General features: G+C 68.8%; 99 protein-coding genes and 2 tRNA genes (1 of these 101 running past the window's edge). 53 read left to right on the top strand and 48 right to left on the bottom strand.

What is annotated here, in order from left to right; translation table 11 throughout:
* The 6 genes from ACFC1I_RS15420 to ACFC1I_RS15395 form a co-directional block, all read right to left on the bottom strand.
* A protein-coding gene (locus ACFC1I_RS15420) for a carbohydrate ABC transporter permease (protein ID WP_376011157.1) crosses the window boundary here: on the bottom strand, positions 1-618 show its 5' portion. Its footprint begins 366 nt before the window's first position; 618 of the gene's 984 nt are visible here — the first part of the coding sequence; its start codon is at positions 616-618; its stop codon lies off the left edge, out of view.
* Between the two features lie 7 nt (positions 619-625).
* Entirely contained in the window at positions 626-1435 is an 810-nt protein-coding gene (locus ACFC1I_RS15415) for an ABC transporter permease (protein ID WP_376011154.1), read from the bottom strand.
* A gap of 155 nt (positions 1436-1590) precedes the next feature.
* Positions 1591-2622 (bottom strand): LacI family DNA-binding transcriptional regulator, encoded by a 1032-nt coding sequence (locus tag ACFC1I_RS15410; RefSeq protein ID WP_376011151.1) that lies wholly within the window; start codon positions 2620-2622, stop codon positions 1591-1593.
* 478 nt (positions 2623-3100) lie between these two features.
* The gene (locus ACFC1I_RS15405; protein WP_376011148.1) at positions 3101-4084 is read right to left on the bottom strand and encodes a carbohydrate kinase; all 984 of its coding nucleotides are present in this window, start codon (positions 4082-4084) and stop codon (positions 3101-3103) included.
* Positions 4065-5303 carry a glycoside hydrolase family 32 protein gene (locus ACFC1I_RS15400; protein WP_376011145.1) on the bottom strand — a complete coding sequence of 413 codons (1239 nt, stop codon included), beginning with the start codon at positions 5301-5303 and terminating at the stop codon, positions 4065-4067. The genes ACFC1I_RS15405 and ACFC1I_RS15400 overlap by 20 nt, the downstream gene beginning before the upstream one ends.
* Entirely contained in the window at positions 5303-6655 is a 1353-nt protein-coding gene (locus ACFC1I_RS15395; RefSeq protein ID WP_376011143.1) for a glycoside hydrolase family 172 protein, read from the bottom strand. The genes ACFC1I_RS15400 and ACFC1I_RS15395 overlap by 1 nt, the downstream gene beginning before the upstream one ends.
* A gap of 207 nt (positions 6656-6862) precedes the next feature.
* Here ACFC1I_RS15395 and ACFC1I_RS15390 point away from each other — a divergent pair, with 207 nt between their 5' ends.
* The 5 genes from ACFC1I_RS15390 (at position 6863) to ACFC1I_RS15370 (ending at position 11407) form a co-directional block, all read left to right on the top strand.
* Positions 6863-7864, top strand: a complete 1002-nt coding sequence (locus ACFC1I_RS15390; RefSeq protein WP_376011140.1) for a LacI family DNA-binding transcriptional regulator — start codon at positions 6863-6865, stop codon at positions 7862-7864.
* Positions 7865-7979: 115 nt separating this feature from the next.
* The gene (locus ACFC1I_RS15385) at positions 7980-9299 is read left to right on the top strand and encodes an ABC transporter substrate-binding protein (protein ID WP_376011137.1); all 1320 of its coding nucleotides are present in this window, start codon (positions 7980-7982) and stop codon (positions 9297-9299) included.
* Positions 9300-9357: 58 nt separating this feature from the next.
* Positions 9358-10230 (top strand): carbohydrate ABC transporter permease, encoded by an 873-nt coding sequence (locus tag ACFC1I_RS15380; protein WP_376011135.1) that lies wholly within the window; start codon positions 9358-9360, stop codon positions 10228-10230.
* A complete protein-coding gene (locus ACFC1I_RS15375; RefSeq protein ID WP_376011132.1) occupies positions 10227-11132 on the top strand; it encodes a carbohydrate ABC transporter permease in 906 nt (301 codons plus the stop codon). The genes ACFC1I_RS15380 and ACFC1I_RS15375 overlap by 4 nt, the downstream gene beginning before the upstream one ends.
* A gap of 107 nt (positions 11133-11239) precedes the next feature.
* Positions 11240-11407, top strand: coding sequence for a hypothetical protein (locus tag ACFC1I_RS15370; RefSeq protein WP_376011129.1), 168 nt, complete (start codon positions 11240-11242; stop codon positions 11405-11407).
* A 481-nt stretch (positions 11408-11888) separates the two neighbouring features.
* Here ACFC1I_RS15370 and ACFC1I_RS15365 read toward each other — a convergent pair whose 3' ends face one another.
* The 6 genes from ACFC1I_RS15365 to ACFC1I_RS15340 all read right to left on the bottom strand — a co-directional run bounded on the left by ACFC1I_RS15365 (position 11889) and on the right by ACFC1I_RS15340 (position 21504).
* The gene (locus ACFC1I_RS15365; RefSeq protein WP_376012080.1) at positions 11889-12449 is read right to left on the bottom strand and encodes a GDSL-type esterase/lipase family protein; all 561 of its coding nucleotides are present in this window, start codon (positions 12447-12449) and stop codon (positions 11889-11891) included.
* Between the two features lie 353 nt (positions 12450-12802).
* A complete protein-coding gene (gene ppsA / locus ACFC1I_RS15360) occupies positions 12803-15196 on the bottom strand; it encodes a phosphoenolpyruvate synthase (protein ID WP_376011126.1) in 2394 nt (797 codons plus the stop codon).
* A 48-nt stretch (positions 15197-15244) separates the two neighbouring features.
* Positions 15245-16099 carry a pyruvate, water dikinase regulatory protein gene (locus tag ACFC1I_RS15355; protein WP_376011123.1) on the bottom strand — a complete coding sequence of 285 codons (855 nt, stop codon included), beginning with the start codon at positions 16097-16099 and terminating at the stop codon, positions 15245-15247.
* A 158-nt stretch (positions 16100-16257) separates the two neighbouring features.
* Positions 16258-16932 carry an SDR family NAD(P)-dependent oxidoreductase gene (locus tag ACFC1I_RS15350; protein ID WP_376011121.1) on the bottom strand — a complete coding sequence of 225 codons (675 nt, stop codon included), beginning with the start codon at positions 16930-16932 and terminating at the stop codon, positions 16258-16260.
* Positions 16929-19721 carry an FAD-binding and (Fe-S)-binding domain-containing protein gene (locus ACFC1I_RS15345; protein WP_376012077.1) on the bottom strand — a complete coding sequence of 931 codons (2793 nt, stop codon included), beginning with the start codon at positions 19719-19721 and terminating at the stop codon, positions 16929-16931. Before ACFC1I_RS15345 ends, ACFC1I_RS15350 begins: the two co-directional genes overlap by 4 nt.
* A gap of 64 nt (positions 19722-19785) precedes the next feature.
* The gene (locus ACFC1I_RS15340) at positions 19786-21504 is read right to left on the bottom strand and encodes an IlvD/Edd family dehydratase (RefSeq protein ID WP_376011118.1); all 1719 of its coding nucleotides are present in this window, start codon (positions 21502-21504) and stop codon (positions 19786-19788) included.
* A gap of 90 nt (positions 21505-21594) precedes the next feature.
* On the opposite strand from ACFC1I_RS15340, the gene ACFC1I_RS15335 reads away from it, so the two are divergent.
* From ACFC1I_RS15335 to ACFC1I_RS15325, 3 genes are read left to right on the top strand one after another with little or no spacing between them, the layout of a single operon-like run.
* Positions 21595-22509, top strand: coding sequence for an SMP-30/gluconolactonase/LRE family protein (locus ACFC1I_RS15335; RefSeq protein WP_376011115.1), 915 nt, complete (start codon positions 21595-21597; stop codon positions 22507-22509).
* Between the two features lie 41 nt (positions 22510-22550).
* A complete protein-coding gene (locus ACFC1I_RS15330; protein ID WP_376011112.1) occupies positions 22551-23381 on the top strand; it encodes a fumarylacetoacetate hydrolase family protein in 831 nt (276 codons plus the stop codon).
* The gene (locus ACFC1I_RS15325; RefSeq protein ID WP_376011109.1) at positions 23378-24409 is read left to right on the top strand and encodes a zinc-binding dehydrogenase; all 1032 of its coding nucleotides are present in this window, start codon (positions 23378-23380) and stop codon (positions 24407-24409) included. The genes ACFC1I_RS15330 and ACFC1I_RS15325 overlap by 4 nt, the downstream gene beginning before the upstream one ends.
* Before the next feature lie 196 nt (positions 24410-24605).
* On the opposite strand, the gene ACFC1I_RS15320 is transcribed toward ACFC1I_RS15325, so the two are convergent.
* From ACFC1I_RS15320 to nrdH, 6 genes are all read right to left on the bottom strand, one after another.
* Positions 24606-24815: a helix-turn-helix domain-containing protein gene (locus ACFC1I_RS15320; RefSeq protein ID WP_376011106.1), complete on the bottom strand. Its 210-nt coding sequence runs from the start codon at positions 24813-24815 to the stop codon at positions 24606-24608.
* Between the two features lie 32 nt (positions 24816-24847).
* Positions 24848-26170, bottom strand: coding sequence for a tyrosine-type recombinase/integrase (locus ACFC1I_RS15315; RefSeq protein WP_376011103.1), 1323 nt, complete (start codon positions 26168-26170; stop codon positions 24848-24850).
* A 364-nt stretch (positions 26171-26534) separates the two neighbouring features.
* Positions 26535-27509, bottom strand: coding sequence for a class 1b ribonucleoside-diphosphate reductase subunit beta (gene nrdF / locus ACFC1I_RS15310; RefSeq protein WP_376011100.1), 975 nt, complete (start codon positions 27507-27509; stop codon positions 26535-26537).
* Between the two features lie 35 nt (positions 27510-27544).
* Positions 27545-29644 (bottom strand): class 1b ribonucleoside-diphosphate reductase subunit alpha, encoded by a 2100-nt coding sequence (gene nrdE / locus ACFC1I_RS15305; RefSeq protein ID WP_376012075.1) that lies wholly within the window; start codon positions 29642-29644, stop codon positions 27545-27547.
* Between the two features lie 38 nt (positions 29645-29682).
* Positions 29683-30129 (bottom strand): class Ib ribonucleoside-diphosphate reductase assembly flavoprotein NrdI, encoded by a 447-nt coding sequence (gene nrdI, locus ACFC1I_RS15300; RefSeq protein ID WP_376011097.1) that lies wholly within the window; start codon positions 30127-30129, stop codon positions 29683-29685.
* Position 30130: 1 nt separating this feature from the next.
* Complete coding sequence (gene nrdH, locus ACFC1I_RS15295; protein ID WP_116196298.1) at positions 30131-30364, bottom strand: glutaredoxin-like protein NrdH; 234 nt, start codon at positions 30362-30364, stop codon at positions 30131-30133.
* Positions 30365-30767: 403 nt separating this feature from the next.
* On the opposite strand from nrdH, the gene ACFC1I_RS15290 reads away from it, so the two are divergent.
* Positions 30768-31976, top strand: a complete 1209-nt coding sequence (locus ACFC1I_RS15290) for an MFS transporter (protein WP_376011093.1) — start codon at positions 30768-30770, stop codon at positions 31974-31976.
* Between the two features lie 63 nt (positions 31977-32039).
* Entirely contained in the window at positions 32040-32948 is a 909-nt protein-coding gene (locus ACFC1I_RS15285) for an intradiol ring-cleavage dioxygenase (protein ID WP_376011090.1), read from the top strand.
* Between the two features lie 9 nt (positions 32949-32957).
* Here the strand turns inward: ACFC1I_RS15285 and ACFC1I_RS15280 are convergent, their stop codons facing one another.
* On the bottom strand, positions 32958-33362 hold the full coding sequence (locus ACFC1I_RS15280; protein ID WP_376011087.1) for a pilus assembly protein CpaE: 405 nt from the start codon (positions 33360-33362) through the stop codon (positions 32958-32960).
* Positions 33363-33506: 144 nt separating this feature from the next.
* On the opposite strand from ACFC1I_RS15280, the gene ACFC1I_RS15275 reads away from it, so the two are divergent.
* Positions 33507-34004, top strand: coding sequence for a MarR family winged helix-turn-helix transcriptional regulator (locus tag ACFC1I_RS15275; RefSeq protein ID WP_376011084.1), 498 nt, complete (start codon positions 33507-33509; stop codon positions 34002-34004).
* Positions 34005-34087: 83 nt separating this feature from the next.
* Here the strand turns inward: ACFC1I_RS15275 and ACFC1I_RS15270 are convergent, their stop codons facing one another.
* A complete protein-coding gene (locus tag ACFC1I_RS15270) occupies positions 34088-35095 on the bottom strand; it encodes a TIGR00341 family protein (RefSeq protein WP_376011081.1) in 1008 nt (335 codons plus the stop codon).
* Between ACFC1I_RS15270 and ACFC1I_RS15265 the strand changes: the two genes are divergently transcribed.
* The 6 genes from ACFC1I_RS15265 (at position 35094) to ACFC1I_RS15240 (ending at position 41933) form a co-directional block, all read left to right on the top strand.
* Entirely contained in the window at positions 35094-36296 is a 1203-nt protein-coding gene (locus ACFC1I_RS15265; RefSeq protein WP_376011078.1) for an acyl-CoA dehydrogenase family protein, read from the top strand. The two genes, ACFC1I_RS15270 and ACFC1I_RS15265, sit on opposite strands and share 2 nt — an antisense overlap.
* A 3-nt stretch (positions 36297-36299) precedes the next feature.
* The gene (locus ACFC1I_RS15260) at positions 36300-37571 is read left to right on the top strand and encodes a DUF445 domain-containing protein (RefSeq protein WP_376011076.1); all 1272 of its coding nucleotides are present in this window, start codon (positions 36300-36302) and stop codon (positions 37569-37571) included.
* A gap of 76 nt (positions 37572-37647) precedes the next feature.
* On the top strand, positions 37648-37998 hold the full coding sequence (locus ACFC1I_RS15255) for a gamma-glutamylcyclotransferase family protein (protein WP_376011073.1): 351 nt from the start codon (positions 37648-37650) through the stop codon (positions 37996-37998).
* Between the two features lie 21 nt (positions 37999-38019).
* Positions 38020-38916 (top strand): agmatinase family protein, encoded by an 897-nt coding sequence (locus ACFC1I_RS15250; protein WP_376011070.1) that lies wholly within the window; start codon positions 38020-38022, stop codon positions 38914-38916.
* Positions 38913-39383: a histidine phosphatase family protein gene (locus ACFC1I_RS15245; protein ID WP_376011068.1), complete on the top strand. Its 471-nt coding sequence runs from the start codon at positions 38913-38915 to the stop codon at positions 39381-39383. The genes ACFC1I_RS15250 and ACFC1I_RS15245 overlap by 4 nt, the downstream gene beginning before the upstream one ends.
* A 171-nt stretch (positions 39384-39554) precedes the next feature.
* Positions 39555-41933 (top strand): LamG-like jellyroll fold domain-containing protein, encoded by a 2379-nt coding sequence (locus ACFC1I_RS15240; RefSeq protein ID WP_376011065.1) that lies wholly within the window; start codon positions 39555-39557, stop codon positions 41931-41933.
* Between the two features lie 48 nt (positions 41934-41981).
* On the opposite strand, the gene hutI is transcribed toward ACFC1I_RS15240, so the two are convergent.
* From hutI to hutH, 3 genes are read right to left on the bottom strand one after another with little or no spacing between them, the layout of a single operon-like run.
* Positions 41982-43358 (bottom strand): imidazolonepropionase, encoded by a 1377-nt coding sequence (gene hutI, locus ACFC1I_RS15235; RefSeq protein ID WP_376011062.1) that lies wholly within the window; start codon positions 43356-43358, stop codon positions 41982-41984.
* A 12-nt stretch (positions 43359-43370) separates the two neighbouring features.
* Positions 43371-45104 carry a urocanate hydratase gene (gene hutU, locus ACFC1I_RS15230; protein WP_376011060.1) on the bottom strand — a complete coding sequence of 578 codons (1734 nt, stop codon included), beginning with the start codon at positions 45102-45104 and terminating at the stop codon, positions 43371-43373.
* 2 nt (positions 45105-45106) lie between these two features.
* Positions 45107-46678: a histidine ammonia-lyase gene (gene hutH / locus ACFC1I_RS15225; RefSeq protein WP_376011058.1), complete on the bottom strand. Its 1572-nt coding sequence runs from the start codon at positions 46676-46678 to the stop codon at positions 45107-45109.
* Positions 46679-46730: 52 nt separating this feature from the next.
* Between hutH and ACFC1I_RS15220 the strand changes: the two genes are divergently transcribed.
* From ACFC1I_RS15220 to ACFC1I_RS15210, 3 genes are all read left to right on the top strand, one after another.
* A complete protein-coding gene (locus tag ACFC1I_RS15220) occupies positions 46731-47531 on the top strand; it encodes an IclR family transcriptional regulator (RefSeq protein WP_376012072.1) in 801 nt (266 codons plus the stop codon).
* A 62-nt stretch (positions 47532-47593) separates the two neighbouring features.
* On the top strand, positions 47594-48178 hold the full coding sequence (locus ACFC1I_RS15215) for a helix-turn-helix domain-containing protein (RefSeq protein ID WP_376011055.1): 585 nt from the start codon (positions 47594-47596) through the stop codon (positions 48176-48178).
* Positions 48175-49425: an MFS transporter gene (locus ACFC1I_RS15210; protein WP_376011052.1), complete on the top strand. Its 1251-nt coding sequence runs from the start codon at positions 48175-48177 to the stop codon at positions 49423-49425. The genes ACFC1I_RS15215 and ACFC1I_RS15210 overlap by 4 nt, the downstream gene beginning before the upstream one ends.
* A gap of 47 nt (positions 49426-49472) precedes the next feature.
* Here the strand turns inward: ACFC1I_RS15210 and ACFC1I_RS15205 are convergent, their stop codons facing one another.
* The gene (locus ACFC1I_RS15205; protein WP_376011050.1) at positions 49473-50492 is read right to left on the bottom strand and encodes a LacI family DNA-binding transcriptional regulator; all 1020 of its coding nucleotides are present in this window, start codon (positions 50490-50492) and stop codon (positions 49473-49475) included.
* 188 nt (positions 50493-50680) lie between these two features.
* On the opposite strand from ACFC1I_RS15205, the gene ACFC1I_RS15200 reads away from it, so the two are divergent.
* The 4 genes from ACFC1I_RS15200 to ACFC1I_RS15185 are packed head-to-tail and all read left to right on the top strand — an operon-like array spanning position 50681 to position 55952.
* Positions 50681-51940: an extracellular solute-binding protein gene (locus ACFC1I_RS15200; protein ID WP_376011047.1), complete on the top strand. Its 1260-nt coding sequence runs from the start codon at positions 50681-50683 to the stop codon at positions 51938-51940.
* Positions 51941-51949: 9 nt separating this feature from the next.
* Entirely contained in the window at positions 51950-53155 is a 1206-nt protein-coding gene (locus tag ACFC1I_RS15195) for a carbohydrate ABC transporter permease (RefSeq protein WP_376011044.1), read from the top strand.
* Positions 53156-53214: 59 nt separating this feature from the next.
* Complete coding sequence (locus ACFC1I_RS15190; RefSeq protein ID WP_376012069.1) at positions 53215-54066, top strand: carbohydrate ABC transporter permease; 852 nt, start codon at positions 53215-53217, stop codon at positions 54064-54066.
* Positions 54063-55952: a glycogen debranching N-terminal domain-containing protein gene (locus ACFC1I_RS15185; protein ID WP_376011041.1), complete on the top strand. Its 1890-nt coding sequence runs from the start codon at positions 54063-54065 to the stop codon at positions 55950-55952. Before ACFC1I_RS15190 ends, ACFC1I_RS15185 begins: the two co-directional genes overlap by 4 nt.
* A gap of 3 nt (positions 55953-55955) precedes the next feature.
* Here the strand turns inward: ACFC1I_RS15185 and ACFC1I_RS15180 are convergent, their stop codons facing one another.
* The 3 genes from ACFC1I_RS15180 to ACFC1I_RS15170 all read right to left on the bottom strand — a co-directional run bounded on the left by ACFC1I_RS15180 (position 55956) and on the right by ACFC1I_RS15170 (position 60037).
* Complete coding sequence (locus tag ACFC1I_RS15180; RefSeq protein WP_376012066.1) at positions 55956-56432, bottom strand: YbaK/EbsC family protein; 477 nt, start codon at positions 56430-56432, stop codon at positions 55956-55958.
* Between the two features lie 15 nt (positions 56433-56447).
* Entirely contained in the window at positions 56448-57245 is a 798-nt protein-coding gene (locus tag ACFC1I_RS15175) for a methyltransferase domain-containing protein (protein ID WP_376011038.1), read from the bottom strand.
* Between the two features lie 62 nt (positions 57246-57307).
* A complete protein-coding gene (locus tag ACFC1I_RS15170; protein ID WP_376011036.1) occupies positions 57308-60037 on the bottom strand; it encodes an AAA family ATPase in 2730 nt (909 codons plus the stop codon).
* Between the two features lie 133 nt (positions 60038-60170).
* Between ACFC1I_RS15170 and ACFC1I_RS15165 the strand changes: the two genes are divergently transcribed.
* From ACFC1I_RS15165 to ACFC1I_RS15120, 10 genes are all read left to right on the top strand, one after another.
* Positions 60171-61805 carry a SpoIIE family protein phosphatase gene (locus tag ACFC1I_RS15165; protein WP_376011033.1) on the top strand — a complete coding sequence of 545 codons (1635 nt, stop codon included), beginning with the start codon at positions 60171-60173 and terminating at the stop codon, positions 61803-61805.
* Positions 61802-62125 (top strand): STAS domain-containing protein, encoded by a 324-nt coding sequence (locus tag ACFC1I_RS15160; RefSeq protein ID WP_376011030.1) that lies wholly within the window; start codon positions 61802-61804, stop codon positions 62123-62125. Before ACFC1I_RS15165 ends, ACFC1I_RS15160 begins: the two co-directional genes overlap by 4 nt.
* Positions 62126-62141: 16 nt before the next feature.
* A complete protein-coding gene (locus tag ACFC1I_RS15155) occupies positions 62142-62513 on the top strand; it encodes an STAS domain-containing protein (protein ID WP_376011026.1) in 372 nt (123 codons plus the stop codon).
* Positions 62510-63238, top strand: a complete 729-nt coding sequence (locus ACFC1I_RS15150) for a hypothetical protein (protein ID WP_376011023.1) — start codon at positions 62510-62512, stop codon at positions 63236-63238. Before ACFC1I_RS15155 ends, ACFC1I_RS15150 begins: the two co-directional genes overlap by 4 nt.
* Before the next feature lie 15 nt (positions 63239-63253).
* A complete protein-coding gene (locus ACFC1I_RS15145; RefSeq protein WP_376011020.1) occupies positions 63254-64411 on the top strand; it encodes a hypothetical protein in 1158 nt (385 codons plus the stop codon).
* A complete protein-coding gene (locus ACFC1I_RS15140) occupies positions 64408-65574 on the top strand; it encodes a hypothetical protein (RefSeq protein ID WP_376011018.1) in 1167 nt (388 codons plus the stop codon). Before ACFC1I_RS15145 ends, ACFC1I_RS15140 begins: the two co-directional genes overlap by 4 nt.
* Positions 65574-66734 carry a hypothetical protein gene (locus ACFC1I_RS15135; protein WP_376011015.1) on the top strand — a complete coding sequence of 387 codons (1161 nt, stop codon included), beginning with the start codon at positions 65574-65576 and terminating at the stop codon, positions 66732-66734. Before ACFC1I_RS15140 ends, ACFC1I_RS15135 begins: the two co-directional genes overlap by 1 nt.
* A 174-nt stretch (positions 66735-66908) precedes the next feature.
* Positions 66909-67985, top strand: a complete 1077-nt coding sequence (locus tag ACFC1I_RS15130) for a Glu/Leu/Phe/Val dehydrogenase dimerization domain-containing protein (protein WP_376011013.1) — start codon at positions 66909-66911, stop codon at positions 67983-67985.
* 176 nt (positions 67986-68161) lie between these two features.
* Positions 68162-69754 (top strand): AMP-binding protein, encoded by a 1593-nt coding sequence (locus ACFC1I_RS15125; protein ID WP_376011010.1) that lies wholly within the window; start codon positions 68162-68164, stop codon positions 69752-69754.
* Between the two features lie 77 nt (positions 69755-69831).
* Positions 69832-70641, top strand: coding sequence for a ZIP family metal transporter (locus ACFC1I_RS15120; protein ID WP_376011007.1), 810 nt, complete (start codon positions 69832-69834; stop codon positions 70639-70641).
* Between the two features lie 26 nt (positions 70642-70667).
* Here the strand turns inward: ACFC1I_RS15120 and ACFC1I_RS15115 are convergent, their stop codons facing one another.
* From ACFC1I_RS15115 to ACFC1I_RS15105, 3 genes are all read right to left on the bottom strand, one after another.
* Positions 70668-71900 (bottom strand): MFS transporter, encoded by a 1233-nt coding sequence (locus tag ACFC1I_RS15115; protein ID WP_376011005.1) that lies wholly within the window; start codon positions 71898-71900, stop codon positions 70668-70670.
* Positions 71897-72496: an ArsR/SmtB family transcription factor gene (locus ACFC1I_RS15110; protein WP_376011002.1), complete on the bottom strand. Its 600-nt coding sequence runs from the start codon at positions 72494-72496 to the stop codon at positions 71897-71899. The genes ACFC1I_RS15115 and ACFC1I_RS15110 overlap by 4 nt, the downstream gene beginning before the upstream one ends.
* Positions 72497-72675: 179 nt before the next feature.
* Entirely contained in the window at positions 72676-73926 is a 1251-nt protein-coding gene (locus tag ACFC1I_RS15105; protein WP_376010999.1) for a glutamyl-tRNA reductase, read from the bottom strand.
* A gap of 17 nt (positions 73927-73943) precedes the next feature.
* On the opposite strand from ACFC1I_RS15105, the gene hemE reads away from it, so the two are divergent.
* The 6 genes from hemE to hemL all read left to right on the top strand — a co-directional run bounded on the left by hemE (position 73944) and on the right by hemL (position 80521).
* Entirely contained in the window at positions 73944-75002 is a 1059-nt protein-coding gene (gene hemE, locus ACFC1I_RS15100) for a uroporphyrinogen decarboxylase (protein ID WP_376010996.1), read from the top strand.
* Positions 74995-76200 (top strand): protoporphyrinogen/coproporphyrinogen oxidase, encoded by a 1206-nt coding sequence (locus tag ACFC1I_RS15095; protein ID WP_376010994.1) that lies wholly within the window; start codon positions 74995-74997, stop codon positions 76198-76200. Before hemE ends, ACFC1I_RS15095 begins: the two co-directional genes overlap by 8 nt.
* 430 nt (positions 76201-76630) lie before the next feature.
* Positions 76631-77314 (top strand): hydrogen peroxide-dependent heme synthase, encoded by a 684-nt coding sequence (gene hemQ, locus ACFC1I_RS15090; protein WP_376010992.1) that lies wholly within the window; start codon positions 76631-76633, stop codon positions 77312-77314.
* Complete coding sequence (gene hemC, locus ACFC1I_RS15085) at positions 77311-78225, top strand: hydroxymethylbilane synthase (protein WP_376010989.1); 915 nt, start codon at positions 77311-77313, stop codon at positions 78223-78225. The genes hemQ and hemC overlap by 4 nt, the downstream gene beginning before the upstream one ends.
* Before the next feature lie 56 nt (positions 78226-78281).
* Positions 78282-79208: a porphobilinogen synthase gene (gene hemB, locus ACFC1I_RS15080; protein ID WP_376012063.1), complete on the top strand. Its 927-nt coding sequence runs from the start codon at positions 78282-78284 to the stop codon at positions 79206-79208.
* On the top strand, positions 79205-80521 hold the full coding sequence (gene hemL / locus ACFC1I_RS15075; protein WP_376010987.1) for a glutamate-1-semialdehyde 2,1-aminomutase: 1317 nt from the start codon (positions 79205-79207) through the stop codon (positions 80519-80521). Before hemB ends, hemL begins: the two co-directional genes overlap by 4 nt.
* 5 nt (positions 80522-80526) lie before the next feature.
* On the opposite strand, the gene ACFC1I_RS15070 is transcribed toward hemL, so the two are convergent.
* A complete protein-coding gene (locus ACFC1I_RS15070) occupies positions 80527-81819 on the bottom strand; it encodes a serine hydrolase domain-containing protein (RefSeq protein WP_376010984.1) in 1293 nt (430 codons plus the stop codon).
* Between the two features lie 123 nt (positions 81820-81942).
* On the opposite strand from ACFC1I_RS15070, the gene ACFC1I_RS15065 reads away from it, so the two are divergent.
* Complete coding sequence (locus ACFC1I_RS15065; protein ID WP_376010981.1) at positions 81943-82857, top strand: O-acetyl-ADP-ribose deacetylase; 915 nt, start codon at positions 81943-81945, stop codon at positions 82855-82857.
* 56 nt (positions 82858-82913) lie between these two features.
* On the opposite strand, the gene ACFC1I_RS15060 is transcribed toward ACFC1I_RS15065, so the two are convergent.
* The 4 genes from ACFC1I_RS15060 to galU form a co-directional block, all read right to left on the bottom strand.
* A tRNA-Ala gene (locus tag ACFC1I_RS15060) sits at positions 82914-82986 on the bottom strand.
* A 65-nt stretch (positions 82987-83051) separates the two neighbouring features.
* Positions 83052-84077: a large exoprotein gene (locus ACFC1I_RS15055; protein WP_376010978.1), complete on the bottom strand. Its 1026-nt coding sequence runs from the start codon at positions 84075-84077 to the stop codon at positions 83052-83054.
* Between the two features lie 137 nt (positions 84078-84214).
* Positions 84215-84844 (bottom strand): GNAT family N-acetyltransferase, encoded by a 630-nt coding sequence (locus tag ACFC1I_RS15050; RefSeq protein ID WP_376010975.1) that lies wholly within the window; start codon positions 84842-84844, stop codon positions 84215-84217.
* Between the two features lie 23 nt (positions 84845-84867).
* On the bottom strand, positions 84868-85755 hold the full coding sequence (gene galU, locus ACFC1I_RS15045) for a UTP--glucose-1-phosphate uridylyltransferase GalU (protein ID WP_376010973.1): 888 nt from the start codon (positions 85753-85755) through the stop codon (positions 84868-84870).
* A gap of 93 nt (positions 85756-85848) precedes the next feature.
* Between galU and ACFC1I_RS15040 the strand changes: the two genes are divergently transcribed.
* Genes ACFC1I_RS15040 through mscL form a run of 3 tightly spaced genes read left to right on the top strand, consistent with a single transcriptional unit; the run spans position 85849 to position 87234 of the window.
* Positions 85849-86445, top strand: coding sequence for a 5-formyltetrahydrofolate cyclo-ligase (locus ACFC1I_RS15040; protein WP_376010971.1), 597 nt, complete (start codon positions 85849-85851; stop codon positions 86443-86445).
* Positions 86446-86464: 19 nt separating this feature from the next.
* Positions 86465-86767 carry an FmdB family zinc ribbon protein gene (locus tag ACFC1I_RS15035; protein ID WP_376010968.1) on the top strand — a complete coding sequence of 101 codons (303 nt, stop codon included), beginning with the start codon at positions 86465-86467 and terminating at the stop codon, positions 86765-86767.
* 44 nt (positions 86768-86811) lie between these two features.
* Entirely contained in the window at positions 86812-87234 is a 423-nt protein-coding gene (mscL, locus tag ACFC1I_RS15030) for a large conductance mechanosensitive channel protein MscL (protein ID WP_376010966.1), read from the top strand.
* On the opposite strand, the gene ACFC1I_RS15025 is transcribed toward mscL, so the two are convergent.
* Positions 87231-87446, bottom strand: coding sequence for a hypothetical protein (locus ACFC1I_RS15025; RefSeq protein WP_376010963.1), 216 nt, complete (start codon positions 87444-87446; stop codon positions 87231-87233). The two genes, mscL and ACFC1I_RS15025, sit on opposite strands and share 4 nt — an antisense overlap.
* Positions 87433-91170: an AAA family ATPase gene (locus tag ACFC1I_RS15020; RefSeq protein ID WP_376012061.1), complete on the bottom strand. Its 3738-nt coding sequence runs from the start codon at positions 91168-91170 to the stop codon at positions 87433-87435. Before ACFC1I_RS15020 ends, ACFC1I_RS15025 begins: the two co-directional genes overlap by 14 nt.
* A 198-nt stretch (positions 91171-91368) precedes the next feature.
* On the opposite strand from ACFC1I_RS15020, the gene ACFC1I_RS15015 reads away from it, so the two are divergent.
* The 3 genes from ACFC1I_RS15015 to ACFC1I_RS15005 all read left to right on the top strand — a co-directional run bounded on the left by ACFC1I_RS15015 (position 91369) and on the right by ACFC1I_RS15005 (position 93589).
* Complete coding sequence (locus ACFC1I_RS15015; protein ID WP_376010960.1) at positions 91369-91968, top strand: methylated-DNA--[protein]-cysteine S-methyltransferase; 600 nt, start codon at positions 91369-91371, stop codon at positions 91966-91968.
* A gap of 189 nt (positions 91969-92157) precedes the next feature.
* Positions 92158-93081 carry a LuxR C-terminal-related transcriptional regulator gene (locus ACFC1I_RS15010; protein WP_376010957.1) on the top strand — a complete coding sequence of 308 codons (924 nt, stop codon included), beginning with the start codon at positions 92158-92160 and terminating at the stop codon, positions 93079-93081.
* Positions 93082-93235: 154 nt separating this feature from the next.
* Positions 93236-93589: an Lsr2 family protein gene (locus tag ACFC1I_RS15005; RefSeq protein WP_376010954.1), complete on the top strand. Its 354-nt coding sequence runs from the start codon at positions 93236-93238 to the stop codon at positions 93587-93589.
* A gap of 41 nt (positions 93590-93630) precedes the next feature.
* Here ACFC1I_RS15005 and pntB read toward each other — a convergent pair whose 3' ends face one another.
* Together pntB and ACFC1I_RS14995 are read right to left on the bottom strand one after the other, a co-directional pair.
* Positions 93631-95046, bottom strand: a complete 1416-nt coding sequence (pntB, locus tag ACFC1I_RS15000) for a Re/Si-specific NAD(P)(+) transhydrogenase subunit beta (protein WP_376010951.1) — start codon at positions 95044-95046, stop codon at positions 93631-93633.
* Positions 95043-96608, bottom strand: a complete 1566-nt coding sequence (locus tag ACFC1I_RS14995; RefSeq protein WP_376010948.1) for a Re/Si-specific NAD(P)(+) transhydrogenase subunit alpha — start codon at positions 96606-96608, stop codon at positions 95043-95045. The genes pntB and ACFC1I_RS14995 overlap by 4 nt, the downstream gene beginning before the upstream one ends.
* 328 nt (positions 96609-96936) lie before the next feature.
* On the opposite strand from ACFC1I_RS14995, the gene ACFC1I_RS14990 reads away from it, so the two are divergent.
* Positions 96937-97218 carry a Fe-S cluster assembly protein HesB gene (locus ACFC1I_RS14990; protein ID WP_376010945.1) on the top strand — a complete coding sequence of 94 codons (282 nt, stop codon included), beginning with the start codon at positions 96937-96939 and terminating at the stop codon, positions 97216-97218.
* A 68-nt stretch (positions 97219-97286) separates the two neighbouring features.
* Here ACFC1I_RS14990 and ACFC1I_RS14985 read toward each other — a convergent pair whose 3' ends face one another.
* From ACFC1I_RS14985 to ACFC1I_RS14970, 4 genes are all read right to left on the bottom strand, one after another.
* Positions 97287-98330 (bottom strand): glutathione synthetase, encoded by a 1044-nt coding sequence (locus ACFC1I_RS14985; protein ID WP_376010942.1) that lies wholly within the window; start codon positions 98328-98330, stop codon positions 97287-97289.
* A 24-nt stretch (positions 98331-98354) separates the two neighbouring features.
* Positions 98355-99569, bottom strand: a complete 1215-nt coding sequence (locus ACFC1I_RS14980; RefSeq protein WP_376010940.1) for a flavohemoglobin expression-modulating QEGLA motif protein — start codon at positions 99567-99569, stop codon at positions 98355-98357.
* Positions 99566-100369, bottom strand: a complete 804-nt coding sequence (locus ACFC1I_RS14975; RefSeq protein WP_376010937.1) for an N-formylglutamate amidohydrolase — start codon at positions 100367-100369, stop codon at positions 99566-99568. The genes ACFC1I_RS14980 and ACFC1I_RS14975 overlap by 4 nt, the downstream gene beginning before the upstream one ends.
* Positions 100370-100439: 70 nt before the next feature.
* Entirely contained in the window at positions 100440-101258 is an 819-nt protein-coding gene (locus tag ACFC1I_RS14970) for an endo alpha-1,4 polygalactosaminidase (RefSeq protein ID WP_376010934.1), read from the bottom strand.
* A gap of 52 nt (positions 101259-101310) precedes the next feature.
* Between ACFC1I_RS14970 and ACFC1I_RS14965 the strand changes: the two genes are divergently transcribed.
* Positions 101311-101382, top strand: a tRNA-Arg gene (locus ACFC1I_RS14965).
* Between the two features lie 219 nt (positions 101383-101601).
* Here ACFC1I_RS14965 and ACFC1I_RS14960 read toward each other — a convergent pair.
* Positions 101602-102732: a tyrosine-type recombinase/integrase gene (locus tag ACFC1I_RS14960; RefSeq protein WP_376010931.1), complete on the bottom strand. Its 1131-nt coding sequence runs from the start codon at positions 102730-102732 to the stop codon at positions 101602-101604.
* Positions 102733-103121: 389 nt separating this feature from the next.
* On the opposite strand from ACFC1I_RS14960, the gene ACFC1I_RS14955 reads away from it, so the two are divergent.
* Together ACFC1I_RS14955 and ACFC1I_RS14950 are read left to right on the top strand one after the other, a co-directional pair.
* Positions 103122-103541: a very short patch repair endonuclease gene (locus ACFC1I_RS14955; RefSeq protein WP_376010929.1), complete on the top strand. Its 420-nt coding sequence runs from the start codon at positions 103122-103124 to the stop codon at positions 103539-103541.
* A gap of 206 nt (positions 103542-103747) precedes the next feature.
* Positions 103748-104926 carry a restriction endonuclease gene (locus ACFC1I_RS14950; RefSeq protein ID WP_376010926.1) on the top strand — a complete coding sequence of 393 codons (1179 nt, stop codon included), beginning with the start codon at positions 103748-103750 and terminating at the stop codon, positions 104924-104926.
* On the opposite strand, the gene ACFC1I_RS14945 is transcribed toward ACFC1I_RS14950, so the two are convergent.
* The 4 genes from ACFC1I_RS14945 to ACFC1I_RS14930 all read right to left on the bottom strand — a co-directional run bounded on the left by ACFC1I_RS14945 (position 104915) and on the right by ACFC1I_RS14930 (position 112218).
* Positions 104915-106084, bottom strand: coding sequence for a PD-(D/E)XK motif protein (locus tag ACFC1I_RS14945; protein ID WP_376010923.1), 1170 nt, complete (start codon positions 106082-106084; stop codon positions 104915-104917). The two genes, ACFC1I_RS14950 and ACFC1I_RS14945, sit on opposite strands and share 12 nt — an antisense overlap.
* Before the next feature lie 10 nt (positions 106085-106094).
* Positions 106095-108635, bottom strand: a complete 2541-nt coding sequence (locus ACFC1I_RS14940) for a Z1 domain-containing protein (RefSeq protein WP_376010922.1) — start codon at positions 108633-108635, stop codon at positions 106095-106097.
* A 265-nt stretch (positions 108636-108900) separates the two neighbouring features.
* Positions 108901-110817 carry a DUF262 domain-containing protein gene (locus ACFC1I_RS14935; RefSeq protein ID WP_376010919.1) on the bottom strand — a complete coding sequence of 639 codons (1917 nt, stop codon included), beginning with the start codon at positions 110815-110817 and terminating at the stop codon, positions 108901-108903.
* Positions 110818-110841: 24 nt separating this feature from the next.
* Positions 110842-112218, bottom strand: coding sequence for a DNA cytosine methyltransferase (locus tag ACFC1I_RS14930; protein ID WP_376010917.1), 1377 nt, complete (start codon positions 112216-112218; stop codon positions 110842-110844).
* 191 nt (positions 112219-112409) lie between these two features.
* Here ACFC1I_RS14930 and ACFC1I_RS14925 point away from each other — a divergent pair, with 191 nt between their 5' ends.
* Positions 112410-113564: a hypothetical protein gene (locus ACFC1I_RS14925; protein ID WP_376010914.1), complete on the top strand. Its 1155-nt coding sequence runs from the start codon at positions 112410-112412 to the stop codon at positions 113562-113564.
* Positions 113561-114523, top strand: coding sequence for a hypothetical protein (locus ACFC1I_RS14920; RefSeq protein WP_376010912.1), 963 nt, complete (start codon positions 113561-113563; stop codon positions 114521-114523). The genes ACFC1I_RS14925 and ACFC1I_RS14920 overlap by 4 nt, the downstream gene beginning before the upstream one ends.
* Positions 114524-114719: the final 196 nt, after the last annotated feature.

Genomic DNA, 114719 nt, shown 5'->3' with positions numbered 1-114719 from the left:
CTGCGCGGCTTCCCGGAGCTCGGCGGGCACGTTGTTCTCGAAGAAGGCGCGCGCGATGATGAGGTTCCACACCCCGATCGCGCCGGGCAGCACGATCGCCCAGATGGTGTCGAGCATCCCGAGGTCGCGGACCACGAGGTAGCGGGCGATGAGGCCGCCGTCGATGAACATCGTGACGATGAACAGCAGCATGAAGAACGTGCGGCCGAAGAGGTCCTTCCGCGACAGCGCGTAGGCGGCGCACAGGATGGCCGCCACGCTGATGACCGTTCCGACCACGGTGTACAACACCGAGTTCCCGAAGGCTCGAACAATCGTCGCATCGGAAAAGATGCGGGCATACCCCTCGAGCGTGAAACCTCGAGGCCACAGCCAGACATTGCCGTTCAGGATCTCTGAGGGCTCGCTGACCGAGGCGATGATGATGAAGTACAGCGGGTAGAGGATGGCGATGATGGCCACCAGGAGCATCCCGATGGCGACGACATTGAACAGGGGGTCGGCTGCCCGCTCGCGCCACCGACCGCGCGATGCGCGGGGCTTTGCCGTCCGCGCCTCCACGGCCAGACTCGAGGTGGAGGTCGGCGTCTTGGTCGGTGTGGGAATCGTGTGAGTCATGGCGTCATCACCAAAGAGTCGACTGGCCGGCCCGCTTGGCGACCCAGTTGAAGGTCAAGAGCAGGACGAGGTTGATGAGGGAGTTGAACAGGCCGATGGCGGCGGAGTAGCTGAACTGCGCTTGTTGCAAGCCGATCTTGTAGACGTAGGTCTGGATGACCTCGGACGTCGGCAAGTTCAGATCCGTCTGCATCAGCAGGACCTTCTCGAAGCCGAGGTTGAAGAGATTCCCGATCGCCAGGATGAACAGGATCGTGATGACCGGCATGATGCCCGGGATGTCGATGTGCCGGATGCGCTGCCACTTGTTGGCACCGTCGACGCGAGCCGCTTCATGCAGGGCGGGGTCAATCGCAGTCAAAGCCGCGAGATAGACGATCATCGAGAATCCCGCCGTCTGCCAGATGTCGGACCCGATGTAGAGCGGCCGGAACCAGTCCGGTGATCCCATGAAGAAGACCGGGTCGCCGCCGAACGCGACGATCGCGTTGTTGACGATGCCGGACCGCGGCGAGAACAACAGGAAGATCATGCCGACCACGACGACCACCGAGATAAACGACGGCGAGTAGAGGACTGTCTGCGTGAACTTCTTGAACCGCTCGCTCTGGAGCTGATTGACCACCAGAGCCAGGATGATGGGCACCGGGAAGGCGATGAGCAGACCCAGCGAGTTGACCGTCAGCGTGTTCGCGATGAGTCGCTCGAACTGGAACGAGTTCACGAATCGGATGAAGTGCTCGAGACCCACCCACGGGCTGCCGGCGAACCCCAGCGCGGGGTTGTAGTCGCGGAATGCAATCTGCGCACCGTACATCGGCCAATACTTGAAGACGACGATGTAGATGACGGCGGGAGCTAGTAATACGTATAACTGCCATGAACGGATAGCTCGTCGAACCGCGGGCCGAAGGCGACCTCGCTGGGGGGCCCTCGTCGCACGGCGAGCCATTCGTGGTGATACTTGCGTTGTCATGCGCGCACCTTTGCACTGGCCACTGAACCGCGGAGGATCAGCGAGCATTCGACGGGGATCTGGTCGGGCGTCATCGAGGAGCCTGTCAGGAGAGAGCTCACGGCCTGGCGGGCCATCTGCTCGTACGGAAGTTCCATCGTGGTGAGGCCGGGGTCGAGGAACGGGGCGATCATGTCGTGGTTGTCGAATCCGACGATCGAGCAGTCCTCCCCCACCCGCAGCCCGACCGACTCCGCCGCGCGATATGCCCCCCACGCGGTGCGGTCATTCCCGCAGAAGATGGCTGTGGGACGGTTATCCAGAGCGAGGAGCTCGAGTGTCTGCGCCAGCCCGTCCTCCACGATCCCCATGCCGCTGCGGACAAGATACTCGTCCTGCGCAACGCCGGCATCATCCAGAGCACGGCGGTACCCCGCAAGACGGCCCACGCCTGCGGGCAGCGTGCTCTCCGGCGGCTGAATATTGATCATCGCGATGCGGGTATGCCCTGCCTCGATGAGGTGACGAGTGGCGACATAGCCGCCGCCTTCTTCGTCAGGAAAGACGCTCAGCCGCTGCCCGGCTCGGTCCTGCGCGTTGACCACGACGGTAGGGACCGACTCGAGCCCGGCGGGCACGTCTACGACCCGGTGATACATCGACGCGTAGACGACTCCACGCACGCGGTACGACAGCATCATGTCGATCGCCGCAGCCTCGAGGCTTGGATCGTTGAACGTGTCCACGTTGAGAATCACGTTGCCCGTCTCCCAGGCCAGCATCTGCGCCCCCTTGAGCAGGCGCCCGGCGAATGGCGAGCTCGCAACCTCATCCGAGATGAAGCCGATCATCCCCGACTCGCCGCTCCGCAGAGACTTCGCGATCGCATTCGTGCGATACCCGAGCGCACGAACGGAATCCATCACGCGCTCGCGCGTCGCGTCGGTGACCCGACTGCCGCCGACATTGTTCAACACCAACGACACCGTGGCTTGCGAGACACCCGCGTGCTCCGCAACCTGCCACATCGTCGGCGTCTTACGAGTCACTGCCCTCACTCCTTCGTGCAAGTTATTCGTATGACTGACCGTAGCTCACAGGCCATCGAGCGTCAAGCCTGCCGCGGGATGTCAACTCGCTCGCCGGAACAAGCGCGTCTACTTCCCCGGTGGGCGCAGGCGAAATACTCTGGCTAGCCACAGTCTGAATCGCGCTCGAGTTGAAAGCGGCGAGCGCGGCGCTCGATGCCGGTCGCTAGAGGGATAAGCGGCAGCCAGCCCCAGCGCTTCCCACAACCCGGTGGGGCGGCGTTCAGGATTCGACACTGAACCTCTTGTTCGTCGTCGGTAGGCTACGTGGCGCCTTTCAGACTACCCATTCCCCGCAGCCAAAGCGCGACCCAGGCCTGTTGGCCGACGCAGTCACACTCGGTCGCGCAAGCCGCCTATCGCGATTTGCTGTCGACATTCGCCTATGTCCGATATGTCGACGTGAGGCGGGGCACGCCGCGGTTCAGCATTCTCCTCGTTAGAAGATGGCGTGGCCGATGCTGTGACGGTTCGTGCGGATCAGTGCTTCGCGGCGCTCGGCTGCGACGACTTCGGACAGGGTGGGGAGGTCGGCACCCGACCGTTGCACCGTGATGGATGCCGCGGCAACGGCTCGCGTGAGCAGTCGGTGCAGCGTCGGCTCGTCGGTAATGCTGTCGCCCGGCCTGAGCGATGCGAGTCCTCGGACAAGCGCGGCCATGAAAGTGTCGCCGGCGCCGACGGTGTCTCTGACGGGCACTCGTGGCGCAGGGATCTCCAGCCGCGATTGCCCCGCGTACCCGATCGCACCGTCCGCTCCGAGGGTGAAGATTACTGCTTCCGCCCCGAGGCCTGTGAGTCGTTGTGCGATCGCGTCACTGTCGTGGCCGGGGTACAGCCACCGGGCGTCCTCGTCGCTGAGCTTCACGATGGCGGCGCGCGTAGCGATTTCTTCGAACGTGGTGAGGGCGTCTCGATGTTCGCCGATCAGTGCGGGGCGGATGTTCGGGTCCAGCGTCACTCGTGCCCGGGCGCCGTCGCTGGTGAGGAAGTGCGCGACTTGTCCGGCGCCGGGGTCGAGGAACACGGCGATCGATCCGACGTGGATGATCCGTTCCCCGCGCCACCGCGGCGGGGTGGGAAGCTCCCACCGCACGTCGAAGTCGTAGGCGGCGGCACCGTCGGGCGCGATGCGGGCGCGTGCGGTCGAGGTCTGTGGCAAATTCCACGATGCGTCATCGATGTTCACACCAGAGGCGGCGAGGTGTCGTCGAATCATCTCGCCATGCGCATCGCGCGCAAGCGCGGTGTGAAGCCGAACCGGCACGCCCAACCGGCCAAGACCGAGCGCAACGTTCGCGGGAGAGCCTCCGACATGCTCACGTGGAGGCTCCCCCTCCGCCTCGACAATCTCGACGAGCGACTCGCCGACGACAAGGACGGCGCATGCGGGCGCGCGAGTGTCAGCCGAGCGGGTAGACATACGTCGATCCCGCTGCGGCTATCGAAAGGCGCTCACCAGCCGGTTGCACCCGTGCGCCGAAAATGCCGGCGTCGCTGGAGATCTCCAGAGTCGGACCGTCCACGAGGATGCGCAGGCCCCCGGACACCGGAATCGTCGTCGACGTGTCGCCTACGAAGACGGTGACCTCACCGTCGCCTCGGCGCAGTGCCACCACCTCGGCGTCGCCGCTGCGGACGGTCAGCTCGCCCGTCTCGGCAGTCCACACGACGTCGGCGGCCAGCCCGGTCACAGCTGCGTTGGGTGAAGGTGCGCCGCGGTGCGCCGTGACATCGGGGTGTGGGGTCGCCACCAGACGGTCGTCGCGGATGGACAGACGGTGGGCAACGCTGTGCGCGCTGGCCCACTCCTCGCCCGCTCCCCCGATGCCGCGCATCCAGAACAGCAGACAGGGATGGCCGTCGGCGTCGGTGAACAGCGAGGGAGCGTAGTAGCTGTCGCCGTAGGTGAGCCGTCCCCACCTGTCGGCGTGGAAGACACCGTTCCGGTAGCTGCCGATCGCGTACCCGGCGTAGTGCAGCACGTCGTCGTCCCAAACCGACGAGACCATGACGGCCTTGCCGTCGAGCTCGAAGATCTGAGGGCACTCCCACAGAGCGCCCATCCACACGTCGCGGGTCTCGGTCGTCGACCGCTGCAGGGCGACCCCGTCGTACGTCCACTCATCGAGGTCGGGAGACGTGTATGACAAGGCCATCGCCGTTCCGTCGCGCAGGGCGGCGCCGACAAACATGCGCCAGACGTCGTCCTCCCGGCGGACGAACGGGTCGCGGTAGGCAATGATGTCCAGCCCTTCGGGCGCGTCCGCGACGAATGGTCCCTTGTCCCACCCGATCCATCCCGCGTCCTTGGGCGTTGCCTGCCGGATTCGGCCGATCCCGAGGTCGGGGGTGGTGGTGCTGGTGTAGAACACGACGGTGCGCCCGTCGTCGCCGTCGGTGACGAGCGAACCGGTCCAGATGCCGTCGTCACCGTCACCCGGGGCGATCGCGATCGGCAGTTCGGTGAGGCTGAGCAGGTCCGGGCCGGAGGCGTGGCCCCAGTGGCAGTTGGGCCCCCACACGGTCTGGTCCGGCACGTACTGGTAGAAGACGTGGTACTCGCCGTCCCGGTAGGTGATGCCGTGCGGGTCGTTGATCCATCCGCTTCGCGACGTGAAATGCAGCTGGGGACGCACCATCACGCTTCCTTTGCGTCGAAGCGGCGGCGGACGTCGCGGGCGATCTCGACGTTGCCGCGCTCCCACTCGTCGATCTGAGCCCGACGTTCCGCGCGCATCTGGTCCCGCTTGGCGACGAAGTCCCGCATGCGTTCGGCGGCCGCTTCCCGCGCCACCTTCTGCTCATCCGTTAGCTCGGGCAGCGGCGCCTCGATCACCCGGTCGACGGGACGCAACGGGAGTCGCTGCGCGACATCCGGAATCGTCAGTTCGGGAGACGGGAGAGTCTGGTACCAGTACGCGGTCGAGGACCACTCATCGGAGAGGTGATTGCCGTGCCCGTGCTCGAATGTCACCCTGATGCGCTTGTCGAACCGGATCGGGTCGGCGATGTGAAAGCGGTACGAGTGGTGGAAGCCGGGCACGTCTTCTTCGTGAACGATCGTGCCGTTGAAGAGGTAGGCGTTGTGCTGCATGCCCCACGCGTGGCCGAAGTAGTCCTCCATGCCGGTGCCGTGGAGGCTGGGCGGCCAGGTGTCGTCGTCGATGAAGATCATGTCGTCGCCCTCGCCCCACCAGGAACCCTGGAAGTGGCGCACCGCGAGCGTGCAACCGACGTAGTGCCCGCGCCCCTCGGTCTCGAGGGCGACGTAGTTATCCTTGCCGTCGAGGTTGGCCACGGTGGTCTCGATGCTGTTGGACTGCAGGTCGGGGCCCCAGCCGGAAGGCAGTTCGCGGCGCCAGTGCGCGTGGAAGTAGACGGTGTCCTCCGGCAGCGGCTCCTTCACGAGTTCGTAGTCAATGTAGAAGTATTGGAGGTAGGGGATGTCGTTCTGGTTCTCGACGACGATGCGCGCCCGCCGGTTGAACGGCATGCGGAAGTAGCTGTTGAAGGCGGCGCTGCCACCGAACGTGTGCAGTTCCGGCTCTTTCGCGGAAACCGACAGCGGCAGCGACTCGTAGGAGCCCGAAAGGGAGTTCATCAGGCCGAAGAAGTCGCCGAGGGGCGCCACGACGCTGGGGGTCTCCTGGTCATCCCAGTACATCTTCAGCACGACCTTGCGGTAGTAGTCCGGGTCGACGACTTCCCAGCTGACCCCGAGTGCATTGTGGATCTCGAGCATCGGGACGCCGACGACGTTCGGATCGATCTGCCCGGGGCCCGGTTGGATGCGACAGGACTGGGTCATCCAGATGTGCGTGATGAACCCAGGTCCCTCGATGTCGGCGAGCACGCGCTCCTCGCCCGGCATGACGATCCAGTTGTCGCGATTGCGGCCTGTCTGGTCGAAGCTCGACGCGCGAGCCGTGCGGGCACTGCGCGCCTGCGTGAGGTCTCCAAGCATGCCTGCGGGCGGTGTCGTTGCGGTCACCGTCGCCCCTTTCCTGCTCGTTGAAGAGCGATCTCAGATGGCTTCACCGCCATCGAAACGTTTGTATCCCGTCACGGTAGTTGGCCGGGTCGAGCTTCGCAACATCTGCGGGCGAATCTTCCCGTTTCTGCGGATGAGCCGCTGCGGCCGCGCGACGTGGGGTATGTTTGCGCAACAACGCATTCTCGACGACGAGCGGAGAATCTCATGGCCACGATGGTGGATGTGGCACGGCTGGCGGGGGTTTCGATCTCGACCGTCTCGCACGTGCTCAACGGGACACGCAACGTCGAGAAGAACACGCGCCGGCGGGTTCTATCCGCGATCGAGCAGACCGGCTATCGGCAAGACACCCTCGCGCGCGCCCTCCGGCGCTCCAAGACCGACAGCATCGGTCTCATCGTGTCGGCGGCCGGGGAGCCGGCGTTCGCGGAGATGGTGCATGGGGTCGAGCAGGCCGCGGCCGACCGCGGATTGACACTGCTCCTCGCCAATTCGGCCGAGGACGCCGACCGCGAGCAGCGAGCGATCACCACCCTCCTGGAACGGCGGATCGACGGGCTGATCCTGGCACGCGCCGCCAACTCGACTCCGGGGCTGATGGCAGACTTGCAGCAGGAGAAGACACCCGTCGTCCTCCTGGACCGCTTGTTTCCGGACGCTTCTTTCGACCAGGTAGGTGCCGATAACCGGGATTCCATGCGCCGCCTGGTCCGCCATCTCACGGCGCAGGGGCACACCCGCGCGGCGATCATCGCGGGAGATATCCGCGTCCCGGCCCTCAGTGAACGCCTCGACGGATTCCGCGATGGAGTGCGTGACGCTCGGCTGTCCGATGCGGATCAACTTGTGCTCGTGGGCCGTGACGACTCGGAACTGCAGGAACGGCTGACCGACGCCCTCCGGACTTCGGCGTACACCGCGGTGGTGGCCTGCAGCACGCCGCTCGCCGTCGCCGGACTGCGCGCGATCGTCGCCGCCGGGCGTCGGACCCCCGACAACGTGTCCTTCGCGACCTTCGACGGATTCAGCAACTCCGACCTCTTCCGCCCAGGCATCACCACGGTGCGCCAACCCGCCTTCGACATGGGGATCGCCGCTGTCGGCCTGCTCGCGGATCGGTTGTCGGCACCGCACGCAAACCCGCGCACGCTTCGGCTGCATCAGGCGCTCGAACTCCGCGAGTCGACCGAGGACTACTCGCGCTGAGCTCCGTGTTGACACGAACTTTCCGCAGCCTTATGGTGTGACAAACGTTTCCCGCAAACGTTTCGCTAATTCGACGGATCTGTTGTGTACAGACCTTCCATCAAAGGAGATGAACGTGCGTTCCACAGCACCCCGCGTTCTCGGACGCGTCCTCATCGCAGCGGCCGGCGTCGCCGCGTCAGCGCTCATCCTCGCCGGCTGCGGCTCTGCAGGTTCGGGCAGCAGCGACGGCAAGACAGAGATCACGCTGTCGATGCAGAACCCCGATGTGAAATCGGCCGACCCCGCCACCTGGGCCATCGTCGAAGCATTCGAGAAGGCCAACCCCGACATCGACGTGACCGTGTCGGGTGAAGCGGTGGCCGAGCACCTGCAGAAGCTGTCGGTGGCCGCGCAGAGCGACACCCTGCCCGACGTGTTCTGGGTCTACAAGTCGACGGCCGAGGAGATGCAGAAGGCCGGCAAGCTGCTGGACCTCGCGCCTGTCCTGAAGGATCTCGACCTCACCGACAAGTTCCCCGCGAGCACCATCCGGAACTTCTCGGAGGGCGACGTGATCTACGGCGTGCCCTACCAAGGCTTGCTCACCGGGCTCTGGGTCAACAAGAAGATCCTCAGCGACAACGGCGTCGACATGCCCACGACCTTCGATGACCTCGTGGAGGCCGCGAAGACCCTGCACGCCAAGGGGATCACCACCATCTCGGACGGCGCGAACCAGTCGGCGTTCAGCGTGTGGAGCTTCCTGACGATGCTCGACCGGTTCGGGTACGGCGACGTCGTCGACGGGCTGCTCGACGGTTCCGAGCAGTACACGAACGACGACTTCCTGCGCCTGTACCAGCACATCGATGAGCTCCGTAAGGCCGGCGCGTTCGCGTCGAACGTCTCGACGCAGACGTACCAGCAGGCCGTCGACCAGTTCACCAGCGGCAACGCGGCGATGCTCGACGCCGGCGTGTGGGCATCGAGCGCCATCCAGGAATCCGACATCGTGTCGGACATCGCCTTCTGGCAGGGCCCGCAGTTCGCCGACGGCGTGGGCGAGCAGAACATCATCATGAACGTCGCCTCCGCACCGTTCGCCGTGAGCAACAAGGTGGGCGACGACAAGAAGAAGCTCGCCGCGGTCACGAAGTTCCTCGACTTCTACTACAGCGACGACGCCCAGCAGATCCTCGTCGACAACGGGCAGCCGCCTGTAACCACATACCAGGCTCACGTCGACCCGACCAAGCAGAGCGCACTGAAGGCAGCGCTCGATGCCGCCACCGCGAACGGAGTGACCAGCCCCGAATCGCAGCCCGACCTCCTCGTGCCCACACCGGTCGCCAACGCAATGTACGACAGCATCTACGGCGTGATCCAGGGGCAGCTCACCCCAGAGGCCGCACTGGAGCTCGTGCAGAAGGCACTCGACGCCAACCGCCAGTGATCGACCGCGGGTGGGGCCGCCACGGCGGTCCCACCCGCACCAACGAGGAGTCCAACCGATGAACTGGGTCAGCAACCGCTGGAAGATCCTGCTCATGCTCGCGCCGACGCTCATCGTCTTCTCGATGTTCGTCGTCTACCCCGTGATCTACTCCGGGATCTACAGCTTCTCCCGCTTCCAGGGATTTGGAGACCCGACCTGGATCGGGTTCGACAACTACACCGCGCTGTTCCAGGACCCGTTCTTCTGGCAAGCCCTTCAGAACACGATCGTCATCCTGGTGGTCGCACTGGCGATCCTGATTCCCGCGTCCTTCGCGCTGGCGCTGCTGCTTCAGCGTGCCATCCCCGGACGAGGCACGCTCCGCGCTCTCGTGTTCGGCCCCGCCATCATCGCCCCGATCCTCGTCGGCCTGATCTGGGTCTTCATCCTCGATCCGAAGATCGGCCTTCTCAACCGCGTCCTCGAACCGCTGGGCGTACCCCCCATCCAGTGGATCGGGGGTGACTACCTCACGCCGATCTCCGTCGCCATCGTTTTCATCTGGAGCAGCGTCGGCTTCGCGATGACGATCTTCTACGCCGGGCTGCAGATGCTCCCCGCCGACGTCATGGAGGCAAGCTCACTGGACGGCGCCACCGGCTGGCAGCAGATCCGCTTCATCACCATCCCGATGATGCGCGAGACGTTCGCCATCGTGACCATCCTCATGATCACCAACATTTTCAAGATCTTCGAGCTCGTGTACATGCTCACTGGTGGAGGTCCCGTGCACAGGTCCGAGACCCTCGTCAGTTACATGTACTTCGTCACCTTTACCAATCAGCAGTACGGCTATGGCATGGCCCTTGCCGTCATCATCACCATCCTGGGTGCGCTGGTGTCCATCGGATACCTCGTCGCCATGCGCCGGAAGGAGGCAGTGGCGTGACCACTACAGACCTCGACACCGCATCTCGGGTCGCCCTGAAAGAACCCGGGTCGACCCCGCCTGTCCGACGCCGCAAGAGCCGCCGGACGGCGATCATCATCGGCATCGTCGCCTACCTGGTGACGTTCCTCATCATCCTGCCTCTGCTGTGGATCGTTCTGCTGTCGCTGCAGCCGAGCGAGAACATCCTCTCCAACCCGTTCTCTTTCGAGAACCTCACCTTCGACAACTACCTGAACGCCGCCACCGCCCTTCCGCTGCTGCGGATGTACGGCAACACGATCCTCATCGCCGTGGTCTCGGTCACCGTAGGAACCGCGATCTCCTTCATGTCGGCGTTCGCGCTCACGCGCATGGTCTTCCGGCGCCGCAAAGTGCAGTCCTCCGTCAGGTTCTACCTGTTGGCCGGTCTCGCAGTCCCGGTCTACATTTTGCTGTTCCCCGTGTACCGGATCGATCTCGCCCTCGGGATCTTCGGCACCTACGCGGCACTGATCCTCCCCTACGTCGCCGTCTCCATCCCTTTCAACACTCTCCTGATGACCGGGTTCCTCCGTGAGTTCCCCACCGAGATCGAGGAGGCAGCAATTATCGACGGCGTCGGTCTGTGGCGGCTGTGCTGGTCGGTCGTGCTTCCGCTCATGAGGCCGGTGATCGCGACGATCCTCATCTTCAACGTGGTCTACGTGTTCAACGAGTTCCCGTTCGCATCCATCCTCATCAACAACCCCGACATGGTCACCGTGTCGCTCGCCGTCTCCCGCTTCCAGGGGCAGTACACCGTCGACTACGGCGGCATGATGGCCGCCGCCACGCTCGTGCTCCTGCCACAACTGATCATCTACGCGATCTTCCAGCGCCACGTCATCGCCGGCATGACCGTAGGGGCAGTCAAGGGCTGAGGCCATCAATCGAAGAAAGGCACGCTTCGATACCCCGAAGAAGAGTCCCTACACGACGCTGTCTGCCTTGAAGTCGCAGAGCACACCCAACCCAAGCCCGACGTCCATTGCATCATCTACCCGAGACGAGGTCCACATCGATTCAGGATGCCGATGCCGATCTCGTCGTGGGAGCCGTGCTCGTGACCGGGTCAGCCGCACCCAAGCTGGTCACCGGTGAGATCGTCGCCTCGCTGCGACCAGGAGCGGCACTGGCGGACATCGCGATCGACTAGGGCCGCTGCTTCGGAGGTTCCCGGCCCACGCGCGATGCGATGATCAGACCTTCCTCCTGCATGACGCGCTGTTCAGCTGTATGGCGAACATGCGCGGCACGTTCCTGAGACTGACACGCGTGCGCCTGACCAACGCCACGCTGCCATACGTCCGCCGTGTCGCAGGAACGAATGCCAGTTCGCTTGCGCCGATTGCGGACTTCCCACGGAATCCAGCGGCATCATGCGGCTCATCACCGACCACGAGGTTAGGCCCGGCCTGGCGTTCGACATCGGTCGGTTCGGCGATTGGGGCGGGAGATAGTCGGCAATCGTGCAGCATTGGGAGGACACGTGGACCGAGTTCGCGCCGCTCCTGAGCACGACGTCGATGTCGCGGGACTGATCTGCACGACCACCACTATCCGGGTCAGGGAAGTTGGTGGCACGTCCCACCGTCGGGCACAACACTTCGCAGGCTGTCGTCAGCAGAAGCTGACCGCTATTGCGCTGTCGCCTCCTGAAGCGCGGGAGACAGAACTGTGAGCCACTCCCGGTAGCCGGCTCCATTGAGATGGACTCGATCTTTTGTGAATTCCCCGCGCAACTCGTACCGCGAGCCGTGCATGCGCGACCACGCATCGACATAAATCGCTTCGTAAGGTCGGCACAGTCGGATTAGGCAGTCATTTAGTTCTCGTACCCTGCTCGCCTGCCCCACTTCACGCGGGAGAACGCTGGTGATGATGAGTGGCGCCGCGGGGTTCGCCTGCCGCAGTCGGGTGAGAAGGTGTTCGTATTGCACCGCGATACCGGCCACCCGTCTAGTTGCACCCAGCCCGCCAAGGTCGTTGGTCCCGACCATGAGTGAGACTGCACGCGCCCCTCTCACGACCTCAACTCGCGAGATGACATCCCCGATTGTCTCTCCCGCAACCCCCCTATTAAGCACGGAGAACTGCGGGAGCCATTCGTGCCAGATTCCCTGCTCGGTAATGCTGTCACCGAGCAACACGACGGATCCCGGTGTGGCATCGACGACGTCAAAGCGCGACCTCCTCATCATCTGGGTCGGAAGCATGAGCCTGCTCAACAACCGCCTTGGCAACTTCACTGTGGAACTCCCTCTGTGGTCTCACTCTTGTTCGTCAGAGTCTCAGTCCGACTTCGCCGACCTTGTCGGGCGCCCTTCGCCCGTGCGGTCGGGCTGCTCTCGATTGGCGTCAGTGTCATCGATGCCAGGCGGAACGCAGACTGCTGATGCCTCGCAAACGTGCTGTACGCGTGTATCTCGTTCAATTGACAGAAGGGGGCCACCGAGTCACTGGCAGATGCAGCGTAGCTCCGCGCCAATTCCCGCGTGAAGGCCGGCCGCAACGCGGCACTCGACTCCTGCGGGCACCCCCGCCGAGCCCACTACGCGGCGGCTCCGACGGCGCCGCGCTTGGCGAGCCTGAGCCAGGTGTCGACGACGGTGTCCGGGTTCAGAGACATGGATCCGATGCCCTGCTCGACGAGCCATTCGGCGAGTTCGGGGTGGTCGCTGGGTCCCTGGCCGCAGATGCCGACGTACTTGCCGGCGCGGCGGCACGCGTCGATGGCCATGGACAGCATTTTCAGCACGGCAGGATCACGCTCGTCGAAGGTGGCGGCCACCAGGCCGGAGTCGCGGTCGAGGCCGAGGGTGAGCTGCGTCATGTCGTTGGAGCCGATCGAGAATCCGTCGAAGTATGCGAGGAACTCGTCGGCGAGCAGAGCGTTGGAGGGCAATTCGCACATCATGATGACCTTGAGGTCGTTCTCGCCGCGGCGCAGCCCGTTCTCGGCGAGCAGTTCGCTGACCGCGTGCGCCTCCCCCACGGTGCGCACGAACGGCACCATGATCTGCACGTTCGTGAGCCCCATCTCATCGCGCACGAGCCGGAGGGCTTCGCATTCCATGTCGAAGCAGGCGCGGAAGTCCTCCGAGATGTACCGTGAGGCACCCCGGTAGCCGAGCATCGGGTTCTCCTCGCGCGGTTCGTACACGTCGCCGCCGATGAGATTCGCGTACTCGTTGGATTTGAAGTCCGACAGCCGCACGATCACCGGCTCCGGCGCGAACGCCGCGGCGATCATGGAGACGCCCTCGGCCACCCGCTGCACGAAGTAGTCCCGTGGTGACGGGTACGGGGCGATGCGCTCGCTGATCTGGTCGTGCAAGGGGTCGGGCAGGGTGTCGAAATCCAGGAGGGCGCGGGGGTGGATGCCGATCTGTCGGTTGATGACGAACTCCAGCCGTGCCAGGCCCACGCCCTTGTTCGGCAGCTTGGAGAACGCGAAGGCCTGGTCGGGGGTGCCGACGTTGAGCATGATCTTCGTGGGGCTCTCCGGCATTCGGTCCAGGTGGGTCACGATCTCGTCGAACGCGAGGATGCCCGCGTACACGAAGCCGTTGTCGCCCTCTGCGCAGGAGACCGTGACCTCCTGCCCGTCCTGCAGGATGGTGGTCGCGTCTCCGGTGCCGACGACGGCGGGGATGCCGAGTTCCCTGGCGATGATCGCCGCGTGACAGGTGCGGCCGCCGCGGTTGGTGACGATCGCGGATGCGAGCTTCATGATCGGTTCCCAGTCCGGGTCGGTCATGTCGGCGACCAGCACGTCTCCGGGCTGGAAGAGGCCCATCTGTGCGTGAGAGGTCATCACACGCACGGGCCCGGCACCGATCTTCTGACCGATGGCCCGCCCGATGGTGATCGCCGTTCCGTTCTCCGCGAGGACGAACCGGCGTGTCACGTTGCCGTCGGTGCGTGAGACGACGGTCTCGGGTCGGGCCTGCAGGATGTACAGATTTCCGTCGACGCCGTCCTTGCCCCACTCGATGTCCATGGGCCGCCGATAGTGCTCCTCGATGATCAGCGCCTGCCGGGCCAGGTCCTCCACCTCGGCGTCGGTGATGCTGAACCGTGCGCGCTCAGCGACCGGCACATCGGTGAACACCGTACTTCCGCCCGCGTGGGTGCTGTCGGCGTACACCATCTTCACCGCCTTCTCCCCCACAGAGCGCTTCAGGATCGCCGGCCGGTCCTCGCGCAGCGCCGGCTTGTACACGTAGAACTCATCGGGGTTCACCGCGCCCTGCACGACCGCCTCGCCCAGCCCATAGGAGCTCGTGACGAACACTGCGCGGTCGAAGCCGGACTCGGTGTCGACGGTGAAGAGGACCCCCGAGGACCCGACGTCCGAACGCACCATCCGCTGGATGCCCGCCGACAGCGCGACGTCGTGGTGCTCGAAGCCGTGGTGGACCCGGTACGCGATCGCCCGGTCGTTGTACAGCGACGCGAACACGCTGCGGATCGCGGTCAGGATGTTGTCGATCCCGCTGATGTTGAGGAATGTCTCCTGCTGCCCGGCGAACGACGCGTCCGGAAGATCCTCGGCGGTGGCGCTGGAGCGGACCGCCCATGACACCGACTCGGGCTGCGGGTCGACCTCGACGAGGGTGGCGTACGCCGACCGGATCTCGGATTCCAGCTGGGCGGGGAACGGCTGTTCTTCGATCCACTCCCGCACACAGGCCCCCACACGCGCGAGCTCCGCCACATCAGTCACGTCCAGCGCCTCGACCGTCTCGCGGATGCGGTCGTAGAGTCCGTCCGCCGCGAGGAAGTCGCGGTAGGCATCAGCGGTCGTCGCGAAGCCGCCCGGCACGCGGACACCAGCATGGGAGAGATTCGAGACCATCTCGCCCAGCGAGGCGTTCTTGCCGCCGACCTTTGCGACGTCGGCGATACCGACTTCGTGGAACCACAGGATGTTCGTCGTCATGATGAGGTATCCGATCTGTGTGCGTCGTGCACGGACGGGTGGGACTGGTCAGCTGCGCAGCCGCATGGACTGCATGATGACCGCGGACATCTCCTCGACGGATTTCGTCGAAGAGTTGAGGAACGGGACGCGGTTGCGCCGGTAGAGGTCCTCGGCTCGGCGCAGTTCGAGCGTGCATTGCGCCAGACTCGAGTAGGTGGAGTTCGGTCGGCGTTCGTGCCGCACCTGGCTGAGCCGCAACGGCGTCGTGGTGAGCCCGAAGCACTTGGACGCGAAGCGGGTCACGGTACGGGGCAGCCCGTCGGACGGAAAATCGTCGTCTGTCAGCGGGTAGTTCGCGACCAGCAACCCGTACTGCAGCGCCAAGTACATCGTCGTGGGCGTCTTTCCGCACCTCGAGGGGGCGATGAGGATCACGTCGGCGATATCGAGCGCGCGTTCGCTCTGCCCGTCGTCGTGCTCGATCGCATACTCGACGGCTCGCATCCGGGCGAAGTAGTGCTCGATGTCGCCCAGCCCGTGGAACTGGCCGAGTTGCTCCGACGCGGTGCTGCCGAGCGTGGCCTCCAGCTCTCGAAGGTGTCCGCCGAGGAGGTCGATGACGACCGCGCCCGACACGTCGAACTCATGAAGAATGCTGGCGGACTTCACCGTCGCGAAGACGATGGGATCCGTGCCGTCTTCGGAGGCGGATTGGATGTCGCGGACCACGTTTCGCGCTCCGGCGACGGAGTCGACGAACGGAATGGTGTGGCGTTGAAAGTCAACTCCTGGGAAGTTCGCCAGGAGCGCGCTGCCCAGCGTCTCGGCAGTGATGCCCGTGCTGTCGGAGACGAAGTACGCGGCGCGCGTGTAAGCGGGCGCTGGAGAGCAGGGAACGTCCTGACCGGTTTCACCGCGCATGGGTCTCCACTCGTTATACCGCCGTGTTGGCGGGCCTGACTCCCCACGCTACGAAGGTTGTGGGTTCATTCCTGCTGCGATAGCAGTTAAGGAGGGCTGAATTCATCATCGTGACAACCCGCGGGCGCTGTCGCTGCCGCTGTCATCGCTCGACGGCGTCAGTACGTCGCTCGTCCGCCGCTGATGTCGTAGACGGCGCCCGTCGAGAAGCTGCACTCGTCGGAGGTCAGCCAGGAGACGAGCGCAGCGACTTCCTCGGCCTTGCCGACCCGCCCCATCGGGATCAGTGAGGTGATGTGCGCAAGAACCTCGGGCGATGTCGTCGCGTTCATCGGGGTTTCGATGACGGCTGGTGCGATCGCGTTCACGATCACACCCGTCTTGGCGAGTTCCTTGCCGAGTGACTTGGTGAGACCGATGACCGCTGCCTTCGAGGCGGAGTAAGCGCTGAGGTTGGGGTTTCCGTCCTTGCCTGCCATGCTCGCCATGCTGACGATGCGGCCCCATCCGCGTTCGACCATGCCGGGAACCACGGCACGGGTGACGTTGAACAGTCCGTTGACGTTGACGTCGAACGTGCGCTGCCACTCGTCCGGTTCGACCTCCCAGAAGGGCTTGTTCGGTCCGACGATCCCCGCGCTGTTGATGAGGATGTCGACCTGGCCGACCTCATCCGCCGCGGCGCGCACCGCCGCGGCATCGGTGATGTCGGCGCGATAGTCGGCGGCGTCTGTGATGTCGAAGGTGATGACCTCGATGCCGTCAGCGCGCAGTCGAGTCGCGCAGGCGGCCCCGAGTCCGCTTGCTCCGCCGGTGATGATGGCGCGTTTCATGTCAGAGTCCTTGTCTTGCTGTCGAGTACTTCGAGTACGTGTTGGTAGGGATGGCCGGTGGCCCGTGTCATGCCGATCTCGCAGGTGCGGTTGCAGGACACATAGGCGTCGAATGATGCCGCCTGGACTTCGGTCGACTCACGTCGGGTGGCGCTGTCGGTGAGCTCGGGGTGGAGCATCCCGCGGTCACCGGCGAATGCGCAGCACCCCCAGTCGTCCGGCACCGTCACGGTCTCGGCAACGGCGTGAGCGAGCTCGAGCAGGTGAAGGTTGGAGCCGGCTCGGGTGCTGGAACAGGTGGGGTGAACGACGATGCTCTCGAGCTGGTCGGTGACTTCCAGCTGGGGCAGGATGCGCTCGACAGTGAAGTCGACGGCGTCGACCATGCGTAGAGTCCTGTACTCCGGATGCTCTGCGATCGCGGTCTTGAGCGCGAGGACGAGCCCTTCGGAGCAGGAGGAGTTGTCGCAGACGATCGGCAGCGTGCCGCTGCGGGAGGCGTCCCACAGCGCGCGCACTGTGCGGTTCACCATGTGGTCGTAGCCCTGGCGGATACCTTTCGACTTCCACGGCGTTCCGCAGCACAGCCCGCCGGCGCCCTCCGGCGTGATCAGTCCGATCCCCGCTTTCGCCGCGAGGGACTCGAAGGCAGACGACACTCCCGGTCCGTCCGCGGCTGGACCGAACATCGTGCCTACGCATGCCTGGAAGTAGACGGCGCCGGGCGGATCCGACTGGCGAGCGCCTCGCCCCACCCCGCGGCGCGCGCCACCCTTGGGAAGGTCTGCAGACCACAACGGCAGAGCGTCGTGGCCCAGCAGACCGCGAGCGGCACGATTGGGTGCTTCGACGAGTGGCGCCGGGATGGATGCCGCGACCGTCAGCACGGCGGACGCGACGCGGGTGGTCGCGGCCCAGGCCTTTCCGGCCGTGTTCCAGACGGCGCTCTCGACCGCGCCGACGGTCTCCGCACGGAGGCGGCGGACCAGGTCGCCGGTGTTGATCAGAACCGGACATGCCGTTTGACACATCCCGTCAACCGCACAGGTGTCGACGACCTCGTACTCCTGTTCCCGCCGGAGCTCCCTCGCGAGCGCGAGGTCTCCGCGCGCGTCAGCCTCGGCGATGGCGCGTCGTACGACGATTCGCTGCCGCGGAGTCGTCGTGAGGTCTTTGCTGGGGCAGACCGGTTCGCAGTATCCGCATTCGACGCAGCGATCGACTTCGACTTCGACGGTCGGGGTCGACTTGAGGTTGCGCAGGTGGAGGTCGGCGTCCGTGGTGAGCACGGTGTCGGGGTTGAGGATGCCCGCCGGGTCGAATGCGCGCTTGATGTCCTGCATCATCGCGAACAGCACCGGGCCGTACTGTCGGGCGACGAACGGCGCCATGATCTTGCCCGTGCCGTGCTCTGCTTTCAGTGTTCCGCCCGCAGCAAGGACCAGGTCGACCATGTTCTCGGTGAAGGCGCGGTAGCGCACGACACCCGCGGGGTCGTCGAAGTCCTCGGTGATCAGGAAGTGGATGTTGCCATCCTTGGCGTGCCCGAAGATGACTGCGTCACGATAGCCGTGACTTTCGAACAGGCGCTGCAGTCCGGCGCAGGTATCGGAGAGGCGTTCGACGGGCACTGCGATGTCTTCCAGCAGCGCCGTCGTTCCTGAGGGCCGCGCCCCCGCGATCGTGGCGTAGAGCCCTTTGCGTACGTGCCACAACGCTGCGCGGGAACCCGGGTCCGCCGAGAGCGACGGAGACTCGACGAGCGCCAGCGTGGCGAACAGCTTCTCGGCTGGCACGATCAGCTCGGTGAGAGCTTGAGCGGTCGCCGCCTGATACTCGACCAGAAGCGCGCAGTGATCGACGACGTCGAACGAGGGCAGTGCGGTCGCTGATTCTGGATCGATCCGCGCGGCACGCAGCGACGCGGCATCCATCAACTCCACCGTCGCCGCGCCGGAGGCGACGATCGCTACGAGAGCGTCGGTCGCGAGGTGCAGCGTCTCGAACACGAGCAGGGTGGTCGCGGCGTGCCGGTGGAGAGGGACGGTGCGGAACGTCGCCTCGGCGACGAAGCCGAGCGTGCCCTCGCTCCCGATCATCAGGTGCGTGAGGATCTGCACGGGGGTGTCGTGATCGAGAAGGGCATTTATCCCGTAGCCCATGGTGTTCTTGATCGCGAACTGGCGCTCCACCTCATCACGCAGATCAGGTTCGTCGAGCAGCCGCGTGCGCAGCGCCAGCAGCGCATCGCACAGGGCGGGCTCCGCGCGCCGCAACCTCTCATCCGCATCGGGTGCAGCGGAGTCGATGACGGTGCCACCCGCGAGGACGATCACGGCGGATTCGAGAGTTCGGTACGTGTTCTGCGTCGTGCCGCACGCCATGCCGCTGGAGTTGTTCGCGATCACCCCGCCGATGGTGCAGGCGATCTCGCTGGCCGGGTCGGGGCCGAGCTTGCGGCCGTGGCGAACGAGTCGCGCATTCACCTGCCGGACGGTTGCCCCGGGCCCGACCCGGACACGCCGGCCCTCGTCGAGGACCTCGATCCCGCGGAAGTTCTTCCGAGTGTCGACCAGGATGTGTCCGGTCGAAGCCTGACCCGACAAGCTCGTGCCACCCGAGCGGAATGTCACGGGCTCACCCGCAGCGCTGGCGTAGGTGAGGAGCGCGGCCACTTCAGCGGCGTCGGCCGGTGTCACGACCGCACGCGGAGTCAGCAGGTAGTGGGAGGCATCCACCGCTGCCACGACCCGGTCAAAGGAACGTGTCGACACGGCGTCGTCCCGCATGAGCGCGTCGGCGATCTGTCGGCCGAGCGCGCTCTGATCGCCGACGTCGGCGCGCGACGCCGTGTCAGTGCGACTCACGGTCGACCTTCTCCCCACTTGAGCCCACGAGGAAGTCCAGATCAGCTCCGGTATCGGCCTGCATGACGTGGTCGACGTAGAGCTTCGCCCAGCCGCGCACCGGCGCGGCGTACGCCGCCACGCTCGCCACCGACTGCCTCCGGGACTGCAATTCCTCCTCGCTCACGTCGAAGCTGAGGATCCGGTTCTGCACGTCGAGCGTGACGATGTCGCCGGTGCGTATGAACGCCAGCGGCCCGCCCGCGGCCGCTTCCGGTGCCGCGTGCAGCACGACGGTGCCGTATGCGGTGCCGCTCATCCGCGCGTCGCTGATGCGGACCATGTCCCGAACGCCCTGTTCGAGCAGCTTCTTCGGCAGCGGCATGTTGCCGACCTCAGGCATACCGGGGTAGCCGCGCGGGCCGCAGCCGCGAAGCACCAGAACGGAATCGGCGGTGACGTCGAGATCTGGGTCGTCGATCCGTGCGCGCATGTCCTCGACGCTGTCGAAGACGACGGCAGGTCCGACGTGCTGGAGGAGCTCGGGAGTAGCGGCCGACGGCTTGATGATCGCACCGCGCGGTGCGAGGTTGCCACGCAGCACGGCGATGCCGGCGTCCTCCTGCAAGGGTGCGTCGCGAGGGAAGATCACGGTGTCGTCGTAGACGGGGTGATCACCGAGATAGTCCACGAGCGGCTTACCGGTCACGGTGATCGGCTGCGGATGAAACAGATCCTTGACCTGGGCGAGTAGCGCGAGCAGGCCGCCTGCCCGGAACAGGTCATCCATGAGGAACTTTCCGCTCGGCTGCAGGTTCGCCATCACCGGCACGCCGGCGCCCGCGGCATCGAAGTCTTCGAGCGTCAGGTCCAGACCGAGTCGACCGGCGATGGCCAGCAGGTGCACCACGGAGTTCGTCGAGCCACCCACCGCGGCCACCGCGATGATCGCGTTGAGGAACGCATCCTTCGTCATGATGTCGCTGGGCTTGCGGCCCTCGGCGACCATGTCGACGATCAGGCGGCCGGTCGCGTGCGACATCGAGAGGAGTCTGGCGTCCGCGGCAGGCGTGCCCGCGAAGCCCGGAATGGTCATGCCGAGGGCTTCTGCCACGACGGCCATCGTCGACGCCGTGCCCATCGTGTTGCAGTGGCCCTTGCCACGGATCATCGACTGCTCGGACTGGATGAACTGCGCCCCCGAGATGGTGCCCGCACGGGCCTCTTCACTGAGGCGCCAGACGTCCGTCCCGCAGCCCAGAGCTTCACCGCGGAAGTGTCCGGTGAGCATGGGGCCGCCGGGAACGACGATCGCGGGGATGTCGACGGATGCGGCAGCCATCAACAGCGCCGGGATGGTCTTGTCGCACCCGCCGAGAAGCACGAGACCATCGATCGGGTTGGCGCGGAACATCTCCTCCATCGCCATCGCCGCCATGTTGCGCCACAGCATCGCGGTGGGCTTGACCTGCGTCTCGCCCAGCGAGACGACGGGCAGGTTCAGAGGAACGCCGCCCGCCGCCCACACGCCCTGCTTGACGCTCTCGGCGACTTCGTTGAGATGCATGTTGCACGGGGTGAGATCCGACGCGGTGTTCGCGATGGCGATCTGCGGCTTCGTCCCGTCCAGAGCATCTTCGGGGAGGCCCCGCCGCATCCACGCCCGATGAATGTAGGAGTTGCGGTCCGAGCCCTCGTACCACTCGGCGCTGCGAAGATCGTTCACCGGTGAACCTCGTTTTCCATCATATTGAAAGATCCGCTAATATTCGGAATTATGCCATACGCCAGTCGACTTGGAGAATCTGGAGGATCGATGACATCGATCACCGCGTCCGCGGCCACGCCGCCCCGGTTCGAACTTGCCGAGGGCATCCTCTGGGATGACCGGTTCGATCTGGTTCGCTGGGTGGACATCTGGCGGGGCCAAGTGCTCTCAGGTCGGCTCGACAAGCGACTCGTCGTGGATGTCACCGCCATCGAGATCGGCCAGACGACCGGAGCCGTCGCACTGGCGGACGACGGCGGCCTCCTCGTCGCCGCCGCACGCGGGCTCGCGGTGATCGCCCCCGACGGCGCGCTGTCGTTCGGCCCTGATCTCCTCGGCCGCCGCGACGATGTTCGATTGAACGACGGCTCCGTCGACCCCCAGGGGCGGTTCGTGGTGGGTACGCTCGCCCTCGGCCCGGAGACGGGCACGGAGATACTTCTGCGCGTCTCCCCCGACGGCACGACCGAAATGCTCAGGACCGGCATCCGCCTCTCGAATGGCATCGCCTTCTCCCCCGACGGAAGCACGATCTATCACGTCGACACGCTCGCCAATACGGTGTCGAGCCACTCCTATGGGCCTGGCCCGTTCGACTCGACGGAGCCGTGGCTCACGGTCCTGGCAGATCTGCCCGCCTACCCCGACGGCCTGACCGTCGGCGCCGATGGCAGCCTCTGGGTCGCGCAGTGGGGCGGGTCCAGCGTCCGCCGCCATGCGCCCTCGGGACTCCTCCTGGATGTCGTGAACGTCTACGCGACGCAGGCGTCTTGCGCAGCGTTCGTCGGACCGAACCTGGACACCCTCGCGATCACCACCGCGCAGGAAGGTCTCGACGACTGGACGGATGCATCAGGGGCCATCTTCCTCGCCGACACCGGCGCGACCGGCCTGCCTGTCGATCGATGGCGCGGCAGTACCACCACCCCCTATTGGCACGAACAGAAAGACGCAGCCAAATGAGACTTGTCCGACTGGGATCCGCGGGTTCCGAAACTCCCGGCGTGCTCGTCGAAGACGACACGTTCGTCGACCTCTCGGATGTCGTCGACGACTTCGATGAGAAGTTCTTCGGCTCCGGCATCCTCGCCTCACTCCCCGACCTCGTCGCTCAGCGCGTCGCAGAGGGTCGGACCGAACCCGTGGGCGAACGCCGTTTCGGCGCCCCGATCGCACGACCCCACCAGATCCTCTGCATCGGTCTCAACTACAGCGACCACGCCGCCGAGACCGGTCAGGCCGTCCCCAGTGAGCCCATCCTGTTCACGAAGTCCCCGAACACGCTCATCGGGCCCAACGACGACGTCCTGGTGCCGCCGGGCTCGCAGAAGACCGACTGGGAAGTCGAACTCGGGATCGTGATCGGTACGCGCGCGTCGTACCTCGCCGACGAGACCGCGGCCGAGTCTGCGATCGCCGGCTACGTTCTCGTGAACGACGTCAGTGAACGTGGGTGGCAGCTCGAGCGAGGCGGCCAGTGGTCGAAGGGCAAGTCCGCCCCGACATTCAACCCGGCCGGCCCGTTCCTGGTCACCCCCGACGAGGTCGGTGACGTCCTCGACCTCGACATGTGGCTCGATGTCGACGGCACCCGTCGACAGAACGGGTCCACGTCGACGATGATCTTCAGCCCGGCGTTCATCGTTCACTACCTGAGCCAATTCCTCGCACTCGAGCCCGGCGATCTCATCAATACCGGGACACCTCCAGGGGTCGGAATGGGCTTGTCGCCGCAGGTCTTCCTGCACGGCGGCGAGACGATGACCCTCGGCATCACGCGCCTGGGCACGCAGACTCAGCACGTGCTCGCACACCCGGCCCCGGCGACCCGATGAGAGCCCTCGTAGTCACGTCACCGCGCCAGGCGACGGTGCAGGAGGTGCCCGATCCTGTCCCCGCGGTCGGAGAGCTTCTCGTCGACGTGGAGAGGGTCGGCATCTGCGGAACGGATGTCGAGCTGTACACCGGCGAGATGACGTACATCGACCAGGGGTACACCACGTTCCCCGTCAGGCTGGGCCACGAATGGACCGGCCGGGTGATCGCCGTCGGCGACGCGTCAGATAGCGGGTGGCTCGGCAAACGCATCACCGGCGACACCATGCTCGGCTGCGGGCGGTGCGAGTTCTGCCTCCGCGGTCAGCACCACGTCTGCCCGGACCGATTCGAGGTCGGTGTGCGGGACGGATGGGCGGGCGCTCTTGCGGAGAAGGTGCTGGTACCCACCCGCTTCGCATACGAGATCCCGGAACACGTGAGCGTCACCGCCGCCGCCCTCGTCGAGCCCGGTGGCAACTCGCTCCGGGCCGCCCGAGCCGCCGGCATCACTCCCGGCGACAGCGTCCTCGTACTCGGCTCGGGCACGATCGGTCTGCTCACCGCGCAGTTCGCTCTGGCCGCCGGTGCGCAGGTGCACGTAGGAGGCGTCCGTGAGGGATCACTCGAACTCGCTCGGGCTCTCGGCGTGCAGTACACGTGGCAGCTCAGCGAACTGGCCGAGTCTGCCGGCGACCGGTTCGATGCAGTCATCGAAGCGACCAGCAACAGGGCCATGCCCGCCCTCGCCGTTCGCCTGGCGAAGCCCGCCGGCCGGGTCGTCTACATCGGGTTGTCCGCCGCGCCGAGCCTTGTCGACACTCGCGATATCGCGCTCAAGGACATCACCGCGGTCGGCGTCCTCTCCGCCTCCCCGGGCCTTGCCGGGGCGATCGAGCACTTCGCTGACGGCTCGGTGATCCCCGACGACCTCGTGAGCGAGGTCGTCGCGTTGGAAGACGTCCCGGCCCGTCTCGAGGGTCGCCGCGGCGCAAGCGCCGGCCCCGGACCAAAAGTGCACGTCGATCCGCGTCTGCAGCCGCAATGAGCATCTCGCCAAAGGCGCTCAGCGCAAGCCCCCCACCTTCCTGATTCCATGCGCACAGCCCGATTGTGTTGTTGCCGAGGCCTCACCGAAGATCGCCAACGGGTTCACGCTCCGATTTCGAAGCAAGCCCGTTCGACTGCTCGCGCTTCCTTGACGAACAACGCTGGCGGCGCGCCTAGGTGGGTTGCTCGCCAGCTCAGTCACCCGACGACGGAATCTCAACCAGCATTCGTTCGCGAAGCTCCGCGAGATCAACTCGGATGAGCCGGCCGACGAGGTAGCCGTGCACTGTGCCGTCGGAGATCCTTCGCCGCACCGTCTTGACCGAGATGCCAAACACTTCCGCAGCGACCGCGAGCGAAACGAGCGAAGCTCCGGGAGCGTTGTGACGATTGGGAGCGGCCACCGTGTACCTCCTGGTCTGGAGTTCTTCCTGCTCTATAGGTGTCCATCGCTGTCCATCGCTGACTCGTGGGTGCGCATCTCACCGGCCCGCAATCTCGATTCGATGCGATCGCTCATGCGATCGGCCAGTTCTCGGTCGCGCGCCATGGTCGCATGCTGGTAACGCAGCACGACGCGAATATCGGAGTGGCCGCCGCGCCGCATGAGCTCGGCGAGCGTTGCTCCTTCCTGGGCGAAGATCGTCAGCCCTGTGTGCCGAAGCGCATGGAATCGGAACCTCGGCGGCAAGCTGGGGACCGCCTCGCGGCTGTCCATCCAGATGTACCCCCATCGCGTGTTCGACAGCGGCACGCTGCCCCGGATGTTCGTCGGGATCAGTGGAGCTTTCGCCTCCGGCGCCACGTGGTCACGCAAGTGAGCCCCGAGGTGATCGATCATGAGTCGCGGAACGGTCAGCGATCTCTTGCCCGCCTCGCTCTTGAGCTCACTCGAGTAGTCGCCCGTGTTCGCACTAAGCTGCCGGCGCACGTGCAGGATTGCGCTGCCGTCATCGAGCCACTCGATGTCGCGACGCTGCAGCCCGAGGCACTCAGCACGCCGCAGTTGGCACCATGCGGCCAGCAGCACCATGATGGCCCACTGCCGGGGTGTTGCTTTGTAGAGTGCCTCTACCTGATCCGGTGTCGCGACGTCCTCACCCGTTTCCGCATCGGCATCCTTGATCACCGGCTCTTGGCGCGGAAGTGACACCGTCGGTGCAGCCGAGATGATCCCGTCTCGAGCCGCCTGTCGAAGGATCATCAACAACACCGTCAACACCGGACGGGTGATGCCGTTGAACTTCGACCTCGGGTTCAAAGGCGAAGGAATGCTGTCGAGACGCATCGTCAATATGCGGATGCGCTCCGCATCGATCTCGCGGATCGGCAGGTCGCCGAACTCGGGAACCAGATAGCCGTCGACCTTACTCCTATACGAGCGGACGGTGCCGACGGCGCGATGCTTTCCATTCTTCTTCGGCTCCATGCGTATCCTCGAGATCCATCCATGGGCGTACTCGGAGAATCCAATAGACCTCGCCCTCTCCGCAGCGGCTTCTGCTCGGCGGCGTGCCGCAAGCGCCGAAGGCGGCTCCCACTCACCGCGAGCGATCTTGGTATGTACGGCTGCGAGCCACGTGCGGGCATCGGTCTTGGTGAGGAACGTCAGCGGCTTGTCATCTTCAGTTCGCGCGGTGTAGGTCTCGCCGTCCGGCGCTGGATAGCGGGCTTGCCAGCGGCCCGAGGGCAGCTTGCGAAGACTCCCCCATGCCTCCCGCCTCACTGCCGCGCTCTCGGTCGCTTTGGTGGTGCTCATTGTGCCCTCCTGCGTCCCTGAGTGGACTCACATGGACGGTCGTGCCACTCCATGCCATTGGGTGCACCTGGTGCCTGTGATGCACTCCTCATCAGGCATTTCAATCCACCGCACCCACGCTCTGTGGCACGCAGTGGCACGACGTCGGTGGCACACCGATGCCGGATTCCGCGCGGCGGACCACCTCGCTTCACGATGAAAGGTGTGCACGTGCCACCCGCGTGCCACGCCGAACGGCAACTCATGTCCATCTCTGTCCTCCTCTGTCTGTCGAGAGAAGGCACGAAAAAGACCCGGACCCGCAGAATCCTGCGGGTCCGGGCCTCTCAGCCGCCCTATGCGGGCCTGGTCTGATCTGGAACCTCTAGAAGTCCCAGTCCTCGTCTTCCGTCGCCTCGGCCTTGCCGATGACGTACGACGAGCCTGACCCCGAGAAGAAGTCGTGGTTCTCGTCGGCGTTGGGCGACAGGGCCGACAGGATCGCCGGGTTCACGTTCGTGACCGTCGAGGGGAACATCGCCTCGTAGCCCAGGTTCATGAGGGCCTTGTTGGCGTTGTAGTGCAGGAACTTCTTGACGTCCTCGGTGAGGCCGACGCCGTCGTAGAGGTCCTGCGTGTACTGAACCTCGTTGTCGTAGAGCTCGTAGAGCAGCGAGAACGTGTAGTCCTTGATCTCGTCGCGCTTGGCCTGGCTGACCGTCTCGAGTCCGCGCTGGAACTTGTAGCCGATGTAGTACCCGTGCACGGCCTCGTCACGGATGATGAGGCGGATGAGGTCGGCCGTGTTGGTGAGCTTGGCCCGGCTCGACCAGTGCATCGGGAGGTAGAACCCCGAGTAGAAGAGGAACGACTCGAGCAGGGTCGAGGCGACCTTGCGCTTGAGGGGCTCGTCGCCGCGGTAGTACTCCATGACGATCTGAGCCTTCTTCTGAAGGTTCTCGTTCTCGACCGACCAGCGGAACGCCTCGTCGATCTCCTTCGTCGAGCACAGCGTCGAGAAGATCGACGAGTACGACTTGGCGTGCACCGACTCCATGAACGCGATGTTCGTGTAGACGGCCTCCTCGTGCGGCGTGATCGCGTCGGGGATGAGCGACACCGCGCCCACCGTTCCCTGGATCGTGTCGAGGAGCGTGAGCCCCGTGAACACGCGCATCGTGAGGGTCTGCTCCTCAGGAGTGAGCGTGTTCCACGACTGGATGTCGTTCGACAGCGGCACCTTCTCGGGCAGCCAGAAGTTGTTCACGAGGCGGTTCCACACCTCGAGGTCCTTGTCGTCCTGGATGCGGTTCCAGTTGATGGCCTGGACGTGGTCCAGGAGCTGGAGCTTCTCGCTCATCTTTCCTTCTTCTCCGAAAATCCCAGGTCAGACGGTCACAGCGTGCACGAGACGCACTCGCTCATGTCCGTGCCCTCCAGCGCCATCTGGCGGAGGCGGATGTAGTAGATCGTCTTGATGCCCTTGCGCCAGGCGTAGATCTGGGCCTTGTTGATGTCGCGCGTGGTCGCGGTGTCCTTGAAGAACAGCGTGAGCGACAGACCCTGGTCGACGTGCTGCGTCGCGGCGGCGTACGTGTCGATGACCTTCTCGTAGCCGATCTCGTACGCGTCCTGGTAGTACTCCAGGTTGTCGTTCGTCATGAACGCCGCCGGGTAGTAGACGCGACCGAGCTTGCCTTCCTTGCGGATCTCGATCTTCGCCGCGATCGGGTGGATCGACGACGTCGAGTTGTTTATGTACGAGATCGAGCCGGTCGGCGGCACCGCCTGCAGGTTCTGGTTGTAGATGCCGTGCTGCTGGATCGAGGCCTTGAGCGCCCGCCAGTCGTCCTGCGTGGGGATGTGGTGGCCGGCGAACATCTCGGCGACCTTGGCCGTCGCCGGGACCCACTCCTGCTCGATGTACTTGTCGAAGAACTCGCCCGACGCGTACGTCGAGTCCTCGAACCCGTCGAAGGTCTCGCCGCGCTCGATCGCGATCTTGTTCGACGCGGTCAGCGCGTGGAACAGCACCGAGTAGAAGTAGATGTTCGTGAAGTCGACACCCTCTTCCGACCCGTAGTAGACGTGCTCGCGGGCGAGGTAGCCGTGCAGGTTCATCTGGCCGAGGCCGATCGCGTGCGAGCGGTCGTTGCCGTCCTCGATCGAGCGGACCGAGGCGATGTGGCTCTGCTGGCTGACAGCCGTGAGGGCACGGATGCTGGTGTCCACCGTCTTCGCGAGATCGCCGCCGTCCATCGCCAGGGCGATGTTCAGGGAGCCCAGGTTGCACGAGATGTCCTTGCCGATCTGGGCATAGGACAGGTCCTCGTTGTACGTGGTGGGCGTGTTGACCTGCAGGATCTCGGAGCACAGGTTCGACATGTTGATCCGGCCCTTGATCGGGTTGGCCTTGTTCACCGTGTCTTCGAACATGATGTACGGGTAGCCCGACTCGAACTGGATCTCGGCGAGGGTCTGGAAGAACTCGCGCGCGTTGATCTTCGTCTTCTTGATGCGCGGGTCATCGACCATCTCGCGGTACTTCTCGCTGACCGAGATGTCGCCGAACGGCACGCCGTAGACGCGCTCGACGTCGTACGGGGAGAACAGGTACATGTCCTCGCCGTTCTTGGCGAGCTCGAACGTGATGTCGGGGACGACGACGCCCAGCGACAGCGTCTTGATGCGGATCTTCTCGTCGGCGTTCTCGCGCTTGGTGTCGAGGAACTTCATGATGTCGGGGTGGTGGGCGTTGAGGTACACCGCACCCGCACCCTGACGCGCGCCGAGCTGGTTGGCGTACGAGAAGGAGTCTTCGAGGAGCTTCATCACGGGGATGATGCCCGAGGACTGGTTCTCGATCTGCTTGATTGGCGCACCCGCTTCGCGGATGTTCGACAGCAGCAGCGCCACGCCGCCGCCGCGCTTGGACAGCTGCAGCGACGAGTTGATGCCGCGCGAGATCGACTCCATGTTGTCTTCGATGCGCAGCAGGAAGCACGAGACGAGCTCGCCGCGCTGCGCCTTGCCGGCGTTGAGGAACGTCGGCGTCGCGGGCTGGAAGCGTCCCGAGAGGATCTCGTCGACGAGGTTGGTGGCCAGCAGCTCGTCACCGTCCGCGAGGGCGAGCGCGGTCATCACGACGCGGTCCTCGAAGCGCTCGAGGTAGCGCTTGCCGTCGAAGGTCTTGAGCGTGTAGCTCGTGTAGTACTTGAACGCGCCGAGGAACGTCTCGAAGCGGAACTTCTTGCCGTACGCGAAGTCGTTGAGCTGCTGGATGAACGCGAACGAGTACTTCTCGAGCACGGCGGGCTCGTAGTACTCCTTCTCGACCAGGTAGTCGAGGCGCTCCTTGAGCGAGTGGAAGAACACCGTGTTCTGGTTCACGTGCTGCAGGAAGTACTCCCGCGCCGCACGCTTGTCGGCGTCGAACTGGATCTTGCCGTCCGCGTCGTACAGGTTGAGCATCGCGTTCAGGGCGTGGTAGTCCATGCCCTCGAAGCGTGCCTGCGTCTTGAAGTCGGTCTCCGTCAGAGTTCCCACCAGCGTTCCAATCCCGCGCTCACGCGTTCCACATCTTCAGGCGTGCCGAATACCTCTAGCCGGTACAAGTGCGGCACGTGACACTTGCGGCTGATGATGTCGCCGGCGACGCAGAAATGCTCGCCGAAGTTGGTGTTCCCCGCGGAGATCACTCCGCGGATGAGGCCCCGGTTGCGCTCGTCGTTGAGGAACCGGATGACCTGCTTCGGAACGGCGCCCTTCTCGACGCCCCTCCCCTGGCCTCCGCCATAGGTGGGTGTCACGAGGACGTACGGCTCGTCGACCACGAGCGCCGGATCCGTCGAATGCAGCGGGATCCGGACCGCTCGAGCGCCGAGCTTCTCGATGAAGCGTGCGGTGTTGCCCGACACGCTCGAGAAGTAGACCAGCAGTGGCGCGCTCGTCGCGACGCCTGGCGCCGCGAGAGCCGACATGTCAGGCCAGACGCGAGGCGAGCTCGTCGATCTTGTCGGGACGGAAGCCCGACCAGTGGTCCTCATCGGTGATGACGACCGGCGCCTGGAGGTAGCCCAGCGCCTTGACCTGCTCGAGGGCCGCGGGGTCCTCGGAGAGGTCGTGGATTTCGTACTCGATCCCCTTGGAATCGAGTGCTCGATACGTCGCCGTGCACTGCACGCACGCGGGCTTCGTGTAAACCGTGATCGCCATGTCGATTCCGTCTCCTCAGTGCTTCCCCCGGTGGCATCCGGTGCTCTTTCCCGGTAGTCCCCCCACCGGGAGTCCAATACTACATATGGGTACCGACATTCGATAGCACCACAAGGGCTAGTAGTTACATCTGTGTGATTTTCCACCGTTCTCCCCATGTACAACACAGGTTGTCCACGGATTCATCCACAGCCGCAAGGGTCTGGAAAAGGCCAGGATCACGGGGCTTTCGAACGCCACGGCCGCATCCGTCCACAGGCGAGAAGGTAGTCAGGGGCTCCGACATCCGATTCGCCTGTGGACAACGCGTCCGGCGTGTCGCGGGCGTGTCGCGTACGCGAATGCTCCAAGGCCCTCCCGCCGCCGCGCCAAGACACCCGCGGGCGTGCCGTAACGTTGTCGGGTGGCCGGCTACCGGGAACTTCTGCGCACCCCCGGGGTGGCCCGCATCATCGCGGCTCAGCTGACCGCGCGCTTCCCCAACGGGATGATCAGCCTCGTGATCCTCCTGCACATCGAGGGGATCACCGGCTCGTACGGCGCGGCCGGTGTCGTGCTCGCCGCGGTGTCGATCGGCCAGGCTCTCGCCGGCCCGGTCACCAGCCGCTGGATGGGCCGCTGGGGCATGCGCAGGGTGCTCACCCTCACGACCGCGGTGGCCGCAGCATCCCTCACCGCCATCGCGCTGCTCGTCGCGCCGGTGCCCGTCTACATCGTCCTCGGCTTCATCGCGGGCGCCGCGACGCCGCCCATCGTCGCGGCGGTGCGCACCATCTACGCCAAGATGGTCAACTCCACGCAGCTGACCGCGCTCTACTCGCTGGACGCCTCGCTGCAGGAGTTCATCTGGATCCTCGCGCCGGTGCTCATCACCTTCGTCGCCACGCAGGCGGGCACGGTCGTCGGCCTGATGCTGGTCGTCGTGATCCTGGTGGCCGGCGGTGCCTGGTTCATCCTCTCCCCCGAGGTCGGCCGCGTGCGCATCCCGCGCAGCAAGCGCTCGTTCGGAAAGGTGCTGACCCGCCCGCCCATCCTGCTGGCGACGGTCATCGGCTTCCTCCTCATCGGCTCGTTCGCCGCCGTCGAGGCGAGCGTCGTGGCGACCTTCGACCACGGCGGACTGGAGGCGGGACTCGTGCTCGCCGTCTTCTCGATCGGCAGCCTCGCCGGCGGACTCACCTTCGGGCACCTGCCGATGGGCCGCTGGGCCACGGCGCGGCGCCTCACCGTCGTCGCGATTGGGCTCGCCCTCACTGCTCTGTGGGTCAATGTGTGGTGGATCGGCGCCACCCTCTTCGTCGCCGGCATCGGCATCGCTCCGGCGCTCGCGGTGCTCTCAGCGGTCACGACGGCGAGCGTCAAGTTCAGCGACACCGCCGAGGCGTTCGGGTGGGTCGGCACGGGCCAGCTCATCGGCGCGGCGGCGGGCTCCGCCGTCGCCGGCATCCTCATCGACGGCCCGGGCGGTGTGACGGCGGCGTACTCCGCCGCCGCGGTGTTCTGCGGGCTGGCCCTGCTCGTCGCCGTCGTGTTCGCGCGCGGCCTGCCCGACCTGCGCGTGCGCGGCGCGAGCCCGATCCCCGACACCGAGCCCGTCACGACGATCGGCTGACCCGATGTGCCACGCATAGCCGTGGCATAGCCCTCGCATAGCCGTAGCCGCTCTACTCGAGGCATGACTCCCGACGACTCCCCCGCCCGGAACGATCGAGACTGGCTCGACGCCGACGGCACCCCGATCGACGAGGACCACCGCGGCCTCGTCTACGACATCCGCACCCTCGTCGACCGGCGCCGAGCGCTCGGCATCTTCGGCGGCGTCGCGCTGACGAGCCTGCTCGCCGCCTGCGGCGCGACGGACGGGACGGATGCCTCGGCCACCCCTTCGCCCGCCGGCTCCGCCACGCCGAGCGCGACGCCGTCGGCGTCCGCGACGACCGAGGCCGAAGCATCCGTCCCCCTCGAAGAGGTACCCGAAGAGACCGCCGGCCCCTACCCGGCGGACGGGTCGAACGGCGTCGACGTGCTCGATGATTCGGGCATCGTGCGGGGCGACATCCGTTCGAGCTTCGGCTCGTCGTCGACCGTCGCCGCAGGCGTGCCGCTCACGATCGCGCTGACGGTGAGGGATGCCGCGACCGGAGCGCCGCTCGCGGGCCGCGGCGTGTATCTCTGGCACTGCGACCGCGACGGCAACTACTCGCTGTACAGCCGGGGCGTCGAGAACGAGAACTACCTGCGCGGGGTGCAGGAGACCGACGCGAACGGCACCGTCACCTTCACCTCGATCTATCCGGCGTGCTACTCGGGGCGCTGGCCGCACATCCACTTCGAGGTGTACGACGACATCGCGACGGCCGTCGCGAGCGGCCCGATCGTGAAGACGAGTCAGATCGCGCTGCCGCCCGAGACCAACGACGCCGTGTACGCGACGAGCGGGTATGCGCAGAGTGTGCGCAACGCCTCGCAGGTGTCGCTGCAGAGCGACAACGTGTTCCGCGACGACGGCGCCGTGCACCAGCTCGCCACCATGTCCGGCTCGGTGGCGGCGGGCTACACCGCGGCCCTCACGATCGGGGTGTAGCGGTCCGGCTCACGCGAGGCGGCGGAGCATCTCGAGCAGCGCGAGCGCGTAGGCATCGGCGGGCTCGGGGTGTGCGAACACGTGCCGCTCACCGCCCAGCACGATCTCGACCTCGTGGTTGTCGGGCAGCCGCCGGAGCGAACGGAAGGCCCCGCGGAGCATCTCGCGCAGCTGGTGTTCGTGCGGCAGCCACAGCGCGTCCTCGAGGGCGACGGAATCCAGCGCCCACTCGGTCGTGCCGTTGAAGGCGAGGATGCGCCCCGTCGGGTACTCGCGGGGCTCGACGGTCATCTCGCTGACGGTGAAGACGTCGGCCTCGAACTCCGGCTCGTCGAGCTGGAAGCGGTCGCCCGAGTGCGGGTGCCACACGAGGCCCGCTTCGCGCAGCGCCAGCGCCAGTTCCGTCGAGATCACGACACCATTCTGGCGCGCCCGCGCGCTCAGGCGGCGAGGGCCGGCGCCGGCGGCGCTTCACACTCTGTCATTCCCCGTCACCATGTATCACAGCGGGTGTGTAATTCACTGGTTGTCACAGTCGGTGTGGAATACAGTACGCGCATGCCCCAGAACGTCATCCGCCACGAGGGCGAGCACCTGTACGCGGCGCCGCCGAACTCCGAGGCCGGCCGTCGGCTGAGCGAGGCGCTCCTGCATCTCCGGCGCGCCGAGCGACACCAGTCCGACCGCGCGCTCCGCGAGTCGGGGCTCTCCGCCATCGACCTCACGGCGCTCCGCTATCTCGTCCAGGGCATGCGCGACGAGCGCGACCTCGGCCCGAAGGACCTCATCGTCATGCTCGACACGTCGAGCGCGACCGTCACCAATGTCGTCGAGCGTCTCGTCGCCCGTGACTACATCCGGCGTGTGCAGCACCCGAGCGACCGGCGGGCGCACTTCCTCGTCCCCACCGACGAAGGCGTGCAGCGTGTCGACGAGGCCTTCGCCGCCCACCACGAGACGATCGTCGACGTCATCGACCACCTCCCCGACGACGGGGCAGAGGTCGCCGCCGCCGTGCTGGCGAAGATCGCCGACGCCCTCGACGCCGTGCGCTGAGAACTCCCAGCCGCGGCCACATCGGCCGCAGACGACGTTCGAGGCACCGTTCGCCGCACGCGCCCGAGCCCGGCGAGTGGCACCTACTGCACGGTGATCTCGACGCCCTGGCCGACGTCCACGATCACCCCGACGAACGACGGCAGCATGCTCGCGAGCTCGTCGCGCAGGTCCTCGACCGACGGCGTCTGACCGTCATCGGTCGTGATGGCGACGGTGGCGGTCGCCCCCGACCAGTCCACGCCGTACACCCGGGCGCCGTCGTCTGCGCTGAGCCAGTCGGTCACGGAGTCCTGGATCGCCACCGACCAGCGCGCGAGCGCCAACGACACCGCGGAGTTCACCGCCAACGGGATCGCGATGACGACCGCCAGCAGGGTGACGATGACGTAGGCGCGGCGCCGGTTCGCCACGGGCGACGACCCAGGGTCGCGCGCATAGCCGGCGAGCGTGAAGACGATGCTGCCGGCGATGACGAGGGCGACGACGTTCGAGAGGAACAGCCACAGCGCACCGAGCGCGTCGGCCCAGAGCCCTTGCCCCGCGCAGACCCCGACGACGCCCAGCGGCGGCACGAGCGAGATCGCGATCGCGACGCCGGGGAGGATCGCGCTCAGGTCCCGGCGGCACATCGCGAAGCCGCCCGCGAACCCTGTGGCGAGCGCCGCGACCAGGTCCATGAAACTCGGCGAAGTGCGCCCGAGAACCTGCGAATTCGTCTCGAGGCTCTCGGGCGTCGCGACGAACAGCGAGAACGCCAGGCCCAGCACGATCACGATGACGAGCCCGAGCACCACCCACATGATCGACCGCACGACCAGGCTGAGGTGACCCGTCACGATGCCCAGCCCGATGCCGAGGATCGGAGTGCCGAGGGGTGCGATGATCATCGCGCCGATGACGGTCGCGGTGGAGTCGGTCAGCACGCCGGCGATCGCGATGATGCCGGCCAGGGTCAGCATGATGAGGAATCCGCTGCGTTTGCCGGCGCGGTCGCCGGATCCGAGGTCGAGCGCCTCGGTCACCTCCGCCGCGGTCTGCCGCTGAGTCGGCGGGATGAGCGCCTGGAGCATCTCCGAGAGCGTCGCCATGCGCACATCATCGCGTAAGAATGGCGTGGTGGCCCCCTTCGATCCGAGCGAGATCCTGACCGACGAGCTGCTGGAGCGTTTCCGCGCGAGGGCAGCCGTGCACGATCGCGAGAACACGTTCCCCGACGACGACCTCGCGGACCTGAAGGATGCCGGGTACCTCGCGATCCTCGTGCCCGAAGAGCTCGGCGGCTCCGGGTTGGGGCTGGCAGAGGCATCCGTCCTCCAGCAGCGGCTCGCGGGGGCCGCCCCGGCGACGGCTCTCGCGATCAACATGCACCTGGTGTGGACGGGCGTCGCGAAGGTGCTCGCCGACCGCGGCATCGACGCGCTGCGGTTCGTGCAGGAGGGGGCGGCCGCCGGCGAGGTGTTCGCGTTCGGGATCAGCGAGGCGGGGAACGACCTCGTGCTGTTCGGGAGCGGGACGGATGCTGCGCCCCTCCCCGACGGCGGGTACTCGTTCACCGGCACCAAGATCTTCACGTCGCTCGCTCCGGTGTGGACGCAGCTGGGCCTGCACGGGCTCGACACCTCTTCGGAGGACGCCCCGCGCATGGTCTACGCGTTCGTGCCGCGCTCGGAGGTGCAGGCGGGCCGCGTCGTCGTGCGCGACGACTGGGACACGCTGGGCATGCGCGGCACGCAGTCCCGCACGACGGTGCTGCGCGACGCGGTGGCGCCGGCCGACCGCATCGTGCGGCGGCTCGCCCCCGGCCCGAACCCCGACCCGCTGGTGTTCGGCATCTTCAGCGTGTTCGAGATCCTGCTGGCCTCGGTGTACACCGGCATCGCGCGGCGCGCGCTCGACCTCGCAGCCGGCGCCGCGGCCGCGCGCACGTCGAAGCGCACGGGCAAGGCGCACAGCCAGGATCCCGACATCCGCTGGCGCATCGCCGGCATGGCGCTCGCCTACGACGCGCTGCCGCCGCAGATCGACGCGCTCGCCCGCGACGTCGACGGCCTCGTCGATCACGGGTCGCGGTGGTTCTCGCTGCTCGCGGGCGTCAAGCACCGCGCGGTGACGGCCGCGAAGCAGATCGTCGACGAGGCCGTGCTCGTCGCGGGCGGGTCCTCGTACTTCTCGGCGAACGAGCTCAGCCGTCTCTACCGCGACGTGCTGGCAGGGCTCTTCCATCCCTCCGACCCCGAATCCGCGCATTCCACGGTCGCGACCGCGTGGCTCGGGCCGCTCGAGGACTGACGCATGTCGCCGACCCCGACGCACCTCCTGAGCCCTGCCGACCAGGAGCGCCGCCGCGCGCTGCGCACCATGAAGGGCGTCGCTCTCGGTGCGCTGATCTTCATGGCCGTGCTGTTCGCCTTCTCGTTCGCGTTCCAGCAGGAGATCCCCGCGCTCGCCTACGTCCGTGCGGCGGCCGAGGGCGGCATGGTCGGCGCGCTCGCCGACTGGTTCGCGGTGACGGCGCTGTTCCGGCATCCGCTCGGCATCCCGATCCCGCACACTGCGATCATCCCGAGCCGCAAGGACGAGATCGGCCGCACGCTCGGCGAGTTCGTCGAGACCGAGTTCCTCCGCGCCGACGTGGTGCGCACCAAGCTCGACCAGACCGCGATCGCCCGGCGTCTCGGCGAATGGCTGAGCGCGCCCGAGCATGCCGAGCGGGTCGCGGCCGAGGCATCCGTCATGGCGGGAAGCGTGCTGCGCGCGCTCAGCGACGACGACGTGAAGGACGTCATCGAGGAACTCGCCCGTGAGCACCTCATCGCGCCGGAGTGGGGGCCGCCGCTCGGCGAGTGGCTGGAGCGCATCATCGCCGCCGGAGCCCACCACGGCGCGGTCGATCTCGCGGCCGACACGGTGGCCGCGTGGCTCGCCGCCAACAAGGTCGCGTTCACGGGCGTCGTCTCGCGCCGGCTGCCCGGCTGGGTGCCCTCGGTCGCGCACCGGTTCGTCGACGACACCGTCTACAACGAGGCGGTCAAGTTCGTCGCGGCGGTGCAGGCCGATCCGCAGCATCCCGCCCGCGTCGCGATCGACGGCTACCTCGGCCGCCTCGCCGGCAACCTGCAGCACGACCCCGCGACGATCGGGCGCTTCGAAGACGCCAAGCTCGCGGTGTTCGACAGCCCCCGCGTGCGCGAGCTCGCCGGCGAAGCCTGGACGACCGCGAAGGCGGGGCTCCTGCGCTCCCTCGCCGACCCCGAGAGCGGCCTGCGCCGTCGGGGCGTCGAGGCGCTCGTCGAGATCGGCGAGCGATTGACGACGGATGCTGCGCTCCAGCGCCGCGTCGACACCTGGGTCACCGATGCCGCCGTGTTCCTCGTCGACCGCTACCGCCACGACATCGCGTCGATCATCACCGACACGGTGGAGCGGTGGGACCCCGCAGAGACCACCGAGAAGATCGAGCTCATGGTCGGCCGCGACCTGCAGTACATCCGCCTGAACGGCACGATCGTCGGCGCCCTGGCCGGCCTCGCGATCTTCTCGGTCGCCCACGCGTTCCTCGGCTGACGCGGCGCGGGCGCGCAGTGTTAAGAGTGCGTGAAGTCCCCGCCGTTCGGCGGGCACGAGGGTCTAGCCTGGGGCCGTGTCCGCGGATGAGCCCACCGAGTACCTCTTCAGCTACGGCACGCTGCAGAATGCGGACGTGCAGCTCGACACGTTCGGCCGCCTGGTCGAGGGCGAGCCCGACGCCCTGCCCGGGTACACCGTCGACTACGCGGAGATCCCCGACACTCGGGTGGTCGACCTGTCGGGCCTCTCCGTGCACCCGGTCGTGCGCGAGACCGGCAACCCGCTCGACAAGGTCGTCGGCCGGACGCTGCTGCTCAGTGAAGACGAACTCGACGCGGCCGACGAGTACGAGGCGGCGCTGTACCGACGCTGCGCGGTGGTGCTCGCGAGCGGTCGCTCCGCGTGGGTCTACGTCGCGGCCTGACGCGCCCGGTAGCGTCGAGACGTGACGCTTTCCCATGATCCGCTGTGGCCCCGCGCGGGCGCATGGCCCCCTCTCGAAGACGGCGGATGGGATGCTGCGATCCTCGGTGTCCCCGCATTCCGCACGTCCCTGTCCCCCACCGGCGCTCATGCCACCCCCGCCGCGATCCGCGAAGCCCTGCGCCGCTACAGCCCGACGCTCCTCGGACCGCCGCCCGTGGACCTGGACGACGTGCTGCGCATCGCCGATGCGGGCGACATCGACGAGCCCGACGGGCCGGCGGGCGAGGCATCCGTCCGCTCCACGGTCGCGGAGCTGCGCGAACGCGCGGATCTCGTCGTCGCGCTGGGCGGCGACAACTCGGTGACGTATGCGGTTGCGCAGGGCGCGGGCGCGGCGGGGCTCATCACGATCGACGCGCACTTCGACCTGCGCGACGGCGTCTCGAACGGGTCGCCGGTGCGCCGCCTCGTCGAAGACGGCCTCGACGGGCGGCGGATCGTGCAGCTCGGCATCGCCGACTTCGCCAACTCCGTCGCGTACGCCCGGCGTGCGGCCGAGTACGGCATCACCGTGGTGACGATGGACGACCTGCGCCGCCGCGGCGCTGCCGACGTCGCCGCCGAGGCGCTCGAGATCGCCGGGGCCGGCGGCCGCGCGGTGCATCTCGACGTCGACGTCGACGTGTGCGACCGCTCCGTCGCGCCGGGGTGTCCGGCATCCGTTCCCGGGGGCCTCGCCGCGTGGGAGCTGCGCGCTCTCGTGCGTGCTCTCGCCGCCGACCCCCGCGTGCGCAGCGCCGACATCGCCGAGGTGGATGCCACGGCGGATGCCCCGGACGGGCGGACCGTCCGCCTCGCGGCGCTGTGCGTGCTCGAACTCCTCGCCGCCAAGGCCTCAGGAAAGGTGACCTCATGATCCGTCTCGCCCTGGTGCGGCACGCCAAGTCCGACTGGGGCAACCCGGGCCTGGACGACCACGACCGTCCGCTCAACGACCGCGGCATGCGCGACGCACCCCGCATGGCGGCGCGGCTCGCGGCCACCGGGTTCCGGCCCGACGTGATCCTGTCGAGCACCGCCGTGCGGGCGCGCACCACGGCCGAGGCCTTCGCGGCCGAGCTCGGCGTGGCCGTCTCGCTCGACCCCGAGCTGTACGGCGCGCCCGCGAAGACGCTGCTCGCGGCGGCCGCGGCCACACGCGCCGCGACGGTCATGGTGGTGGCGCACGACCCCGGCATGAGCGCGCTCGCGGCGAGCCTGTCGGGCGACGACATCGACCACATGCCGACGTGCGCCGTCGCGACGTTCCTCTGGGCGCAGGACGACTGGGACGTCGCCAGCGCCGTCGACCCCGACAACTGGACGCTCGACGTGCCCCGCTGACCCCCGCCTGTCGGCCTGCACGTGACGCGGGCCGGCACCGTCTCGAGTGAAATCTGGTTCTACATCGTTGTACTCGTGGTCTACATCGTTATAGATTGCGAGCGACGGTCTGACGGCTCGGCGTCGAGGCGCAGCATCCGTCGTCCCGTCCACTGTCGAACTGGAGACTCCATGACGCGCCGCGTACGTCCTCGCACCGCGCTCGCCCTGACCACTGCCGGACTGCTCGTCGCGGGCGCGCTCAGCGCGAGCCCCGCCTGGGCCAAGCCCGATCCCGTCCCACCCGCCCCGGTGTTCGACGACGTCACGGTGCATGATCCGTCGATCGTCACGTCCGGCGACGACATCTGGGTGTTCGGATCTCACGGGGCGTCGGCGCACACGACCGATCTCATGTCGTGGCAGCAGAACACGATCGATCTGTCGCAGAACCCCGACAACGCGCTGTTCGACGACATCTACACCGAGCTCGCCGAGACGTTCGAATGGGCGCAGACCTCGACCCTGTGGGCCGCGGACGTCATCCAGCTGCCCGACGGCCGCTACGCCATGTACTACAACGCGTGCGAGGGGGCGTCGCCGCGGTCGGCGCTCGGACTCGCGACCTCCGAGACCGTCGACGGTCCGTACGAGAACCAGGGCATCCTGCTCAAGAGCGGCATGCAGGGCGAGTCCGAGAACCCGGGCGAGACCTACGACGCGCGCCGTCACCCCAACACCGTCGACCCCGATGCGTTCTACGACGCCGACGGCAGGCTGTGGATGGTCTACGGCTCGTACTCGGGCGGCATCTACCTGCTGGAGATGGATGCTGCGACTGGCGCGCCGCTGCCGGGCCAGGGGTACGGCACGCACCTCGTCGGCGGCAACCACAGCCGCATCGAGGCGCCGACGATCCAGTACGACGCCGACACCGGCTACTACTACCTCTATCTGTCGTTCGGCGGCCTCGGCGTGACCGGCGGGTACGACGTGCGCGTCGCCCGCTCGAAGTCTGTGGCGGGCCCGTACCTCGATGCGCAGGGCAACGACATGCGCGACGTGAAGGCCGACCCGTCGCTGCCCCTGTTCGACGACGTGTCGATCCAGCCGTTCGGCGTCAAGCTCATGGGCGGGCACCTCTTCGGGCGCGAGCTCGGAGACCCGGGCACCGGCGCCGGAACCGGCTACGTCTCCCCCGGCCACACGTCGTGGTACCGGGACCCCGGCACCGGGCGCATGTTCATGGTCTTCCACGCCCGCTTCCCCGGCACCGGCGAGCTGCACGAGGTACGGGTGCACCAGATGTGGATGAACGCGGACGGCTGGCCGTTGGTGTCGCCCATGCGATACGCGGGCGAGACGGCGGGCAAGGTGAAGCGCGACGACGTCGTCGGCACGTGGCAGCTGGTCGACATGGGCAAGGACATCACGGCGACGGCGGCCGAGGCATCCGACGCGTCCTTCGGCAAGACCGGTCGCGTCAGCGGCGCCGTCGACGGCGGCTGGAAGCTCACCGGGCAGCACACCGCGACCCTCACGATCGACGGCGTGGTCTACAAGGGCGTGTTCGCGCCGGTGTGGGATCCCGACCGCGAGGCGTGGTCGACCGGCTTCACCGCGGTGTCAGCGGCCGGCGTCACGCTGTGGGGACGCCGGTCCGTGGAGCTCACCGGCGGCGCGGCGGTCGAAGCGGTCGCCGCCGACCTGTCGCTCGGCGACACCTCGGGCGTCACGGTCGACCTCGACCTGCCGACGTCGGGCACGGGCGGCACGACGATCGCGTGGGCGACCTCCGACGCGGCCGTCGTCGCCGCCGACGGCACCGTGACGCGTCCCGGCATCGGCGAGCCCGACGCCCGCGCGACGCTCACCGCCACGATCCGCAACGGCGGGGCCGAGGCATCCGTCTCGTTCGAGGTCGTCGTGCTCGCACGCACACCCGGCGTGCTCGCGGGCGCGTGGGCGTTCGACGGCACGCTGGCCGATGCTGCGGGCGCCTTCACCGACGCCGCACCGACCGGCGCCCGCATCGACGCCCCCGCGGCCGCTGCCGCGGCGTTCGTCACGGACGGCGTCGAGGGCGGTGCGCTGCACCTCGACGGCACCGGCGGCGTGCGGCTGCCCGACGGACTGGTGCAGGGCTCGTCGTACTCGTTGAGCATGTGGCTGCGGCCCGAGGCGCTCACGTCGTACACGACCGCGTTCTTCGCCGCGGCGAACCCGAACTCGTGGGTGAGCCTCGTGCCGCGCGGACACGACGGCGTCGGCGGCTCGACCATGCTGTGGTCGGGCGCGCAGTGGTACGACGCCGGCACAGGGCGGAGCCTGCTCGTCGGCGAGTGGTCGCACGTCGCGTTCGTCGTCGACGGCGGCGCGGCATCCGTGTACATCGACGGCGAGCTGCGCTTCCAGGGCACCGGCTTCCCCGACTTGCTCTCGGGACCGGGCAACGTCTTCGCCCTCGGCGTCAACTGGTGGGACACGCCCTTCCGGGGCGACGTCGACGAGCTGACCGTGTGGCGCTCGGCGCTCGCGCCGGCCGACGTCGCGGAGCTCGCCGCACGCTGACGCGGGACGCGACAACGAGCCGCCCGGCCTTGCGCCGGGCGGCTCCTGTCATGCGCGGGTGACGCCGCCGACCCACACGGTGTGCACGAGCGGCACGCCGGGCCGATACGCGAGGTGCACGCGCGTCGGTGCGTCGAGCATCACGAGGTCGGCGCGCATGCCCGGAGCGAGCGCGCCGACGTCGTCGCGGCGCAGCGCCTGCGCGCCGCCGGCGGTCGCCGCCCACACCGCCTCGGCGGGCGTCACGCCCATCTCGCGCACGGCGAGCGCGACCACCAGCGGCATCGAGCTCGTGAAGCTCGACCCCGGGTTGCAGTCGCTCGCGAGCGCGACGGTGACGCCGGCATCGAGCAGCCGCCGCGCGTCGGGGTACGGCTGGCGGGTCGAGAACTCGACGCCCGGCAGCAGCGTCGCGACCGTGCGCGACCCGGCGAGCGCGGCGACATCGTCGTCGGAGAGATACGTGCAGTGGTCGACGGATGCTGCGCCCAGCTCCACAGCGATATGCACACCGTCGCCCGGCCCGAGCTGGTTGCCGTGCACGCGCGGCTCCAGGCCCTGCGCGACGCCGGCGGCGAGGATGCGCCGCGACTCCTCGGGCGTGAAGGCCCCCCGCTCGCAGAAAACGTCGATCCACCGGCTGTGCGGCGCGCAGGCGTGGAGCATCTCGTCGCACACGAGATCGACGTAGTCGCCCCGCCGCTCCGCGTACTCGGCGGGCACGACGTGCGCGCCGAGGAAGGTGACCTCGGGCGTCACCTCGGCCGCGAGCCGCGCGAGCCGCTCCTCGTCGGCGACGGTGAGCCCGTAGCCCGTCTTGACCTCGAACGTCGTCGTCCCCTGCGCGTGGAGCTCGGCCACGAAGCCCGCGAGACGAGCCCGCAGCTCGTCGTCGCTCGCGGCACGGGTCGCCGCGACGGTACGCCGTATGCCCCCTGCGGCATACGGCGTACCGGTCATGCGCGCCTCGAACTCGTCGGCCCGGTCGCCCCCGAACACGAGGTGCGTGTGGCTGTCGACGAACCCCGGGATGACCGCACGCCCCCCGGCGTCGACGACCTCGACCCGGCCCCCGCCCGCGTCGCGCTCGACCCCCTGGCCGCGCTCGCCCCTTCCGTCGCGCTCGCCCCCGCCGTCGCGCTCGACCCCCTCCTCCCGCGAGAGAACACCTGGTGGACGAGATGCGGGTTGGTTCCCTACCTCTCGTCCATCAGAAGTACTCTCGCGGTCGTTGGCGTGCGCGGTCGAGCGGGCTGCGGGCGCGGCGGCGCGAGCGGCGGCGGGCGCGGCGGCGGCGGGGCCGACCCAGGCGATGCGGTCCCCCACGACGAGCACGGCGGCGTCGTGCAGCGTGCCCAGAGCATCGCCGTCGCGCGCGACGTTGGTGGTCAGTTCGCCGATGTTCGTGATGAGCGTCGTGGTCACGGCATCCGTCCGTCAGTCGTCGAGCATGGGCACGTTCAGGCCGCGCTCGCGCGCGACCTCCTTCGCGCGGTCGTACCCGGCGTCGACGTGGCGCATCACGCCGGTGCCGGGGTCGTTTGTGAGAACGCGCTCGAGCTTCTCGGCCGCCAGCGGCGTGCCGTCGGCGACCGTGACCTGACCGGCATGGATGCTGCGGCCGATGCCGACGCCGCCGCCGTGGTGGATCGAGACCCAGGCCGCACCCGACGCGGTGTTGAGCAGCGCGTTGAGGAGCGGCCAGTCGGCGATCGCGTCGGAGCCGTCGGCCATCGACTCGGTCTCGCGGTAGGGCGAGGCGACCGATCCGGCGTCGAGGTGGTCGCGGCCGATCACGATCGGGCCCGACAGCTCGCCCGAGGCGACCATCTCGTTGAACTTCAGTCCGGCGAGGTGTCGCTCCTGGTAGCCGAGCCAGCAGATGCGGGCCGGCAGTCCCTCGAAGTGCACCGCGTCCCCGGCCTTGTCGAGCCAGCGCACGAGCCCCGCGTTGTCGGGGAACAGCGCCTTGACGGCCTCGTCGGTCTTGCGGATGTCGTCGGGGTCGCCCGAGAGCGCGACCCAGCGGAACGGTCCGCGGCCCTCGGCGAACTGCGGACGGATGTACGCCGGCACGAAGCCGGGGAACGCGAACGCCCGGTCGAAGCCGCCGAGCTGCGCCTCGGCGCGGATCGAGTTGCCGTAGTCGAAGACCTCGGCCCCGGCGTCCTGGAATCCCACCATCGCCGCGACGTGCTTGGCCATCGATCCGCGAGCGCGGGCGGTGAACGCTTCGGCATCGCGGGCCGCCTCGGCCTTCCAGTCCTCGAACGCGATGCCCACCGGCAGGTACGCCAGCGGGTCGTGCGCGCTGGTCTGATCCGTGACGATGTCGACCGCGACCTCGCCGGCCCGGTGGCGCAGCAGTACGTCGCCGAAGACCTCGGCGGCGTTGCCGACGACGCCGACCGACAGCGCCTCGCCGGCCTCCTTCGCCGCGACGACCCGCGCGAGGGCCGCATCGAGGTCGGTCGTGTACTCGTCCAGGTAGCCGTGCTCGACGCGGCGGGCGAGCCGCGACTCGTCCACGTCGACGATGAGCACCGCTCCCCCGTTGAGGGTCACGGCGAGGGGCTGCGCGCCGCCCATGCCCCCGGCGCCCCCGGTGAGCGTGAGGGTTCCGGCGAGGCTCGCGGTCGCAGCATCCGTCCCGCTCTTCTCGGCGAGGGAGCGCGCCACCGCGGCGAACGTCTCGTACGTGCCCTGGAGGATGCCCTGCGTGCCGATGTAGATCCACGACCCCGCGGTCATCTGCCCGTACATCGTGAGGCCGAGCTCTTCGAGGCGGCGGAACTCGGGCCACGTCGCCCAGTCCCCCACGAGGTTCGAGTTGGCGATGAGCACGCGCGGCGCCCACTCGTGCGTGCGGAAGACCCCGACCGGCTTGCCGGACTGCACGAGCAGCGTCTCGTCGGGCTCGAGCTCGTCGAGGGTGCGGACGATGGCGTCGAACGCCTCCCACGACCGAGCCGCTCGCCCGGTGCCGCCGTAGACGACGAGGTCTTCAGGGTGCTCGGCGACCTCGGGGTCGAGGTTGTTCATGAGCATGCGCTTGGCGGCTTCGGCGCCCCAGCTCTTGGCGGTGCGCTCGGGGCCGCGCGGGGCGCGCACGGCGTGCTCGCCGAGCCCGCGGGCGGCCGGCGCGGTCGTCGAGCTTGTCGGAACGGACATCGTCACTCCTTCGTGGTGGTCTGGTAGGCGGCCGCCGCGACGGCGCCGGACTGCACGAGCGCGGTCACGGCCTCCATCTCGGGCGACAGGTGGCGGTCGGGGCCGGGGCCGCCGGCGACGGTGCGCACGAGGTCGCGCACGGCGCCGGTGGCGGCAGCCGGTTCGAGCGGAGCGCGCAGGTCGAGGGCGCGCGCGGCGGTGAGCACCTCGATCGCGAGCACGCGCGCGAGCCCGTCGATCGCGCGGCGGAGCTTGCGTGCGGCGGCCCACCCCATCGACACGTGATCCTCCTGCATCGCCGACGACGGGATCGAGTCGACGGATGCCGGGACCGCGAGCCGCTTCAGCTCCGAGACGATCCCGGCGGCGGCGTACTGAGCGATCATGAAGCCCGAGTCGACGCCGACCTCGTCGGCGAGGAACGGCGGCAGGCCGTTGCTGCGGGCGCGGTCGAGGGCGCGGTCGGTGCGCCGCTCCGAGATCGAGGCGACGTCGGCCACCGCGATCGCGAGGAAGTCCAGCACGTACGCGACCGGTGCGCCGTGGAAGTTGCCGTTCGACTCGACGCGCCCGTCGTCCGTGATCACCGGGTTGTCCACGGCTGCGGCGAGCTCGCGCGAGGCGATGAGCAGCGCGTGGTCGGCGGTGTCGCGCGCGGCCCCGTGCACCTGCGGCGAGCAGCGCAGCGAGTACGCGTCCTGCACGCGGGTGCACACCGCGGGATCGCGGTGCGATGCCATGATGCCCGAGCCCGCGAGCACGGCCCGCAGGTTCGCGGCCGACACCGCCTGCCCCACTTGCGGCCTGAGCGCCTGCAGGTCGGCGGCGAACACCGCGTCGGTGCCGAGCTGCGACTCCACCGACATGCCCGCGGCGACGTCCGCCGTGTCGAGCAGCATCGAGAGATCGTGGAGCGCGAGCAGCAGCATCCCGAGCATGCCGTCGGTGCCGTTGATGAGCGCGAGTCCCTCCTTCTCTCGCAGGACGAGAGAGGGAATGGATGCTGCGGCCAGCGCCTCCGCCGCGTCGGCCTCTTCGCCGGTCGCGGTGCGCACGCGCCCCTCGCCCATCGCGGCGAGCGCGACGTGCGACAGCGGCGCGAGGTCTCCGGAGCAGCCGAGCGAGCCGTACTCGCGCACGATCGGGGTGATGCCGGCGTCGAGCATCGCGGCGTAGGTCTCGACCACGACGGGACGGACGCCGGTGTGGCCGGTCGCGAGGGTCTGAAGGCGCAGCAGCATGAGCGCGCGCACCACCTCCCGCTCGACCTCCGCACCGGTGCCGGCGGCGTGCGAACGGATGAGGCTGGCCTGCAGCTGAAGGCGGCGCTCGGGGGCGATGAACGTGGTGGCGAGGGCGCCGAACCCGGTCGAGATGCCGTAGTGCGGCTCGGGGTCGTCGGCGAGGCCCTCGACGAGGGCGCGGGTCGCCGCGACGCGGGCGAGCGCCTCGGGGGCGAGCTCGACGAGGGCGCCGTGTCGGGCGACGGCGACGACCTCGTCGGGACGCAGCGGCGCCGCGCCGACGGTGACGACGGCGAGGTCGCTGGCGGGAGTGTGCGTGACGATGGTCATGGTCCGATTCCACACCTCGGCCTTGGTACGCGACAGCGGGTCGTGGGATCCTCTGTCTGTGATCCCAGACAGCGAGACACGACCTCAGGTGCCGGCCGCCGACCAGACGCTGCGGATCCTGTCGTACCTCGCGCGACAGCGCGGGCCGGTCCCCGCGCGCACGATCGCGACAGCGCTGGGCATCCCCCGTTCCACCGTGTACCACCTGCTCGCGGCGCTGCAGGAGCACCAGTTCGTCGTGCACCTGCCCGAGGATCGCCGCTGGGGGCTCGGCATCGCCGCGTTCGAGCTCGCCGGCGGCTACTCCCGCCAGGAACCCCTGGCGCGACTGGGCCGTCCCGTGCTCGCCGACCTCGTAGACCGCGCCGGCGAGAGCGCGCACCTCGCCGTCATGCACGGGCGCGACGTGCTGTACATCGTGGAGGAGCGCGCGCCGCGCCGGCCCGCGCTGGTGACGGACGTCGGCGTCCGCCTGCCGTCGCATCTCACCGCGACGGGCCGGGCGATGCTCGCGGCGCTTCCGCGCGAGCAGGTGCGGGCGCTGTTCCCGGATGCCGCGGCCTTCGCCGATCGCACCGGCCGGGGTCCGCGGCGACCCGGCGAGCTGCGCGAGACGCTCCGCGGCGTGCGGGAGCGGGGGTGGGCCTCCGAGGACGGCGAGGTCACCCTCGGGCTGGGGTCGGTCGGCGTCGCGGTGCTCGACCACGTCGGCTGGCCGATCGCCGCGATCGCGGTGACCTTCCCGACGGACGGCGCGCGCGAGGCCGGCGACTTCGCGGAGCTCGTCGCCCCCGTGGCGGCCGAGCTCGGCCGGCGCATCGGCGGCGCGCGTCCGACCACGTCGAAACTCTGAAAGGCTCTTGCAGATTTTTCCGACTCGATCTAATCTGAAACCGTCTTTCAGATTGGATGATCATGGCCGCACCCGAGATCCGACGCACGCTCAGCGACCCCGCGGCACTCGAGGCGCTCGCCCACCCGGTGCGCCTCGACCTGCTCAGCTTCCTCATGTCGCACGGCGCCGCCACCGCGTCAGAGTGCGCGCGGGCGGTCGACGACAACCCGTCCAACTGCAGCTATCACCTGCGGGTGCTCGCCAAGCACGGGCTCGTCGAGCCGGTCGCGTCCGCCGACGGCCGGGAACGACCGTGGCAGGCGACGATCACCGGCCTGAGTCTCGACCTCGACTCCGAGGACCCGTCGGTGGCGGCGAGCGCGACCGCGATGCTCGAGGCATCTCTCCAGCTCGACTACCAGTTGGCGCGCGAGCACGTGCGGCGCCGCGACCGTATCGAGGGCGAGTGGCGCGACGTCGACGCCCACGCCCAGTACGGCCTGCGCGTGACGCCCGCCGAGCTGCGGTCACTCGTGGAGCGCATCGACGCGATCGTCCGGCCGTACATCGCCGCGACCCGCGCAGACGCGCCCGACGACGCAGCGGTCGCCAGCCTCTCCCTGCTGGCGTTTCCGCGACCCACATTCGGGGAGGAGCCGCGATGACCTCGCGCAGCGCCTTCGCGATCCCCGCCTTCCGGCGGCTGTGGACGGCCGGGCTCATCTCGGACACCGGCGACTGGCTCCTCTTCATCGCCCTGCCGCTCGTCGTGTTCCAGCTCACCGGCTCGGCCCTGGGCGCGTCGATCGCGTTCCTGCTCGAACTCATCCCCGCCGTGGTGCTCGCGCCTCTCGCGGCCCGGCTCGTCGGACGATTCGACCGGCGCTGGATCATGGTCGCGGTCAACGTCGGGCAGGCGCTGGCGCTGCTGCCGCTCTTGTGGGTCGACGACCTGGGCGACCTCCCGCTGGCGTACGCGGTGATCTTCGTGCACGCCTCGCTCAGCACGCTGTTCGAGCCGGCGAAGAACACCCTCCTTCCCGAGCTCGTCGACACCACCCGCCTGGTCTCGGCCAATGCCCTGATCGGCCTCAACCAGAATCTGGGGCGCCTCATCGGCGGCCCGCTGGGCGGCGTGCTCCTCGCCGTCGGCGACCTCCGGCTGATCGTCGCGGTCGACGTACTGACCTATGTCGCCTCGGCCGTCCTCATCGCGACGCTGCCCGCCGTCGCCGCACCGACCGACGCGCACTCCCCCGACGAGGGAGCCGCCCGCAGGCCTACCGGGCTCCTCGCCGCTTTCCGCATCCCCCGGCTGAGGGGCGCGTTCGCTGTGATCTTCGTGTCGAGCGTCGCGCAGGGCATGTTCCTCGTCCTCTTCGTGCTCTTCGCGCTCGGCCTGCGCGGATCGGACGCCGACGTCGGCCTTCTGCGCGGCGTCCAGGCGATCGGCGCGATCATCGCGGGCGTCGTGCTCGGTTTCCTCGTGCGCGGGTCGTCGCCGCGGGGGCTCACGGCGCTGAGCCTGTTCGCGTTCGGCGCGCTCTCGCTCGTGACGTGGAACCTTCCCGCGCTGACCACCGACATCTGGCCCTATGTCGCGCTGTTCGCCGCCGTCGGCGCACCGGGCGTGATCATGATCGCGGGGCTCATGAGCGTGCTGCAGGAGCACTCCGCCCCGTGGCAGCGTGGTGCCGTGTTCGCCGCGGTCGGGCTCGTGAGCGCACTCGGGCAGGCGGCCGGCATCCTCCTCGGCGCCCTCTCCGACGGTCCGATCGGCCTGCTTCCTCTCCTCGAGCTGCAGGGATGCCTCTACCTGCTGAGCGGAGTCATCGCCCTGCTCTGGCTCCCCCGCCCACCGCGCGCAGGGAAGACCCGCCGCCTCGCGGAGACGGCCACGCACGCAAGCTGAAGCATCGGCGATCGCGCCGCAGCATCTGTCGGCACGATATCGCCGGCCTACGTCGGCTGCTCGCGCGTGCGCACGACCAGTTCGGGCTCGATCAGACGGTGCCAGTCCCCGTCGTACGTGTCGGCGTCGGCGACCAGAAGGTCGAGCACCGCCTCGGCGACGCGCTCGGGGCGCTGCTCGACGCTCGACAGGTCGAGGGCCTGCGCGACCGGGGTGTTGTCGAATCCCACGACGTGCATGTCGGCCCAGCCGCTGTGGGAGGCGGCAAGGTGGGCACCGACCGCCAGGGTGTCGCTCGCGCACACGATGGCGTCGACCGGACCCGCGGCGAGCTCCTGCTCGACCACCGCTCGCGCGGCCGGCACGGTGTCGACCGCGGTCCAGCGCAGAGGTGCGGGCGAGTCGATCCCGATCCCGACGGCCTCGCGCCAGCCCCGCTCGCGATCGTCCCCGGTGCCCGAGCCGCGAGGCCAGCCAAGGAACGCCACGCGCGAACCGTTCGCCATCGCGTGGACGGTGGCGGCCCGCGTGCCGGCCGCACCGTCGACGTCCACCCATGGTCGCTCGGGATTGCCCATCGCCACGCCCGCGCCGGGTTCGCCCCAGGGGCGGCCGAAGGCGACGAACGGGATGCCGTGCTCGGCGAGCCAGTCCGCCCGAGGATCGCCGGCATACGTGCCCGTCAGCACGATCCGGTCGATCTCTCCCCCTTCGCGCAGCTGCCGAACGCGCCGCAGCTCCTCTTCAGCGTCGTTCGCCGCGTACACGAGGATGCGGAGGCCGCGGGGTGTCGCGCGATCGGTCAGCGCATGGATGAACCGGTCGAGCACGATCCCGGAGATTCCCCCCGCGTACGGATCGAGGTGGATGCCGATCGTCGCGCTGCGCTGCGTGCGGAGTCGTCGCGCGGCCATCGACGGCGCGTAGCCGAGCTGCGTGATCGCGGCGCGGACCCGGTCCCGGGTGGCCTCTCTGACGATCTCCGGCGAGTTGAGCACGTTCGACACCGTCTGCCGCGAGACTCCCGCCTCGCGCGCGACGTCTTCGACCGTCGGCGACTTCGCCATGGGACCTCCCGACGCGGCACTTGAGCGTTCAAATCATTATCCTACGGGCCCGTCAAACGGGTTGACAGTCGGTCCCGGCCCGCTCTACGTTGACCGTTGACGGTGGACTTTGATCGTTCAAATTGATCGACCGCACACGAAGTCGTCCTTCGCCGGCCGTCACGCCTGACTCATCAAAGGAGAGAGACATGACACGGCACATCCCCCGCGCCGGCCTGGCGGCCGGAGCACTCCTCGTCACCGGGGCGCTGGCGCTCGCGGGCTGCGGTTCGGGCTTCGACGACTCGGGAGACGCAGGCGGCGGCGCATCCGGCGGCGAGCTCACCAGCTCCGACGACGGGCTCACGATCCTCTTCGGCTCCAGCGGCGACGCCGAGACGGACGCCGTGAAGGAGGCCGCGGCGGCCTGGTCGGAGGAGTCGGGCGTCGACGTCGAGGTGAAGGTGGCCACCGACCAGGCGCAGGAGCTCTCGCAGGGTTTCGCGGCGGGTGACCCGCCGGACCTCTTCTACCTGGCGCCCGAGCTCTTGGCGGGCTACGCCGACAACGGCTCGCTCAAGGCGTACGGCGACGAGCTCGCGAACAAGGACGACTTCTATCCCGCGCTCGTCGACAACTTCACCTACGACGACCAGTTCTACTGCGCGCCGAAGGACTTCTCGACGCTCGCCCTGATCATCAACAAGGGACTGTGGGATGCCGCAGGCCTGACCGACGACGACATCCCCACGACGTGGGACGAACTGTCGACGGTCGCCCAGACGCTCACGAAGGACGGCGTCGTCGGTCTCAGCTTCGGCTGGGAGTGGCAGCGCATCGGAACCTTCATGGCACAGGCCGGCGGCGGTCTCATCAAGGACGGCGAGGTGATCGCGAACAGCCAGGAGAACGTCGACGCCCTCACGTACGTCAAGGACCAGATGGCGGCGGGATCGTTCGCGTATGCGCAGGACCTCGGCGCGGGCTGGGGCGGTGAGGCCTTCGGCAAGCAGCTGAGCGCCATGACGATCGAGGGCAACTGGATCACCGGTGCCATGACGAACGACTTCCCCGACGTCGACTACGTCGTCGCCGAGCTTCCGGAGGGGCCGGGCGGCAAGGGCACGCTGCAGTTCACGAACTGCTGGGGCATGGCCGCCGACAGCCCCAACCAGAAGGCCGCGCTCGACCTCGTCGAGTACATGACGAGCGCCGACCAGCAGCTGGCCTTCTCGAAGTCGTTCGGGCCGATGCCCTCGGCGAAGTCGGCCGCGGATCAGTGGACCAGCGACAACCCGGACCTCGCGGCCTTCCTCGCCGGCGCGGACTACGCACAGGGATTCCCGACGTACGACGGCAGCTCCGACGTGATCACGGACTTCAATGCCGAGCTCCAGGGTCTCAAGGACGGCGACCCGCAGCAGATCCTCGACACGGTCCAGTCGAACTTCGAGGCGATCGTCGGCTGAGGCGTCCCGATGACTGCCACCGTGTCAGCGCCTCGCCGCGCACGGAATGCCCGATCGGGCATCCGGCGCGGCGAGACGCTGGCGGGCTGGGTCTTCACCCTGCCCGTCCTGCTCATCCTGGGCGTCTTCCTTCTCGTGCCGGTGCTGATGGCCCTGTGGGTCAGCGTCTCGGACTGGAGCGGCCGCGGGAGCCCGTTCTCGGGCAACGTGGGCTTCGTCGGCCTCGAGAACTACGCGACCGTCGCGACCGGAGACGGCTTGGCCGCGCGCGACTTCGGGATCGCGATGCGCAACAACGCCTGGTACGTCGCGCTGGTCGTGCCGCTGCAGACGGCGCTGTCGCTGTTCCTCGCCCTGCTCGTCAACGGCGCCGTGCTCCGCGGTCGTGGGATCTTCCGCACCGCCTTCTACTTCCCGTCGGTGACGGCGACCGTGGCGATCACGGTGCTGTGGCTGTTCCTTTTCAACCCGCGGGGCGTGGTCAACGCGTTCCTCGCGGTGGTGGGCATCGACGGACCCAACTGGTTCGCCGATCCGCGCGGCATCTTCCACGTGCTGCTGTCGGGCCTCGGCGTCCGCGAGGGGCCCGCGGTGCTGACGGAGAACGGCTTCATCGCCGTGTCGTGGTGGAATTGGATGGCGGGCCCGTCCGTGGCGATGTCGGCGTACATCCTCATGGGGATCTTCACGACGAGCGGCACCTTCATGCTGCTGTTCCTCGCCGCGCTCCAGAACATCGGCCCCGAGATCCAGGAAGCGGCCATGGTCGACGGCGCTGACGCGTGGCAGCGGTTCTGGCGGGTGACACTGCCTCAGCTGCGCCCCGCGCTGTTCACCGTGCTGACCCTGGGCCTGATCGGCTGCTGGCAGGTGTTCGATCAGATCTACACCGGCACGCGAGGATCACCGGCCAAGACGACGCTGACGCCCGCTTACCTGTCGTATGACGCGAGCTTCCTCGACCAGGACTGGGGGCAGGGCGCGGCGATCGCCTTCATCCTGTTCGCGATCATCGTGCTGTTCACGCTGTTCCAGCGCTGGGTGCTCCGCGAGCGCCCGGTGTCCCGGCGCCGCGCCCGCCAGTACGAGCTGCCGACGCGACCGTCGACCGCGAGCCCTGCGACCGTCGCCGGCAACCAGGTGCCCGCTCCGCCGGACGCCCGCGAGGCATCCCGCGGCGAAGACCGTGACCGAGAGGACGGGGGCCCGCGATGACCGACACGAGCGTCGACAAGACGCCCAGGACCGCGCCGCAGCGACCGGCGGGTCAGGTGATGTCTCCACGCCGCCGACGTCGCACCTCGGGTCTCGGATGGCAGATCGCGCTGTACGTCGTGCTCATCGTGATCTCGCTGATCTACATCTATCCGTTCCTGGTCCAGCTGGGAACGTCGTTCAAGACGGATGCCGAAGCGGCCTCCAACCCGGTGTCGCTCATTCCGCAGGTGTGGTCGACGGCCGCCTACGAGCGACTGTTCCTTCGCAGCGACTTCCCGGTGTGGTTCCGCAACTCGGCGATCGTCACCATCAGCGTCACGGTCCTGCGCGTGTTCTTCGTGTCGCTCGCGGGCTACGCGCTGGCGCGCCTGAATTTCCGTGGACGGGGAGTCGTGTTCGCCGGCGTCATCGCCGTCATGGCTGTGCCGAGCGTCGTGCTGCTCATCCCCCGGTTCCTCGTGATCAACCAGCTCGGCATCTACGACTCGTACGCGGGCATGATCCTGCCGCTGCTCGTCGACGCCGCCGGCGTGTTCATCATGAAGAACTTCTTCGAGTCGATCCCCGTCTCGGTCGAGGAGCAGGCACGGATCGACGGTGCGGGCACCTTCCGCATCTTCTGGTCGGTCGTGCTCCCGATGGCGCGGCCGGCGCTGATCACGATCATCATCCTGTCGTTCCAGGGGTCGTGGAACGAGCTGTCGCACTTCATCGTCTCCACCCAATCCCCCGAGCTGACGACCCTCACGAAAGGTGTCGCCGGGCTCGCATCGGGGCAGCTGAGCCAGGGCACGCAGTACCCGCTCAAGCTGGCCGCCGCTCTCATCATGACGATCCCGGTCGCCCTTCTCTTCTTCATCTTCCAGCGGAGGATCATGAACGCGAGCCAAGGGGCGGTGAAGGAGTGAACGCGGGGCTTCAGCCGTTCCTGTCCGACGCGGTGGTGGCGCTGCGCGCGCCGACACAGGTCTGGTCGGGGCACGCCGGCGACCTGGGCGCACAGGCGATCGACGGCGTCTACCACGGCGACACACGCTTCGTCCGCGAGGCGGAGCTGACCTACACCGTCGGGGACGAGGCCTCCGTCCCCGAACCCATCTCGGTGGGCGAGATCTCGGCGTCGGCGGTGTCGTTCACGGCCCTCCTGCGCCGCATCGACGACGATTGGCCCGACCCGAAGGTGCGGCTCGAGCGCGTCCGCACCGTCGAGGCCGGGATGGTTCGCGAGCGGCTCAGAGTGCTCTCGCACCTGGCCGGCCCCGTGTCGACGACCCTCCGACTGCGACTCGTGCCCGACTTCGCCCCGCTCCAGGAGGTGAAAGCGGGCGCATCCGCCTCCCGCGCGTGGGAGAGCGACGCCGACGGGCGGACCGTCCGCCTCTCGAGTGACGGCAGGACCCTGGTGCTCGCGGCGCCCGACGCGCACGTGCGGACTGAGGACCAGTCCGTCGTCGTCGAGTGGTCGGTCGACTGCCCCGCACACGGGGAGTGGACGGCCGAGTGGACCCTGGAGCTCGACGACCCCGGCCTCGTCGTCGCCCGCGCCGCGGCGGAGCCGCGCCGGAACGCGGTGGACCTCCCCGCGGCGCACGACTCCCGGCTGGGCCGCTGGGTGGATCGCGCGCTCTCCGACCTCGACGCCCTGCGGCTCGTGCTCCCCGGTGCTCCCGACGACGAGTTCCTCGCGGCGGGCGCGCCGTGGTTCTTCACCCTGTTCGGACGCGACTCGCTGTGGGCCGCGCGCCTGCTGCTTCCTGTCGACCCGGGGATCGCGGCATCCACTCTCCGCGTGCTCGCGCGACTGCAAGGCACCAAGACCGACCCGGCGACGGCGGAGGAGCCCGGCAAGATCCTCCACGAACTGCGCGCCGGCGAACTCGCGATGCCCGGCGAAGGCATCCTTCTGCCACCGGTGTACTACGGCACCGTCGACGCCACCCCGCTGTGGGTGTGCCTGCTCGCCGAAGCGGCCGCGGCGGGGATGCCGGAGTCCGAGGTGCGGGCGCTCGTTCCCGCGCTGCGTTCCGCTCTCGGGTGGATCGTCACGTCGGCGGGCGACGACGGATTCCTCGACTACGTCGACGAGACCGGCCGCGGGCTGTCGAACCAGGGCTGGAAGGACTCCGGAGACTCGATCCAGTGGCGCGACGGCACACTGGCGCACGGGCCGATCGCCCTCTGCGAGGTGCAGGGCTACGCGTACGAGGCCGCCATCCGGGGCGCTGCGCTGCTGGAGTCGCTCGGCGAGGAGGGTGCCGCACCGCTCCGCGAGTGGGCCGCCGGGCTTCGCCGCCGGTTCGCCGACAGCTTCTGGGTGACGACGCCCGAGGGCCGCTACCCGGCGATCGCGCTCGATCGCGACGGTCGTCCGGTCGACACGCTCACCTCGAACATCGGCCATCTGCTCGGGACCGGCATCCTCGAGCCGGATCAGGCCCGGGAGATCGCGCGGCTCTTGACCGGCCGTTCGATGACCTCGGGATTCGGCCTGCGGACGATGTCGACGGACGCCGCCGGGTACTGGCCGCTGAGCTATCACGGTGGGAGCGTGTGGCCGCATGACACGGCGATCGCCGCCCGCGGCATGGCGCAGGAAGGGCTCCTCCACGAGGCGCTCGTCGTGGTCGACGGACTGCTCGCAGCCGCCGAGACCTTCGCCTTCCGCATGCCCGAGCTCTACTCGGGCGACGACCGCACGACGACCCCGGCTCCCGCGCCCTACCCGGCCGCGTGCCGCCCTCAGGCGTGGTCGGCTGCCGCCGCGATCGCGTGCCGCGAGATCGTCGGGATCTGACGGTCAGTCGACCTTCATGACGGTGCCGCCGGTGAGGCGCACGAGCTCGTCGTAGGTCATCGGGAAGACGGTGTGCGGCGTCCCGCCGGCGGCCCAGATCTCGGGGTAGCGGGCGAGATCCTGATCGACGACGGTGCGCAGTGGGGATGGATGCCCCGTGGGAGCGACTCCGCCGATGGCCTGGCCGGTGGCGTCCCTGACCTGCTCGGGTGTCGCGCGCTGGACCTCCCCGTGACCGAGGCGCTCGGCGAGCGCCGCCGTGTCGACGCGGTGCGCGCCGCTCGTCATCACGAGGAGCGGTGCGCCGTCGCTGAAGAACACCAGGCTGTTGGCGATCGCGCCCACCTCGACCCCGAGCGCCTGCGCGGCGAGGATCGCAGTGGACGCGGCATCCGGAAGCACCACGATGTCGCCCGGGATGCCGGCGGCGCGGATCGCGTCGTGGACGAGACGGCTGCGGGCGGGAAGCGAGGCGGGGATGGTCACCGGCTCAGCCTAACGACGGGGTCCGCGCGCCAGGATCTCGCCGTGCGGCATGAGCAGCCAGCCGTCGTCAGCGGCCGCCCACTCGCGCCAGCCGTCCGAGATGCGCTGCAGCAGCGCGTCATCGGCGCCGGTCGCGCGCGCCGAATCGGCGAACGCCGACTGCAGCACGCGGTCCGCCCACATCCCGCCCCACCACGCGCGGTCCGCGTCGTCTTCGAAGAGCCAGAGCGCCGCGGTGGCGCGAATGTCGGTGAGGCCCGCCTCCAGCGCCCACGCCTTCAGCCGCCGCCCGGCGGCGGGCTCGCCGGCGACGCTGCGGTGCGTCGCGAGGTACAGCGCCAGCCACTCGTCGAGCGCGGGGATGAGCGGGTACCAGATCACCCCTTCGTAGTCGACGTCGCGCGCAGCCACGAGGCCGTCGGGGCCGGCGACGCGTCCGAGCTCGCGCAGCATGTCGACCGGACGCTCCACGTGCTGCAGCACCTGGTGCGCGTGCACGACGTCGAAAGCGCCGTCGTCGTACGCCAGCGCGTACGCGTCGCCCACCTCGAACGAGAGGTTCGGCGCCGCGTGGTCGGCCGCGGCCTGCGCGACGACGTCGGCCGAGGCATCCGTCCCCACCACACGACCGGGAGCGACGCGCGCGGCGAGGTCCGCGGTGATCGTGCCGGGACCGCTGCCCACATCGAGGAGCGAGACGCCCGGCCGGAGGTGCGGCAGCAGGTACGCTGCGGAGTTCTCGGCGGTGCGCCAGCGGTGCGACCGCAGAACGCTCTCGTGGTGGCCGTGGGTGTAGGCGTCGGGCATTCGTCGATGCTACCGACGGTCACGCGCCGGACGTCGCCGTCAGGTCGATCGGACAGCCCGCGTCACCATTCGGCCAGCGTCCACAGCGCGGGGCGCGTCTGCGCGTCCTGGACCTCGGAGAGAAGCGCGGCGGAGGTCTTGAGCGCCGCGACCGCCTCGTCCTCACGCCCGGCAGCGTGAAGAAGATCGGCGACATGCGAGTGCAGAGCGCCGACCCGATGGCGATCCCCCTGCCGCTCCGCGCCCGCGAGTGCATCGCGAGCGGACATGAGTGCGTGGTCGAGCTCACCCGACGCCTCGTACACGCGCGACAGATTGTTGAGCGAGGCGATCAGCAGGTCCTGGTCACCCACCTCGCGCGCACGCTGCGCCGCCGAGCGCAGGCGGGAGAGCGCGACCTGCTGATCGCCGCGCGCAGCGGCGATGACGCCCAGCACGTTCTCGCTCCGCGCGAGCGCGAGTCGATCCTGCGCCTCGGTCGCCGCGCGCTCGGCTTCCACCGCCGTCCGCTCGGCGGCCTCGGCGTGCCCGAGGCGATGTTCGACGAGCGCGAGGTCTGCGAGCACCGCGGCCTCGTGCGGACTGGACGCGTCGCCGATCAGGTCGCGCGCGGCCTCAAGGTGCGACAGCGCCAGTGCCGGTTCACCGAGCCTGTCGTACACGCCCGCCGTCGCGTGCTCGATGACGGCTTGACGCTCCGCGTCGCCTTCGGCGAGCGCCCCCGCCCGGTCGAGGGCCCCGAGCGCATCGCGGTACCGCCCCAGCCGGACGAGCTCCGTTCCGATCCCCTGATGCACGTCGACCGAACGCAGGCCGAGCGAGCGCGCGGCCAGCAGCAGTTCGAGCGCCTCCGCGTGCGCGGACAGCCGCGAAGCCGCCGAGGCCGCGTCCAAGTACCAGGCGACGGCCTCGGCGTCCCGGCCCGCGGACGACAGGTGGCGGGCGACGGCGCCGGCGGGCGTGGCCAGGGGGTCGACGGCATGCCGGCGCGCGAGCAGGTCGGCGATCCGCCCGTGCAGCAGGCGGGCGCGCGCGAGCGACATCCACGCCATCGCGGTGTCGCGCACCAGATCGTGGGGCACGTCGTAGCCGCCCTGGTCGACGCGCTCCACGAGCAGGCCGCGGGTGATCGCCTCCTCGATCGCATCGACGGTCTCGTTCTCGTCCCGCCCGCCGGCGACCCGCAGCAGTTCAGGGTCGGCGACCGTGCCGATCACGGCCGCCGCAGCGACGACCTGGCGGGTCATCGCGGACACCCCCTCGAACCTCGCCGCCACCACATCTCGCACCGCCATGAGCGGCGGGTCATCCACCGACATCTCCGGCGTGACGTACTCCGTCACGAGCAGCGGCACGCCCCGGGTGCGCAGCACCACCTCGGCCGGATCATGCGGCGAGCCGTTCAGCAGCGTCGCGACGTCGGCCGGCTCGAGGGGTCCGACGAGGATCACCTCCCCCTGCTCGGCCACCGCCGCGGCGAGCGGCTCACCGCCGAAGCCGGTCGCCCATGCGGCGACGACGGCGACCCGCGGCGGGAGCCGGCGCAGCAGGTAGCCGAGGAGCGCGGCCGACGGCGGATCGATGAGATGCGCGTCGTCGACGACGATCAGCGCGCGCCCGGCACGACCGAACACGCCGACCGCCGCGAGCACGGCCTCGTTCACCCGCCGAAGGTCGTCGGATCCGCGGATCGCCCATTGCCGGGGGCCCGGGATCTCGCTCGACAACGCGGCCAGCGGAGCGCCCGCCGCACCGAGCCGGGCCGCAAGATCCGGTTCCGAGACCAGGATGCCGCGGACGAGGTCGTTCGCAGCCGCGTAGGCGAGCCCGCGCTCGGAGGCGTGGCCGGCGAGTCGCACCACACGCACTCCGTCCGCGACGGCACGCTGGGCCAAGGCGTCGAGAAGGACGGACTTGCCGATCCCCGGCTCGCCCACGAGACCGATCGCGCGCCCGGGCACGGCCTCCCATACCCCGTCGAGCCGTCGCTCGACACCGTCGCGCCCCACGAGGCGCGACACCCGCGGCGAGGCGATCGGCCTCGTCTCGGCGGCGGCCGCACCGCCACCCGCATCGGGGCCCGCCAGCGTCCCCGCTCGGATCTGCGCCTGCAGCGCGAGAGTCTCGGGGAGCGGCGCCACCCCCAGTTCCCGGTCGAGGACCCTCACGAGCGCACGGTAGGCGGTCAACGCCCCTGGGCGGTCTCCGCTCCACGCGGTGACGCGGATCAGATCCGCATGGGCCGGCTCGGACAACGGCTCCACCTGCGTGCGGCGGCGCGCGTACTGGATCGCCGCGGCGAGATCGCGGCGAGCGACGGATGCTGCCACCAGACGTGCCAGGGTCTGCGAAGCGAGATCCCGCAACGACGCGGCGGTCGCGATCTGCCAATCGTCGAACACCGGGCTGTCACGCAGCGAGAACCCCTCGAGGAAGCCCGCCGCCGCCAGTTCTGCGGCGCGTGCCCAGTCAGCGCTCTCCGTCGAATCCGCCAGCAGCCGGAACTCCCGCACGTCGCAGCGGATCTCGGCCGGATCCAAGCGCACTCCGGCCGAGCCGATGACGAGCGCGGGGCCGACGGCTGTCGCGACGGACAGCGTCCGGCGCAGAGCCGCCCGCGAACGCACGTGGTCAAGGTCCGGCCAGAGACTGCCGGCGAGCTCCTCCCGGCCGTGTTCGTGCCCGCTCACCGCGAGGATCGCGAGGAGCGCCACCGCCTTGCGGGTATCGAACCGCACCTCCGCGCCGTCCCGCCGCACGCGAGGCGGGCCGAACAGCCGAAGCTCGAGCACGGACACACCGTAACGCCTGTGCGAAGAAATGTGTTCCGATCGGCGAAGAACGGCCTGTTTCGTAACGGTCTCGGAACGCCTCGTCCCGGATCATCGTGTCATCAGGCGGGTTCGCCGGCGCGAGGAGGACGCGATGACCGGGATGCTGGAGCAGGACGTCGCGAACGGGACCACCGCCGGGGTGGCCGAAGCCACCGCCGTTCCTGAGACGGCGCAGAGTCGTCGGCGCGCCGGCCGCAAGCTGACGAGGAGCGCGCAGCGCAGCGCAGCGTCGGCACCACGGGCGGCCACGATCGATGTGCAGATCTCGCCGGGAGACGTCCTTCTCACGTTCCTGCTCGCCGCACCCGGCCCTGTGGAGATCGAGGCGCTGCCTGCCGACTCGCCGGCCGTCGCTCACCTGAGGGAGCAGGGGACGCGAATGGTGGTGCCCCTCGTGACGTCGGGAGAGCTCGTGGGCGTGCTCGCGCTGGGCTCGAGGTTGTCCGAACGCACGTACACCCGCAACGACCGCCGGCTGCTCGACAACCTCGCCCGGTACGCGGCTCCGGCGCTTCGGCTCGGTCAGCTGATGCGGCAGCAGGAAGGCGAGGCCAGGGCGCGCGAGCGCATCGACCAGGAGCTGCACGTCGCCCAGCTCATCCAGCAGCAGTTCCTCCCGAACGATCTTCCCGATCTCCCCGGCTGGCACGTGGCGGCGCTCTACCGTCCGGCCCGCACCGTGGGCGGCGACTTCTACGACCTCATCGAGCTGCCCGACGGCCGGGTCATGGTGATCACCGGTGACGTGACCGACAAAGGCGTCCCCGCGGCGCTCGTGATGGCGTCCACCCACGCGTTGCTGAGATCGACGGCGGGCGTCGTCTCCGCACCCGGAGAGGTCCTGCGCCGGGTGAACGAGCTCTTGATCCCCCAGATCCCGCTGAACATGTTCGTCACCTGCCTCGTGCTCGTCATCGACCCCCGGACCGGGCGCACGCAGTTCGCCAACGCGGGCCACAACCTGCCCTACCTGCGTCGCGGCCGCCGCGTGATTCAGCTCGCGGCGCGCGGCATGCCGCTGGGCCTCATGGCAGAGAGCGAGTACGACGAGCACGAGACGGTCATCGAGCCCGACGACATCGTGCTGCTGTACAGCGATGGCATCACCGAGCAGCACGACGCCGACGGCGACATGTTCGGCTTCGGACGGACCGAGGCCTTGGTGCAGGATGCCGCGTCGGGCGAGGAGCTCATCGCACACGCCATCGAGGCCCTCGGGCGATTCGCGGGAGGTGTGGAGCAGGAGGACGACATCACGCTCGTCGCGCTGCACCGCGGGCTGTCGACACCGCGCGACACAGGATCGTTCACGGTGCCGAGCGAACCCGGCAACGAACGAGAGGTCATGGACCGCGTCGCCGCGATGATCGGAGACGCCCTCCCGGGGCCACGGCTCGAAGCGCTCAAGACCGCCGTATCCGAGACGGCGATGAACGCCATAGAGCATGGCAACCGCGGGGCCGTGGAGCTGGACGTCGAGGTCGTGGTGCGCCAGACGCCGGACGCCGTGACGGTCGAGATCTCGGACTTCGGGCGCGGGCGGCAGCGGGAGGCGGACATCCCCGACCTCGATCTCAAGCTCGCCGGACTGCAGACGCCGCGAGGGTGGGGACTGTTCCTCGTCGAGAAGCTCGTCGACCGGTGCGACGACAGCGTCTCGGGCGACAGGCATACCGTCCGACTCGTCATGCAGCTGGACGGGCCCCGGAAGGAGGACCAAGAATGAGCCTTGACTACGAGCTCGGCCGCCGAGGGAACGTCGTCCTCATGAGGCTGACCGGACGCATCGACCGCGAGGCCGGCACGACTCTGGACGTGGCGTACGCGGCGGCCGCAGCATCCGATCCCCCCGTCATCGAGGTGGACTTCGCCGGAGTCGACTACATCAACTCGACCGGCATCGCACTCATCGTCGGCGTGCTCTCGCGCGCCCGGGCCGACAGGCGCAAGATCCGCGCCCTCGGTCTCACCGATCACTATCGGCACATCTTCGAGATCACCCGCCTCAGCGACTTCATCGAGGTCGTCGAGCCCATTCCGCGGTAGCGGAGAGGAGCGCACCATGTCTGCGCACACAGCAACCATGACCGTGTCGTCGATCGCGCCGGGGACGGCGGTCATCCGCATCGCCGGCGACGTCACCACCGCGTGCGAGGGCACGCTCATGTCGGCCCACGAGCAGGCGACGGATGCGGGCGCGAGACTCGTCGTCCTGGATTTCTCCGAGATGGAGTACATGAACAGCGGCGGGATCGGCATGCTGGTGACCCTTCTCGTGCGCGGTCAGCGGCGCCAGCAGCAGCTCGCGGCGGTGGGGCTCTCCGAGCACTACCGGCAGATCTTCGAGCTCACGCGTCTCGATGAGGCGATCGCGCTGCACGGCGACGTCTCGGAGGCCATCGCGGGCGACGGGCACGGAAGGAGCACGCCATGAGCGCGTCGACCCCCTCCCGCGACGCCGACAACTGGGCGCCGAAGGTCGAACGCCTGCGCGTGCCGGCTGCAGCACGCAGCCACGGCTACAACGTCGACGGCAAGCGTGTATCGGGCCCCCAACAGGGCTTCGGGCGGATGTGGCAGCGCATCTACCGCGCCGATCTCGGGACGGTCGTCACTCCCGAGCGACTCATCGCGGACTGGCGCGCGAACTTCGGCTCGTACTGGCCGCGCGGCGCGAGGTTCTACGGCGCCTCGGCGTCCATTCAGCCCGGCGATGTCGCTCCGCTCGGCTCACCGGGGATGACGAGCGGCGTCCTGGTCATCTACGCCGACGAGACCTCCTTCACCTTCCTCACCCCGGAGGGACACCTCTTCGCGGCACTGATCACCTTCTCCGGCGAGAGAAACGAGACGGATGCTGCCACCGGCGTCGCCGGCACGGCCGCGCAGATCCGCATCCTGCTGCGATGCTCCGACCCGATCTTCGAATCGATGTGGCCCGTCGTCCGCCGCGGGGAGAGCCTCATGTGGATCCACACGCTGCGCAGTCTCGCCGCCACCTACGGCGTCGCGGACGTCAGCGTGGAGGAGCACACCGAGTGCCTCGACCGTCGCCGGCTGTGGAGGAACTGGCGCAACATCAAGGACAACTCCGGCATCCGGACGGTGTGGCACGCGGTGAGCACCCCGCTGCGCCCTCGCTCTCGCGCCGCAGGCTGAACGCGGGGTACCGCCATGAGCGTTCGCGAGAGCATCCGGCTGGCCCTCGTGTGGGCGCTGTTCGCCGCCTACCTCATCGTGGCGCTCACGGACGTCGTCGTGAAGGGACAGGTGTTCGTGCTGCTCGGTTGGACGGGCTTCCCGCTGGTGGGCGCGATGATCCTCACCCGGAGCCGCGGCAACGCCATCGGTCGGCTCATGTTGACGATCGGCCTGCTCTGGGCGACGGCCGCCGGCTGCCTTCTGGCGGTCGGGGTGTGGGCCGCGTGGCTGACGCTGCCCGCGCAGTTCGTCGTGAGCATCATCGGAAACCTCGCAGCTCTCTTCGCGTTCGGGGCGGTGATGCTGCTGGTGCTGATCTTCCCGACGGGACGGATCGAGACGAAAGCCGGTCGGCTGATCCTCGCCTCCATCGCCGCAGTGGTCGCCTATGCCATCGCCGGATACGCCTTCGTTCCGGCACCGCCGCCCAGCGAGCTGTCCACGCCGTGGGCGCTCGTCGGCGTCGGTGCAACGACAGGTCCCGACGGCATCCTGCTGAACCTCGCCGTGCCGGTTCTGCTCGCGGTGGAGCTCGTCGAGCTCTCGTTCCGCTGGCACCGCTCGAGCGAGAACGAGCGCTATCAGTTCCGGTGGTTCGCCTTCGGCTGCGCCACCGTCATCGCGCTCATGGTCGCCGTCCTGCCGATCCAGGCGGTTCTGCCCCAGGACTTCGAGACGATGGACAAGTACGCGAGGGTTCTGATCCTGCTGATGAACGCGATCCCCCTCGCGATCGGCGTCGCCGTGCTTCGCTACGGGCTGTACGAGATCGGGCGCGTCGTGTCGCGGGCCGTCACGTACACGATCGTCACCGCACTTTCGGTCGGGGTGTACGCCCTCGTGGTGACATCCGTGACCTGGCTCCTGCCCGCCGCCCCGGCTTTCGCCGTGGCCGCCGCGACACTTGCGGCCGCCGCCTTGTTCCTCCCCGTGCTGCGCCGTGTGCAGGCGTCTGTCGACCGGCGCTTCGACCGCGAACGCTACGACGCGGAGCGCGTCGTCGACGCGTTCGGCGAGCGCGTCCGGACGGGCGCCGACCCTTCGACGACGGGTGATGCGCTCCTCGCCGCAGCCTCGCAGACGTTGCAGCCCGCGGCCACCGGCCTCTGGGTGAGCGGGAGCCTGAGATGAGTCGGCGTGAGGTCATTCGGAGGATCGCGATCTGGTCGGTCCCCGTCCTCTTCGTCGCCGTCGCCATCGGCCTGCTCGTGGTGCGTCACGACAGCTTCCTGCTCGTGGGCTGGACGGGCTTTCCCCTCGTCGGCGCGGTGATCCTCACCGCACGCCCTCGGAACAATATCGGCCGGCTGCTGATGGTGGCCGGCGGGGTCTGGCTGGTCGCCGCGATCACGCTCATTCTCGTCGAGACGCTGCGCGATGAGCTCCCTTGGGTGGTCACGTCGCTGCTGGGGACGATCGGCGCCACCGCGGGGATCATCGCGTTCCTTCCGCTCGTGCTCATCATCCTGACGTTCCCCTCCGGCGAGGTGCGCACGACCCTGGGCCGGATCGTGCTGTGGTTCGCCATCGCGCAGGCCATCGCCTGCGCGATGCTGACCATCCTCGTGCCGGTGCCCGACGCGCTCGAGCCGTTCTTCGGCACGAGACCATGGGCCGTCGCAGCGCTCGAACCCTTCAGCATGCTTGCAATCGGCCTGATGAATCTCGCCATCCCGGTGCCGATCGCCGCAGCGCTCGTCGATCTCGTGGTGCGTTGGCGGAGGTCCAAGGACGTGGAGCGTCTGCAGTACCGCTGGTTCGCCTTCGGCGCGGGTGTCGTGGTGGTCGCGCTCGCGATCGATCAACTGTCACAGCTCCTCGCGCCCGCAGTCTGGGCGGCCGTTCTCGCTGCCGTGCCGCTGGGGCTGGCCCTCAACGCCATCCCGATCACGATCGGCGTCGCCGTGACCCGCCACGGCCTCTACGAGATCAATCGCATCGTCTCGCGCACCGTGGCGTACACGCTGGTCACCGTCGCCGCGGTGGTCATCTATGCGTTCGTCGTCACGTCGGTGACGTGGCTGCTGCCGGGAGCTCCCTCCCTCGCGGTCGCCGGAGCGACTCTCTCGGCCGCCGCGCTCTTCCTGCCGGTGCTGCGCCGCGTGCAGCGTGTCGTCGATCGCCGATTCGACCGGGAGCGCTACGACTCAGCACGCGTGGTGGACGCGTTCGGCGAGGAGGTTCGATCTCGCGTCGATCCCTCGGGGACCGGGACCCACCTCGTCCAGGCAGTCGATGAGACCCTGCAGCCGGCCTCCGCCGGGCTGTGGCTGGCGGAAGGCGGATCGCGTTGATGCGCGCATGGACGGCCCACGTCGTCGCGCTGCTTGTGCTCGCGGCGCTCGTGACCGGCGCGGCCACGGGATTCTGGATGCCGTACGCCGGTCCGGGGCTCTACGCGTTCGTCGCCATCGACGTCGCCGTCGCCTGGTTCCTCTGTATGAAGGTGCCGGCCAACGTCATCGGCTGGCTCCTGCTCGCCGTGGCGGCCCTCGTCACGGTGCAACTGCCGGCCGATGCCCTCGGCAGAGCGCTGCTTCCGGCGGCACCCGGCCCTGCCATCTGGCTGCTCGCGTACGGGCATGGCCGGGCCGACTTCGATACGTGGTCGTGGATCCTTCCGGTGGGCGTGATGTTCACGCTGATTCCCCTGTTCTATCCGACGGGCCGCCTGCCGTCCCGCCGCTGGCGGTGGTTCGCGTGGGCGGCGTCCGGCGTGATCCTCCTCGGTGCGGCCATCGAGTCCACCTACACGGCGGAGGTATACCCCGGCGTCGCCAATCCGGTGCACCTGTCGGCCTCGATCGGGCCGGTCCCGGTCCAGTGGGCGGCGATGATGGTGATCTTCGCGTTCGCCGCCGGCGGGTCCTTCGCCTCGCTCGCCGTCCGCTATCGCCGCGCCGGTGCGCAGGAGCGGGCCCAGATCTCGTGGATGACCTGGGCGGTGGTGCTCGTGTTCGCCACGCTCATGACCGATGCGTTCGCTCCCCAGGAACTGACTTTCGTGCACGACTGGATCCAGGTGGCGCTCGCACTCGTGCCCGTTGCGATGATGATCGCGATCTTGCGCTTCCATCTGTACGAGATCGACCGGATCATCTCGCGCACGGTCGCGTATGCACTGGTGACGGCCGTCGTCGTCGGCGTCTACGCGCTGGTCGTGACCTCCGCGACCTGGCTGCTCCCGCGGGCACCGTCGCTCGCTGTGGCCGGCGCGACACTGGTCGCGGCGGCGCTGTTCCTCCCCGCGCTCCGCGGCATCCAGCGCGTCGTCGACCGCAGGTTCGACCGAGAGCGCTACGACGCGCAGAAGACCGTCGATCGGCTCGGCGAGCGCCTGCGGACCACCGACGACCCCGATTCCGCGGCATCCGATCTGCTCTCGGCCGTCGATCGCTCGCTGCATCCCGTGACCCTCGGACTCTGGACCCCCGGCCCGCGGCCCCAGACCTGACGACGCAGATCTGACAGTCTGGCGGGCCTGTCCCGTCGCCTTCTACGCGATCTGCCCACTCGCCGCCGACACGGTTGAACAATTCGCAGAACCGGTGTGCAATGAGGATGGATGCCGCAACGCCGCGGCGTCCGCAGCGCACTGCCCACGAGGCCCGCCGAAGGAAGAACCGCGATGACGCACACCCTGCCCCTCCCCGATTTCGCACACGAGCGGGTGGAGGTGATCACCGGCCGCCGCAGCGGCCTGTTCATCGCCGTCGCGCTGCACTCGTCCGTGCTCGGCTCCGCCCTCGGCGGCGCGCGCCTCTGGACGTACCCGCACTGGAGCGACGCCCTCGGCGACGCGCTGCGACTGTCGGCCGCCATGACCCTCAAGAACGCCGCGGCCGGGCTCGACGCCGGCGGCGGCAAGTCCGTCATCGCCCTGCCTCCCGGCACCACGCTCGACACCGACCGGCGCCGCGCCGCGTTCCTCGACCTCGGCGACGCCGTCGAGTCGCTGCACGGCCTGTACCGCACCGCGGAGGACGTCGGCTCGACGACCGACGACATGCTCGTCGTCAGCGAGCGCACCGAGCACGTCGTCGGCCTGCCCGACGCCGTGGGCGGCTCGGGCGAGCCCGCCGGCCCCACGAGCCTCGGCGTGTACGAGTCGCTGCGCGCGACGCTCGAGCGCGTCGCGGGCACCGCCGACGTCGAGGGACGCCGCATCACGATCTCCGGCCTCGGCCAGGTGGGCAGCCGCCTCGCGGTGCGCCTGTCGGCCGAGGGCGCGCGCCTCACCGTGACCGACGTGAACCCCGCCAAGCGCGACCTCGCCACCGAGCTCGGCGCGGAGTGGATCGCCCCCGGCGAGGAGCACTTCGTTCCCGCCGACGTGTTCGTGCCCGCCGGCATCGGCGGGCTCCTCACCGACGAGATCATCGACGCCCTCGACGCCAAGGCCGTGTGCGGCCCGGCGAACAACCCGCTCGCCGATCACAGCGGCGCCGCACGCCTCGCCGGACGCGGCATCCTGTACGCGCCCGACTTCGTCGTCAACGCGGGCGGCGTGATCTACCTCGACCTCGAGGCGAAGCACCTCGGCACGCGCACCGAGATCATGGAGCGCGTCGGCCAGATCGGCGACACCGTGCGCCGCATCTTCGACGAGGCCGAATCGCGGGGCGTCACGCCGCTCGAGGCCGCAGAGGGACTCGCCGCCGAGCGCCTCGCCGCCGGTGGTCGCCAGCCCGCGCTCGCGCACTGAACCGGCACGCGCCCGGCCGCGCAGCACGTGGCCGGGCGCGATCGGCTGACTGAGACTGCGTTCCACAGTTTGCGGGATCGCGTTCCACAATCCTCGATGCGGGTGGCATGATGGTCGCACGGCCGGGCCTGGCCCGCCGACGACGACCGTCCTGCCGCCCGATCGAAGGAGATCCGGTGTTCACCAGTCCCGAAGCCGATATCGAGATTCCCGAACTCGACGTCTACGACTACCTCTTCGCGAGCCTGAGCGACGAGGATCTGGGGCGCGTCGCGCTCATCGATCCCGCGACCGGCGCCGAGACCACGTACGGCGCGCTGCGCACCCAGGTCGACCTGTTCGCCGGCGCGCTCGCGGCCCGCGGGGTGGGCGTCGACACCGTGCTCGGGCTCCTCTGCCCCAACGTCCCCGCCTTCGCGACGGTGTTCCACGGGATCCTCCGCGCCGGCGCCACAGTCACGACCGTCAACTCGCTGTACACCGCCGGCGAGATCGAGAAGCAGCTCCGCGATGCCGGAGCCACCTGGCTCGTCACCGTGAGCCCGCTCCTCCCCCAGGCGTCCACCGCCGCCGAGGCCGTCGGCATCCCTCACGACCGCGTCATCGTGCTCGACGGCGCCTCGGGCCACCCGAACCTCCGGGAGCTGCTCACCGAGGGCGCGCCCGCGCCCGAGGTCTCGTTCGACCCGGCGACGCACATCGCGGTGCTCCCCTACTCGTCGGGCACGACCGGGATCCCCAAGGGCGTGATGCTGACGCACCGCAACCTCGTCGCGAACGTCGCGCAGTGCCGCGTCGCACTCGACCTCGCCGCGACCGACCGCGTGCTGGCGGTGCTGCCCTTCTTCCACATCTACGGCATGACCGTGCTGCTCAACCTCGCGCTGCGCCAGCGCGCGAGCCTCGTGACGATGCCGAAGTTCGACCTGGTCGAGTTCCTCACGAACATCCAGAAGTTCCAGTGCACGTACCTGTACATCGCGCCGCCGATCGCGGTCGCGCTGGCCAAGCACCCGATCGTCGACCAGTTCGACATCTCGAGCGTGCGCACGGTCTTCTCGGGGGCGGCGCCGCTCGACGGCGAGACCGCCGAGACGGCGGGGCGCCGCATCAACGCACGCATGATGCAGGGCTACGGCATGAGCGAGCTGAGCCCCGTCTCGCACGCGATGCCGGTCGACCGCCACGACATCCCGGTGAGCTCGGTCGGCGTCATGCTGCCCAACACGCTCAACAAGCTCATCGACACCGAGACGGGCGACGAGATCACCGAGCTCGGGCCGGACGGCGTCACGAAGGCCGGCGAGCTCTGGGTCAAGGGCCCCAACGTCATGCTCGGCTACCTCAACAAGCCCGACGCCACGGCCGAGACGCTCGACGCCGACGGCTTCCTCCACACCGGCGACATCGCCGTCTACCACGAGGGCGGCTACTTCTCGATCGTCGACCGCGTCAAGGAGCTCATCAAGTACAAGGGCTACCAGATCGCTCCCGCAGAGCTCGAGGCGCTGCTCCTCGGCCACCCGAAGGTGATGGATGCCGCGGTCATCGGCGTGCTCGACGACGACAAGCAGGAGATCCCCAAGGCCTTCATCGTCGCCGCCCCCGACTCCGGCCTCACCGAGGACGACGTGATGGCCTTCGTGGCCGAGCACGTCGCCCCGCACAAGAAGGTGCGCCGCGTCGAGTTCATCGAGGCGATCCCGAAGTCCAGCGCCGGCAAGATCCTCCGCAAGGACCTGCGCGCCCGCGAGGCCGCGGCGGTCTGACGCCGGGACGGGAGACGGATGCTGCGGCGAACGCGTTTCGCCGCAGCATCCGTTCCCGCGGCCACTAGTTTGGCGCCATGGAAGGACTCTGGCTCGCGGCGCTGAGCGGGCTCATCGGCGGCGGCACGCTGCTGGTCGGAGCGGCGGTCGCGTGGTTCGTCGAGATCCCGCAGCGGATCGTTGCCGGGATCATGGCGGTCGGCGCGGGCGTGCTGATCTCGACCCTGGCGTTCGAGCTCGTCGAAGAGGCGGCGGCCGACGGCGGTCTGGTGCCGACCACGGTGGGGTTCCTGGGCGGCGCGGTCCTCTACATCGTCGCGGACCAGCTGATCTCGCGGCGCAGCAAGCAGAAGCCCGGGGGCGGCGGCGAGAGCGGGGTGGGCGCGGTCGATGCGCCGGGCGTGCAGGACGTTCCCGCGAGCATCGTCGCCCGGCGCGCCGGCACCCGCGCGATCGGCGGTGCGGGCCTGGTGATCGCGGTGGGCGCCCTGATCGACGGCATCCCGGAGTCGATCGTCATGGGCCTGTCGGTGCTGCAGGGCGGGATCAGCATCCCGATCGTCGCCGCGATCGCGATCAGCAACTTCCCCGAGGGTCTCGGGTCGACCGCGGCGCTCAAGCGCGGCGGCACCGGCGGGCGGTACGTCGCGCTCCTGTGGAGCGGCATCGCGCTGATCACCGTGATCGCCTCGGTGCTCGGCTACGTCGCCTTCCAGTCGGCGTCGCCGAGCCTCATCGCACTCATCACGACGATCGCCGCCGGCGGCCTGCTCGCCATGGTGTGCAACACGATGATCCCCGAGGCTTTCGACGAGCAGCACGCGCTCACCGGCCTGTGGGCGACGATCGGCTTCCTCGCCGCCTTCCTGCTGCACGAGCTCACCTGAGCCGGGCACGGCGCCGCGGCCCGCGCTCACTCCTGCGGTGCGGCCACGGTGACGACGGTCCGCCGCGCCCGCAGCGCGGTCGCCGCGCCGATCAGCACGGCCCCGACCGCCAGCCAGATGAGCACGCGGTAGTCGACGACGATGAGGAGTCCCGCGCCCGCGATCGACAAGAGGGTCTGCGGCAGGTTCACGACGACATTGGCCGCGGCGCCGGTACGGCCCTGCAGGGCGTCGGGCGTGAGGCGCTGGCGGAGGGTGGAGAAGGCGACGACGGTGATCGGGATGCCGATCCCCATCACGAACATGCCGGCGCCGCCGAGCACCACCGACCCGAAAGCGAACGGCACGCTGCCGGCGGCGATGAGCACGAGACCGAGGGAGGCCGCCCGCCCTTCGCCCCAGCGCGTCACGAGCGTCGCCGACAGCAGCCCGCCGAGCACGGCGCCCGCGCCCTGGATGGGCACGAGCACGCCGATCGCGACCGGGTCGGCGTGCATCGCGTCGAGCGCCGGGAACACGATGATGTTGAGCAATCCGGTGGCGCCGAAGCCGATCGCCGCGGCGATCGTGATCACGCGGAGGCTCTGCGGGGCGAAGAGCTGCTCGAAGCCCGCGACCAGCTCGCGGAGGTAGCCCCGCCCCGGCTCCCGCTCGGGAGTCGCATCGCCGACGGGCAGTCCCGCGACGATCACCGCAGCTACGGCGAAGCACGCCGCGGTGAGCACGATGACCGCGGGCGCCCCGAGCCAGACGTAGAGCGCCGTGCCGATCAGGGGCGAGATGAGCCGCAGCCCGTTGTCGATCGTCGACAGCACGCCGTTGCCCGATGCGAGCTGGTCGTCGCGCAGCATCGCGCGGATGATGCCCGACTGCGCCGAGGCCGTCACGTAGCCGGCCGCGCTGTAGAGGACGACGGCGACGTACACCAGCCACAGCTGCGCCGGGCCCGACACGAGCAGCAGGGACAGCACGATGGGAACCAGCGCGACGTTGTTGAGCACCAGGAGGCGGCGCCGCGGCATCCGATCGGCGAGCATCCCGATGAAGGGCGCGAGGATCGCGGGCAGGCCCAGCGCGACGAAGACGAAGCCGGCCGCGACGTCCGATCCGGTGAGCTCCTTCACCCACACCGCGACCATCAGGAACAGGGCGCTGTCGCCCAGGTTGGTCGCGACCCATCCCGCCGCAAGGCGCGGAAACCCCGGCGCCGACCATGCGACCGGGCCGCGCCGGACCCCTCGCTCCGTGCCGGCGGTCACTTCTCGTCCTCCGGTTCGGGGTTCACCACGGCGAAGAACCGTGAGTAGCGGGCACCCGGCGGCCGCTTCGACGGGTCGGTGTGCCGACCCGCGAACCGGTCGGTGATGTCCTGCACATCGCGGCTGAGCTGTGCGAGCTCTTCCGCGGTCGCCCAGAACGACGAGCGCGTGAACGTCGTCGCCTGCACCCACTCGTCGCTCTCGCGATCGATGCGTGCGAACCAGTCCATCGCGCGGAGGAACTCCGACTCGAGCCCCATCGACGCGACCGCCTGCACCGCGAGCAGCGAACCGGGCACGTCCGGATCCGGCCTCATGTCGAGGTCCGCGACCTTCACCCGCCACGGCTTCTCGCGCCCACGCCGCTCCGCCCGCTCGATGTAGCCGTACTTCTCCAGCATTCGCAGGTGGAACGAGCAGCTCGCGGCCGACTCCCCCAGCGCCCCGGCGCACTCCGTCGCCGTGGCCTCGGCCACGTCGCCCAGGTGGTCGAGCAGGGCGATCCGCACCGGGTGCGCGAGCGCCCGGATGCGCTCGGGATCGGTGATGCGCTCGCGTCGCGCCGACCGCGGTAACGGCTGATCGTCGGTGGTCATGGCGACGACTCTAGATTCTAAAGAGTTCTTTCGCAACACTTCTTTAGAATGAGCAATGGATGCTGCGCCCCCGCGCCGGAGCGCAGCAGGCACCGTCGAATGAGTCCAGGGTGGTCGCGTTCCCCCAGCGAAGGTGTGAGGACGGAGGGCGCCCCTGGCCGTCTGCCTGCCCGAGTGGGTTACGCGGTGGCCCAGAGGTCGTCGTCGTCCGCGACGGCGCCGGGCGCGTCGATCGACAGGCCGTGCAGCAGCTCGAGAGCGGCACGGGCGTCGTCGATCCGGCCTTCGACGGCCAGCTCGCGGATGCGCACGGAGGGACGGTGCAGCAGCACGCCCGCGAGGTGCCGCAGAGCGGCCTCGACCTCGTCGCCGGCGCCGCGCGAGCGGGCTCGGGCGATCTCGTCTTCCACGGTCTTCAGCACTTCGCCGCGGAGCGCGGTGATCGCGGGACCGGCCTCGCGGTCGGCGTGGAACTCGGTGGCCGCATCCCCCACGATCGCGCGCGCGTCGGCGTGGGCGCTGAACTCGGCGAGCGGGGCGTGCAGCCGGATGGTCTCGAGGTCGAGCAACTCGACCGCCTCGACCGCGCCGACGGCGGGGTCGACGTTGCGCGGGAGCCCGAGGTCGATCACGAGCACCCGTCGACCGGGCGTGAACGCGTCGGCGTGCACGACGGCGTCGGCCGTGCAGGTGATGACGACATCGGCCGTCGCGACCTCGGCGGCGAAGTCCGCGACGGGGATCAGCCCGTGCTGCGCGGCGAACGCCTCGGCGCGACCGGACGGCGAGAAGACGTGGATGTCGCCGGCGCCGCGGGCGCGCAGCGCCTCGACCGTGCGGACGGCGTACTTTCCGGTGCCCACCAGCACGATCTTCGCGGCGGCCCACTCGGCGACGCGGCTCGACGCCAGCTCGAGAGCGAGGCGCACGAGCGAACGGTGCGCTCCGCGCAGCTGGGTGCGATTGCGGACGCCCCGGCTGGTGTGGGTGGCCTTCTGGAACAGGCGCTCCAGCTCGCTCGACGTCATGCCGTCGGCGCGGGCGGCGTCGAGGGCGCGACGCACCTGACCCGAGATCTCGTCTTCGCCGACCGACATCGATTCGAGTCCGCTGGTGACGGCGAAGAGGTGGGCCGCAGCATCCGCCCCCTGATGAACGGCGACAGACGCGCGCAGCAGATCCGCGGAGACGCCGGAGGCGCCGGCCATCGCCTCGATGACGGACTCGGCCGCGACCGCCTCGCCGCCGGTGAGCGGCTCGTCGATGTCGAGATAGGCCTCGAAACGGTTGCAGGTCGCGAGCACGACGGCGCCGGAGACGAAGATCTCGTCGTCGACGAGGGCGCGCGTCGCCGTGGGCGCCCCCACAGAGAGACGCTCCAGGATGTCGAGGCTCGCGTTCCGATGGTTCGCGGTCAGACAGAGGAGCACGGACCTAATCTTAACGTGTGTCGTTGCATGACTCTCACCCTTCCGTCCTTCAGAGAAACGATCCGCCCGCGCTGATACGCGCGTATCGCGGCGAACGACCGGCTCGCACCCCGGTCTGGTTCATGCGTCAGGCGGGTCGATCGCTGCCGGAATACCGCGAGCTGCGGGTCGGCACCGACATGCTCGACGCCTGCCTCAACCCCGAGCTCGCCAGCGAGATCACGCTGCAGCCGGTGCGCCGCCACGGCGTCGACGCGGGCATCTTCTTCAGCGACATCGTGATCCCGGTGCGCCTGGCGGGCGTCGACGTGCGCATCGTCGCGGGCCGCGGCCCGGTGCTCGCGGACCCGGTGCGGACGGCGGCGGATGTCGCGTCCCTGCCCCCGCTCGACCCGGAATCGCTCGCTCCCATCCGCGACGCGGTCGCGCTCACCGTCGCCGAGCTCGGCACGACGCCGCTCATCGGCTTCGCCGGCGCCCCGTACACGCTGGCGTCGTACCTCGTCGAGGGCGGCCCGTCGAAGGAGCAGCTCAAGACGCGCGCGCTCATGCACTCCGACCCCGAGACGTGGGCGGCGCTGCTGACGTGGTGCGCCGAGATCACCGGCGCGTTCCTCGCCGCGCAGATCGAGACGGGCGCGTCGGCCGGTCAGCTGTTCGACTCGTGGGCCGGATCGCTCAGCCTCGCCGACTACACGCGGCACGTCGCGCCGTTCTCGGCGCAGGCGCTCGGGCCGGTGCGGGCGCTGGGCGTGCCGCTCGTGCACTTCGGCGTCGGCACCGGCGAGCTCCTCGCCGCGATGCGCGACATCGGCGTCGACACCGTGGGCGTCGACTGGCGCCTGCCCCTCGATGAGGCCGTGCGCCGCGTCGGCCCCGACGTGTCGGTGCAGGGCAACATCGACCCCGCGCTGCTGCGCGCCCCGTGGCCGGTGCTCGAGGCGCACATCCTCGACGTGCTCGAGCGCGGCCGCGCCGCCCGCGCGCACGTCGTGAACCTCGGCCACGGCGTGCCGCCCGACACCGACCCGACCGTGCTCACGCGCGTCGTGGAGTTCGTGCACGCGAATGGCTGACTTCTCCGTCGTCGGCGGGGGCGTCGCCGGGCTCGTCGTCGCCCGGCGGCTCGCTGCCGCGGGCGCGGCGGTGACGGTGTTCGAGGCGTCCGATCACCTCGGCGGGACGGTCGCGCGGCACGAGGTCGGAGGACTCGCGCTCGACGCCGGGGCGGAGAGCTTCGCGGTCCGCGGCGGCGCGGTCGAGGCATTGCTGGCCGAGTTGGGCCTCGACGGCGACATCGTCGCCCCCGCTCCGGGGCCGGCCTGGCTGCAGCCCGTGACGGGCGACGCCGTTCCGCTGCCCGCGACCGCGCTGCTCGGCATCCCGGCGGACCCCCTCGCCGACGACGCCGTGCGCGTGATCGGACTCGCGGCGGCGGAACGAGCCGTCGCGCTCGACGCGCGCCCCGTCGGCGAGGTGCCCGCGATGCTCGGACCGCTCGTGCGGGAGCGTCTCGGCGCCGACGTGCTCGACCGGCTCGTCGCACCCGTCGTGCACGGCGTGCACTCGCAGCACCCTGACCAGCTCCCGGTCGCTCGCGCCCACCCCGGGCTGGCTGACGCCGTCGCGAGTGCGGGTTCGCTCAGCGGAGCCGTCGCGCGCCTGCGTGCCGCCGCTCCCCCGGGCGCCGCGGTCGCGGGCATCCGCGGCGGCATCCACCGGCTCGTCCCGGCCCTCGCCGACGACCTCGCGCGGCGCGGGGGCGACATCCGCCTCGGAACGCGGGTCGACGGCCTCGGCGCTCTCGACGGCACCGTCGTCGTGGCCGCGCCGGGCGTGGCGTCGCCCGCCGGGCCCGGTCGTCGCATCGACCTCGTGACGCTGGTCGTGGAGCAGGACGAGTTGGATGCTGCGCCCCGAGGCACCGGACTGCTCGTCGCCGCCGGGGCACCGGTGAACGCCCGCGCGCTCACCCACGCGACCGCCAAGTGGGAGTGGCACCGCGAGGCCGCCGCCGGGCGCCACGTGATCCGGCTCTCGTACGACGAGACGCCCGCCGACCCCGTCGCCACCGCCGTGGCCGACGCGGAGACCCTGCTCGGCGTGCGCCTGCCGGTCGTGGTCGACGCGGCTCAGGTGTTCTGGGTGCGGCCGGCCGCAGCATCCACCGTCCCTTCCGGTCTCGTGGTCGTCGGAGAGACCGTCGCGGGCTCCGGCTTGGCGGGCATCGTCGCCCACGCCGAGCGCACGGCCGCCGAGCTTCTGCAGCGCTGACCGGCGTCCGTAGAACCCGCTCGGTCCGGACTTCGCATCCTTTTCCGGGCTCCGAACCGTGAAGTCCGGACTTCGCACCAGGGGCACGCTCGGGGGGCCACACGCACGGCCCGCACAACGCGAGACCGCCGACGCCAAAACCCGCGAAGTCCGGACTTCGCACGAGGGGCACGCTCGGGGGGGGCACACGCACGGTCCGGACAACGCGGGACCGGCGACGCCAAAACCCGCGAAGTCCGGACTTCGCACGAGGGGCACGCTCGCGGGGGGCACAAGCACGGTCCGGACAACGCGAGACCGCCGACGCCAAAACCCGCGAAGTCCGGACTTCGCACGATGGAGACGGAGCACGGGCCCCGGTCTGCGTGGCGACGCGGATTGAAACGGCGCTCCCGGAAACCTCGCACGCAGGGGGTGAAAAGATAGAGGCATGACCGACGTCGCGGCGAGCTCCCCCACTGAAACCCTCGGCTACACCCTGTGGGCGGTCTTCCGCCGCGACCCCGCCGCGCCCGCCCCGACGGGCGATCTGGCCGCCGCGGTCGCCGAGGTCGAGGCATCCGGAGTCGTCGTCCGCGGGTTCTACGACGTGTCGGGCCTCCGCGCCGACGCCGACCTCATGATCTGGCTGACCGGCGTGGGCATCGCCCCCGAGGTGCTGCAGTCCGCGCTCCGCACCCTGCGCCGCGCCGAGCCGCTCGCGAGCCTCGTGCCGGTGTGGAACGCGATGGGCGTGCACCGCGACGCCGAGTTCACCGCCAGCCACCTGCCCGCGTTCATGCGCGACAAGGATCCCGAGGCGTGGCTCACGGTCTACCCGTTCGTGCGGTCGTACGACTGGTACATCCTCCCCGACGACGAGCGCCGCCAGATGCTCGCCGACCACGGCCGCAAGGGCGCCGCGCACCGCAGCGTGCTGAGCAACACCGTGGCGAGCTTCGCGCTCGGCGACTACGAGTGGATCCTCGCGCTCGAGGCGCCCGAGCTCGTCGAGCTCGTCGACCTCATGCGCGACCTCCGCCAGACCGAGGCCCGCCGCCACGTGCGCGAAGAGGTGCCGTTCTACACCGGCCGTCGCATCGGCCTCGACGAGCTCGCCGAGGTGCTGGCGTGACCACCCTCCGCATCGGCACGCGCGGCAGCACGCTCGCGCTGACGCAGACCGGCATGGTCGCCGACGACCTCGCCGACGCGTACGGCGTGAAGACCGAGCTCGTCACGATCACGACCGACGGCGACCGCTCCAACGAGCCGCTCTCGCGAGCGGGCGGCACCGGGCTCTTCACCGGCGCCCTGCGCGACGCCCTCCTCGCCGGCGAGTGCGACGTCATCGTCCACTCCCTCAAGGACCTCCCGACGGCGCCCCACGACCAGCTCGTCGTCGCGGCGATCCCGGCCCGCGAAGACCCGCGCGACGCGCTCATCGCCCGCGACGGCCTCACGCTCGACGAGCTTCCGGCCGGCGCCCGCGTCGGCACCGGGTCCCCGCGCCGCATGGCGCAGCTGCGCGCGCGCCGCCCCGACCTCGAGGTCGTCGACATCCGCGGCAACGTCGACACGCGTCTCGGCAAGGTGACGAGCGGAGAGTTGGATGCTGTCATCCTCGCCGCCGCCGGACTCACCCGCATCGGCCGCACCGACGTCGTGACCGAGTTCCTCGACGCAGACCGCTGGCCGACGGCTCCGGGTCAGGGCGCCCTCGCGGTGGAGGTGCGCCGCGGCGAAGAGGGCCTCGTCGACCGGCTCGACCACGCCGAGACCCGCGTCGCCGTCGAAGCCGAGCGTGAGGTGCTCGCCCTCCTCGAGGCCGGCTGCTCCGCACCCGTCGGCGCCCGCGCCGTCGTCGACGCCGGGCTCCTCCTCCTCACCGCGAGCGTATACAGCCTCGACGGCACCACGACGCTCACGTCGTCGCACGCCGGTGTCTGGCCGGACGACGGCGATCCCGCCCGCGAGATCGCGGCATCCGTCGCCCGTGAGCTGATCGATGCCGGCGCCGCCGGCCTGACGGGAGAACGCCCGTGACCGCACCCGCCTACGGACCCGCAGCCCGCCCCCGCCGCCTGCGCCAGAGCTCCGCGATGCGGCGCCTCGTCGCCGAGACCCGCCTGCACCCGGCCGAGCTGATCCTGCCGGTCTTCGTGCGTGAGGGCTCCACCGAGCCCATCCCGATCTCGTCGATGCCGGGCGTCGTCCAGCATTCGACCGAGAGCCTGAAGAAGGCGGTGACGGATGCTGCGGCCGCCGGCATCGGCGGAATCATGCTGTTCGGCGTGCCCGAGCACAAAGACGCGACCGGCTCCGGCGCGACCGATCCCGACGGCATCCTCAACGTCGCGACCCGCATCGCGGTCGCCGAGGCCGGGGATGCGCTCGTCGTGCAGACCGACCTCTGCCTCGACGAGTTCACCGACCACGGCCACTGCGGCGTGCTCGACGCGCACGGCCACGTCGACAACGACGCGACACTCGAGCGCTACCGCGACATGGGCGTGGCGCAGGCCGAGGCGGGGTCCCAGCTGCTGGGCCTGTCGGGCATGATGGACGGCCAGGTCGCCGCCGTGCGCGATTCGCTCGACGACTCCGGGTTCGGAAACACGCCGATCCTCGCCTACGCGGCGAAGTACGCGTCGGCCTTCTACGGCCCGTTCCGCGAGGCCGTGCAGTCCTCGCTCGAGGGCGACCGCCGTACGTACCAGCAGGACCCCGCGAACCGTCGCGAGGGCGCGCGCGAGCTCGACCTCGACGTCGCCGAGGGCGCCGACATCGTGATGGTCAAGCCTGCGATGAGCTACCTCGACGTGCTGGCGGATGCCGCGGCGACCAGCCCCGTCCCGGTCTGGGCCTACCAGGTGTCGGGCGAGTACGCGATGATCGAGGCGGCCGCCGCCCACGGCTGGATCGACCGCCGCCGCGCGATCGAGGAATCGGTCGTGAGCATCCGCCGCGCCGGCGCCGACGCCGTGCTGACCTATTGGGCTCTCGAGCTTGCGGAGTGGATCCGATGACGACGAACGCACAGGAATTCGCCCGCGCCCGAGGCGCCATGCCCGGCGGCGTGAACTCGCCCGTCCGCGCGTTCGGCTCGGTGCACGAGACGCCGCGCTTCTTCGTCGCCGCGTCCGGCCCCTACGTCACGGATGTCGAGGGCCGCGAGTACGTCGACCTCGTCGGCTCGTGGGGTCCCGCGATCCTCGGGCACGCCCACCCCGCTGTCGTGAAGGCGGTTCAGGATGCCGCGGCGCACGGCCTCGGCTTCGGTGCGAGCACGCCGGGCGAGACCGAGCTCGCCGAGCTCATCGCCGCGCGCGTCGCGCGCGACGGCGAGGCCAAGCCCGTGGAGCGCGTGCGTCTGGTGTCGACCGGCACCGAGGCCACGATGACCGCGATCCGCCTCGCGCGCGGCGCGACCGGGCGCGACCTCGTCGTGAAGTTCGCCGGCCACTACCACGGGCACTCCGACGGCCTCCTGGCCGAGGCGGGCTCGGGCGTCGCCACGCTCGCGATGCCGGGCTCGGCGGGCGTCCCCGCCGCGATCGCGGCCCAGACGCTCGTCATCCCCTACAACCACCTCGACGCGGTGCGCGAGGTGTTCGCGGCACGCGGCGACGACATCGCCGCCGTCATCGTGGAGGCCGCGCCCGCCAACATGGGCATCGTGCCTCCGGCGCACGGGTTCAACGCCGCCCTCGCCCGGATCGCCCACGAGCACGGCGCACTGCTGATCCTCGACGAGGTGCTCACCGGCTTCCGCGTCGGCCCCGCCGGCTGGTACGGCATCGACCCGGTGCCGTTCTCGCCCGACCTCATCACGTTCGGCAAGGTCGTCGGCGGCGGTCTGCCGCTCGCCGCGATCGGCGGGCGCGCGGCGCTCATGGAGCTGCTCGCCCCGCTCGGCCCGGTCTACCAGGCGGGCACGCTGAGCGGGAACCCGCTCGCCGTCGCCGCCGGGCGGGCGACACTCGACCACCTCGACGCCGCCGCCTACGCCCGCATCGACGCCGCGGCGTCGACGATCGCGGAGGCCGCGGCATCCGCTCTCGACGAGGCCGGAGTCACGCACGTCGTGCAGCGCTCGGGCAACCTGTTCTCGATCCAGTTCGCGGCCGAGGCGCCGACGGACTACGACACGGTCAAGGCGCAGGAGACGTTCCGCTACCCGCCGTTCTTCCGCGCGATGCTCGCCCAGGGCGTCTCGCTGCCGCCGTCGGTGTTCGAGGCCTGGTTCGTCTCGGCAGCGCACGACGACGCGGCCGTGGCGCGCATCGTCGAGGCGCTGCCGGCCGCGGCCCGTGCCGCCGCGGAGGCCGTCCCCGACTGACGCGGTCAGCCGCCGGCGACCAGCGGGTGGCCGACGGCGTCGGCGAGCGCGTTGGCGATGTAGACGGCCGGGTCCTCGCACGGACCGGTCGTGCGACCGCCAGGCGTCGTGGGCGCCCCGGCCGGGCACTCGCCCGACTTGATGTCGCTGTCGACCATGACGATGAGGGTCGTGCCCGACTCGGCGTGATGCTGCACGACGGTGTTGTACCCCGGCAGCTCGCCGGTGTGCCCGTACCAGCCGAGCGCGAGGCCCAGCCCGAGCCCGTACGCGCGCGCCTCGGACTGCGGAGCGTCCTGGCCGGGGCCGACGTACACGGGCACCGAGAAGTCGAACGAGTCGAGGCGCGTCTGCTGCCATTCCGGCGACAGGATCCCCTCGCCGGTGGCGAGCACCTCGCCCCACGTGAGCAGGTCATCGAGGTCGGAGATCATCGCACCGGCCGACCAGCCCCACGACGGGTTCCAGTCCGTGGCCTCGACCGGCACGTTGTCATCGGTTCCTTGGGTCGTGTAGCCGTGCGCGTGCGGATCGGGAAACGTGCCGTCGGTCGGGAAGAAGGTCGCCGCCAGCCCCAGCGGCTCGGTGATCTGCTCGCGCATGACGTCTTCGATGGGCGTGCCGGTCACCTGCTCGATGACCATGCCCAGCAGCACGGTGTTCGTGTTCGAGTAGAAGGTCTTGGCGCCCGGCGCGTACATCGGCTCGACGCCCTTGACCAGATCCACCAGCTGCTGCGGCGTCCACACGTGGTTCGGGTCGCTGAAGAGCGTGTCCTGGAAGGAGGGGTCGAAGGTGTACGACGGGATGCCGCTGCGCATCGAGGCGAGCTCGTACAGCGTCGCGTCGCCGTTGGGCATGCCCGGGACGTACATCTCGATGGGGTCGTCGAGGGAGAGCGCACCCTGCTCGGCGAGCTGCAGCAGCGCGGTGATCGTGAAGGTCTTGGTGACGCTGCCGACCCGCTGGTTGACGTCGGCGGCCATCGGGATCGTCTTGTCCCAGTCCTGGAAGCCGATCGTCGCCGCCCACGTCCCCTCGGGGGTGCGGATCGCCATGACCGCGCCCGGAGCGCTGATGCCGGCGAACGCGTCGGCGGCTGCCGCGCCGAGAGCATCGCCGACGTCGGCGCCGAGCCCGTCCTCGATGACGGCGAGAGCGCCGGGTGTGGAACTCGGCGTGGAGATCGACGACGGCGAGGCGTCGGGCCGGGCACTCGTGCACGCGGTCAGCCCGGCGGCGAGCACCACCCCGAGCGAGAGGGCGAGCAGGGTCTGGTGAGCAGCGGATCTCGGCACGGTCTGGCCCCCATCGGTCGAGCATCGGGCGCCCTCCCCCGGGTGGGCGCCCCACCCACCCTGGCGTACGTCTCGCGGGCGCGCAACGTCGGGGCGCCGCTCGAACCGGCGCATGATGGACGTATGACAACGCTCGTCGCCGTCCATGGCGACATCACCGTCCAGAGCACCGACGCGATCGTCAACGCCGCCAACAACGCCATGCGCGGCGGGGGCGGCGTCGACGGGGCGATCCACCGCGCCGGCGGGCCCGAGATCCTCCGGGAGTGCATCGCGCGCTTTCCCGACGGCCTGGCGACGGGCGACGCCGGCTGGACGACCGGGGGCAGACTCCCCGCGAAGTGGGTCGTGCACACCGTCGGCCCGAACCACGGCGCGGGCCAGCGCGACCGGGCCCTGCTCGAGTCGAGCTATCGACGGTCGCTCGAGGTCGCCGACGAGCTCGGTGCGCGCAGCGTCGCGTTCCCGCTCATCAGCGCGGGGGTGTACGCGTGGCCGCGCCGAGAGGCGATCTCGGCAGCCATCGACACGATCGCGGCCACGCCCACGTCCGTCGACGAGGTGCGCCTCGTCGCGTTCGACGCGACCGCGCATGAGGCGATCGCGTCGGCGCTCGTCATGGCGACCTCGGTGCGGATCCTCCAGGGCGCACGCGAACTGCACCGCCGGGGTTACCACCGGCTGCGCGTGATCCCCGCCGTCGCCCCGTCCGGCATGTACTGGCGGGTCGTGCTCGGCGACGCGGCCGACCTCGGGGCCGGCATCCATTACACGTCCGGGGCCGAGACGGAGTTCGCGGGCGGCACGGTCGACGCCATGTCGACGCCGGGCGAGGTCGCCGACCTCGTCCTCCGCGCCCTCCCCGGCCTCCGGCCGACGAACGACGCACCCGCCTACGCGGCATGGTTCGCGGGGCTTGTCGCCGCCGTCGAGCCGCAGCACGCGCTGCCCGTCTCGTCGGCCGACTACTTCGACGACACCGACGGCTGGGAGATCGGCTGGGGCAGCGGCCTGCGCTACCCGAAGCCGCCGGAGTGAGGCACTCGAAAACCCGAAAAGCAGAAGGCCCCCACCACGTGGGGGCCTTCTCTCGGTGGACCTGAGGGGAATCGAACCCCTGACCTCCTCGATGCGAACGAGGCGCGCTACCAACTGCGCTACAGGCCCTTGAACCTCGAAAACACTATCACGGTTCGACACCCGCTCCGAATCGGCGGAGCCCCGCGAGAGCCCTACTCCCCGGCGGCGCGACGGGTCAGCAGCTGCCGCACGTGCGCCTCGATCTCGGCGTCGTCGACGTACCCCATGCGTGCGTATTCGGACTCGGCAGCGGCGGTGCGCGCCGTGCGCGCGACCTCGATCGAGGCCGGCTGCTGCGCGGCCGCGCGGGCCGCCATGGCCTCCTCGAGGGCGGCCTGCCGCAGCGCCGCACGAGCGGCTTCGCCGTCGAGCACTGCGGCCGCACGCGAACCCGCGGACGCCGTGAGCGGGCGGGGAAGATCCCGCGGCGCCCACGCGCGCTGCTCGCGCTCGAGCGCCACGTCCTGCAGCTCCGCGGTGCGGCGGGGCGCAGCATCCATCGTCCGCGACACGGCACGCGCGGCGACGCGCGAGAGGCGATGAAGGATGAGACCGGATGCTGCGAACAGGCCGGCACCCGCCCACATCATGAGCTGCGCGCCCGCGGTGATCGTCTCGAAGACGCCCCATACCGCGACCCCGAGGCCGATGACGCCGGCGAAGGTCGCGGCGAGGCGGAACCGGCGCCGCGCGCGCGCACGGCGCGCGGTCGGCAGGGAACGGACGGCGGCGAGGTCGGAGCGCGCGGCCGCTGCGGCCTGCGCGCGTTCGGCACGCGCGCGCTCGAGGTCGACGCGGGCGGCGGCCTCGGCGGCGACGCGGTCGATGCGGGCGCGCTCCACGCCCAGTCGAGCGGCGGCCTCTGCGGCCTCGCGCTCGGACTTGGCGATCTCGAGGTCGACGCGGGCGTCTTCCAGTGCCGCCTGTTCACGTTCTGCGAGGGCGCGCTTGGCGAGCTTCTGCTGAGCGGCCGCCGTGCGGGCGTTGAGCTCGAGCCGCACCTCTTCGGGGGTCTCGCTCGTCTCGGCGAGCACGCGGAGAGCCTGACTCAGGCGGACGGCGTTGCGCTCGGCCGCGTCGAACTGACGCCGGCTGTGCCATGACGGGAGCAGGTACACCAGCCACAAGGCCACGGCGACGAGAACGACGACTCCCCCACCCCACACCTGCCCGCCCATGGTCACCACGGTAAGGGACCGGACGGCCGTGTCCCCGACATCGGCGCGCGTGTCACGCAACACGGATTTCGGGTGTGGCCAGGCATGGCGGTGCGCGGCGAACCGCCGACCGGGGCGAGATGCCGCAACCGGACGACCTAGGCGTGCAGCCGGTCCGCGGGCGGAACCGTCGCCGCGTCCTGCGGAGCACGGCCCGAGATCCAGCGCTGCAGCACGCCCTCGGGCACGTCCTCGCGGACGAGCGCGAAGGCGTAGTGGTCCCGCCAGTCGCCGTCGATGTGGATGAAGCGCCGGCGCAGCCCCTCGTAGCGGAAGCCGAGCTTCTCGACGACGCGCAGGCTCGCGAGGTTCTCGGGGCGGATGCAGATCTCCATGCGGTGCAGGCGCAGCTCCGAGAAGCAGATGTCGGTCGCGAGCGCTACCGCCGTCGGCGTGATGCCGCGCCCTGCGAACCGCTCGCTCACCCAGTACCCGATCGTCGCCGACGCCAGGGAGCCGCGAGCGACGCCCCACACGTTCAGCTGGCCGGCGATCTCACCGTCGGACTCCATGACGAACGGCACGCCGGCCCCGTCGCGGTACTGCTGCAGGAGCCGGCGGACGCCGACGCGCATGTCGAACGACACCGGGCCGTCGGGGCTCGTCGCCTCCCACGGACGCAGCCAGCCCCGGTTGGAGAGCAGCTCGTTCTGCAGCACGCGCGCGTCGCGCTGGCGGACGAGCCGGATCGCCACCGAGCCGTGCCTGCGGGGAGCCGACAGATCCACGAGACCCCCTCGATCGGGCGGCGTCAGAGGTTCGCCGCGAAATCCTTGAACCAGGGACGCAGTGCGGGACCGAGATCTTCGCGATCGGCCGCCAGCTGCACGATGGCCTTGATGTAGTCCACCCTATCGCCGGTGTCGTAGCGACGGCCACGGAAAACCACGCCGTACACGCCCGGGCCGTCGGGGTCGGCGGCGAGCTCCTGGAGCGCGTCCGTGAGCTGGATCTCCCCGCCCTTGCCGGGCTCGGTGCGCTCGAGGATCTCGAACACGTCGGGCGAGAGCACGTAGCGGCCGATCACGGCGTAGTTGGAGGGGGCGTCCTCTTTGGCCGGCTTCTCGACGAGGCCGGTGACCTTGACGACGCCGTCGGTGTCGGTCGCCTGGACCGCTGCCGCGCCGTACAGGTGGATCGAGTCCTCGGGCACCTCGAGGAGGGCGACGATGGCCGCACCGGTGCGGTCGTACTGCTCGAGCATGGTCGTCAGCAAGGGGTCGCGCTCGTCGATGAGGTCGTCGCCGAGGAGCACGGCGAAGGGGTGGTCGCCGACGTGCGCCTTGGCACGCAGCACCGCATGCCCGAGACCGCGCGGCTCACCCTGGCGCACGAAGTGGATGTCGGCGAGGTCGCTGGAGCGCTGCACCTTCGCAAGCTTCTCCTGGTCGCCCTTCTTGGCCAGGTTGCTCTCGAGCTCGGGAACCGAGTCGAAGTGGTTCGAGAGGTTGTTCTTGTTGCGACCGATGATGATCAGGACGTCCTCGATGCCGGCCTGCGTGGCTTCTTCGACCACGTACTGGATGGCGGGCTTGTCGACGACGGGGAGCATCTCCTTGGGCATCGCCTTCGTCGCAGGGAGGAAGCGCGTGCCGAGTCCGGCCGCGGGGATCACGGCCTTGAAGGGCTTGTGGGTCATGGAACACACTCTAGCCAGCGACCGGAAGCCGCTACGCGCTGACCACGCCGTCTTTCGACGCCGCCGACGGCTCCACGACTTAGAATCGACACCATGTCCGACGCCATCGCCGACGCCAAGCGCGCCCTGCGCGCCGAGCTCCGCGAGCGACGCCAGCTCATCTCGCCGCAGGCGCGCGAGACCGCCGAGGCCGGCATCCACGCCCAGCTCGACGCCCTCGTCGCCGAGCACGGCGCCCGCTCGATCTCCTGCTTCCTGTCGACGACCGCCGAACCCGGCACGCGCTCTTTCGTCGCGGATGCCGTGGGCCGCGGCATCCGTGTCCTCCTTCCCGTGACGCGTGCCGACGGCCTGCTGGACTGGGCGGTCGCCACACCCGAAGGCGACATCGCCGAGGGCATGTACGGACTGCCGGAGCCGGTCGGCGAGCTGCTCGGCCCGATCGCGGTCAACGACGTCGACCTGCTCGTCATCCCCGCCGCCTCCGTCGACCGCACTGGAATGCGGCTCGGCTGGGGCCGCGGCTTCTACGACAAGACGCTGGGCTCGATGGAGAGGTGCCCTCCCGTCTACGCGGTCGTCTTCGACACCGAGTTCGTGGACGAGCTGCCGAGCGACGAACTCGACGAGCGCGTCACCGGCGTCGTGACGCCCACGCGCACCATCACCCTCGCGCCCACACGGCGCTGACAGCGAGAACCGAGAGAACATGCCCACCTACGCCTATGCCTGCAAGCAGTGCGGTCACCGCTTCGACGCGGTGCAGTCGTTCGCCGACCCGACCCTGACCGAGTGCCCCGAGTGCGGCGGACCGCTGCGCAAGGAGTACGGCTCGATCGGCGTCACCTTCAACGGCTCAGGCTTCTACCGCACCGATTCCCGCGCGGGCGCGAAGTCCTCGGGCGGCGCCGGATCGGGCGGCGGGTCGGATTCGTCGGGTGGCGCGTCCTCGTCGACTTCGACATCATCGAAGTCCGAGGCGAAGGCCTCGCCCGCGTCGTCCGGAGCCTGATCCTCCGGCGCCCCAGACGCGCAACGACACCCAGGGGGGTACACGTGATCAAGGGCTTCAAGGAATTCATTCTCCGCGGCAACGTCATCGACCTGGCGGTCGCGGTCGTCATCGGCGCCGCGTTCACCGCGGTCGTCAACGCGATCGTCTCGAGCATCATCAACCCGCTGATCGAGCTCGTCTGGAAGCCGGACGCCGACGGCACGATCGGCATCACCGTCCAGGGCCTGTGGGGCCCGGTCACCTTCCCGATCAGCGATCTCATCAATGCGGTGATCGCGTTCCTCGCGGTCGCGATCGTCGTCTACTTCGTCTTCGTGCACCCGATGAACCTGCTGAAGGAGCGCGCGGCCGCGAAGGCCGGCATCACGCCCGCCGACGAAGAGCCGAAGCTGCCCACCGAGCAGGAGCTCCTGGTGCAGATCCGCGACCTCCTCGAGAAGCAGAACACCGCACCCCGCACCTAGTAGTGCGGCGGGACGTCTCGCCGCAGGCGGTCGTCGTTCGGACCCTTCTCATCGGATGCCGCGTTCCCCCGGCCCTTCTGGCCGGCCGGGGGCGCGGCATCCGTCGTCTCATCGGCCGGGACCGGCTCGGCCGTGGTGCCCGGCGCGGGCGTCAGCTTCGCGCGGCGGGATCCTTTGACGCGCTCGATGCGCTGCCGGTCACTCGATGACATCGATGGGCTGGGTCTCGCCCGCGACGCGCGGGGCGTCGGGCGGCACGCCCAGCATCGCGGCGATGCGCTGGGCGACCTCGGCGGGGTCGCGGTAGAGGTCGAACGAGTGCACGCGCACGTAGTGCCACCCCAGGCGCCGGAGGATCTGCGGGCGCAGCCGCAGCGACTCCCGCAGCGACTCGCCGATCGTCTCGGGGTCGCTTTCGACGACCACCGCCTTGCCGCCGTACTGCGCGACGAGGGGCAGGAGACCCCGGTAGTCGACGTCGACCGACAGCCCCGCACGGCGCAGCTCACGCGCGAGCGCACGTGTCAGCGGGTCGGCCAGGTCTTCGAGGCGTGCCTCGCGCGAGCGGGCCGCGATGCCGCCCAGGATCGACATGAGGGTCGCGGCGCCGTACTCGAGGCGGCCGGCGTCGAACGCCGACGGCCGGATCGACGACACGATCACCATCGACCGCCGCGCACGGGTCATGCCGACGGTGAGCAGGCGTTCGCCGTCGGGCGACGACAGGTCGCCGAAATCGCTCAGCACGCGGCCGTGCTTGGTGAGGCCGAAGCCGAGCGAGAAGATCACGCGGTCGCGGCTCTCGGCGACCGACTCCTCGAGCGTGAGCACCGCGAACGGCTCGGCGGTGTCGCGCGAGACGAAGTCCGCGACGTCGGCGCGGCCGGCGAAGGCGGCCTCGACGGCGGCGCGGATGCGCTCGGCGTGCCGCACGCTCGCGGTGACGACCATGAGCGATTCGCTGCCGCGGTTCACGGCGTGCTCGACGACGAGCGTCACGACGCGGGCCACCTCGGAGTCGGGGCTCTCGACGGCCCCGGTGATGGGGTCGGGCGTGCCGTGGCCGCCCTCGACGTAGTCGACCGCGAGGCTGCCGCGCCCCAGGTACGACCCCGCCCAGGGCAGCGAGACGAGCTCGCCGCCGTAGAACGCGTCGTTCACGAGCGCAGCGAGATCCTCGCCGCCCGCCCGGTAGCTGCGGGTGAGGGTCTCGACGGGCAGGAGCTCGGCGAGCCGCTCGAATACGCTGGTGCTGTCGAACGGGACCTCGTCCTCGTCGCCCTCGGCAGGCGCACCGAAAGCGGGCGGCGGCACGGCGGCCGACATCGCGGATCCCGCCGAGACGTGGAACGGCGTCGGTTTCTGCGTGACGGGGTCGCCGAACACCACGACCTGCCCCGCCCGGCGGAGCGCGGGTGATGCCTCGGCGAGACACAGGGCCGCAGCATCCGCCACCACCACGACGTCGAACGCGACAGCCTCGGGGATGCGGGGAACCTCGTAGGGCGACGCGAGCCACACCGGCGCCACCGTGCGCGAGAGCGTGGGCGCCACGGCCGCGAGCTCGGCGGGCGTGATCGCGCCGCGCTTCAGCGCCTGCTTGAGCCCGTCGGCCTCGGAGCGGTGGTCGACGATCCCGATGCGCCACTGCGTCGCGAGATGGGCCGCGAGAAGGGGACCGGATGCCGCGGCATGAGCCTCGTCGACGAGCCGGAAGTCGCGCTCCAGACGGTCGACGACGGCGGTGTTGGCGCCGAGCACGGCGCGGTCGGTGCGCAGCAGCAGCTCGAGGGCGGACTGCCACCACGCGTACTCGAGCTCGGCCGCCACCTGGTCCTCGGGGACGTGCCGCACCGACAGCTCGAGCAGCAGGGGCTCGAGGCCCATCGCGGCGAGCTCGGAGCGCAGCGTCGCGCGTTCCCTGAGGTTGTCGAAGACGTCGGATTCGGCGGCGAGCCCCGCGAGCGTGCGCACGAGCTGCTTCACCGGAAGCGTCGCGAGCTTGTCGGCACCGCTGCGGCCGAGCACCGCGTCGACCTCGCCGAGCTCGGCGTCGACGCGCTGCCAGGCGACCTGCACGTCGCCGAGCCCGAGCGGCAGCTCGGGCGTGACGCCCGGGTCGACGTAGCGCTGCCATTCGGTGCGCTGCTGCTGGATGCGCACCAGCGCCTCGTACATGTCGGGCACGTGGACGCCGGGGCGCAGGTACTCGCGCGACAGACGGCGCAGGCGGCGCCGGTTCGCGCCGTTCATCTCCGGCGCGTCACGGCGCGGCGCGTGCGCCTGGATGAGCTCGGCGAGGGGCCGCTCGAAGACCGTGAGGCTGAACTTGTCGAGCGAGTCGCGGATGCCGCGCAGCAGACGCAGGTACACGCCGAGCTCGGCGACGGTCTGGAACGGGCGCATGCGCGTCTGCGCGATCAGCTCGTAGCCGCGCTCGAGGAGCGTGGGCACATCGGTGCGGTGGAGCTTGCCGGCGAGCGCGTGCGCGCCGCGGGCCTCTTCCACCGTCGCGAACGTGACGCCGTACCAGGGCGAGTCGTCGGGGCCGAAGCGGAACTCACCCAGTCGCGCGGCCGCCGACAGCTTCGCCGCAGCATCCGCGCGCTTCGTCGCGAGGCTCGCGAGCGCGTGGGTGTCGAACCGCGCCTCGGTCGCGGGGGCGACACCCCGCCCGGCGAGCTCCGCGAGCTCGCGGAGGATGTCGAGCACCGACACCCCGAAGTCGGGGTGCTTCGCGGTCACAGCGGAGCGGTAGTCGCGCAGCACGCCGCGCAGGCGCACCAGCGCGTCGTCGATGTCGGAGACCTTGGGCGCCTCGGCCTTCTCGTTGCGGCCGATCGCGCGGATGAGGTCGCGCTGCAGGCGGTCGGGCGAGACGGCGAGCCCCGGGAGGCCGATGCCCGCGAGGCGATGCCGCACGCCGTCGAGCGTCGAGCGGCGCGCGCTCACCACCAGCACGCGCTTGCCGTCGCGCACCAGCGACCCGACCGCGTTGATGACGGTCTGCGTGCCGCCGGTGCCGGGCAGCGTGTGGATGACGAGGGACTGGCCGTCGGCGATGCGCGCGAGCACCCGCTCCTGCTCGGAGTCGGCGTCCAGCAGCAGCATGTCGGCGGCGGGAGCCCGGTCGTCGGGGTTCGTCGGCGGCGGCCCGTCGCGGCGGATCGTGAGCGACTCGCGGTCGGCGACGTGTCCGGCGAGCGCGTTGAGCACCCGGTGATCGAGATCCGACGCGTCCAGCGCCATGTCGCCGGCGACGTCGGCGAACGTCGACACGAGCAGGCGCGGCTTCACCGCGAAGCTGTCGATCGACGCCGTCAGCGCACGGATGTGGTCGATCACGGGCTGCGGTTTGAAGACGCCGCCCTCGTAGGCGAGAGCGGCGAGTCCTCCGGCGTCGATCATGATGCCGAAGTGCGTGTGCATGGCGCGGATCAGCTCGGGGTTGACCGAGAACGTCCCGTGCAGCTTGAGTTCGTAGTCGCCGTGGTGGCGGCGGATCGCGAGCGGCCTGAGCAGCACGGGCGCGCTCCACGAGATGCCGGCGATGCGCCACGTCGCGAGACCGACCGCGAGACGCACGGTGTCGAGGCCGCGCGTCGTGCGCAGCTCCTGGTCCTTCGCGGTGATGCTCTGCGCGGCGAGGCGGGCGTTGCGCAGCGCGACCTCGTCACGGAACAGGTTCGACAGCAGCGTCGAGCGCCCGGTGATGAACTGCGGCAGGCTTCCGGGATGCGCCTTGGTGATCTCGATCGCGGCGTCCAGCCCGTCCGAGAAGTGCAGCAGCGTCGACCGGCCGCCCAGGGCAGCCGACTGCAGTCGGAGCCTGTCGCGCTCGGATTCGGCGACATGCACCACCGTGACGTCGGGCTCGGCGAGACCCAGATCACCGGGGGTCACCTCGTACCCGCGCTCGGCATCTCCTGAGCCCAACACGGCGCTGCGTTCTGCTCGCCACACACGAGCCACCCTAAAGGCGGCGCGGGCGCCGCTCTTGCAATGGACCTGAGTTTCGCGGTATTGGACGGCGCCGGCGCACCCCCTCCTCCCCCGTGGGCCTTCCGCGCGGACTCTGCACAGATCCCGCCCGTGACCGGCCGCGGCGTCCGCGCCGCGCGCCAGGATGGTCGCATGACCCCCGAGGATCCGCCCCGCTACCGCGTCCACCCGTCGCCCATCGGCGACATCCTGATCGTCACGACCACCGACGGCATCGTGACCCTGCACCCCTTCGACGGCCCGCTGCACGCCGAGATCGAGCGTGTCGCGCTGCGGCTGCGCGCCCTCCCCCTCCCTGATGACGAGACGGATGCCGCGTCCCCCGCCTCCGCCGAGACCGACACCTTCGACAGCGCGGCCCGGCAGCTCGACGAGTACTTCGACGGCGAACGGGAGGAGTTCGACCTGCCGCTGGACTGGCGCCTCGTGCGCGGGTTCACGCTCGCCGCGCTTCAGGCCGTGTGCGACATCCCCTACGGCGAGACCGCCGGCTATGGAGAGGTGGCGATCGCCGCGGGCGTCCCCCGCGCCGGGCGCGCCGTCGGCACCGCCTGCGCCACCACCCCGTTCTCGGTGGTCGTCCCGGTGCACCGCGTCGTCCGCGCCGACGGCTCCATCGGCGAGTACGGCGGGCGGCCAGACGTGAAGCGGTTCCTGCTCGACCTCGAACAGGGGCCGAGCGTTCCCGCGGCGCCGATGTCGGCCGCGGACGACGTCGCGGCGACCAGCTGACGCGCGCACGATCCAGGCGTGCGGGCGTGTAGGCCGTCCGCACGTCGCGAGGCCCGCTCGGCACGCCGGCGGGCCTCGCAACCTCGGTGAGGAGGCGCCGCACGCCACCGGGCGCGACGCCCCTGAGTGGTAAGGTCGACGCTACGAAAATGGGCGGTGAGGACGCCGTCACGCCGGAAGCAGGTAGCCGTGGGCGCGTCCCTCCCGCATCGCGCACCGGCCCCCGATCGCAAGGGCGCGGGGGTCCGCATCGTCGTGGACGGCATGGCCGGCGATCCCGGCGACGCACAGGCGCTCGATCACGCGGTGGCCGAGCTCGTCCGCCGCACCCGCTTCCCCGTCGCCTTCGGCGGCCTCGCGCTCGGCGACGCGATCCACGTCACCTCCATCCACGGCGCCCGCACCCGCAACCTCGAGGGTCTCGTCGTCGAGGCCTCGCGCGGCCTCGGCGGACGCGCGCTCGTCGAGAAGCGTCCGCGACTCGCGCTCGACTACGGCTCGTCCCGCAGCATCACGCACGACTACGACCGCGCGGTCCTCGGCGAGGGCATCGCGACGCTGTTCGCCGTCCCCGTGATGGTGGGCGGTCGCGCGCGCGGCGTCATCTACTGCGGCTCCTGGGCCGAATCGCCGGTCGGCGACGTCGTCGCCCGGCCGGCCTTCGCCGTCGCCGAAGAGCTCTCGAGCGAACTGCGCATCCGCGACGAGGTGCAGCGACGGCTCGCCCTCTCCCCCACGCGCACCGCCCCGGCCCCGCTGCCGGCCGCGACCCGCGAAGAACTGCGCGAGACCTACGCGGAGCTCCGCAGCATCGCGGCGATCATCGACGACCCGGCACTGCGCGCGCGGCTCGACCGTCTCGAGCAGCGGCTGGCCGCGCTCTCGCACGACGGTTCGGAGCCGTCGGTCGACCTCGAGGTACGGCTCTCGCCGCGCGAGATCGATGTGCTCGCGTGCGCGGCGCTCGGCTCGACCAACGCCGAGATCGCGGCGACGCTCGACCTCAAAGACGGCACCGTCAAGTCGTATCTGCAGGCGGCGATGGCGAAGCTGGATGCCTCGACCCGCCATGCCGCGGTGGTCACGGCGCGCCGCGCCGGCATTCTCCCCTGACCGGCGGCCGAGGGCATATCTCCCGATAATCTGCACCGTCCGGATGCTCGCGTTCGAATTGACCGCGAAGCCGAATTGCGGTGCCGGCCGACGATTCGCACCGAAGACGAATTCATCAATAGGCGGTGGGCGACAATTCGCGTATTGTGCCCTCATGGCCCGCAGAATCGTTCACCAGCTCGTCGACGACCTCGACGGAACCCTTTTGGAAGCCGGCGAAGGCGAGACCGTGCTGTTCTCGCTCGACGGCGTCGCGTACGAGATCGACCTCACCGATGAGAACGCCGCAGCACTGCGCGGCGCTCTCGAGCGTTACACCAAAGCGGCCCGAGCCGTGTCGTCCTCCCGTGCGGCGTCCAGCGCCGCCTCGGCCGGGCGCAAGCGCCGCCGCAGCGGGCAGCAGGATTACAGCGGCGTCCGCGAATGGGCGAAGCAGAACGGCTATCAGGTCTCCGAGCGCGGCCGGGTTCCGGCATCCGTTCTCGAAGCCTACGAGGCGGCGCACTGACGCACGCCGCCTCGCGGCCTTTCATCGAGGATTCGTCGATGTCACGAGCGTGACAGCTGGAAGAGAATCTCGTCGACTTTCTCTTTCGCGTCTCCGAAGAGCATCTGCGCGTTGTCGCGGTAGAAGAGCGGATTCTGTACGCCCGCATATCCCGACGCCATCGAGCGCTTGAAGACGATCACGTTGCCGGCCTCCCAGACACGGAGCACCGGCATTCCGGCGATCGGACTGGAGGGGTCTTCGGCGGCAGCCGGGTTGACGGTGTCGTTCGCCCCGATGACGAGCACGACGTCGACACCCGACAGGTCGTCGTTGATCTCGTCCATCTCGAGCACGATGTCGTACGGCACCTTCGCCTCGGCGAGGAGCACGTTCATGTGGCCGGGAAGGCGTCCGGCGACGGGATGGATGCCGAACCGCACGTCGACGCCGCGCTCGCGCAGCTTCTGCACGAGGTCGGCGACACCGTGCTGAGCCTGCGCGACGGCCATGCCGTAGCCCGGCGTGATCACGACGGTGGACGCGTTCGCAAGCAGGTCGGCTGCGGCCTCGGCGTCGATCTCGCGATGCTCGCCGTATTCCTCGTCGCCGCCCTTCGGCGCCTCGATGCCGAAGCCGCCCGCGATCACCGACAGGAACGACCGGTTCATCGCCTTGCACATGATGTAGCTCAGGTACGCACCCGACGAGCCGACGAGGGCACCGGTGACGATGAGCAGGTCGTTGTTCAGCAGGAAGCCGGCTGCGGCCGCGGCCCATCCCGAGTAGCTGTTGAGCATCGAGACGACCACGGGCATGTCGCCGCCGCCGATCGAGGCGACCAGATGCCAGCCGAGTGCCAGCGCGAGCAGCGTCACGGCGATCAGGAGCCACAGCTCAGGGGTGATCACGTACCAGACCGTGAGCGCGAGGAACAGGACGAGGGCGCCGATGTTGAGCGCGTTCTTGCCGGGCAGCATGAGCGGCTTGGAGGAGATCCGCGCCGACAGCTTGAGGAACGCGACGATCGAGCCGGTGAACGTCACGCCGCCGATGAACACGCCGATGAAGACCTCGGCGTGGTGGATGTCGGCGAGCGCCCCCGTGAGTCCGGTCTCGTAGAGCGCGCCGTTCCAGCCGACGAGCACGGCGGCGAGACCCACGAAGGAGTGCAGCAGCGCGATGAGCTCGGGCATCCCCGTCATCTGGACGATCCGCGCGCGCCACAGCCCGATCGCGGCGCCGACGAGCACGGCGACGACGAGCAACGTCAGCCCGAGCGCCCCCGACGGCTGCCCCCACGCGCCGGCCGCCACCAGGACGACCGTCGCGACGAGCGCGATCGCCATGCCGACGATGCCGAACACCACGCCGCGGCGGCTGGTCTCGTGCTTGCTGAGCCCCGCGAGGCTGAGGATGAACAGCAGCGCCGCGACGATGTAGGCGGCGCCCGCGACCTGACCGGCGACCGCGATCATCGGGTCTCACCCTTCTGGAACATCGCGAGCATGCGCCGCGTCACGGCGAAGCCGCCGAAGATGTTGATGCTCGCGAGCAGCACCGCGACCGCGGCGAGGATCTGCACCGTGAGGTCGGGGACCGTGATCTGCACCATCGCGCCGACCACGATGATGCCCGAGATCGCGTTGGTGACGCTCATCAGCGGCGTGTGCAGCGCGTGCGCGACGTGGCCGATGACGTAGAAGCCGACGACGATCGCGAGCGTCAGCACGAGGAAGTGCTGCGGGAGCGGCGGTGGCGCGAACGCGCAGATCGCGAACAGCGCGGCGATGCCGGCGACGATGAGGCCGGAGCGGGCTGCCGTCGACATCGGCTTCTTCGCGGCGGTGCCGGCCGCAGCGCCTGCGGGCGCAGCATCCGTCCCCTTCTTCGGCGCGGGAGCCGCCGAGACCTGCACCGGGGGCGGGGGCCACGTGACCGCGCCGTCCTGCACGACCGTGACCGTGCGCTGCACGACGTCGTCGAAATCGAGCGTGAGTTCGCCGTCCTTGCCCGGGGTGAGGAGCTTCAGCAGGTTGACGAGGTTGGTCGCGAACAGCTGCGACGCCTGCTGCGGCAGGCGGCCGGGAAGGTCGGTGTAGCCGAGGATCACGACGCCGTTGCCGGTCACGACCTTCTCGCCGGCGACCGAGCCCTCGACGTTGCCGCCCTGCCCCGCCGCCATGTCGACGATCACGCTGCCCGCGCGCATCGAGGCCACATCCGCCGCCGTGATCAGGCGCGGCGCCGGACGCCCGGGGATGAGCGCCGTCGTGATGATGATGTCGACGTCGGCCGCCTGCTCCGAGTAGATCTCGGCCGCGCGGCGGTCGTACGCCTCGCTCGTCGCCTTCGCGTACCCGTCGGACGAGACCTGCTTCGCCTCCTCCGCGACGACGACCTCGAGGTATTCGCCGCCGATCGACGCGACCTGGTCGGCGACCTCCGGCCGCGGGTCGGTCGCCCGCACGATCGCACCCAGGCTCGACGCGGCGCCGATCGCCGCCAGCCCCGCGACACCCGCGCCGGCGACGAGCACCTTCGCGGGCGGCACCTTGCCGGCCGCGGTCACCTGACCGGTGAAGAAGCGGCCGAACTCGTGGGCGGCCTCGACGACCGCGCGGTAGCCGGCGATGTTGGCCATCGAGCTCAGCACGTCCATCGACTGCGCGCGCGAGATGCGCGGCACCGCGTCGAGCGCGATCGCCGTGATGCCCCGTGTGGCGAGCGACTCGACGAGGTCGGGCCGCAGCGCCGGGCTCAGCGTCGCGACGATCGTCGCGCCGTCGGCGAGCCGGTCGATCTCGGCGGGCGTCGGCGCGTTGACCTTCAGCACCACGGGCGCCGCCCACGCAGCCGCTCCGTCGACCACGGTCGCGCCGGCCTGGGCGAACGCGGCGTCGGAGAACGACGAGCCGGCGCCGGCGCCGGCCTCGACGACGACGTCGTAGCCGAGCGCGATGAGTTTCGGGACGGTGGTCGGGGTCGCGGCCACCCGGGTCTCTCCGGGCGCTTCGGCGACGATGCCAATGCGGGTCATGCGTTCCTCTGGGTCGGGTGCGGCAGCATGCGGCTGCGGCGACGGGGAGGTCAGCGAGAACTTCTGCGGTGCTCGCGGCGACGCCTCCACCCTGTCAGACCGCCCCGCAGATACAGCGCGCATTGCGCCCCGACACGATGTCAAGAATCACAGATCTTGCTCCCCCAGCACCACAATCCGGCTTCTTCTCCGGCTGCGGGATCCGAGCGGGCGGCCCGCGAACGTGGGAACTCCCTCCGAATGCGCGCTCTTCGGCGCGGAGAGGTTGCATCTGCCGGCCGATCTCGGAATCGTGGCCGGTCCACCACCGCAAACGGAAAGGAAAAGCATGCTCACGCTGACCCAGACCGCCGCCGAGGCCGTCGAAGAACTCGTCGCCCGGGTGCCCCTTGCTGAAGAGGGCGGTGTGCGAATCCGCGACACCGGAGGCTCGGCCGGATTCGAACTGAGCGTCGCGCCCGCGCCCGCGCCGGCCGACACGGTCGTCACCGAGGGCGGCGCCCGCGTCTTCCTCGACGAAGGGGCCGCGGCCGCCCTCGACGACCGCGTGCTCGACGCCGAACTGTCGAACGACGGCGCCGTTCGTTTCGCCCTCGGAACCCAGGGCTGACCAGAGCGCCTCGGGCCCCGGCATCCGTCATCGGATGTCGGGGCCTTCGTCGTCAGCGCCGTCCCTCGTCACGCGGTCGCGAGCTGGACGTTGGGGAATTCGCTGCCGTAGTGCTCGCGCATGCCCGTCTTGCGCTCGAGGTCGTCGACGACCGCCGCGGCGAAGTCCACGCCGTACAGCTGGGCACAGGATCCGAGACCGCCCGGCGAGAAGACGTTGACCTCCATCAGCTTGTCGCCCGCGATGTCGAGCCCGACGAGGAACATGCCGTCGGAGAGGAGTTTCGGGCGCACCGCGTCGACCAGGTGGAGCATCTCGTCGGTGACCTTCACCGCCTCGGCCTTGCCGCCCGCGGACATGTTCGAGCGCACCTCTGCGGCATCCGGCCGGCGGCGGAACGCGGCGTACACCCCGTCGATCTCGAGCGCGCGGCCGTTCATCACGAACATCCGCACGTCGCCTTGCTGGGCGGCGGGGAGGTACTCCTGTGCCACGACGTAGCCGTCTCGCGCGATCGCCTCGACGATCTGCGCGATGTTGCGCTCCCGCTTCAGGTCGACGAGGAACACCCCCGAGCCGCCGGAGCCCTGCAGGGGCTTGAGCACGGCGCGCCCGCCGAGCTCGTCGATGAACTCCCGCACCCGCTCCTCGTCGCGCGAGATCAGCGTGCGCGGGCGCACGACCTCCGGGAAGTGCTGGAAGTACGCCTTCGACATCGCGTCGGCGAGCGAGCGGGGATCGTTGACCACGAGGACGCCCGTCTCGGCGACCATCCGGCCGAACGCCAGGCCTGCCGTGCTCGCCCACGCGGTGTCGGCGGCCTCGGCCGCCGGGTCGGCGCGGAGCATGAGCACGTCGAAATCGTCGAGCTGCGTCCGCTGACGGGTCGCGGACTGCACGTCCTCGAGGTAGCGGTCGAGCGACCGGTAGCGCTTGCCGGCGGCGGGGGTCGCGGTGATCGCAGAGAGCGATCCGTCGGGCTCGTAGCCGAAGTCCCGCAGCCCCATCAGGTGCACGTCGTGCCCGCGCGCGGCAGCGCTCATCGCGAGCCGCGTCGTCGAGTAGATGGGCTGCTCCGTGGCGATGTCGTTGACGACGAAACCGATTCTCATCTGGGCTCCTCGGGAGTGGAACGGTCAGGCATTGACCAGCGAGACGAGGTCCTCGGCTCGCGCAGCGTCGTGGAGCCGGCCGGCGGACTCGGCATCCGACAGGTAGCGGGGCGTGACGCGGGCCGGTGCGAGCAGGCCCCGATCGGCGAGGTCCTGCACGAGGGGCAGGTCCTCGAGCGAGAACTTGCCGAGGAAGAGCAGGTCCAGCGCACCGCCGTGCGCCACATGCTCGAGCAGCGCCAGCAGTCCGCGCAGGTAGATGGCGTCCTTGGTGAAGCCGCCGGCGCGGTAGACGCGCATCGCGACGCTGTACGCGCTCCCGGCGGGCAGGCCGTGTGCGGTGAGGGCGCGGTGCGTGTCCACGAAGCTCGCCCCACCGACCAGCGCGTGGACGGCGACGACACGAGCCGCGAGCTGCCGCAGCCGCGACGCGGTGAGTCCACCGCACGCGATCTCCGCGAGCACGGCGAGGCCCTCCTGCGTCTCGTCGTAGTGCGCGAGTCCGGCACCGAGCATGCGGATCGGCTGCGCCAGGCCGTTCACCTGGGTCACGAGATGCGTGCCCACCTCGTGCTGCAGAAGGGCGTTCACGCGCGCGCCGGCGACGGCAGCGTTCTGCGAGATGAGCAGAGTGTCGCCCTCGACGAGCACCCCCGAGACGTCGTCGCGGATCTCGGCATGAAGCTGCACATCGGGGTCGATCGACCGGTAGTGGGCGATCTCGGCCTTCGCGGCCGCGAGGAACTGCTCCGCGCTCACGGAGTCTCGCTCCAGCTTCCCGTGCGGCAGCCGGGCGAGGAGGTCGTCGGCCGTGTCGACGAGCGCGGGAAGCACCGGCCCGTACTGCGCGATCGAGAGCTGCAGGAACTCCGGGGTGTTCCGCGCGCGCAGCATCTCGACCCTCAGCGTCATCTCGCGCTGCCGGCTGCGCAGCAGTGCCGCGAGGGTGGCGTCGGTGACGGCGTCGAGCGGCAGCGCGGCCACCTGGGCATCGAGCACATCGGGGTCGACGTCGAGGCTCCGGTATTCGAAGACCGGGTCGGCCTTCGGGTCGGCGAGGAACTGCGCGCGGACGTCGTCCGCGTTCACCGGCGTCATCTCGAGGAGGAACCGCACCGTACCGGCGAGCGATGCCATGGCGTGATCCGCCGCCAGGTCGGCGGCCGAGAACGCCCCCTTCTCGATGACATCGGTCTCGGGCCCGCCGGCATCGGCGGCGTGGGTCGGGTCGGTGCTCACGGCGCCGCCACCTCGACAAGCGCCTCTTCGAGGGAAGGGATGGTGGATGCTACGGCCCTGGCGAGCTCGTCGATCCGGGCCTGATCCGCGTCACCGGTCCACTCGTCCATGAAGGTCTTCTTGAACTCCAGCGCGAGGACGATCGCCCGCTCGGGGTAGCGCCGATGCGTCCACGCGGCGAGCTGTTGCCCGCGGAAGCGCACGTTCTCACGTACGTCGAGCGGCCCCGCCGAGGTGCCCGCTGCGGCGAGGGACTCGATGAGGACGTCCGCCACCGCCCCGAAGCGGTCTCGATCGAGCGAACCTGTCCCGACATTCACTTCGGGGTTCTCGGTGCTCGGCGCCGCGGCGGCGTCCGCGCCGTCGCGCCGGTGGTTGTACGAGTGGATGTCGAACACCACGAAAGGTCCGCGCTCGGCGACCACGTCGAGCCGCCGGCCGAGCTCCGCGTAGAACGTGTCGTACACCTCGAGCGACCCCGCGACGACGGCCGGATCGAGCGGCGGATCTCTGACGACCTCCAGGCCCCACGCCTGCTCCGCCGACCGGTAGACGGCCTTCTCGCGCGAGCGGTTCAGGTCGACCTCGAAGCGGGACCGGTGCACGACGACGCGTGCCGGCACGAGCGCGCCGATCTCATCGGTGTGCGGGTCTTCCTCCCGGAGACGATCCGCGTCGGGCAGCACCAACTCCGCCGCCACCTCCGCCCGGACGTCGTGGCCGGTGTGGATGGCGGTGGCGATGAACTGGCCGGACCAGTCGCCGAGGAAGTCGAACGGGACCCTCTCCCTCGTCAGCATCGGCCAATTGTTTCCCCGGGTGATGCTTGCCTCAAGGGGGTTGCGTTCTCGCGCGATTGTCGTCCGCAGCTCACCGGCCGCAGAGCGCGAACACATAGTCGTCGTGGTCCGGGGCGACGAGATCGCGGTCTCTCAGGACGATGGAACGGGGCGCCGAGGCACGCCGGCACGCGGTGGCGAAGTCGACGTCGGTGTCGGAGTACTCGATGTCGATCACGTGCTCGCCATAGGCGGCTCGATAGACGTCGCACTCGTCGAACGCCTGGCACTCCTCTGCGACGACGAAGTCGAAACCGGCTCGCGCACGCAGGGTGGCAGCATCCTCCGCCGCGTTCTTCTGCCCCGCGGCGAGGCCGGCCTCGTGCGCCACGTCGATGAGGGCCGCGGCGAGCGCGAGGTTGTCGTCGAACGTGAGCGCGCCGGCGCTGCGCGCGTAGGTGTCGAGGTTGTCGAACTCGACGGCTGCGAACCCCGACTCCGCGCAGCCGCGGATCCACGGTTCGACGATGGCGGCGATCTGCGCGCGCTTCGACGCGGACGACGTGTCGAGCAGTGCCTCGTCGGGCCAGGCGGGGTCGTAGACGACGCCGTCCGCGTCGGCGAGCAGGAGGCCGGCCGGCCAGGCGTCGAGCTCGCCGGGCTGGGTCTGGAAGGCGTTGACGTAGCAGACCGAGTAGACGCCCGCGGCGGGATCGGCGGTGCGATCGCGCGCGACGATGCCCACGCCCTCGGGCGGGGCGTAGGCCGCCCCGAGCTGATAGTCGGGCGCCGCGCCCTCAGGCGGGAGCTCGAGCGCCGGGGCCGGCGAGCACGCGGTGGTGAGGGTCGCGGCGAGCAGCAGCGTCGCGAGCACGCCGGTGCGCAGGCGGGCGTGTCGGGAGGGAACCACCCGCCGAGGGTACACGGCCCACCGGACGCGCCTGGGTAGACTCGTGGGGCCAGCCTCTGTAGCTCAATGGAAGAGCAGTTCCGTCCTAAGGAAACGGTTGGGGGTTCGAGTCCCTCCAGGGGCACAGTCTCTTTTTACCTCTGACCAGGTATTTCTTCTGTGGTCAGACCACTCAGAATGCGTTTTTGGCCGCTTTTTGGCCGCATTTGAGAAACGTGTAAGCCGAAAACCGGGCAGATTCGACGCCCTTCACGGAGCGTCGTTGGACGCCTGAGAACGACGAAATCGAGCATTTCGGGCGTCCTGAGCCTCATCGAGAAGTTGAGCAGTCTGCTCTCCGGCGTTACGTCGGTCGGGCGTAGCGGGTCTGCGGACCTGACGGCAGCGCCACGAGCGGCATCGCGTCGTTGAGGCGCGATGCGACGGCATCCAGATCGTCGTCGAAGAGGTCGGCGTAGGTGTCCAGCGTCATCGCCGCCGACGCGTGGCCGAGCATCCGCTGCACAGCCTTCACGTTTGCGCCCGAGCTGATCGCGAGCGATGCGGCGGTGTGGCGGAGGTCGTGAGGCGTCAGCCGCGGGATCGACGGGTCCACAGCCTGCGCACGGCGGACCGCGTTCGCAAACCATCCCTGTGCGCCGGAGTTGCGCATGTGGTTGACGCCGTCGCCGAACAGCAGCCCTTCCGGTCCCTTGCCGGCGCACGCCTGCTCGATCATCGGAGCGAGCCGCGCGGGGTAAGGCACCGAGCGCTTCTCGTGCGTCTTCGGCGTGCCGACGTGGATCTCGTACGCGATCATCACCGCGTTCTCCTCGATCACGAAGCGCCGACGCAGTCGATTCACACTCCGCACACGCAGCCCCGTCGCCTCACCCCACCGCAGGCCCGTGTAGGCCAAGGTCAACACCATCGTCGGATACGCCGAGCATGCCGCCAACGTCGCCACCTGGTCGTGCGAGAGATAGACGCGGCGCTTGCCCGGTCCGCTCCGAGGAAGATTGCGAATGTGTCGCGCCGGATTGTTCGCAAGGCGACGATCATCGATGGCGACATCGAGGATGCCTGCGAGGACTCCCAGCGCGCGAAGCACGACCGTGCGTGACTTCTGCGTCGCGAGCTCTGAAACCCAGTCCTGAACTTCAGACCGCCGGATCGACCAGATCTCCCTGTCTGCCCAGACTGGAGCGACGTGGTTCTTCCACGCCCGCTCGAGCGTCATGTAGTACGAAGGCTTCGACATAGGCGGCTGCTTCGACCGGAGCCAGCTGTCGGCGAACATCCGGACCGGCACCCGCGATGCCACGGGATCGATGTATTCGCCCTTCGATTTGGACACGGTGACCATGGACAGGTAGAGCTTCGCCTCGCGCATCGTCATGAAGCCGCGCTTCTGCGTTTCGGTGCGATCAGGCTTGCGGTAGCGCACGCGGTAGCGGCGGCCCTTCGCCGTTTCGTACGAGGTGATGGTGCCCATATCGGCCTTACTGGTACCCGGTGGATGTGGTCAAGTATCGGCCCAGTGTCGGACACCGCGGCGACCCCGTCAACCACGCGGTTACGGTACGCCGGGCGTTGAGGCGGAACGTCGCGATATGTCGATGACGAGGAGAGGATCGCGTCCCTCCGACGCCGAGAGCGTGGCGATCGGGCGCGGCTCCGTTCAGGGCTTTCGCGACATTTGCTCGGTCCTCCGCTGCGCTCCGGTCCTGTGCAATTTCACGGTCCCAGCACTGCGCCGCGCCCGATCGCTGATACGGCTGAATGTCGAAGGGATGGGCGGGACTGCGACAAGCGCAACTTGACGTCACCTCGCATGCCACCACCCCGGGGCTCTCTCGTGTGGACAGTGGGTACGGTCGAAGCATGTACGAGTCTTGGGCTTCGAGCGAAGCCGCTCGCAGGACCATGCAGGGCAACCACAGCCGCGACACGCGGGCAGAGCTCGCGGTCCGCAGGCTCGTCCACGCCGCAGGTCTTCGCTATCTGGTCAACGCTCGACCCGAAGCGGACCTGCGTCGCACAGCCGACATTCTGTTCAGGGGTTCCAAAGTCGCGGTATTCATCGACGGCTGCTATTGGCATGGATGTCCCGACCACTTCAAGCCGCCAGCTACAAACGTGGCCTACTGGAGCGCCAAGATTGCCCGCAACCACGAACGCGACCTGGACACAACCGCCCGACTTGAAGCTCGGGGATGGCGGGTGCTGCGAATTTGGGAACATGAGGACCCCGAAGTCGCGGCCAAGCAAATCAGCAGCGCGGTCACGCAGAGGCCCGCGTAACCCAGCAACTAATCCGTGACGTCGTTGGATGCGAACCAAAACACCGTTGACTGCGCTGCCATAACCGCGCCGCGGCGATTTGCCGGAGTTCGCAGCCGAGTCGTGTGCAGCCGCTCGAGGCACGGACGGGAGCCCGGACAATGACGAGTTGCTCGCCAGATCCGCTAAGACGCTCTGCCACGATATGAGAAGACGAGGAGCGTGGGATGGCAGTCGATTTTGATCTGTTGGAGGGTGCTGACCTGGTAGTCGATGAGGTGTACGAAGGAGGTAAAAGCAACCATCTGGGCGCGGAGCCGCTCGCGCGATTGCTATCCGTGAAGGCGTCGGGTGGGATCCGCTACCTTGGCTCGGCAGGTCGGCCCTCCATGGTCGTCCTCACTACAACGGGACGCAGCGCTGATTGGCCCGATTCGCTCGACTCGGAGACCGGGGTCTTTACTTACTACGGCGACAACAGGCGCCCGGGTCGCGAACTTCATGAGACACCAATCCGCGGAAATGAGGTTCTTCGTCATCTCTTCGAGGCGGCCGCCAGCGAGCATGGACGCGCCATTTTCCCGCCCGTGCTGGTGTTCAGTTCGACGGGCGAACGTCGAAACCAGCGCTTTCTCGGACTGGCGGTGCCCGGGGTTCGCGGCATCGCACCCTCGGAGGAGCTCGTTGCCATCTGGCGCTCGACGGGCGGCGAGCGATATCAGAACTACCGCGGGTTGTTCACGATCTTGGACGCGCCCACTCTTCCTCGGACGTGGCTGAACAACGTCATCAGCGGGGGCACAGCGGACACGATCGAGGCGCCAGCAGCGTGGCGTAAGTGGATCAAGACCGGAGTGCCTATCCCTCTGATAGCGCCGCGAACGCGGGATGTGCGCACTCCGAAGGAGCAGGAGCCGGCAACTGCCGCCCAGCGAGAGGTCTTGCACTCGATCTATGAGTACTTCTCCGAGCGTCCACACGACTTCGAGCATTTCGCGGCGCACCTCGTCCAGTTATACCTCCCAATGGCCGCCGAGATTGAGGTGACCAGGCCGAGCCGAGATGGCGGCCGCGATGCGATCGGAAAGTATCGATTGGGCGCAGGCTTGAGCGGAATCGAGATCGACTTCGCAGTCGAGGCAAAGTGCTACTCGCCAACCAGCGGGGTAGGCGTAAAGCAGCTGTCTCGCCTAATCTCGCGACTCCGCCACAGGCAGTTCGGGATTCTCGTCACAACGAGCTACCTCGAGCGACAGGCGTACGCGGAACTCAAAGAAGATCGCCATCCCATAATTGTTCTGTCTGGCCGCGACATCGTCGAACTCCTCTTCCAAACAGGTGTGACTGCGCAGGGCGCCATTCAGGACTACATCGAGTCGATTCTTCCCGCCGACTCACTTGGGTGAGCCGCTAGACCGCCAATTACGCGTCACAGTCGCTCCGTTCAGCCGACCAGAGGTCCGCCCCAACGGCAACGCGACAGCGTCCATCCCCTGCGGGACTCTGTCAAGAATCGCCACAGCAACTTCGTGAAGACCCCAGATCGGATTTAAGTCGCCGGACACACGATCCGGAAGTTCGATTCCGAAGGTTACGGAGTCGGAGGCCACGTGCTGGTGCGGCACTATGTCACGTGACCTGAGTACCTCGATCTGCGTGTCGGTCATGTCGTAAGCGCGAACGAAGCGCGGCACGAAAGCGCGAGTGAAGCGAAGATCGGTTGACATCGTCTTGTGGTCGTAGCCCACGTCGGACGATGCTCCATACTCACGAACATGCGCCAAGAACGTCTCGACAGCGTCCCGTGTTCCGACATCGTCGAGTCGACGGACGATTGAGTCCACCAGGCTCGGAACGCTGAAGGATCCTTCGCGGTTCTCCCAGATCAATCCAATGCTGACGAGGTACAACATGTCTTCCGGGTCGCCGCCGTCCTCACCGTCGTAGAGTTCAACCTGATGAACCCCCTGCACCTGGTGCGCCGAGGTTGCACGAGTCGTCGCTTTCACTTCGACGCCGACTGTTCCCACCGCGAAGTCGCGGCCGGACTCCCTCCAACCGTCCCAGCCGCTGACAACGGTGCCGACTTGGCTACTGTCTGATCTTTGACAGAGCGCGTCCAAGAGAAGGAGTTCGCCTGCTAGACCTACCAATACCTGGTCGGATAGCCGAAGCCGTCTGATCGCCAACTCGATGATTGGCTCGGCTCGTCGGAACGCCGTGGCGAGGTCAGCGTCCGCACCGTTGCGCAACAGCTCAGTGCACACGAACGCCGCGATCTGGTCATAGTGGCCCGCAGCGGGCAAGAGAAGGCGGCTGGCTTCGACTGCGGGGAGCCCAGCGCGACGGAACCATACCTGATGCTCAAGCACCTCTCGAATCGTCGCCGAAACCGCGATGAGCGGCTCGCCTCGCATGAAGATCTCGATCTTTCCGTCATGAGCCCGCGCAAGGCCGACCACGCCGGCTTGGGTCGCCCATCTGACATCGCGCTCAGTCGCATCGTCCGCAGCGGACAACTCCTCGATCATCGCCAGAAGATCTTCGTAGCGTGCAGCATTCATGGAGATCTTCCTACACGCTCGATGAGGCCGGAGGTGGGAAAGCGGCCGCGAACTGATCCGGCCCGCCGATCGGAATGCACACTCCCGCAATGATCGTCGGATGCTTCTGGCCAGTCGGTTGATTCACGTAGAAGAGGATCTGGCCATCAGAACCGGCGGGACGCCACGTATGGCCGGCGACATCCATCCCTACAACCGGCTCACCTCGGAAGTAGTAGTCCATATAGTCGTCGCCCCGAAACCCGTCTGGTCCGGCCGAAGGATCTTGCGATCCCCATGGACCTCCGAGCCGACCGGCTACGACACTTCGTCCTGCCGCCGGCACCGCAAACCCCAACTCCGACAATGGACCGCGAGACACCGCAGACTCGCCGCCGTACCTTATGCCGACCCAGAAACGCGGCCGCCGATCTCGGCGCACGCTCAGATCAACTGTCGACCACGGAAGAGATGGGTCGTCCGTCGGGAACAGGCCGCGTACACGTCGAGTTAGGCAAGCATCCCAAAGACGGAGGTACGCACCGAGAGTGTAGGGGCAGTCTTTCCGGGCTGGATCAGGATCACGACCCTCGGGAGGCCCCGCCGGCCGGTAGAGGGGGTCGGAGTGCGCCAAGGACCCTTGTTCTTCTACCCTCGCCTGTACCTCGGCCCAGAGAGTCCCCTGCCAGCTTGCGGATCCCGGCTTGTACCCGTCGAAGCGCAGGCCATCAAGCAGATCTGCAGCCTGCGTTAGCGTCAACGGTTCTTCGAGCATCCGCCCCCGCAGCGTTCCGCCGGCATAGACATCTCGCGACGGGTTCTCCGTGAACAGCTCGGCGACAACAACGGCGTTCGGATCTTCTCGCTCCCCCGAGTTGACGATTCGGATGAGCGGCTTACTGCCCTGACAAAGCGGCTGATTTCCAAGGTTCGCGATCTTTCCCGTCGCCAGGAAGCCTGCGCCTTGCAGCACGCCAGGCGTCGGCGCGGCCGACTCCGTCGTCATCTCCGATGCGATGACCTGCCGCATGCCTTCATCCACGTCGTGATACTTAGCGAAGAAGCGCAACTGGCTCGAGGAAGCGAAGAGCCTACACAAGTCAAAGTAGGGACCCCGGTAGCCGAACCACCTTTGCATCTGCATTTGGCTGTCCGCCAGCGGCTGATCGCTGGTCCTGAGAAACAGAGTGGTGGTTAGGCCCTCGAGGGTCAGCCCTCGTGCCATCACATTGCCGGACACGAAGATCGTGGAGAGATCCTTTGCGGCCAGCCAGCCTGCCGCATCCGGCTTCGGCTCGTACTCAGGACGATCATCAGCAGCGGCATCGCTGTTGACGACGGCCACCCTTGTGCTCGGAATGAGTTCTTGCAAGAGCACTTCCTTGACCGCGGCCCACCCGGGGATCGTCGCTGGAGCCGGTGTGGCAAATGCTCGCTGCAACTCCACCGCCGACCGCCGGTATCGATCCACCCAAGCCGCCCATTTCGGTTCCTCCTCACCGATCTTCTCGGCTAGTGACGCGGGCAGATACGCCCGACCGGACTCAACGAGGTCGGATGCCTCCTCGTCTGTCTCGATGCCGGCCCAGCGGAGGACCTGAACTGCCGTACTGAAGTGATCGCCGACTGAAGCCGAGGGATGGATCAGCATGGAATGAGGCTCAGGCGATAGGCGCATCGCGTCATCCCTGCTCTCAAACGCCTGATCCCGAGCAGCCATCGGCCGCAGCCGGCCCGGATCGCGCAGGAGACGAATGGCGCCGGCGATCAGAAACGCACGGACAGCCTCTGCCAGGTCATCGGCGGGACTGGCACCTACCGGCACGCATAGTCCTGCCGCGCGTCCACGTTCGTAGTACGCCGTGCCACCGGTGTAGTACTCGCGGAGACCGCCCGGTTCAAAGTATGTGGATGACCGTGGCTCGATCCTCCCAGAGTCGAATGGCGTGCGCAGCGAAACCACAAAATCCTGCGGGAAAAGCGGGTTCTGATCCTCCTGCAAAAAGTTTGCTTGTGGAGTCGCCGTATAGCCGGCGTAAGTCGTGAACAGATTCTTGGGAGCGCTCGACAGGCGAGGCGCCCATAGATCCGCGATGGCTCTGGGAATCTGCTTCAAGTTGCCGAAGACCGGGTTGAGTGAGTTCTCGATTCGCGCATCGAGAACTGAGCCGTCGTCGGCTTCGTCGTCGAGCACGACCATGTGAGCCGCTCGACCCCTTCGCTCGATCGCAGGAAACACGCTCTCCCGGAGGCTCTGACCGAGTGCCCGCAGGTGGTCTGTCTGCTTCATTGCGACGAGGATCAGCGGCTGATCGCTTGCCAGCGCCCTCCGCACCTGCGGGGGCTGAAGTCGGTACAGCTTGGAGAGTGGAATGCTTCCACTTTCTTCAGAGATTGCACCCGGCGCCGGCGCGAGGACACGTCGCCGCTGTTTCGCGACAGAGTCCACCCCTACATCGAGTTGAGCCTGAAGCCGCCCGAACGTTTGACGCCAGAGCGAGAGGCGCGTGCCGGCGAGGACCACGATGATGTCGACGCCGCGATCGAGTGCTTTCGCTGCGACGCCAAGCATCGAGGCGGTCTTTCCAGACTGCACCGACCCCATCACCAGCCCACGACGTAGACGACTCTGAGGCCAAGCGTCCGGATCGGGGGACCCAACTCCGAAGATCCCTCGCTCCACGATGTACTCGGCATCCAGGGCCAGCACCTCCCGCGTGGTGGGACTCAGACCGCTAAGAGTCGCGAGGTACCGGTCCCACCAACCGTCTGCTACCTGGGGACCGCTTTGCGGATCTGCGTACAGGCGCTCGTGGTACCCGGGGATCGCGCCCCCCTCACTCGCGGGGACTGTCACCAGTCACCGACAGCAATGCATCGACTCCCGACGAGCCGAATCTCGCTCGCAACGATTCCGCTGCCTGCTGCGGATCCACTTCGACGATCTCGATGATCGACCGCGCGACGCGGGATATGTACTCCCACTGGGTCTTCGTCTGCGTCTTCTCCGGCCGCCTCCACGCGTCCGACTTGCTCGCCGAGTAGAGCGCATCTGCATGAGCCAGGCAGAGCTCCTCGAAGTCACCTGGTCGCGCTGCGGCCGCAATAGCGACCCCGAGCACGCTCCCTACGAGTTGTAGTTCCTGCCACTTCGTCCCGGCACCGCCGTCCCTGAACACGGGCGCCCAGAGTTCCGCGTGACCGGCGTGGAAGTCGACTGCGTCCGAGATCAAGCAGAAAAGATCCTTGAGCGCCACCGCCTCCCGAAGCGGGTCTCGTGGATCGTTCTGGACCCGTTGGAGGAGGTTGTCGATGTGCCTTGCTGTCGAGGGCAGGTTATCGCTCTGCTTCTCTCCAAGAAGGGTCGCGATGATCCACGAGAGCACCTTGGTGCGACGGTAGCGCGATGTCCCGAACTCGTACGCTGAGAGGGTTTCCTGAAGGATTCCGATCTCGTCCCAGTCGTCCACCAAGGACGGGGCAACGCTATCGATCGGTATTCGCGGGTCGGAGTCTCCCGCAGCGACAAGGATCGCTCGTGTTAGTTCAAGCTCATGGAAGATCGCATTCCGTATCTCCTCCGCGTTCAGGTGAGTCCCCTGCTTGTTGTACAGGTTGAAGACCTCATGAATCTGCGCATGTGTCGCCCGGTTGTACACGATGATGGGGACGAGGTACTCGCTGAAGCCCTCGAAGACATCCCCTACTGTCACCGCATCGTCGGCAACCTTGATGAGGTTGTCCTTGACCTGTGTGTAGTACTTGCCTCGGAGCGGTTCCAACGCCTCTCCGGCGAGACCCCTGACGTCAGTGCGAAGCTTGAACGGGAAGAAGTACTTCTCCTCAATCGACGCGGTAATCGGCTCGCCGAAGAGCCCCTTCCATGCGCGTTTGAATTTCGGGTAATCGTTCGCAAAAAGCTCACGCAGATTGTTACCGGGCTTTGCCCGATCGGCCTCCGCAACCGTTTCGATCGCCAGCGGATGCTTGCCGACGAAGCGCAGGATGGATGTCAACCGCTGCTTCCCGTCCACCACCTCGTACGGTTTGCCCGCACCGCCCGACGGCTTCAACAAGATGACGGACGGAAGTGGGATCCCGCGGAGGATGGACTCAATCAGAATCTGGCGTGCACCCGTCCCCCAAACATCGCCGCGTTGATAGGACGGAGCCAGATTCAAACGACCTGCCTTCGCCGCTTCCACGAACTCGTTGATACGCCACGTCGCCGCCTTGGCGGACACGGGCGCAGGCGTAAGGTTCTCTGCGGGGTCGTCCTCCTCGTCTTCCCACGCCGCGACCCAGTTCCGGGTCGCTGTCTCACGCGTCCCGCCGTCACCTTCATAGTTCTCGAGGAACAACTGCTGGAGACGAACTGCGCGCTCCGCCCGGTCGCGGAGACGATCAAGACCCACCAGTGTCAGATGCGGCGATTCCCCCGGCCCGGAAATCACATCAGCAACGTCGCGGAAACCGAGGAGACCGGCCAGGGAGCGAACGAACTCCTCGGTGCTCTGCAGACGTAGGGGTTCGTCGAGACGAAGCCAGCCCTGTACGTCGGCTACCCGGGCAATCCACGCATCAGTCGAAAAGTCCACTTCCTCAGAGCTGAAGGGGGCGGCCGCCGCATCGAACTCAGTCGGAGCGTCACTTGCCTGCGACAGGATCGCGAGCAGCTCGGATACATCTGCCCGCGACTGAACGATCGGATCCTCAACGACTTCATCGTCGATCTCATCAAGTTGCTGCGTCACAATCCATGCCTCTCAGTTGGCAGACTAGGCGGCCTTGCTAGCTGGAGCGATGCGGGATTCCACCACGTCGATTCCGCGGAGCAACGGCTCTGCGATTGCCCTGACCACGCTCGCGTTGACTGCGTTTCCGAGGGCTTTATATGCTGCGACGTCGCTGGCAGGAAGTCGAACACCATCGAGGCTCTGCAATTCTGCACACTCTCTGGGCGTCATGTACCGACGGACGCCCAGGATGTCTCGGCCGAGGATCGGCACCTGGGTGTTGGTCATGGCGATGAGGCTCGGTGCGGTGGTTGTGCGCTTCACTCGTATGCCAGATGCGCGAACCTGCAATACATACTTGTCAATCCGTCGCTCGCCGCCCTGGGCGTTCCATTCGAACTTTTGCAGGCTCTGCGGAAGCAGCCACGGCTCCCATTCATTCATCCAGGGGACGATCCAGGAGTGGTTGTCGCTGAAGAACTGCCGATTTTGCCGGATGAATGACTGTTTCCAGCGAGGAAAGGACGAGCTTCCGTCTCGGCGCGCGTGACTCGGAAGAACGTCATACTGCTGCTGGCGTGTTAGCCCAGCGAGCTCACGTCCGAAGCTGCCCTGGAATGTAGCGAGTCCACTAGGTCCGTCCTCCTCCCAGATCGCGGCCGGCGTACCCTTGTCGGCGAACGGGTAGGTTGCGCCGAACTCCATAGACCAGATCGGGAACGACGGCAGCTTGACCCCTGCGGGCGAACGGACGAGGAAGTCGTCCCACATATCGATCGCCCGCTCGGTCTGTGCGGGGATCACTCGGCTCGGGTTAGCGGCCGGATCGAGCACAGTTCGAATATCCGTGGCTGCGTTCGTCGGCTCGGGCCAGACGAAGCTGTCAAGTCCGTCCAGAGACCCGACGAAGTACGCGCGTTCACGAATCTGCGGAACGCCGAACTCGTGCGGCGAATACTGCCTCCAGTCCACTTCGTAGCCTGCTTCCCTCAATTCGGACAGCATGGTTCGGAGCGTCTCTCCGTTCTTGTGGCGGAGGATGTTGGGGACGTTCTCCAGGATGAAGCGGCGAGGCTGCTTCTCCTTCAGGATGTCGAGAACTCTAAAGAAGAGTTGTCCCTGGAGCGTGTGTTCAAACCCGAGCTGCTCCCCCGCTTTGGAGAACGGCTGACATGGAAAACCTGCGGTCAGGACTTGGTGATTCGGCACCTGCGCGGAGATGGTCTCCGGAGTATCCAGTTCGTTCACGTCAGACCACACAACGGTGCCCGGAAAGTTGTCGGCGTACAGCCGGTTGAGCGTCGGCTCCCACTCCGCTGCAAACACGCCACGGCCACCGAGCTGCTCCAGTGCTACGTGGAAGCCGCCGAGGCCGGCGAACAGGTCGATGAAGTCAAAGCTATCGGCGCCCCCGGTCAACTAGGTCCCCTTCCGTCACGCCCTTCAACCTATCGGCGATCTGCGACATCGCCCGCTGACGACGCCGCTCGGGGGCGATGAATCACCCGCGAACGATCGACGCGCCGCCCCGGGCTCTACCTCGGAGCCGCGCCGGGCAAGGCTATCGTGGTCCCTGTCTCCTGCGCTGGGCGGGTGCGGGAGGGTTGGCGATGGTTGACACAGTCGGCGGTGTGCTCGAAACAATTCCGCTATCGAGTCTGCGTCCCGACTGGCGAAACCCACGATTCCCAAAAGCGGCCACGGCTCAATTCCGCACTGACATCGATGTCTACGCCTACCTGGACAAACAGTTCGACGCTGCATCGGTCGCCGAGTCGATCTCGCGCCACGGGTTTTTCCTGTCGGAACCCCTGATCGCGATCCCGGACGACGGTTCCCAGCCGCAGACAACCGCGGTGCGCGCCGAGGCGGGATCCGCTCGTGCAACACTACCCACCTACATAGTGGTAGAGGGCAACAGGCGCTTGACCGCCCTTCAAGGGCTCCTCCTGGAAGACGTCCGCCGCGCGATGACCGATCCGAGATGGCGGACGTTCGCGCCTGATGTTGAATTTCCCGCCTCAGTTCCTGTGCTAGTCGCGCCTTCCCGGGATCATGTTGCGCCAATCCTCGGTTACCGACACGTGACGGGCATCGCGCCGTGGGATCCGTACCAACAAGCGCGCTACGTCGCCTCCCTAATCGATGATGAGACGAATCCATTGTCAGCCTCGGACGTGGCACAGCTAATCGGCCGAAACGTCTCGGAGGTCCGGTCTTTCTATCGCAACTACTCCATCGTCGAGCAGGGTCGGGACATCTTCGAGATGGAGGACCCCGACCGTATTGTCGACGAGTTCGGTGTGTGGACCCGCGCCATGACCAGCACCCCCATCCGTGACTACATCGGTGCCCCCGCCCCACGTGAGGTCGAGGAAGGGCATTACCCTCTCCCAGATGACGCCGGCCAGACGCTGCAACGATTGGTGACCTGGATCTTCGGTGAGCCGCGCTCGCATGAGGATCGATCGGCGGGACGGCAGAGCAAGGAGGGTCGCGTTATCTCTGACTCCCGTCAACTGTCCCGGTTGGGCCGAGCACTGGCGCATCCGCGGGGTGTCAGTGCGCTCGAGGACGGTGAGTCGCTAGCGCAGGCGGAACTGGCTGCGCTGGACGAAGCGGTTAGGTTTGCGGAAGCTCTGAACGGTGCGCGGAAGGAACTAGCTACGGCGGCCGACAACGCGACGGCGGATCGGGTCCAGGAGAATCTAGATGTTCTCGCGCAGGTGGAGGATCGGGTCTCGGCGATCAAGGCGGCTTCATGAGCGCGGCAATGCTCGAGCAGCCTACGGACTTCACATCCTTCGAGCTCGCCGAGTGGATTGAAATCTACTTGGTGCTGAACGGACTGCAGTCGATCTCGAGGGCTGCAGTGACTACTCTCTTCCCATCCGGCCAAGCGCCGGACGGCGCTGAACTCGATCAGCTCTTCGCGGAGGTTCGTCGCCGGGCGGAGGTCGCCCCTCGGGTGTACCCGTTCCGAGAGGTCGAAGAATCGATCGTCCGTTCGTCCGAGGTGGATGGCCGCGTCTACGACTTCCTTCTCGTCCTCTCAATCGAAGCAGCGCCGTATCGCAAGCAGTCTCGATACAACGAGATCAACCCATCTTTCGAGTTGGTGACGCGCGAAGCCCTGATCGCGCAGGTGGGAGGGCACGGAGAGGGGCGTCGTTTCGGGTGGCCCAACGGTGACGGGCGCCCTGAGAAGCTTGGCGAGGCCGTCGAGTGGCTTGCGAAGGAGATGGGGCTGAAGGCGAGCGTCGTCTGGGACGACGTCGATGACGACGATAAGGACGGCGGGATCGATGTCGCGGTCTGGAGGCCATTCGCTGACAAGTCGCCATCATTTACGGTCTGGCTCGCACAATGCACCGTCCAGGCGACTTATGAGCGCAAGACCTCTGATGTCAAGCCGGCCCAATGGATGACATGGATCAAGTTCGGTCAGCCCCCGGTAACTGTGTTGAGTGTCCCGTATGCCATCCCGAGTGACGCGAAGGTCCGCGGTCAAATGAAGTACTCGGTTGGGCTGCTGCTAGACCGCCTGAGGCTGTGCGAACTCCTCGGTGACGAGCGCACGCTTAGCGGCTTCGACGAGTTCTCGTTTCTGGCCGAGTGGGTCTCGGCTGAGGTCGAAGCAACAAAATTGGCGTTGTCGGACGGAGGAGATCGACCGCCCAGGATGGCTAAGCGGCGTCGGCCGAAAAAGGAAGCTGCCGCCTAACAAGCCAATCGCAAACTACGAGAGCGAGCCTCGAGGAAGTAGCTGCTCGAGTGCTCACCCGCCAGACCTCCGCACCACACACGCAAGGCACACGATCTAGATGTGATGTCCAGGCAGGTTGTTGAGTCTGCTGAAGGGTGCGGCTCCGATTGCGGAGTGTCGCCTGTGGTGATTGTAGAAGTGGATCCAGCCGGGT

The organism is Microbacterium sp. NPDC056044, assembly GCF_042267145.1.
In the GTDB taxonomy this organism is placed as follows: domain Bacteria; phylum Actinomycetota; class Actinomycetes; order Actinomycetales; family Microbacteriaceae; genus Microbacterium.
The sequence above is the reverse complement of the archived record's forward strand: the minus strand, read 5'-3'. Positions and strand labels throughout refer to the sequence as shown.

What these genes read in the sequence shown, in the direction of transcription:
- ACFC1I_RS15415 (WP_376011154.1), bottom strand. Translation starts at nt 1,435, where the DNA reads ATGTACGGTGCGCAGATTGCATTCCGCGACTACAACCCCGCGCTGGGG.
- ACFC1I_RS15405 (WP_376011148.1), bottom strand. Translation starts at nt 4,084, where the DNA reads ATGTCTACCCGCTCGGCTGACACTCGCGCGCCCGCATGCGCCGTCCTT.
- ACFC1I_RS15400 (WP_376011145.1), bottom strand. Translation starts at nt 5,303, where the DNA reads ATGGTGCGTCCCCAGCTGCATTTCACGTCGCGAAGCGGATGGATCAAC.
- ACFC1I_RS15390 (WP_376011140.1), top strand. Translation starts at nt 6,863, where the DNA reads ATGGCCACGATGGTGGATGTGGCACGGCTGGCGGGGGTTTCGATCTCG.
- ACFC1I_RS15380 (WP_376011135.1), top strand. Translation starts at nt 9,358, where the DNA reads ATGAACTGGGTCAGCAACCGCTGGAAGATCCTGCTCATGCTCGCGCCG.
- ACFC1I_RS15365 (WP_376012080.1), bottom strand. Translation starts at nt 12,449, where the DNA reads ATGAGGAGGTCGCGCTTTGACGTCGTCGATGCCACACCGGGATCCGTC.
- ppsA (WP_376011126.1), bottom strand. Translation starts at nt 15,196, where the DNA reads ATGACGACGAACATCCTGTGGTTCCACGAAGTCGGTATCGCCGACGTC.
- ACFC1I_RS15355 (WP_376011123.1), bottom strand. Translation starts at nt 16,099, where the DNA reads ATGCGCGGTGAAACCGGTCAGGACGTTCCCTGCTCTCCAGCGCCCGCT.
- ACFC1I_RS15350 (WP_376011121.1), bottom strand. Translation starts at nt 16,932, where the DNA reads ATGAAACGCGCCATCATCACCGGCGGAGCAAGCGGACTCGGGGCCGCC.
- ACFC1I_RS15345 (WP_376012077.1), bottom strand. Translation starts at nt 19,721, where the DNA reads ATGCGGGACGACGCCGTGTCGACACGTTCCTTTGACCGGGTCGTGGCA.
- ACFC1I_RS15335 (WP_376011115.1), top strand. Translation starts at nt 21,595, where the DNA reads ATGACATCGATCACCGCGTCCGCGGCCACGCCGCCCCGGTTCGAACTT.
- ACFC1I_RS15325 (WP_376011109.1), top strand. Translation starts at nt 23,378, where the DNA reads ATGAGAGCCCTCGTAGTCACGTCACCGCGCCAGGCGACGGTGCAGGAG.
- ACFC1I_RS15315 (WP_376011103.1), bottom strand. Translation starts at nt 26,170, where the DNA reads ATGAGCACCACCAAAGCGACCGAGAGCGCGGCAGTGAGGCGGGAGGCA.
- nrdF (WP_376011100.1), bottom strand. Translation starts at nt 27,509, where the DNA reads ATGAGCGAGAAGCTCCAGCTCCTGGACCACGTCCAGGCCATCAACTGG.
- nrdE (WP_376012075.1), bottom strand. Translation starts at nt 29,644, where the DNA reads ATGGACTACCACGCCCTGAACGCGATGCTCAACCTGTACGACGCGGAC.
- nrdI (WP_376011097.1), bottom strand. Translation starts at nt 30,129, where the DNA reads ATGTCGGCTCTCGCGGCGCCAGGCGTCGCGACGAGCGCGCCACTGCTG.
- nrdH (WP_116196298.1), bottom strand. Translation starts at nt 30,364, where the DNA reads ATGGCGATCACGGTTTACACGAAGCCCGCGTGCGTGCAGTGCACGGCG.
- ACFC1I_RS15285 (WP_376011090.1), top strand. Translation starts at nt 32,040, where the DNA reads ATGACTCCCGACGACTCCCCCGCCCGGAACGATCGAGACTGGCTCGAC.
- ACFC1I_RS15275 (WP_376011084.1), top strand. Translation starts at nt 33,507, where the DNA reads ATGCCCCAGAACGTCATCCGCCACGAGGGCGAGCACCTGTACGCGGCG.
- ACFC1I_RS15265 (WP_376011078.1), top strand. Translation starts at nt 35,094, where the DNA reads ATGCGCACATCATCGCGTAAGAATGGCGTGGTGGCCCCCTTCGATCCG.
- ACFC1I_RS15270 (WP_376011081.1), bottom strand. Translation starts at nt 35,095, where the DNA reads ATGGCGACGCTCTCGGAGATGCTCCAGGCGCTCATCCCGCCGACTCAG.
- ACFC1I_RS15260 (WP_376011076.1), top strand. Translation starts at nt 36,300, where the DNA reads ATGTCGCCGACCCCGACGCACCTCCTGAGCCCTGCCGACCAGGAGCGC.
- ACFC1I_RS15245 (WP_376011068.1), top strand. Translation starts at nt 38,913, where the DNA reads ATGATCCGTCTCGCCCTGGTGCGGCACGCCAAGTCCGACTGGGGCAAC.
- ACFC1I_RS15240 (WP_376011065.1), top strand. Translation starts at nt 39,555, where the DNA reads ATGACGCGCCGCGTACGTCCTCGCACCGCGCTCGCCCTGACCACTGCC.
- hutU (WP_376011060.1), bottom strand. Translation starts at nt 45,104, where the DNA reads ATGTCCGTTCCGACAAGCTCGACGACCGCGCCGGCCGCCCGCGGGCTC.
- hutH (WP_376011058.1), bottom strand. Translation starts at nt 46,678, where the DNA reads ATGACCATCGTCACGCACACTCCCGCCAGCGACCTCGCCGTCGTCACC.
- ACFC1I_RS15215 (WP_376011055.1), top strand. Translation starts at nt 47,594, where the DNA reads ATGGCCGCACCCGAGATCCGACGCACGCTCAGCGACCCCGCGGCACTC.
- ACFC1I_RS15210 (WP_376011052.1), top strand. Translation starts at nt 48,175, where the DNA reads ATGACCTCGCGCAGCGCCTTCGCGATCCCCGCCTTCCGGCGGCTGTGG.
- ACFC1I_RS15205 (WP_376011050.1), bottom strand. Translation starts at nt 50,492, where the DNA reads ATGGCGAAGTCGCCGACGGTCGAAGACGTCGCGCGCGAGGCGGGAGTC.
- ACFC1I_RS15200 (WP_376011047.1), top strand. Translation starts at nt 50,681, where the DNA reads ATGACACGGCACATCCCCCGCGCCGGCCTGGCGGCCGGAGCACTCCTC.
- ACFC1I_RS15195 (WP_376011044.1), top strand. Translation starts at nt 51,950, where the DNA reads ATGACTGCCACCGTGTCAGCGCCTCGCCGCGCACGGAATGCCCGATCG.
- ACFC1I_RS15190 (WP_376012069.1), top strand. Translation starts at nt 53,215, where the DNA reads ATGTCTCCACGCCGCCGACGTCGCACCTCGGGTCTCGGATGGCAGATC.
- ACFC1I_RS15175 (WP_376011038.1), bottom strand. Translation starts at nt 57,245, where the DNA reads ATGCCCGACGCCTACACCCACGGCCACCACGAGAGCGTTCTGCGGTCG.
- ACFC1I_RS15165 (WP_376011033.1), top strand. Translation starts at nt 60,171, where the DNA reads ATGACCGGGATGCTGGAGCAGGACGTCGCGAACGGGACCACCGCCGGG.
- ACFC1I_RS15160 (WP_376011030.1), top strand. Translation starts at nt 61,802, where the DNA reads ATGAGCCTTGACTACGAGCTCGGCCGCCGAGGGAACGTCGTCCTCATG.
- ACFC1I_RS15155 (WP_376011026.1), top strand. Translation starts at nt 62,142, where the DNA reads ATGTCTGCGCACACAGCAACCATGACCGTGTCGTCGATCGCGCCGGGG.
- ACFC1I_RS15150 (WP_376011023.1), top strand. Translation starts at nt 62,510, where the DNA reads ATGAGCGCGTCGACCCCCTCCCGCGACGCCGACAACTGGGCGCCGAAG.
- ACFC1I_RS15145 (WP_376011020.1), top strand. Translation starts at nt 63,254, where the DNA reads ATGAGCGTTCGCGAGAGCATCCGGCTGGCCCTCGTGTGGGCGCTGTTC.
- ACFC1I_RS15140 (WP_376011018.1), top strand. Translation starts at nt 64,408, where the DNA reads ATGAGTCGGCGTGAGGTCATTCGGAGGATCGCGATCTGGTCGGTCCCC.
- ACFC1I_RS15135 (WP_376011015.1), top strand. Translation starts at nt 65,574, where the DNA reads ATGCGCGCATGGACGGCCCACGTCGTCGCGCTGCTTGTGCTCGCGGCG.
- ACFC1I_RS15130 (WP_376011013.1), top strand. Translation starts at nt 66,909, where the DNA reads ATGACGCACACCCTGCCCCTCCCCGATTTCGCACACGAGCGGGTGGAG.
- ACFC1I_RS15120 (WP_376011007.1), top strand. Translation starts at nt 69,832, where the DNA reads ATGGAAGGACTCTGGCTCGCGGCGCTGAGCGGGCTCATCGGCGGCGGC.
- ACFC1I_RS15110 (WP_376011002.1), bottom strand. Translation starts at nt 72,496, where the DNA reads ATGACCACCGACGATCAGCCGTTACCGCGGTCGGCGCGACGCGAGCGC.
- ACFC1I_RS15095 (WP_376010994.1), top strand. Translation starts at nt 74,995, where the DNA reads ATGGCTGACTTCTCCGTCGTCGGCGGGGGCGTCGCCGGGCTCGTCGTC.
- hemQ (WP_376010992.1), top strand. Translation starts at nt 76,631, where the DNA reads ATGACCGACGTCGCGGCGAGCTCCCCCACTGAAACCCTCGGCTACACC.
- hemB (WP_376012063.1), top strand. Translation starts at nt 78,282, where the DNA reads ATGCGGCGCCTCGTCGCCGAGACCCGCCTGCACCCGGCCGAGCTGATC.
- hemL (WP_376010987.1), top strand. Translation starts at nt 79,205, where the DNA reads ATGACGACGAACGCACAGGAATTCGCCCGCGCCCGAGGCGCCATGCCC.
- ACFC1I_RS15065 (WP_376010981.1), top strand. Translation starts at nt 81,943, where the DNA reads ATGACAACGCTCGTCGCCGTCCATGGCGACATCACCGTCCAGAGCACC.
- ACFC1I_RS15055 (WP_376010978.1), bottom strand. Translation starts at nt 84,077, where the DNA reads ATGGGCGGGCAGGTGTGGGGTGGGGGAGTCGTCGTTCTCGTCGCCGTG.
- galU (WP_376010973.1), bottom strand. Translation starts at nt 85,755, where the DNA reads ATGACCCACAAGCCCTTCAAGGCCGTGATCCCCGCGGCCGGACTCGGC.
- ACFC1I_RS15040 (WP_376010971.1), top strand. Translation starts at nt 85,849, where the DNA reads ATGTCCGACGCCATCGCCGACGCCAAGCGCGCCCTGCGCGCCGAGCTC.
- ACFC1I_RS15035 (WP_376010968.1), top strand. Translation starts at nt 86,465, where the DNA reads ATGCCCACCTACGCCTATGCCTGCAAGCAGTGCGGTCACCGCTTCGAC.
- ACFC1I_RS15025 (WP_376010963.1), bottom strand. Translation starts at nt 87,446, where the DNA reads ATGTCATCGAGTGACCGGCAGCGCATCGAGCGCGTCAAAGGATCCCGC.
- ACFC1I_RS15015 (WP_376010960.1), top strand. Translation starts at nt 91,369, where the DNA reads ATGACCCCCGAGGATCCGCCCCGCTACCGCGTCCACCCGTCGCCCATC.
- ACFC1I_RS15005 (WP_376010954.1), top strand. Translation starts at nt 93,236, where the DNA reads ATGGCCCGCAGAATCGTTCACCAGCTCGTCGACGACCTCGACGGAACC.
- pntB (WP_376010951.1), bottom strand. Translation starts at nt 95,046, where the DNA reads ATGATCGCGGTCGCCGGTCAGGTCGCGGGCGCCGCCTACATCGTCGCG.
- ACFC1I_RS14995 (WP_376010948.1), bottom strand. Translation starts at nt 96,608, where the DNA reads ATGACCCGCATTGGCATCGTCGCCGAAGCGCCCGGAGAGACCCGGGTG.
- ACFC1I_RS14990 (WP_376010945.1), top strand. Translation starts at nt 96,937, where the DNA reads ATGCTCACGCTGACCCAGACCGCCGCCGAGGCCGTCGAAGAACTCGTC.
- ACFC1I_RS14985 (WP_376010942.1), bottom strand. Translation starts at nt 98,330, where the DNA reads ATGAGAATCGGTTTCGTCGTCAACGACATCGCCACGGAGCAGCCCATC.
- ACFC1I_RS14975 (WP_376010937.1), bottom strand. Translation starts at nt 100,369, where the DNA reads ATGCTGACGAGGGAGAGGGTCCCGTTCGACTTCCTCGGCGACTGGTCC.
- ACFC1I_RS14960 (WP_376010931.1), bottom strand. Translation starts at nt 102,732, where the DNA reads ATGGGCACCATCACCTCGTACGAAACGGCGAAGGGCCGCCGCTACCGC.
- ACFC1I_RS14955 (WP_376010929.1), top strand. Translation starts at nt 103,122, where the DNA reads ATGTACGAGTCTTGGGCTTCGAGCGAAGCCGCTCGCAGGACCATGCAG.
- ACFC1I_RS14950 (WP_376010926.1), top strand. Translation starts at nt 103,748, where the DNA reads ATGGCAGTCGATTTTGATCTGTTGGAGGGTGCTGACCTGGTAGTCGAT.
- ACFC1I_RS14945 (WP_376010923.1), bottom strand. Translation starts at nt 106,084, where the DNA reads ATGAATGCTGCACGCTACGAAGATCTTCTGGCGATGATCGAGGAGTTG.
- ACFC1I_RS14940 (WP_376010922.1), bottom strand. Translation starts at nt 108,635, where the DNA reads ATGCTTGGCGTCGCAGCGAAAGCACTCGATCGCGGCGTCGACATCATC.
- ACFC1I_RS14925 (WP_376010914.1), top strand. Translation starts at nt 112,410, where the DNA reads ATGGTTGACACAGTCGGCGGTGTGCTCGAAACAATTCCGCTATCGAGT.
- ACFC1I_RS14920 (WP_376010912.1), top strand. Translation starts at nt 113,561, where the DNA reads ATGAGCGCGGCAATGCTCGAGCAGCCTACGGACTTCACATCCTTCGAG.